Annotated in this window: 110 protein-coding genes, 2 tRNA genes, 3 rRNA genes and 1 riboswitch (1 of these 116 cut by a window edge); of the genes, 49 read left to right on the top strand and 66 right to left on the bottom strand. The window is 52.9% G+C overall.

The annotated features are described in order from the left end of the window. The 7 genes from rseP to rpsB form a co-directional block, all read right to left on the bottom strand. On the bottom strand, window positions 1-397 hold the 5' portion of the coding sequence (gene rseP / locus MED297_RS03965) for an RIP metalloprotease RseP (RefSeq protein ID WP_008042585.1). It extends 950 nt beyond the left edge of the window; only the first 397 of its 1,347 coding nucleotides appear in the window; its start codon is at window positions 395-397; its stop codon lies off the left edge, out of view. Window positions 398-399: 2 nt separating this feature from the next. Next, the gene (gene ispC, locus MED297_RS03960; RefSeq protein WP_008042583.1) at window positions 400-1,575 is read right to left on the bottom strand and encodes a 1-deoxy-D-xylulose-5-phosphate reductoisomerase; all 1,176 of its coding nucleotides are present in this window, start codon (window positions 1,573-1,575) and stop codon (window positions 400-402) included. Continuing rightward, window positions 1,575-2,402: a phosphatidate cytidylyltransferase gene (locus MED297_RS03955; RefSeq protein WP_008042582.1), complete on the bottom strand. Its 828-nt coding sequence runs from the start codon at window positions 2,400-2,402 to the stop codon at window positions 1,575-1,577. Before MED297_RS03955 ends, ispC begins: the two co-directional genes overlap by 1 nt. Before the next feature lie 4 nt (window positions 2,403-2,406). Next, on the bottom strand, window positions 2,407-3,150 hold the full coding sequence (locus tag MED297_RS03950; RefSeq protein ID WP_040556430.1) for an isoprenyl transferase: 744 nt from the start codon (window positions 3,148-3,150) through the stop codon (window positions 2,407-2,409). A 96-nt stretch (window positions 3,151-3,246) separates the two neighbouring features. Next, a complete protein-coding gene (gene frr / locus MED297_RS03945; protein WP_008042580.1) occupies window positions 3,247-3,804 on the bottom strand; it encodes a ribosome recycling factor in 558 nt (185 codons plus the stop codon). A 307-nt stretch (window positions 3,805-4,111) separates the two neighbouring features. Next, complete coding sequence (gene tsf, locus MED297_RS03940; RefSeq protein ID WP_008042579.1) at window positions 4,112-4,978, bottom strand: translation elongation factor Ts; 867 nt, start codon at window positions 4,976-4,978, stop codon at window positions 4,112-4,114. A gap of 102 nt (window positions 4,979-5,080) precedes the next feature. Next, window positions 5,081-5,821 carry a 30S ribosomal protein S2 gene (gene rpsB, locus MED297_RS03935; protein WP_040556429.1) on the bottom strand — a complete coding sequence of 247 codons (741 nt, stop codon included), beginning with the start codon at window positions 5,819-5,821 and terminating at the stop codon, window positions 5,081-5,083. A 202-nt stretch (window positions 5,822-6,023) separates the two neighbouring features. Between rpsB and map the strand changes: the two genes are divergently transcribed. The 6 genes from map (at window position 6,024) to MED297_RS03905 (ending at window position 12,885) form a co-directional block, all read left to right on the top strand. After that, on the top strand, window positions 6,024-6,920 hold the full coding sequence (gene map / locus MED297_RS03930; protein ID WP_083779322.1) for a type I methionyl aminopeptidase: 897 nt from the start codon (window positions 6,024-6,026) through the stop codon (window positions 6,918-6,920). 54 nt (window positions 6,921-6,974) lie between these two features. Continuing rightward, window positions 6,975-9,656 carry a [protein-PII] uridylyltransferase gene (gene glnD, locus MED297_RS03925; protein WP_008042576.1) on the top strand — a complete coding sequence of 894 codons (2,682 nt, stop codon included), beginning with the start codon at window positions 6,975-6,977 and terminating at the stop codon, window positions 9,654-9,656. Next, on the top strand, window positions 9,653-10,843 hold the full coding sequence (gene dapC, locus MED297_RS03920) for a succinyldiaminopimelate transaminase (protein ID WP_008042575.1): 1,191 nt from the start codon (window positions 9,653-9,655) through the stop codon (window positions 10,841-10,843). The genes glnD and dapC overlap by 4 nt, the downstream gene beginning before the upstream one ends. Window positions 10,844-10,852: 9 nt before the next feature. Continuing rightward, the gene (locus MED297_RS03915; RefSeq protein ID WP_008042574.1) at window positions 10,853-11,194 is read left to right on the top strand and encodes an arsenate reductase; all 342 of its coding nucleotides are present in this window, start codon (window positions 10,853-10,855) and stop codon (window positions 11,192-11,194) included. An 11-nt stretch (window positions 11,195-11,205) separates the two neighbouring features. Next, the gene (gene dapD / locus MED297_RS03910; protein WP_008042570.1) at window positions 11,206-12,237 is read left to right on the top strand and encodes a 2,3,4,5-tetrahydropyridine-2,6-dicarboxylate N-succinyltransferase; all 1,032 of its coding nucleotides are present in this window, start codon (window positions 11,206-11,208) and stop codon (window positions 12,235-12,237) included. Window positions 12,238-12,336: 99 nt separating this feature from the next. Then, a complete protein-coding gene (locus MED297_RS03905; protein ID WP_008042568.1) occupies window positions 12,337-12,885 on the top strand; it encodes a GNAT family N-acetyltransferase in 549 nt (182 codons plus the stop codon). Window positions 12,886-12,895: 10 nt separating this feature from the next. Here MED297_RS03905 and MED297_RS03900 read toward each other — a convergent pair whose 3' ends face one another. From MED297_RS03900 to MED297_RS03870, 7 genes are all read right to left on the bottom strand, one after another. After that, on the bottom strand, window positions 12,896-13,927 hold the full coding sequence (locus tag MED297_RS03900) for a hypothetical protein (protein ID WP_008042566.1): 1,032 nt from the start codon (window positions 13,925-13,927) through the stop codon (window positions 12,896-12,898). Between the two features lie 180 nt (window positions 13,928-14,107). Continuing rightward, the gene (locus MED297_RS03895; RefSeq protein WP_008042561.1) at window positions 14,108-15,295 is read right to left on the bottom strand and encodes a BaiN/RdsA family NAD(P)/FAD-dependent oxidoreductase; all 1,188 of its coding nucleotides are present in this window, start codon (window positions 15,293-15,295) and stop codon (window positions 14,108-14,110) included. Beyond that, entirely contained in the window at window positions 15,292-16,140 is an 849-nt protein-coding gene (gene rluB, locus MED297_RS03890) for a 23S rRNA pseudouridine(2605) synthase RluB (RefSeq protein WP_008042559.1), read from the bottom strand. The genes MED297_RS03895 and rluB overlap by 4 nt, the downstream gene beginning before the upstream one ends. Beyond that, window positions 16,127-17,473, bottom strand: coding sequence for an SMC-Scp complex subunit ScpB (gene scpB, locus MED297_RS21745; protein WP_008042557.1), 1,347 nt, complete (start codon window positions 17,471-17,473; stop codon window positions 16,127-16,129). The genes rluB and scpB overlap by 14 nt, the downstream gene beginning before the upstream one ends. 2 nt (window positions 17,474-17,475) lie before the next feature. Further along, window positions 17,476-18,555: a segregation and condensation protein A gene (locus tag MED297_RS03880; RefSeq protein ID WP_008042554.1), complete on the bottom strand. Its 1,080-nt coding sequence runs from the start codon at window positions 18,553-18,555 to the stop codon at window positions 17,476-17,478. Window positions 18,556-18,566: 11 nt separating this feature from the next. Next, complete coding sequence (locus tag MED297_RS03875; RefSeq protein WP_008042553.1) at window positions 18,567-19,187, bottom strand: L-threonylcarbamoyladenylate synthase; 621 nt, start codon at window positions 19,185-19,187, stop codon at window positions 18,567-18,569. Between the two features lie 27 nt (window positions 19,188-19,214). After that, the gene (locus MED297_RS03870; RefSeq protein WP_008042550.1) at window positions 19,215-20,126 is read right to left on the bottom strand and encodes a PHP domain-containing protein; all 912 of its coding nucleotides are present in this window, start codon (window positions 20,124-20,126) and stop codon (window positions 19,215-19,217) included. Window positions 20,127-20,266: 140 nt separating this feature from the next. Between MED297_RS03870 and MED297_RS03865 the strand changes: the two genes are divergently transcribed. The 8 genes from MED297_RS03865 to MED297_RS03830 all read left to right on the top strand — a co-directional run bounded on the left by MED297_RS03865 (window position 20,267) and on the right by MED297_RS03830 (window position 28,508). After that, window positions 20,267-20,569, top strand: a complete 303-nt coding sequence (locus tag MED297_RS03865) for a YciI family protein (RefSeq protein ID WP_008042547.1) — start codon at window positions 20,267-20,269, stop codon at window positions 20,567-20,569. Between the two features lie 61 nt (window positions 20,570-20,630). Continuing rightward, window positions 20,631-21,311, top strand: a complete 681-nt coding sequence (locus MED297_RS03860; RefSeq protein ID WP_008042545.1) for a TIGR04211 family SH3 domain-containing protein — start codon at window positions 20,631-20,633, stop codon at window positions 21,309-21,311. A 109-nt stretch (window positions 21,312-21,420) separates the two neighbouring features. Next, window positions 21,421-21,771, top strand: a complete 351-nt coding sequence (locus MED297_RS03855) for a hypothetical protein (protein ID WP_008042543.1) — start codon at window positions 21,421-21,423, stop codon at window positions 21,769-21,771. Next, entirely contained in the window at window positions 21,771-23,729 is a 1,959-nt protein-coding gene (mnmC, locus tag MED297_RS03850; protein WP_040556427.1) for a bifunctional tRNA (5-methylaminomethyl-2-thiouridine)(34)-methyltransferase MnmC2/FAD-dependent 5-carboxymethylaminomethyl-2-thiouridine(34) oxidoreductase MnmC1, read from the top strand. Before MED297_RS03855 ends, mnmC begins: the two co-directional genes overlap by 1 nt. Continuing rightward, entirely contained in the window at window positions 23,726-24,238 is a 513-nt protein-coding gene (gene greB / locus MED297_RS03845) for a transcription elongation factor GreB (protein ID WP_008042540.1), read from the top strand. Before mnmC ends, greB begins: the two co-directional genes overlap by 4 nt. A gap of 49 nt (window positions 24,239-24,287) precedes the next feature. Next, window positions 24,288-24,947, top strand: a complete 660-nt coding sequence (locus MED297_RS03840) for an ABC transporter ATP-binding protein (RefSeq protein ID WP_008042539.1) — start codon at window positions 24,288-24,290, stop codon at window positions 24,945-24,947. Then, the gene (locus MED297_RS03835; protein WP_008042538.1) at window positions 24,937-27,441 is read left to right on the top strand and encodes an FtsX-like permease family protein; all 2,505 of its coding nucleotides are present in this window, start codon (window positions 24,937-24,939) and stop codon (window positions 27,439-27,441) included. Before MED297_RS03840 ends, MED297_RS03835 begins: the two co-directional genes overlap by 11 nt. Continuing rightward, window positions 27,438-28,508 (top strand): lipocalin-like domain-containing protein, encoded by a 1,071-nt coding sequence (locus MED297_RS03830; RefSeq protein WP_008042537.1) that lies wholly within the window; start codon window positions 27,438-27,440, stop codon window positions 28,506-28,508. The genes MED297_RS03835 and MED297_RS03830 overlap by 4 nt, the downstream gene beginning before the upstream one ends. On the opposite strand, the gene MED297_RS03825 is transcribed toward MED297_RS03830, so the two are convergent. Beyond that, entirely contained in the window at window positions 28,502-29,266 is a 765-nt protein-coding gene (locus MED297_RS03825; RefSeq protein ID WP_008042536.1) for a phytanoyl-CoA dioxygenase family protein, read from the bottom strand. The genes MED297_RS03830 and MED297_RS03825 overlap by 7 nt on opposite strands. Window positions 29,267-29,614: 348 nt before the next feature. On the opposite strand from MED297_RS03825, the gene MED297_RS21040 reads away from it, so the two are divergent. Beyond that, on the top strand, window positions 29,615-31,951 hold the full coding sequence (locus MED297_RS21040; RefSeq protein ID WP_008042535.1) for a BspA family leucine-rich repeat surface protein: 2,337 nt from the start codon (window positions 29,615-29,617) through the stop codon (window positions 31,949-31,951). A gap of 118 nt (window positions 31,952-32,069) precedes the next feature. Here MED297_RS21040 and MED297_RS03815 read toward each other — a convergent pair whose 3' ends face one another. The 3 genes from MED297_RS03815 to MED297_RS03805 form a co-directional block, all read right to left on the bottom strand. Next, window positions 32,070-32,633, bottom strand: coding sequence for a sugar O-acetyltransferase (locus MED297_RS03815; protein ID WP_040556425.1), 564 nt, complete (start codon window positions 32,631-32,633; stop codon window positions 32,070-32,072). 76 nt (window positions 32,634-32,709) lie between these two features. After that, a complete protein-coding gene (locus tag MED297_RS03810; RefSeq protein WP_008042533.1) occupies window positions 32,710-33,162 on the bottom strand; it encodes a GNAT family N-acetyltransferase in 453 nt (150 codons plus the stop codon). A 19-nt stretch (window positions 33,163-33,181) separates the two neighbouring features. Beyond that, on the bottom strand, window positions 33,182-33,583 hold the full coding sequence (locus tag MED297_RS03805; protein ID WP_040556622.1) for a hypothetical protein: 402 nt from the start codon (window positions 33,581-33,583) through the stop codon (window positions 33,182-33,184). Between the two features lie 323 nt (window positions 33,584-33,906). Between MED297_RS03805 and MED297_RS03800 the strand changes: the two genes are divergently transcribed. Further along, window positions 33,907-34,704, top strand: a complete 798-nt coding sequence (locus MED297_RS03800) for a DODA-type extradiol aromatic ring-opening family dioxygenase (RefSeq protein WP_008042531.1) — start codon at window positions 33,907-33,909, stop codon at window positions 34,702-34,704. A 42-nt stretch (window positions 34,705-34,746) separates the two neighbouring features. Here MED297_RS03800 and MED297_RS03795 read toward each other — a convergent pair whose 3' ends face one another. The 4 genes from MED297_RS03795 to MED297_RS03780 all read right to left on the bottom strand — a co-directional run bounded on the left by MED297_RS03795 (window position 34,747) and on the right by MED297_RS03780 (window position 39,511). Further along, a complete protein-coding gene (locus MED297_RS03795; RefSeq protein ID WP_008042529.1) occupies window positions 34,747-36,354 on the bottom strand; it encodes a glycoside hydrolase family 43 protein in 1,608 nt (535 codons plus the stop codon). Between the two features lie 5 nt (window positions 36,355-36,359). Beyond that, window positions 36,360-37,250, bottom strand: coding sequence for a carbohydrate ABC transporter permease (locus MED297_RS03790; protein ID WP_008042526.1), 891 nt, complete (start codon window positions 37,248-37,250; stop codon window positions 36,360-36,362). Between the two features lie 4 nt (window positions 37,251-37,254). Continuing rightward, window positions 37,255-38,184: a carbohydrate ABC transporter permease gene (locus MED297_RS03785; protein ID WP_008042524.1), complete on the bottom strand. Its 930-nt coding sequence runs from the start codon at window positions 38,182-38,184 to the stop codon at window positions 37,255-37,257. 70 nt (window positions 38,185-38,254) lie between these two features. Next, a complete protein-coding gene (locus MED297_RS03780) occupies window positions 38,255-39,511 on the bottom strand; it encodes an extracellular solute-binding protein (RefSeq protein WP_008042523.1) in 1,257 nt (418 codons plus the stop codon). A gap of 286 nt (window positions 39,512-39,797) precedes the next feature. Here MED297_RS03780 and MED297_RS03775 point away from each other — a divergent pair, with 286 nt between their 5' ends. Together MED297_RS03775 and MED297_RS03770 are read left to right on the top strand one after the other, a co-directional pair. Next, the gene (locus MED297_RS03775) at window positions 39,798-40,940 is read left to right on the top strand and encodes an AraC family transcriptional regulator (protein WP_083779320.1); all 1,143 of its coding nucleotides are present in this window, start codon (window positions 39,798-39,800) and stop codon (window positions 40,938-40,940) included. Between the two features lie 79 nt (window positions 40,941-41,019). Next, complete coding sequence (locus MED297_RS03770) at window positions 41,020-42,204, top strand: ROK family protein (RefSeq protein WP_008042521.1); 1,185 nt, start codon at window positions 41,020-41,022, stop codon at window positions 42,202-42,204. 86 nt (window positions 42,205-42,290) lie between these two features. Here the strand turns inward: MED297_RS03770 and xylA are convergent, their stop codons facing one another. Together xylA and xylB are read right to left on the bottom strand one after the other, a co-directional pair. Then, on the bottom strand, window positions 42,291-43,622 hold the full coding sequence (gene xylA / locus MED297_RS03765) for a xylose isomerase (protein ID WP_008042520.1): 1,332 nt from the start codon (window positions 43,620-43,622) through the stop codon (window positions 42,291-42,293). Then, on the bottom strand, window positions 43,619-45,109 hold the full coding sequence (gene xylB, locus MED297_RS03760) for a xylulokinase (RefSeq protein WP_040556424.1): 1,491 nt from the start codon (window positions 45,107-45,109) through the stop codon (window positions 43,619-43,621). Before xylB ends, xylA begins: the two co-directional genes overlap by 4 nt. 208 nt (window positions 45,110-45,317) lie before the next feature. Here xylB and tal point away from each other — a divergent pair, with 208 nt between their 5' ends. After that, window positions 45,318-46,277 (top strand): transaldolase, encoded by a 960-nt coding sequence (gene tal, locus MED297_RS03755; RefSeq protein WP_008042518.1) that lies wholly within the window; start codon window positions 45,318-45,320, stop codon window positions 46,275-46,277. Between the two features lie 51 nt (window positions 46,278-46,328). Here the strand turns inward: tal and MED297_RS03750 are convergent, their stop codons facing one another. Next, window positions 46,329-46,730 (bottom strand): DUF4864 domain-containing protein, encoded by a 402-nt coding sequence (locus MED297_RS03750; protein WP_008042517.1) that lies wholly within the window; start codon window positions 46,728-46,730, stop codon window positions 46,329-46,331. 226 nt (window positions 46,731-46,956) lie between these two features. On the opposite strand from MED297_RS03750, the gene MED297_RS03745 reads away from it, so the two are divergent. Continuing rightward, on the top strand, window positions 46,957-47,601 hold the full coding sequence (locus tag MED297_RS03745) for a glutathione S-transferase family protein (RefSeq protein WP_008042515.1): 645 nt from the start codon (window positions 46,957-46,959) through the stop codon (window positions 47,599-47,601). A 58-nt stretch (window positions 47,602-47,659) separates the two neighbouring features. Here the strand turns inward: MED297_RS03745 and MED297_RS03740 are convergent, their stop codons facing one another. Further along, the gene (locus tag MED297_RS03740) at window positions 47,660-48,133 is read right to left on the bottom strand and encodes an SMI1/KNR4 family protein (protein WP_008042514.1); all 474 of its coding nucleotides are present in this window, start codon (window positions 48,131-48,133) and stop codon (window positions 47,660-47,662) included. A gap of 82 nt (window positions 48,134-48,215) precedes the next feature. Then, on the bottom strand, window positions 48,216-48,608 hold the full coding sequence (locus MED297_RS03735; RefSeq protein ID WP_008042513.1) for an NUDIX domain-containing protein: 393 nt from the start codon (window positions 48,606-48,608) through the stop codon (window positions 48,216-48,218). Between the two features lie 545 nt (window positions 48,609-49,153). On the opposite strand from MED297_RS03735, the gene MED297_RS03730 reads away from it, so the two are divergent. Next, window positions 49,154-50,077: a patatin-like phospholipase family protein gene (locus MED297_RS03730; protein WP_008042511.1), complete on the top strand. Its 924-nt coding sequence runs from the start codon at window positions 49,154-49,156 to the stop codon at window positions 50,075-50,077. Window positions 50,078-50,146: 69 nt separating this feature from the next. Here the strand turns inward: MED297_RS03730 and MED297_RS03725 are convergent, their stop codons facing one another. After that, a complete protein-coding gene (locus MED297_RS03725) occupies window positions 50,147-51,196 on the bottom strand; it encodes a phospholipase A (RefSeq protein ID WP_050762856.1) in 1,050 nt (349 codons plus the stop codon). Window positions 51,197-51,386: 190 nt separating this feature from the next. Here MED297_RS03725 and MED297_RS03720 point away from each other — a divergent pair, with 190 nt between their 5' ends. After that, complete coding sequence (locus MED297_RS03720) at window positions 51,387-51,791, top strand: hypothetical protein (RefSeq protein ID WP_008042509.1); 405 nt, start codon at window positions 51,387-51,389, stop codon at window positions 51,789-51,791. 43 nt (window positions 51,792-51,834) lie between these two features. On the opposite strand, the gene MED297_RS03715 is transcribed toward MED297_RS03720, so the two are convergent. The 10 genes from MED297_RS03715 to thiB form a co-directional block, all read right to left on the bottom strand. Next, window positions 51,835-53,121 carry a DUF945 family protein gene (locus MED297_RS03715; RefSeq protein WP_008042508.1) on the bottom strand — a complete coding sequence of 429 codons (1,287 nt, stop codon included), beginning with the start codon at window positions 53,119-53,121 and terminating at the stop codon, window positions 51,835-51,837. Between the two features lie 178 nt (window positions 53,122-53,299). Further along, the gene (locus tag MED297_RS03710; protein ID WP_083779318.1) at window positions 53,300-54,841 is read right to left on the bottom strand and encodes a phospholipase D family protein; all 1,542 of its coding nucleotides are present in this window, start codon (window positions 54,839-54,841) and stop codon (window positions 53,300-53,302) included. A 177-nt stretch (window positions 54,842-55,018) separates the two neighbouring features. Further along, window positions 55,019-56,371 carry a leucyl aminopeptidase family protein gene (locus tag MED297_RS03705; protein WP_008042506.1) on the bottom strand — a complete coding sequence of 451 codons (1,353 nt, stop codon included), beginning with the start codon at window positions 56,369-56,371 and terminating at the stop codon, window positions 55,019-55,021. A 105-nt stretch (window positions 56,372-56,476) separates the two neighbouring features. Continuing rightward, window positions 56,477-56,794 (bottom strand): AzlD domain-containing protein, encoded by a 318-nt coding sequence (locus MED297_RS03700; protein ID WP_083779317.1) that lies wholly within the window; start codon window positions 56,792-56,794, stop codon window positions 56,477-56,479. After that, on the bottom strand, window positions 56,784-57,482 hold the full coding sequence (locus tag MED297_RS03695) for an AzlC family ABC transporter permease (protein WP_040556423.1): 699 nt from the start codon (window positions 57,480-57,482) through the stop codon (window positions 56,784-56,786). Before MED297_RS03695 ends, MED297_RS03700 begins: the two co-directional genes overlap by 11 nt. Further along, window positions 57,479-58,012 (bottom strand): thioesterase family protein, encoded by a 534-nt coding sequence (locus tag MED297_RS03690; RefSeq protein WP_008042503.1) that lies wholly within the window; start codon window positions 58,010-58,012, stop codon window positions 57,479-57,481. Before MED297_RS03690 ends, MED297_RS03695 begins: the two co-directional genes overlap by 4 nt. Continuing rightward, window positions 58,009-59,139, bottom strand: a complete 1,131-nt coding sequence (locus MED297_RS03685; RefSeq protein ID WP_008042502.1) for an ATP-NAD kinase family protein — start codon at window positions 59,137-59,139, stop codon at window positions 58,009-58,011. The genes MED297_RS03690 and MED297_RS03685 overlap by 4 nt, the downstream gene beginning before the upstream one ends. Window positions 59,140-59,162: 23 nt before the next feature. Then, window positions 59,163-59,807, bottom strand: a complete 645-nt coding sequence (locus MED297_RS03680) for a thiamine ABC transporter ATP-binding protein (RefSeq protein ID WP_008042501.1) — start codon at window positions 59,805-59,807, stop codon at window positions 59,163-59,165. Next, entirely contained in the window at window positions 59,800-61,281 is a 1,482-nt protein-coding gene (locus tag MED297_RS03675; protein ID WP_008042499.1) for an ABC transporter permease family protein, read from the bottom strand. Before MED297_RS03675 ends, MED297_RS03680 begins: the two co-directional genes overlap by 8 nt. Continuing rightward, window positions 61,278-62,255, bottom strand: a complete 978-nt coding sequence (thiB, locus tag MED297_RS03670; RefSeq protein ID WP_040556422.1) for a thiamine ABC transporter substrate binding subunit — start codon at window positions 62,253-62,255, stop codon at window positions 61,278-61,280. Before thiB ends, MED297_RS03675 begins: the two co-directional genes overlap by 4 nt. A 76-nt stretch (window positions 62,256-62,331) precedes the next feature. After that, window positions 62,332-62,426, bottom strand: a riboswitch (TPP riboswitch). Between the two features lie 41 nt (window positions 62,427-62,467). Here thiB and MED297_RS03665 point away from each other — a divergent pair. From MED297_RS03665 to MED297_RS03650, 4 genes are all read left to right on the top strand, one after another. Beyond that, a complete protein-coding gene (locus MED297_RS03665) occupies window positions 62,468-63,238 on the top strand; it encodes an LPS biosynthesis choline kinase (RefSeq protein WP_008042496.1) in 771 nt (256 codons plus the stop codon). A gap of 20 nt (window positions 63,239-63,258) precedes the next feature. Beyond that, window positions 63,259-64,005, top strand: a complete 747-nt coding sequence (locus tag MED297_RS03660) for an SOS response-associated peptidase family protein (protein ID WP_008042494.1) — start codon at window positions 63,259-63,261, stop codon at window positions 64,003-64,005. A gap of 116 nt (window positions 64,006-64,121) precedes the next feature. Continuing rightward, complete coding sequence (locus MED297_RS03655) at window positions 64,122-64,538, top strand: hypothetical protein (RefSeq protein WP_008042493.1); 417 nt, start codon at window positions 64,122-64,124, stop codon at window positions 64,536-64,538. A gap of 12 nt (window positions 64,539-64,550) precedes the next feature. Next, window positions 64,551-65,555, top strand: coding sequence for an AI-2E family transporter (locus MED297_RS03650; RefSeq protein WP_008042492.1), 1,005 nt, complete (start codon window positions 64,551-64,553; stop codon window positions 65,553-65,555). Window positions 65,556-65,825: 270 nt separating this feature from the next. On the opposite strand, the gene rrf is transcribed toward MED297_RS03650, so the two are convergent. From rrf to zapE, 8 genes are all read right to left on the bottom strand, one after another. After that, window positions 65,826-65,941: ribosomal RNA gene (gene rrf / locus MED297_RS03645) — 5S ribosomal RNA — on the bottom strand. A gap of 186 nt (window positions 65,942-66,127) precedes the next feature. Then, window positions 66,128-69,019 (bottom strand): 23S ribosomal RNA (locus tag MED297_RS03640). A 243-nt stretch (window positions 69,020-69,262) separates the two neighbouring features. Then, window positions 69,263-69,339 (bottom strand) — tRNA-Ile (locus MED297_RS03635). A gap of 23 nt (window positions 69,340-69,362) precedes the next feature. Continuing rightward, window positions 69,363-69,438: transfer RNA gene (locus MED297_RS03630), tRNA-Ala, on the bottom strand. A 57-nt stretch (window positions 69,439-69,495) separates the two neighbouring features. Next, window positions 69,496-71,024: ribosomal RNA gene (locus MED297_RS03625) — 16S ribosomal RNA — on the bottom strand. The 16S, 23S and 5S rRNA genes sit together here with 2 tRNA genes alongside, the layout of an rRNA operon. A gap of 369 nt (window positions 71,025-71,393) precedes the next feature. Continuing rightward, window positions 71,394-72,482, bottom strand: a complete 1,089-nt coding sequence (locus tag MED297_RS03620) for a glycosyltransferase family 4 protein (RefSeq protein ID WP_083779316.1) — start codon at window positions 72,480-72,482, stop codon at window positions 71,394-71,396. Beyond that, entirely contained in the window at window positions 72,445-73,293 is an 849-nt protein-coding gene (locus tag MED297_RS03615; protein WP_008042490.1) for a glycosyltransferase family 2 protein, read from the bottom strand. The genes MED297_RS03620 and MED297_RS03615 overlap by 38 nt, the downstream gene beginning before the upstream one ends. Next, window positions 73,290-74,393 carry a cell division protein ZapE gene (gene zapE, locus MED297_RS03610; RefSeq protein WP_008042489.1) on the bottom strand — a complete coding sequence of 368 codons (1,104 nt, stop codon included), beginning with the start codon at window positions 74,391-74,393 and terminating at the stop codon, window positions 73,290-73,292. The genes MED297_RS03615 and zapE overlap by 4 nt, the downstream gene beginning before the upstream one ends. Before the next feature lie 153 nt (window positions 74,394-74,546). On the opposite strand from zapE, the gene MED297_RS03605 reads away from it, so the two are divergent. From MED297_RS03605 to cysN, 3 genes are all read left to right on the top strand, one after another. Further along, window positions 74,547-75,014 (top strand): Z-ring associated ZapG family protein, encoded by a 468-nt coding sequence (locus MED297_RS03605; protein ID WP_050762855.1) that lies wholly within the window; start codon window positions 74,547-74,549, stop codon window positions 75,012-75,014. A 111-nt stretch (window positions 75,015-75,125) separates the two neighbouring features. Beyond that, window positions 75,126-76,034 carry a sulfate adenylyltransferase subunit CysD gene (gene cysD / locus MED297_RS03600; RefSeq protein ID WP_008042477.1) on the top strand — a complete coding sequence of 303 codons (909 nt, stop codon included), beginning with the start codon at window positions 75,126-75,128 and terminating at the stop codon, window positions 76,032-76,034. A gap of 18 nt (window positions 76,035-76,052) precedes the next feature. Beyond that, window positions 76,053-77,675 carry a sulfate adenylyltransferase subunit CysN gene (gene cysN / locus MED297_RS03595; protein ID WP_008042475.1) on the top strand — a complete coding sequence of 541 codons (1,623 nt, stop codon included), beginning with the start codon at window positions 76,053-76,055 and terminating at the stop codon, window positions 77,673-77,675. Window positions 77,676-77,737: 62 nt separating this feature from the next. Here the strand turns inward: cysN and MED297_RS03590 are convergent, their stop codons facing one another. Further along, window positions 77,738-78,487, bottom strand: coding sequence for a Nif3-like dinuclear metal center hexameric protein (locus MED297_RS03590; RefSeq protein ID WP_008042473.1), 750 nt, complete (start codon window positions 78,485-78,487; stop codon window positions 77,738-77,740). Between the two features lie 37 nt (window positions 78,488-78,524). Between MED297_RS03590 and MED297_RS03585 the strand changes: the two genes are divergently transcribed. Beyond that, complete coding sequence (locus MED297_RS03585; RefSeq protein WP_008042472.1) at window positions 78,525-79,607, top strand: S1C family serine protease; 1,083 nt, start codon at window positions 78,525-78,527, stop codon at window positions 79,605-79,607. Here MED297_RS03585 and malZ read toward each other — a convergent pair. From malZ to MED297_RS03550, 7 genes are all read right to left on the bottom strand, one after another. Beyond that, window positions 79,599-81,392 carry a maltodextrin glucosidase gene (gene malZ, locus MED297_RS03580; protein WP_008042470.1) on the bottom strand — a complete coding sequence of 598 codons (1,794 nt, stop codon included), beginning with the start codon at window positions 81,390-81,392 and terminating at the stop codon, window positions 79,599-79,601. The two genes, MED297_RS03585 and malZ, sit on opposite strands and share 9 nt — an antisense overlap. A 140-nt stretch (window positions 81,393-81,532) precedes the next feature. Further along, entirely contained in the window at window positions 81,533-82,633 is a 1,101-nt protein-coding gene (gene hisC, locus MED297_RS03575; protein ID WP_008042468.1) for a histidinol-phosphate transaminase, read from the bottom strand. Next, window positions 82,626-83,933, bottom strand: coding sequence for a histidinol dehydrogenase (gene hisD / locus MED297_RS03570; protein ID WP_008042466.1), 1,308 nt, complete (start codon window positions 83,931-83,933; stop codon window positions 82,626-82,628). Before hisD ends, hisC begins: the two co-directional genes overlap by 8 nt. Then, the gene (gene hisG, locus MED297_RS03565; protein ID WP_008042465.1) at window positions 83,930-84,586 is read right to left on the bottom strand and encodes an ATP phosphoribosyltransferase; all 657 of its coding nucleotides are present in this window, start codon (window positions 84,584-84,586) and stop codon (window positions 83,930-83,932) included. The genes hisD and hisG overlap by 4 nt, the downstream gene beginning before the upstream one ends. Window positions 84,587-84,644: 58 nt before the next feature. After that, window positions 84,645-85,907, bottom strand: coding sequence for a UDP-N-acetylglucosamine 1-carboxyvinyltransferase (murA, locus tag MED297_RS03560; RefSeq protein ID WP_008042464.1), 1,263 nt, complete (start codon window positions 85,905-85,907; stop codon window positions 84,645-84,647). A gap of 11 nt (window positions 85,908-85,918) precedes the next feature. Beyond that, window positions 85,919-86,149 (bottom strand): BolA family protein, encoded by a 231-nt coding sequence (locus MED297_RS03555; protein WP_008042463.1) that lies wholly within the window; start codon window positions 86,147-86,149, stop codon window positions 85,919-85,921. Between the two features lie 156 nt (window positions 86,150-86,305). Continuing rightward, the gene (locus MED297_RS03550; protein ID WP_161599267.1) at window positions 86,306-86,965 is read right to left on the bottom strand and encodes an MlaC/ttg2D family ABC transporter substrate-binding protein; all 660 of its coding nucleotides are present in this window, start codon (window positions 86,963-86,965) and stop codon (window positions 86,306-86,308) included. Window positions 86,966-87,158: 193 nt separating this feature from the next. On the opposite strand from MED297_RS03550, the gene MED297_RS03545 reads away from it, so the two are divergent. The 14 genes from MED297_RS03545 to MED297_RS03480 all read left to right on the top strand — a co-directional run bounded on the left by MED297_RS03545 (window position 87,159) and on the right by MED297_RS03480 (window position 97,845). Continuing rightward, window positions 87,159-88,124: a calcium/sodium antiporter gene (locus MED297_RS03545; RefSeq protein WP_008042461.1), complete on the top strand. Its 966-nt coding sequence runs from the start codon at window positions 87,159-87,161 to the stop codon at window positions 88,122-88,124. 2 nt (window positions 88,125-88,126) lie between these two features. Next, window positions 88,127-89,098 carry a KpsF/GutQ family sugar-phosphate isomerase gene (locus MED297_RS03540; protein ID WP_008042460.1) on the top strand — a complete coding sequence of 324 codons (972 nt, stop codon included), beginning with the start codon at window positions 88,127-88,129 and terminating at the stop codon, window positions 89,096-89,098. Continuing rightward, window positions 89,095-89,667 (top strand): LPS export ABC transporter periplasmic protein LptC, encoded by a 573-nt coding sequence (gene lptC / locus MED297_RS03535; RefSeq protein ID WP_008042459.1) that lies wholly within the window; start codon window positions 89,095-89,097, stop codon window positions 89,665-89,667. Before MED297_RS03540 ends, lptC begins: the two co-directional genes overlap by 4 nt. Next, window positions 89,654-90,175, top strand: coding sequence for a lipopolysaccharide transport periplasmic protein LptA (gene lptA, locus MED297_RS03530; protein WP_008042458.1), 522 nt, complete (start codon window positions 89,654-89,656; stop codon window positions 90,173-90,175). Before lptC ends, lptA begins: the two co-directional genes overlap by 14 nt. Beyond that, the gene (gene lptB, locus MED297_RS03525) at window positions 90,175-90,900 is read left to right on the top strand and encodes an LPS export ABC transporter ATP-binding protein (protein ID WP_008042457.1); all 726 of its coding nucleotides are present in this window, start codon (window positions 90,175-90,177) and stop codon (window positions 90,898-90,900) included. Before lptA ends, lptB begins: the two co-directional genes overlap by 1 nt. Window positions 90,901-90,951: 51 nt before the next feature. Further along, the gene (locus MED297_RS03520; RefSeq protein ID WP_008042456.1) at window positions 90,952-92,439 is read left to right on the top strand and encodes an RNA polymerase factor sigma-54; all 1,488 of its coding nucleotides are present in this window, start codon (window positions 90,952-90,954) and stop codon (window positions 92,437-92,439) included. A 190-nt stretch (window positions 92,440-92,629) separates the two neighbouring features. Then, a complete protein-coding gene (gene hpf / locus MED297_RS03515; protein WP_008042453.1) occupies window positions 92,630-92,929 on the top strand; it encodes a ribosome hibernation-promoting factor, HPF/YfiA family in 300 nt (99 codons plus the stop codon). Window positions 92,930-92,937: 8 nt separating this feature from the next. Then, window positions 92,938-93,396 (top strand): PTS sugar transporter subunit IIA, encoded by a 459-nt coding sequence (locus tag MED297_RS03510; RefSeq protein ID WP_008042451.1) that lies wholly within the window; start codon window positions 92,938-92,940, stop codon window positions 93,394-93,396. 16 nt (window positions 93,397-93,412) lie between these two features. Then, a complete protein-coding gene (gene rapZ, locus MED297_RS03505) occupies window positions 93,413-94,282 on the top strand; it encodes an RNase adapter RapZ (protein WP_008042450.1) in 870 nt (289 codons plus the stop codon). Continuing rightward, window positions 94,279-94,548 carry an HPr family phosphocarrier protein gene (locus MED297_RS03500; protein WP_008042449.1) on the top strand — a complete coding sequence of 90 codons (270 nt, stop codon included), beginning with the start codon at window positions 94,279-94,281 and terminating at the stop codon, window positions 94,546-94,548. Before rapZ ends, MED297_RS03500 begins: the two co-directional genes overlap by 4 nt. 41 nt (window positions 94,549-94,589) lie before the next feature. After that, complete coding sequence (gene mgtE, locus MED297_RS03495; RefSeq protein ID WP_008042448.1) at window positions 94,590-95,948, top strand: magnesium transporter; 1,359 nt, start codon at window positions 94,590-94,592, stop codon at window positions 95,946-95,948. Between the two features lie 39 nt (window positions 95,949-95,987). Further along, window positions 95,988-96,515 carry a ribosome biogenesis factor YjgA gene (gene yjgA / locus MED297_RS03490; RefSeq protein WP_008042447.1) on the top strand — a complete coding sequence of 176 codons (528 nt, stop codon included), beginning with the start codon at window positions 95,988-95,990 and terminating at the stop codon, window positions 96,513-96,515. Between the two features lie 107 nt (window positions 96,516-96,622). Next, window positions 96,623-97,204 carry a sigma-70 family RNA polymerase sigma factor gene (locus MED297_RS03485; protein WP_008042446.1) on the top strand — a complete coding sequence of 194 codons (582 nt, stop codon included), beginning with the start codon at window positions 96,623-96,625 and terminating at the stop codon, window positions 97,202-97,204. Continuing rightward, window positions 97,201-97,845, top strand: coding sequence for a ChrR family anti-sigma-E factor (locus MED297_RS03480; RefSeq protein ID WP_008042445.1), 645 nt, complete (start codon window positions 97,201-97,203; stop codon window positions 97,843-97,845). Before MED297_RS03485 ends, MED297_RS03480 begins: the two co-directional genes overlap by 4 nt. Window positions 97,846-97,935: 90 nt before the next feature. On the opposite strand, the gene MED297_RS03475 is transcribed toward MED297_RS03480, so the two are convergent. Beyond that, entirely contained in the window at window positions 97,936-100,761 is a 2,826-nt protein-coding gene (locus MED297_RS03475; protein ID WP_008042444.1) for an FAD-binding and (Fe-S)-binding domain-containing protein, read from the bottom strand. 162 nt (window positions 100,762-100,923) lie between these two features. On the opposite strand from MED297_RS03475, the gene MED297_RS03470 reads away from it, so the two are divergent. Then, window positions 100,924-101,607, top strand: coding sequence for a FadR/GntR family transcriptional regulator (locus tag MED297_RS03470; RefSeq protein ID WP_008042443.1), 684 nt, complete (start codon window positions 100,924-100,926; stop codon window positions 101,605-101,607). Between the two features lie 18 nt (window positions 101,608-101,625). Here the strand turns inward: MED297_RS03470 and MED297_RS03465 are convergent, their stop codons facing one another. The 4 genes from MED297_RS03465 to MED297_RS03450 form a co-directional block, all read right to left on the bottom strand. Next, window positions 101,626-102,114 carry a GNAT family N-acetyltransferase gene (locus MED297_RS03465; RefSeq protein WP_008042442.1) on the bottom strand — a complete coding sequence of 163 codons (489 nt, stop codon included), beginning with the start codon at window positions 102,112-102,114 and terminating at the stop codon, window positions 101,626-101,628. Continuing rightward, window positions 102,111-102,722 (bottom strand): riboflavin synthase, encoded by a 612-nt coding sequence (locus tag MED297_RS03460; RefSeq protein ID WP_008042441.1) that lies wholly within the window; start codon window positions 102,720-102,722, stop codon window positions 102,111-102,113. Before MED297_RS03460 ends, MED297_RS03465 begins: the two co-directional genes overlap by 4 nt. A 98-nt stretch (window positions 102,723-102,820) precedes the next feature. Continuing rightward, window positions 102,821-103,645: a glucosaminidase domain-containing protein gene (locus tag MED297_RS03455; protein ID WP_050762854.1), complete on the bottom strand. Its 825-nt coding sequence runs from the start codon at window positions 103,643-103,645 to the stop codon at window positions 102,821-102,823. 548 nt (window positions 103,646-104,193) lie between these two features. Continuing rightward, a complete protein-coding gene (locus tag MED297_RS03450; protein WP_008042439.1) occupies window positions 104,194-104,520 on the bottom strand; it encodes a DUF1820 family protein in 327 nt (108 codons plus the stop codon). A 195-nt stretch (window positions 104,521-104,715) separates the two neighbouring features. On the opposite strand from MED297_RS03450, the gene miaB reads away from it, so the two are divergent. The 4 genes from miaB (at window position 104,716) to MED297_RS03430 (ending at window position 108,559) form a co-directional block, all read left to right on the top strand. After that, a complete protein-coding gene (miaB, locus tag MED297_RS03445) occupies window positions 104,716-106,074 on the top strand; it encodes a tRNA (N6-isopentenyl adenosine(37)-C2)-methylthiotransferase MiaB (protein ID WP_008042438.1) in 1,359 nt (452 codons plus the stop codon). Between the two features lie 165 nt (window positions 106,075-106,239). Next, window positions 106,240-107,214 (top strand): PhoH family protein, encoded by a 975-nt coding sequence (locus MED297_RS03440; protein ID WP_040556607.1) that lies wholly within the window; start codon window positions 106,240-106,242, stop codon window positions 107,212-107,214. Then, window positions 107,214-107,705 carry an rRNA maturation RNase YbeY gene (gene ybeY, locus MED297_RS03435; RefSeq protein WP_008042435.1) on the top strand — a complete coding sequence of 164 codons (492 nt, stop codon included), beginning with the start codon at window positions 107,214-107,216 and terminating at the stop codon, window positions 107,703-107,705. Before MED297_RS03440 ends, ybeY begins: the two co-directional genes overlap by 1 nt. After that, a complete protein-coding gene (locus tag MED297_RS03430; RefSeq protein WP_008042434.1) occupies window positions 107,702-108,559 on the top strand; it encodes an HlyC/CorC family transporter in 858 nt (285 codons plus the stop codon). The genes ybeY and MED297_RS03430 overlap by 4 nt, the downstream gene beginning before the upstream one ends. A 34-nt stretch (window positions 108,560-108,593) precedes the next feature. On the opposite strand, the gene MED297_RS03425 is transcribed toward MED297_RS03430, so the two are convergent. The 7 genes from MED297_RS03425 to MED297_RS21740 form a co-directional block, all read right to left on the bottom strand. After that, window positions 108,594-111,203, bottom strand: a complete 2,610-nt coding sequence (locus MED297_RS03425) for an efflux RND transporter permease subunit (protein ID WP_008042433.1) — start codon at window positions 111,201-111,203, stop codon at window positions 108,594-108,596. Window positions 111,204-111,230: 27 nt separating this feature from the next. Then, window positions 111,231-111,710 carry a methyltransferase family protein gene (locus tag MED297_RS21035; protein WP_008042431.1) on the bottom strand — a complete coding sequence of 160 codons (480 nt, stop codon included), beginning with the start codon at window positions 111,708-111,710 and terminating at the stop codon, window positions 111,231-111,233. 78 nt (window positions 111,711-111,788) lie between these two features. Then, window positions 111,789-112,364, bottom strand: a complete 576-nt coding sequence (locus tag MED297_RS03415; protein WP_008042430.1) for a DNA-3-methyladenine glycosylase I — start codon at window positions 112,362-112,364, stop codon at window positions 111,789-111,791. Next, entirely contained in the window at window positions 112,361-113,509 is a 1,149-nt protein-coding gene (gene proB / locus MED297_RS03410) for a glutamate 5-kinase (protein WP_008042427.1), read from the bottom strand. Before proB ends, MED297_RS03415 begins: the two co-directional genes overlap by 4 nt. A gap of 85 nt (window positions 113,510-113,594) precedes the next feature. Continuing rightward, window positions 113,595-114,788: an Obg family GTPase CgtA gene (gene cgtA, locus MED297_RS03405; protein ID WP_008042426.1), complete on the bottom strand. Its 1,194-nt coding sequence runs from the start codon at window positions 114,786-114,788 to the stop codon at window positions 113,595-113,597. A 173-nt stretch (window positions 114,789-114,961) separates the two neighbouring features. Beyond that, the gene (rpmA, locus tag MED297_RS03400; RefSeq protein ID WP_008042425.1) at window positions 114,962-115,216 is read right to left on the bottom strand and encodes a 50S ribosomal protein L27; all 255 of its coding nucleotides are present in this window, start codon (window positions 115,214-115,216) and stop codon (window positions 114,962-114,964) included. Window positions 115,217-115,228: 12 nt separating this feature from the next. Beyond that, a partial coding sequence (locus MED297_RS21740; protein ID WP_008042424.1) for a bL21 family ribosomal protein occupies window positions 115,229-115,343 on the bottom strand: 115 nt, incomplete at its 5' end.

Here is a 115,343-nt window from a genome sequence, read left to right as displayed (position 1 = left end):
TTCGGGGCGCATCAACGATCGGCTTAAGATCCTGAACACCCACCGTGTACATCACGCCATAGGCAAAGAACGCAAATAAAACATTCGCTAACGGACCGGCCAGGGCGATGGCGATTTTCTGTGCCGGGGTTTTACTGTTAAATGCCTCATGACGCTGATCGTCCGGCACCTCGCCCTCACGTTCATCCAGCATCTTGACGTAGCCACCCAGAGGGATCCAGGCAACCGCAAACTCAGTACCATGACGATCCATCCAGGACCAGATTGGCTTACCAAACCCGACTGAAAACCGCAGAACCCGAACGCCACAGCGACGGGCAACCCAAAAGTGCCCATACTCATGTATCGTAACCAGAATTCCCAGCGCAAGAATCAATCCAAAAATTGAGTTCAGCATAATCAGACTCCGAACTTGGCAACCAGAGAACGACAGCACTCTCTGGCCATTTGATCGACGGCTCTCAGCTGCTCGACCGAGTGCACCTGTTGGTGCTCAGTTTCGCATAAAACCGCTTCATTGATGCGTCCGATATCCGTAAAACCAATGTATCCTTCCAGAAACGCCGCAACCGTTTCTTCATTTGCTGCATTCAGAATGGCCGGTGCGGTGCCGCCGGCGTCAAAGGCTTCTTCAGCCAGGCGCAAGCAGGGAAAACGTTCTCGATCAGGCTGATCAAAGTTCAACGACAGCAACTCATTGAAAGCCAGACGGTCAGAACCACTGGCGATTCGCTCCGGATAGGCCAATCCGTAGGCAATCGGCGTACGCATATCCGGAGCACCCATCTGCGCAATGACGGAGCCGTCCACGTATCGAACCATGGAATGAATAACACTCTGCGGATGAATGACAACCTCAATATCGGAAGGCTGCAGACCAAACAGCCAGCACGCTTCAATCAGCTCCAGACCCTTGTTCATCAACGTCGCTGAATCAACTGAGATTTTCCGACCCATTGACCAGTTCGGATGCGCCACGGCCTGATCGGGTGTCACATGGATCAGCTGCTCCATGCTCGCGTCCCGAAACGGTCCGCCGGAGGCTGTTAACAAAACGGACTCAACACCCGATTGTACTCGACCTTCCGGTAAACATTGGAAAATCGCATTATGTTCACTATCAATGGGCAGTAAGGTGGCGCCGCCAGCCTGAACAGCCTCCATCAACAGACGCCCCGCCACCACAAGACTCTCTTTGTTGGCCAACAGCAACTTGCGGCCGGCCCGTGCCGCCGCAATCGAGGACTCCAGTCCGGCAGCGCCCACAATGGCGGCCATGACCGCATCGGCGTCAGATGAACCGGCGACATCGACCAGAGCCTGCTCGCCAGTTCGGATCTCTGGAGCAGGACGACTCAAACGGTCCAGTAATTCTTTGCGGCGCTCTGCGGTTGGCACAATAACGACATCCGGCGCAAAACGATCAACGTCCCGGGCCAGTTGCGTCATATTAGAATGACCACTCAGGGCATGAACCCGATAGCGTTCCGGATGCCGATGAATGACATCCAGCGTGTTCTGACCGATTGATCCCGTCGCACCGAGAATCGTAATGTTCTGCACCGACGTAGCCATCAAACAACCGACAACACAAACCAAAGCAAGACAAACAGAGGTGTCGCCGCACACAGGCTATCAATGCGATCCAACACCCCACCATGTCCCGGCAAAAGCGCACTGCTGTCTTTAATCCCCCGGTTTCGCTTCATTAAAGACTCGAACAGATCGCCAATCACCGATAAAGCAACGATGGCCGCCGACAAAAGCAATAACCAGGTCCAGCCGCGGACGCTGTGATCCTGCAGGTAGAAATGCGCAATCACGACGGAAACCAGAATGGATGTCAGCATGCCCCCATAGACGCCGGCCCATGTTTTTCCGGGGCTGACTTTCGGAGCGAGCTTACGCCGTCCCAAAAGGCGCCCCGCAAAGTAGGCCCCAATGTCGGCGCCCCAGACGAGCAACATCAGCCAGGTCAACAAGAGTAACGAATCGGGTTGATTTTTCAGCCAGACCAGTCCCATCCAGAAACCGCCCAGCACCGGAATGGCGACCAATAAACGCAGAGAACGCGAGCCCAGCCAGGCGGCACCATCAGGAAAACGGAACACGACAACAATCGCCACCAACCACCAGAGCAATGCCGCTAAAACGGCCACAATCCAAAGGGTATCAGCAACAGGAATGAACAGATGAGGGATCAGCAACAGAACCGCCGTCAGCGCCAGGATCGCAAGTTTTTGTGCGCTCCCGGTCAGGCCTGACATGTTTGCCCATTCCCAGACACCCAATAAGACAATGATTCCGATAAATCCGCGAAAATAAAGATCGGGCAGCAAATAGATGCCGGCCAACATCAAAGGGGCCAGCACCAGTGCAGTGATGATGCGCTGTAACAGCATTAACTCAGTTCTCTTGTTCTAATTGTTCATCGGTTCGGCCGAATCTTCGAACTCGTGACGAGTACGAAGCAAAGGCTTCGTACAATGACTCACGATTAAAATCCGGCCAGAACTCTGGGGTAAAGTAAAATTCTGTATAGGCCATTTGCCAGAGCAGAAAATTGGAAATTCGTTGTTCGCCCGCTGTGCGGATACACAGGTCCGGCACTGGCAACCCCGCCAGCATCACCTCGTTTGAGATGGCATTCTCATCAATATCTTCAGCCTTCAACTCACCGGCTTCGACACGGTGAGCAAGCTTACGCACCGCCTGAGCAATGTCCCAATGACCACCATAGTTAGCGGCAATGGCCAACACCATGCCGGTATTCGACGCCGTATCGGCTTCAGCTTTCGCGATGGCTTTTTGTATAGATGGCGAAAACCCGGATTTATCACCAATAACGACCAGACGAAGGTTATTGCGTACCAGCTTTTTCACTTCGCGATTCAACGCCATCAAAAACAGGTCCATCAGCGCGTTGACCTCATCCTGAGGCCGGCGCCAGTTTTCCGAGCTGAACGCATACAGCGTCAAGACTTCAACACCCGCTCGAGCCGACTCTTCAACCACCATACGAACCGTGCTGACAGCCGCTTTATGTCCGGCGATCCCGCCCAGCAGCCGCTTTTTGGCCCAGCGATTATTGCCATCCATAATGATGGCCAAGTGCCTAGGAACGGCTAATTGTGTGTCAATGTCAGTCATATCAGGCTCTTGTCTTCATCCATGAGTCAGTGCGTTCTGTAAATACAAAAAAAGGCAGCACAGGCACCTGTGCAGCCTTTTTTGTCTGCGTTTGCTTCAGACTTTCATCAGGTCCGCTTCTTTTTCGGTCAGATGCTTATCGACCTGAGCAATGGCGGCATCGGTCAGCTTCTGGATGTCTTCTTCAGCGCGCTTACCTTCGTCTTCAGACAGCTCTTTTTCTTTAACCAGCTCTTTCACCGCCGAGTTAGCATCACGACGACCGTTACGAATGGAAACCCGGGCTTTCTCTGCCTCACCACGCGCCACTTTGATGAACTCTTTGCGGGTTTCTTCGGTTAACATCGGCATCACAATACGGATGTTAGACCCGGCCGTGGCAGGGTTCAGACCGAGGTCGCTTTTCATGATGGCCTTTTCGACTTCGGGAACCATGTTCTTTTCCCATGGCACAATTGAAAGCGTCCGGCCGTCTTCGACGATGATGTTCGCGACTTGCTTGATCGGCGTATCAGTGCCGTAATAATCCACTGAGATCTTATCCAGAATGGCCGGGTTAGCCCGTCCGGTCCGGATTTTATTGAAAGCGTCATCCAACGCCGCAATCGCTTTGCGGTTATGCGTCTCTGTTTCCTGTTTGATTTCGTCAATCATTGTCTATTCCTTCGCTGCAGTGGCCTATCAGAGGCCTGGAACACCGGTTTCAGGCGACCCGACGACCTACCAGTCGCCGGAGATTTTAAAATTTGGCGAGCATTATACACACCCATGTCTGAGTTTTCTGCGCTTTTAGACAGGGTTTTTGAGGAAAATCATTGCCTTAGCGGTTCAGGAAAGCCACGAACCCTTCCCAGGAAAGACCAAGTCCTGCAACCTGAAAATTCAACGACACAACACCAGGCACGCAAACGCCAGACATAAAAAAAGCGCCTGACGGCGCTTTCTTAACCAATCAACGGTATCAGGCGTTGCCTTTGGCCGCTGCTGCAACTTCTTCTGCGAAGTCGACTTCTTCTTTCTCGATGCCTTCACCCACTTCATAACGGGTAAAACCAACCACTTCAGCACCACCGTTTTTCGCCAGAACACCAACTTTTACGTCAGGGTCTTTAACGAAAGGCTGCTCAGTCAAAGAAATCTCAGCTTTGAACTTATTGATTCGACCAACCATCATTTTCTCGATGATTTCAGCCGGCTTGCCAGAACCTTCAGACTGGGCGCGAACAACTTCTTTTTCACGCTCCAATACATCCGCAGGAATCGCTTCCGGGCTTACGTACTGAGGGTTAATCGCCGCAACATGCATTGCGATATCTTTCGCCAGCTCAGCAGTACCACCTTTCAGCTCAACCGCAGAGGCAATACGACCACCGTGCACATAAGCGGCGGCAACACTGCCTTCACCACCCACAAACACAATTCGGCGTACAGAAATGTTCTCACCGATTTTCTGAACCAGCGCTTCACGCTCAGCTTCCAGACCTTCAGACATCAGCTTAGCAACGTCAGCTTCTTTCTTTTCAAACGCGACATCGGCCACTTTGTTAGCAAAGTTCAGGAAGTTTTCATCACGTGCAACAAAGTCAGTCTCACTGTTGATTTCGAGCATCATCACCAGAGAGTTATCGTCTGTATTACGGGTTACAATGACGCCTTCAGCTGCTGTACGGCCCGCTTTCTTAGCGGCCTTCAGACCAGATGCTTTACGCAGATTATCGATCGCCGCCTCGATGTCACCATCGGTCTCTACCAGCGCCTTTTTGCACTCCATCATGCCCAGACCAGTGCGCTCGCGCAGTTCCTTAACCAGGCTTGCAGTAATTGCCATGACTTTCGTCCTCAAATTAGTTAGTTACATAATTTCAACGTGTTACAGCACACTCAAATGACAAAAGGGGCTCATGGCCCCTGAAGATTCGAACCGGATTGCTTACTCAGCTGCTGCTTCTTTCGCCTCGCCTTCGGCGACTTCGACGAACTCATCTACTTCAGCTGTTTTCGCTTCCAGAACCGCATCAGCCATCGCTTGAGCATAAATCTCAATGGCACGGATCGCATCATCGTTGCCAGGGATTACGTAATCGATACCATCTGGGTTAGAGTTGGTGTCAACCACACCGATAACCGGGATACCCAGCTTATTGGCTTCCTGAATAGCAATACGCTCATGGTCTACGTCGATCACGAACAACGCATCTGGCAGGCCACCCATGTCTTTGATACCACCAATGGATTTTTCCAGCTTGGCGATCTCACGAGTGTTCATCAGACGCTCTTTCTTGGTCAGCTGTTCAAAAGTACCATCGTCCTGCTGAGTCTGAAGCTCACGCAGACGCTTGATTGACTGACGAATCGTCTTGTAGTTCGTCAGCATGCCGCCCAGCCAACGGTGCGCAACATATGGCATGCCGGCACGAGTCGCTTCTTCACGAATGATGTTGCTGGCAGAACGCTTAGTACCAACAAACAGGATTTTGTTCTTTTTCGCAGCCAGGCTGCCAACAAAAGACAAAGCATCGTTCAACGCAGGAACGGTGTGTTCCAGGTTGATGATATGAATTTTATTGCGGGCACCGAAGATGTACTGAGACATTTTCGGATTCCAGTAACGGGTCTGGTGACCGAAGTGAACACCTGCTTTGAGCAGGTCACGCATTGATACAGTAGCCATAATTTCCTCGTATTCGGGTTAGGCCTCCACACTTCCCATGATCCAACCCCTTTCGGGCACCCAGAACCATGTGTCGAAGCATGTGAGAAGTTAAGTTAATGCCCAGTACTCTGGGCGGCGCGCTTTATACCAAATTACAGAACCTATAACAAGGTCAAAACCAGAAACTCCGGCTACGCGGCTCACTCGTTTGCCGGGCGTGATGGGCAACCCATCGCCAGTAATAACAGGAATCGTTCGCAATGAGCGATCTAAAAGCTGCAAGAAGCCCTTAAAATCGCTAGAATCGGCAATCAAATTTTACCCACCTTATGGAATCTCTATGGCAGTCACGATCAAAAGTGCCGAAGAAATCGAAAAAATGCGCATCGCTGGACGACTGGCCGCCGATGTCTTGCAGATGCTCGATGAGCATGTTGCGCCCGGAGTCACTACCGGCGAACTGAACCGCCTCTGTCACGACTATATTACCAACGTTCAGGACGCCATTCCGGCACCGCTGAACTATGGCAACCCGCCGTTTCCGAAGTCGATCTGCACTTCGGTAAACCAGGTTATCTGTCACGGCATTCCAAGCGATGACAAAGTCCTGAAAAAAGGCGACATCGTCAATGTGGACGTGACCGTCATTAAAGATGGTTACCACGGTGACACCAGCAAAATGTATTATGTCGGTGATGTGCCGGCGCATCTGGACCGGTTGTGCAAAGTCACTCAGGAATGCCTGTACAAAGCGATCGATCTCGTCAAACCCGGAACGACCTTAGGCGACATTGGCCATGTCATTCAGCAGCACGCCGAAGCCAACCATTACTCCGTCGTCCGCGAGTTCTGCGGTCACGGCATCGGCGCTGTGTTCCATGAAGAGCCTCAGGTTCTGCACTATGGCAAGCCCGGCACGGGGATGGTCCTGAAAGAAGGAATGACCTTTACCATTGAACCCATGATCAATCAGGGTAAACCACAGTGTAAAATCCTTCCGGATCAATGGACGGTGGTGACAAAAGACCGTAAAGCGTCCGCACAATGGGAGCACACTCTTCTGGTCACCGCGGACGGGGTGGAAGTCCTCACGGCTCGCGACGAAGAACAGTTCTGAACATCGGTCCACAACCCGTATTCAGGCCCGCTTTAACCTTTTAAGGATTTGACATTGGATCTTGCTGACTATTCCGATCACGGCCTCGTTGATCAGGACACCCTGAAAGCCGAGCTTTCACAGGGCAGCCCCATACCGGTTTTAAAACGGACGCTGGCGGATTTACAAAAGCAACTCAACCAGCGTTTTATCCAAGGTGAACCGATTCGCAATCTGGTTTTCGGTCGAGCCTGGGCACTGGATCAAATCCTACAAACGGTATGGCAGCAGTTCTCCTGGCGTCATGAGGACGATATCGCCCTGATCGCGGTCGGCGGTTATGGTCGCGGAGAGTTGTTACCGCGTTCGGATATTGACCTGTTGCTGCTGTTTTCCGAAGAAGCGACGATCAATGATAATGTTGATTCCCTGCAGGCGTTCATCACACTGCTCTGGGATATCAAGCTCGAAGTCGGTCACAGCGTCCGGACGCTGGATGCCTGCATTCAGGAAGCGGCCGACGATGTCACCATCACCACCAACCTGATGGAAACACGCACCTTAGTGGGTCCAAGCCGCCTGCGAGAGCAGTTGCTGGAAGCCGTCGGTCCGGATCGTATCTGGCCCAGCAAGGACTTCTATAAGGCCAAAATGAATGAGCAGGCCAATCGTTATCAGAAGTTCAATGACACTGAGTACAACCTGGAACCAAATGTCAAAGGCGGACCCGGTGCACTGCGCGATATTCAGACCATTGGCTGGGTCGCAAAACGCCATTTTGGCGACACTGAATTACGAGAGCTGGTTGAGCGCAACTTTCTGACCGATGCCGAGTTTCAGGACCTGAACCACGGCCAGGACTTTCTTTGGCGTGTCCGTTATGCCCTGCACATGATCACCGGACGCGAAGAAGACCGACTGTTGTTTAATCTGCAGGAAGAAGTGGCCGAAATGTTCGGTTACAGCGACCGCGAAGGCCAGCTCGCCGTCGAACATCTTATGCAGGACTACTTCCGACAGGTTTTTAAACTGCGGACACTGAACATCATCCTGCTGCAGCTGTTTGATGAAGCCATTCTGAGCGAACACATCGACGACCAGATCACGCCGATTAACGGACGCTTTCAGATTCGGAATCAGTACATTGAAGTAACGGCGGATAATGTCTTTAACCGAACACCTTCAGCCCTGTTGGAAATCTTTGTTCTCTGTGCGCAAACCGAGGGCATTAAAGGCATTCGTGCCAGCACCATGCGCCTGCTGTTTGCCAGCCGCAATCTGATTGACGGCGCCTTCCGCCAGGATCTGCGCAATATCACCTTCTTTATGGAACTGCTACGCAGCCCGCAGGGTGTCTATCACGGGCTGCTGCGCATGAACCAGTACGGCATTCTGGGATTGTATCTGCCCGAGTTCGGACGAATAGTCGGACAAATGCAGTTTGACCTGTTTCATGTCTATACCGTCGATGCCCACACGCTGTTAACCATTCGCAATCTGCGTTCTTTCCGTCACAGCAGCAACACCAAACGCTTCCCGATCGCCACCAAGATCATCCACAAGCTGCCAAAAATTGAACTGGCCTACATCGCTGCCCTGTATCACGACATCGGCAAGGGCCGAAACTCAGACCATTCGCAGGAAGGCGCGCTTGAGGTCCATCGGTTTGCCCAACGGCATCGCCTGTCCAACTGGGAATCGGATCTGGTGGTCTGGCTGGTACAGCATCATTTACTGATGTCGATGACGGCACAAAGACAGGATATTTCTGATCCGGCGGTTATTAATCGCTTCGCACAGCAGGTGGGCGACCAGCAACGACTGGATTACCTGTACGTGCTTACGGTTGCCGATATTTTTGCCACCAACCCCAACCTTTGGAATGGCTGGCGAGCCTCCCTGATGGAGCGGCTTTACCACGAAACCAAACGAGCCCTGCGTCGGGGCTTGGAAAACCCGATTAACAAAGAAGATCGGATTGCCGAGACCAAAGAAGCGGCGCTGCTGTTACTGACCGAAGATGGCTTTGAACGCGAAGATGTCCTGGCCTTATGGGACAACCCCGGCGATGATTATTTTTTGCGTGAAACACCGGAAAACATTGCCTGGCATACCCGTGCTATTGCCAATCACGGGATTAACATTCCCTTAGTCTTGATCAAAGAAACCAACGTACGTGAGTACGCCGGCGGTACCCAGCTGTTCATCTATGCTCCGGACCGGGCTCATCTGTTTGCCGACATTGCGGCCACGTTAGATGCGTTGAATCTGGACATTCAAGACGCCCGGATTATGACGTCATCAGCCTCACATTTCAGTCTGGATACGTTTATCGTGCTGGAACAGGACGGGACTTCCATTGGTGATAACCCGGACCGGCTGTTTGAAATCCAGCATAAGCTGTTGTTGGAAATCCAAAACCCCAATGACACTCAGCCCCCCAAACGTCGGATCAGCCGCCAACTGAAACATTTCCAGATTCCGGCTGAGATTACCGTCAGTAATGACATGGTGAACCATCGCACCGTTGTTGAGGTGGTCGCGTCTGACCGACCGGGCTTGCTCGCGGATATCGGACGTTGTTTCCGGCGATTGGAACTAACGTTATTGAATGCCAGAATTTCAACTCTCGGAGAACACGTCGAAGACGTCTTCTTTCTCGTCGATCGTCAGGGGCTGCCACTGATGAACTCAAGCGATGTTGAACGACTCCAAAACGAACTGAAATCCACCATATCAGAAGCCATGGACCGATGAATCCCAATCTCGCCAAGCTGAATCCCTATCCGTTTGAAAAACTGCGGACTCTGACTCAGGACGTAACCCCTGCCGCCCTGCCCCCAATTGCCTGGTCGATTGGAGAGCCCAAACACGATGCCCCCGCGTTTTTGCAGGAGGTGTTGTTGGCGAACATGGGTGGGTATTCCCAATACCCGGCAACGGCCGGTCTTGGTGAGTTAAAAGAGGCGATCAGTGACTGGATCCGCCGACGCTTTCTGGCTCAGCATCCAGACGCTATCCGCCCGGAAGAACATGTGTTGCCGGTAACGGGAACCCGCGAAGCGCTGTTTTCTGTAGTGCAGGCATTATTTGACCCGAGCCGAGCGGATCGGGAAATCTGGATGCCCAACCCCTTCTATCAGATTTATGAAGGGGCGGCATTGCTGGCCGGCGCCGACGTTCGATTTCTGAACTGCACCGCTGAGACGGATTACCAACCCGACTACGACGCCCTGACCGACGCTGATTGGGAACGCTGCCAGATTCTGTTTCTCTGCACACCGGGGAACCCCAGCGGTTCAACCTTGTCCGTATCCCGATTGCAGCAACTCATTCACAAAGCCAGACAACACAATGTTTTGTTGATCAGTGACGAATGTTACAGCGAGCTTTACCGAGATGAAGACCAGCCACCGGCTGGTTTGTTGCAGGCCTGTGACGGACTGCCGGATGATCACTTCAGTCATTGTCTGGTGTTTCACAGTCTCAGCAAACGCTCCAACCTGCCGGGTTTACGTAGTGGGTTTGTGGCCGGTGACGCTGAGCGTATCCGTCAGTTTCTGACGTATCGGACCTACCATGGCTGCGCGATGCCCATACCTCATCAACAGGTATCCATCGCGGCCTGGCGGGATGAAGAACACGTCATTGCGAACCGAAAACTGTACAACGAAAAATATCAGATGATGCAGACCGAACTTGGTCAGCATTTACCGATCCGTATTCCACAGGCCAGTTTTTACCTCTGGCCAGACCTGCAAACGGACGACGAAGCCGTGGCTAAGCAGTGGCTGGAAGCCGCAAACATCCGTGTCTTACCCGGGCAATACCTGTCACGGCAAAGCCAGGGTATAAACCCGGGCTACGGGCATGTGCGCATTGCACTGGTCGCGACACTTGATGAATGCTTCGAAGCCGCGACCCGACTCCGATCGATTTTATAAAGGTACCCCATGCTGAAGATCTATGGCATCCGCAACTGTGACACGTTGAAAAAAACATTGGCGTGGTTTAAAGCGCACGACACAGAAGTCGAGTTCATCGACTATAAAAAACAACCACCGGATCACGCTCTGGCCAGCACGTTTGTTTCGGCATTGGGCTGGGAGCAGGTCATCAACAAGCGCGGCACCACCTGGCGGAAGCTGGATGATGCCATCAAAGCATCCATCAACGAACAATCGGCCATCCAACTGATGCTGGAACAGCCATCCATTATCAAACGACCCATTATCCAACAGGATGATAATTTCTGGGTCGGTTACGACGAATCCCTTTTTCAATCCCTTATCTGACGGAGAGTTAAATGACGTATTTTGCACTGGCGCTCGGCACCGCCACTCGCAATCGCGATGAGAAAATCATCGAAGCCTGGTACCCGCAACCAACCATCCACCCGAGTGATTCGCTGGTCTCCGACCTGACGGCCATCGTAAAACATGAAGGCGGAAACATCGCTCACGTTCTGGAAAAAGCGCACTACGAAACGTTGAAAAGTGCGTTCGACAATGCCGGGCAAGCGCTGAACGTTCAGTTACTTGAGTCCGCCAAATCCAGTGAACAGACTTTGGTCCTAACTCTGCTGGAGACTGACAGCGCACCGGCATCCGTTGCCGAAGGCTACCTGAAACTGCACCTGCTTTCGCATCGTCTGGCAAAACCACAATCGTTGGTGCTGGACGGTTTATTTGGTGTGTTGCATAACATTGCCTGGACCAGCGAAGGCCCGATCGATCTGCCCGAACTGCCTGAGCGTCAGATCGCGGCACGCTTGGCCGGACGCGCACTTGAAGTGAACTGCATCGATAAGTTCCCGAAAATGGCAGACTATGTGGTGCCAACGGGTATTCGCATCGGCGACACGGCTCGTGTCCGCCTGGGTGCACATCTCGGTGAAGGCACAACGATCATGCATGAAGGGTTCGTCAACTTTAACGCCGGCACGACAGGTGTTTCCATGGTTGAAGGCCGTATCTCAGCCGGTGTTCTGGTTGGCAATGGTTCCGACATCGGCGGTGGCGCGTCCATTATGGGTACGCTGTCCGGCGGTGGTAAAGAGGTAGTCTCGATGGGCGAAAACTGCCTGCTAGGCGCCAATGCCGGCACCGGTATTCCGCTGGGAGATCGCTGCACGATTGAAGCGGGCCTTTACATTACCGCGGGAACCAAAATCACTTTGCTCGACAGCAACAAGCAACCGACTCAAACGGTTAAAGCGCGGGAACTGGCCGGCAAGTCAGACCTGCTGTTCTGGCGTAATGCTGAAACCGGCCGGGTGGAATGCCTGACCAACAAGTCGGCTGTAGAGCTTAATGCCGACCTGCACAGCCACAATTAAAACATGGCTCCTGATGGCTGCAGCGCCCGCTGCAGCCACTGCCCATCTCTCTTTAATATGCTAACATTCATCTCGATCTAACAATGTTTGAGTTTGGCTATGTTTCAGTTAAATACCTCTGTACCCGACCTCCGACTGGTGCTGGCTGAGCCTCGATACGCCGACGCCCTCTTTCAACTCGTTGATCGTAACCGAAGCTATCTGCGACGCTGGCTGCCCTGGCTTGATTACAACCTGACCAGCGACGACAGCCAAAATTTCTTGCGCAACTGCCAAGCCAACTATGCCGCACAGACGCAACTGAACACCCTCATGTTTCTGGGCGATGAACTGGTCGGCACCACAGGCTTCAACCATATCAACCCAATCAACCATACCGCGGAAATCGGGTACTGGTTAGGTGAAGACTATATGGGCCAGGGGCTGATGACCGCCGCAACCGCCAAAATCGTTGAAGTCGGTTTTGAGCGCTACCATCTGAATCGTCAGGAAATCCGCGCGATGACCGACAACGCCCCGAGCCGGGCCGTTGCTGAGCGACTGGGCTTCACGCACGAAGGAACCTTGCGTCAAGCCGCACATCAGTACGGTGAATATTTTGATTTGGAAAATTACAGCCTGCTGAAGTCGGAATGGCAGGCTAAATAGGCACAGGCATTCAGATCAACTTCGCCGGCGTCTGTGCGATCGTCTCCCATACGGTCGTTGGCAGATACACAAAACGAAGCTGCTCGTAGGTGTCTTCCAGTAACCGGAACTCGCCTTGGCTGTGCGACCCCACCCAATCCAAGGCGGTCTGTAAGAACTGCTCAGACAACTGGTGATCCGGCTCATTAAACTGCCAACAAACCGACTGACCGTGGTGTTCAAAGTTCACCAGACAGTCACCGGTGTCCCGATCTTTGAATGAATTGACAAACGCAACGGAAACAACCGGACCGGTCGACTTAAGCATGGCTTTGACGATTCCAGCGTGGAACTCAAATGCATCGGAGCCTTGGCGTGGAATGGTGACGACATTCTGTGGCATCAGCAAGGCGACCATCTGTCGTTCAGTATCAGATGATTTCAGCTTTTGTTGCGCAAGGTTGGACAGCTCCGACTCCGTCCAGACATTCACTTCCAGATTAAACTGTTTCAGCGTTTTGCAGACCAAGACAAAGCGATCAAACTGAGATCCTTGTCGGCCTTGTCCGGACTTTCGCCAGGCCCGTTCAAACACACTGCCACCTTCGACGTTTGGCTCAGGCAATGGCTTGCGCTCAAGCGGTTCTGTCTGGAAAGGTTCGGGCGGTTCAAACGCCAGCGTACCGAGGGTAAAGGGTTCACGTTCAGTGTTTCGAGATGGGTTAGTTGACGCCGAAAAAGTCGCCGATTCATAGCCACTGACATGACCCTGCGATGCCGCGACGGCAGACGATGAGGGTTGCGCTCGGACACGGAAACGTTCAGGCACCGGGACTGGAAACTGTACACCGGGAAGTCGCTCTAACGCGGCCTTAACCGACGGGTATCGCTCAGCCAGCCAGTAGCGAACCAACAAACCGAGCAACAAAAGATGACTGAAACTGGTCAGTCCCAGGAGTGTAGCGAGTCCCGAAGAAACACCCAGCCCGTAAAGACCCAAACCAATGATCAGACTGATCAGGCCAATCCCAATCAACCATGCCAATCTGCGAAAAGATTCCATTCCGACATCCCTATTGTCGCTTTCGTCTGAACCAACCGAATGCGGCTTCCATATGCTGCAATGATGACGGTGATTCTACTCTTAACCGGCGACGTGTCAGCTATTCGGAACTGGATCTATAAACCTATGTGACGCACATCACATTTGCACGACAATCCGACGGAACCAGATTCGTTTTAATCAACAAACCTGACCGGCAGCCCAGCCACTCGACCAAGCCCACTGGAAGTTATAACCGCCTAACCATCCGGTTACATCCAGCACTTCGCCGACAAAATACAAACCTTGTCGCTTCGAGGACATCATGGTTTTTGATGAGATCGCCTGTGTATCAACACCGGCCAAGGTCACTTCTGCGGTACGGTAGCCTTCCGTCCCCCCCGGGCGGAACGGCCAATGGTTAATCATCGAAGATAAACGCAGACTTTGTTCTCGGGTCAGGTCAGCTAACGCGCCCTGTACCTGACTTTGCTCCACAAAATGTTCAGCCAGTCGCTGTGGTAACCATTGCGTCAGCCAACCTTTCACGGTCTTTCGACCCTGTTGATGACGATCGGCCGCCAGTTGAGCCGAAATGTCGACTCCCGGCAACCAATCGATCATTAAAGACTGACCCGGTTGCCAGTAGTTTGAAATCTGCAGCATGGCCGGACCACTGAGCCCTCGGTGGGTAATCAGACAATCCAGCGTAAACGCCTGCCCATTCTCAGCGCTGACCGTGACCGGAGCCGAGATGCCAGACAAAGCAGACCACGATGTCTTGTCCTGCGTGTTCCAGGTGAACGGCACCAATGAGGCTCTCAGGTCCCGAACTTCGTGGCCATACTGGCGGGCCAACCGGTACCCAAAGTCGCTCGCGCCCATGGTCGGGATCGACAATCCGCCCGTCGCAACCACTAACGATGCACAGCTCAAATCACCTTCGGTGGTGGACAGGACAAACTGTTCACCATCGTCACCCACGCTGAGAATGTCCGTCTGCATCTGCAGTTGACCACCGGCATCATCCAGCTCAGCAAGCAGCATGGTGACGATGTCTTTGGCACTGTTATCACAAAACAACTGGCCCAGCGTTTTCTCATGATAGGGGATCGCATAACGATCCACGAGAGCGATAAAGTCCCATTGGGTATAGCGACTCAGCGCGCTGCGCACAAAATGAGGGTTAGCCGACAGATAATGTTCCGGCGTGATATCAAAGTTCGTAAAGTTGCACCGACCACCACCAGACATCAGAATTTTCTTGCCGGGTTTGTTCGCGTGATCGAGCAACAGAGTACGGCGTCCGCGACGCGCCGATTCGATGCCGCAGAACAGTCCGGCCGCACCCGCACCGATCACAATAACATCCCACTGCTGCACCGTCATGAAGGCTTGCGGGAGGTCTTACCAACGGAGCGTCGGGTACGTTGTTTTTCCATTTTGCGTTTCATCGGATCGCGCTTGTGTTTAACAATGGACTTCCACGGTGCCGGAGCCAGATCCACGGTTTTGGCTAACTGATCGATGTCTTTTTTGGCCATTTCCTGCCAGGTTCCGGCACGGACGTCAGAATCCAGGAACACAGAACCGTAGCGAACCCGCTTCAGGCGCGAGACCTGAAAGCCCTGACTTTCCCAAAGCCGCCGTACTTCCCGGTTACGCCCTTCCATGATGACCACATGGAACCAGAGGTTAGACCCTTTGCCATCGAAAAACTGCACATCAGTAAACTTGGCCGGGCCATCTTCCAGTTCTACACCTTCACACATGGCGTCGATGTTTTCCTGCTGCACATCCCCCAAAACCCGCACGGCATACTCGCGTTCAATTTGATGCGAAGGATGCATTAAGCGGTTCGCCAGTTCTCCATCGTTGGTAAACAGCAGCAGACCTGAGGTGTTGATATCCAGTCGCCCAACCGCAATCCAGCGCTCGCCGGGAATACGTGGCAGGCGATCAAAAACCGTATGGCGGCCTTCCGGATCCTTACGGGTACAGATCTCACCTTCCGGCTTGTTGTAGATCAGTACGCGACGGACCTTTTCCGCTTCAACACTGATTTTTTTGCCGTCCAGGCGCAGTTCATCTTTCTCACTGACTTTGTCGCCCAGTTTAGCGACCTCTCCGTTCACCTGAACACGACCACTTTCAATGGCACGTTCCATTTCACGGCGCGAGCCCTGACCGGCTTTGGCCAGCACTTTTTGTATGCGTTCTTCACTCATTGTCATCATCCTCGCCCTGAGGGTCACTCTCCCGAGCGTCCAACAGAGCCTGTTGTTGGGCTAGTTTTTCCTGAATGATTTTCCATTGCTCTTCTTCACTCAGGTGGGTGGTATCTTCTTCGGGCTCGCCGTCAGCCGACTCGTCGGTGTTTGGGACCGCCTCGGTCGTCTCCGGCTCCGCCGATTCATCGGTGGCATCAGCCGAAGCCCCGGTTTCTGATTCACTGTCATCATCGTCAGTAAACTCCAGATCCGGGTGTTCGTGTTCTGCCCGCTGTTGTTCAAGCGATTGCTCGAAGTTTTTGTTCACATCATCCATCGCGGCCAGTTCGTCATCGAGCTGATCGTCGATGTAATCGTTACCGGTTTTGCCGGTCGCTTCGGTTTCGCGCAACTTCTCGATCATGCCGCTGAAGCTGATTTCAGACTGATTATCATCCTGAGCCGGACTCTCACCATCTTCTAATGGCATCTGCGGATTAAGCTCTTCCATATCGCGAATATCACTGAGGCTCGGCAGTTGATCGAGCGACTTCAGGCCGAAGTAATCGAGGAACTGACGCGTCGTAGCGTACATGGCCGGTCGCCCCGGCACATCACGATGCCCAACCACACGAACCCACTCCCGTTCCAGGAGCGTCCGGATAATATTCGAGCTGACGGCCACGCCACGAACATCTTCAATCTCACCGCGGGTAATCGGTTGTCGGTAAGCAATCAGGGCAATCGTTTCCATCAGCGCACGTGAGTAACGCTGTGGTTTTTCATCCCAAAGCCGGGATATCCATCGCGCGGTTTCGGCTTCGGTCTGGAATCGATAACCGCTGGCAACCTCCACCAGCTCCAGACCCCGACCTTCATACAAAGCGATCAGTTCGGTCATAATCTGGCGGACGATCTTCACCTTCGGACGTTCGTGCGGTTCAAACATGTCCCGCAAATGATTCACCGACAGCGTTGAACCGGAAGCAAATAACGCCGCCTCCAGAATGCGTTTAAGCGCTTCATGTTCGTGACCGCCATAGGGGTCCCGATCATCATCGTCCAGCTCGTCATCCGGCAACGACTCCCCCAGCTCGACATCGTCGTGAGCGGCCGGGTCAGCATCTTCGACTGACGCTGTATCCGTTTGTTCCGGTAACTCCGGGGCTTCAGCCGAGGACTCATCATCACGCGGAGATTCAGCCTGATCGGGTTCGACAGACAATGACTCGTCATCTTCATGCGCGTCTAAAGGCACAGTGTCTTCGTCAATTTCGTTAACCGGTTCCGACGGCTCGTCTGAGGGTTTCTCATCGGCGGTGTCCGGACGATCAAACAGAGATTTGGGATCCGACATAATTAATCCGTTTTCGCTTTAACATGGATCGGTGCAAAGACTTCACTCTGAACCAGATCAATCAGGGATTCTTTGGAAAGTTCGAGAATGGCCAGAAACGTAACGAGTACGCCGGTTCGCCCTTCACTCGGGTCAAACAGCGCGACAAAGGGGACAAATGCCTGACCCTGCAGTCTGTCCAATACTTCACCCATACGCTGACGGGTCGACAGCGACTCCTTCTGGACTTCATGGCCTTCGAACATTTCCGCACGACTCATCACTTCTTTAAAGGCCAGTAAGATCTCCCGCATGTCCACATCGGGATGCAGCTTGGGCCGTTCAAAATCAGGCCGGGTTTCTTCAGCCAGAAAAATGTCCCGCCCGACACGCGGTATGGTATCGAGGTTTTCAGCCGCTTCTTTAAACTGCTCGTATTCCTGCAATCGTCGAATCAGCTCGGCACGCGGATCTTCTTCCTCCTCGTCATCATCCTGCTTGGTTCGCGGCAACAGCATACGGCTTTTGATTTCTGCCAACATGGACGCCATCACGAGATACTCAGACGCCAGCTCAAGCTGCATCCCCTGCATCAGCTCGATGTACTCCATGTACTGGTTCGTGATTTCAAACACATTGATGTTCAGAATATCAAGATTCTGCTTTCGAATAAGATACAGCAGCAGGTCCAACGGGCCTTCGAAGGCATCCAGGAAGACTTCCATAGCATCGGGCGGAATGTACAGATCAATCGGGATCTGCGTCATTGCTTCACCCTCGACGACGGCAAACGGCATTTCCGTCTGTTCGGCCTGCGCACGGGCCCGCAGTGCCTGCAACGCCCGTTGTTTTGGCGTCAGCGGCTGATCGGGAAGCGGTGCGTCCTGTTCGGTAAACAAGGCTTCGGGAGCAGGCTCGGCCGCGGCATCGTCCTGAGCTTCGTCGCTAGTTGCCTCGGTTTCCGGAGCGTGCGCATCCTCGGCAGCGGTTGACGCCTCAGTTGCTGTCGGTTGATCGCGTTCGGTGACGTCGCCGGTCGAGTCCGACGGCGTTGATCCGGTTTCGGACTCGGCGCTCAGGGGTGAATCGTTTTCATCAATCATGGGGCTGGTGTTTACTCAAAAGGCGCCGGATCACCGGCTCCGACCCGGAGGATTTCCGGAACATCGTCCAACAGGCTGACCACGGTCGATTCTTCAAAACCACAGAACCCGCCATCGATCACCAGATCCAACTCGTGCTCCAATATTTCACGAATGTAATAAGGATCGTTCAGAGGATCCTCGTCATTTGGCAGAATCAGGGTAGAGCTCAACATCGGTTCCCCGACGGCATCCAACAATGCGGAGGCGATGTTGTTGGCCAGCACCCGCAAGCCGATGGTTCGGCGTTTAGGATGCAACAGTTTGCGCGGCACTTCCCGCGTGGCTTGCAGAATGAAGGTGTAAGGGCCCGGCGTATTGTTCTTAATCAGGCGAAAAGCAACGTTGTCGACTTTGGCGTAGTTAGCCAAGTCTGATAGATCACGGCACACCAACGTCAGGTTGTGCTTTTCATCGATCTGACGAATGCGACGGATGGCATCCATCCCGCGCTTGTTGCCCATCAGACAACCCAGGGCATAGGCTGAATCGGTCGGATAGGCGATAACACCGCCCTGCAACACAATTTCAGCCGCCTGTTTGATCAGTCGCGGTTGAGGATTATCCGGATGTATGACAAAAAACTGGCTCATGTTGGCTCCCGCCAAGGAATTTGAAAGTTACTTTAACCCGACAGCCGAGCAGTTTCCAGCCTGTACAGCGCTCTGAACCGGCGCATTTTGATTGGCCAGCCAATCCTGAACCAACGGCACATCCAACGGCCAGCTCGGGTACCGGCCCAGACTGATCCATTTCTGCTCCGGTCCGTGGAAATCACTGCCGCCGCCAACCCACAAATGGCGCTCACGAGCCTGATTAACCAGAAACTTACGCAGATCGGGGTGTAACCCGGCACAGGCGATTTCCACGGCCTCACCACCAGCATCAGTAAAGTCATCCAACAGCTCCCGGGCTTTCGTCCAGGTCAGCTTGTAGCGATGTGGGTGCGCTAATACGGCCATGCCGCCGCTGCGGTGAATGGCATCAATGGTTTCACCCAGCTCCGGCCACTGCTGTTTAACATCGCCCACTTTGCCCTGACCGAGCCAACGCTTATAAACGCTGCCCAGAGAACTCACCTGCCCGGTCTCAACCAGATAATCGGCAATGTGTGGACGCGCGGGCACGCCAAACTCGGCGCGCTGGAGTATCTGCTCGACATCAAGTTCAAACCCCGCCCGAACCAACAGTTCGATAATGCGATCAAACCGTCGCCGGCGCCGCTGATCAAGGTCTGCCTCGACGGCCAGCCAGGTATCAGAATAGACATCCATGCCCAGGCCGACGATGTGCAATGTGCGACCGTGCCACAGGCAGGACATTTCCGCGCCGGGATACAACGTCAGCCCCGGCGGCACGAGTTGCTGATCCACGGCATAACGATAGCCACGTGCGGTGTCATGATCGGTCAGCGCCAGATGCTCAACACCCTTTGCCTGCGCTTCCGCCAGCAGTGCTTCCGGCGACAACCGGCCATCGGAAAACCGGCTATGGCAATGCATTTCCCAGCGATGCTGGACGTTGACAATCATGAACACTCCACAAATATTGATCCCGACGGTTGCCAACACCAAGCTGCGGCTAGTACCTTAGGACCCCAATGACAGCGCCGCGCACGTCGGTACGGCGCCAGACGACCTGAAACAACGCCCTATTCTAACGGATTATCATCATGTGGTATGCCATTATTTCTGAAGATCACCCGAACAGTCTTGAGTCCAGAAAAGCCGTCCGCGAAGCACATCTGGCTCGTCTGACAGACCTGCAGAATGAAGGCCGACTCCTGGTCGCCGGGCCCCACCCGTTGATTGACAGTGAAGATCCGGGTCAATCGGGCTTTTCAGGCTCCCTGGTGATTGCCGATTTTGCGTCTCTCGCCGAGGCTCAGGCCTGGGCAGATGCCGATCCATATGTTGACGGCGGGGTTTATGCCAGGGTCCAGGTAAAACCCTTTAAAAAAGTGTTGCCGGCCTGATCCGAACCAAGAACAATATCTCTTACATTAACGACTGACCTACTCTCGACAGGAATTTACCATGACGTTTCGTTCCTTATTTCAGAGCTGCTTGATCGCGCTGATCCTTTTTGGTGCCACTGCCCCCGCCTTTGCTGAGACTGTCTGGCTCAGCGACGAGCTTTGGGTGAATGTCCGGACCGGACCAGGAGGTGAGTACCGCAGTCTGAAAACGATTAATTCGGGCACCCGAATGGAGATACTGGAAGAAAACGAAGACGCCGGTTACATCCGTGTGCGCACTGAAAATGGCCTTGAAGGCTGGTTGCCGAAACGTTACACCCAGCCTGACCCAACCGGTTCATTACAGGCCGAAAACCTGCAAGCCGAAAAAGAACAGCTGCAACAGCAGCTAGAAGCGCTGGATGAAAAATACACCAACCTGTTGGCTGACAAAGGCGACGTCAATGGCGAGCTGGAATCACTGAGAACCAATAACGCTGAGCTGACCAAGGAGCTGAACCGGATCAAAGCCATCAGTGAAAACGCCATTAACCTGGACGATCAGTATCAGGAACTGGCCGAAGAGCATGCTCGGGTTAAAAATGAACTCGATGTTCTGCAAGCCGAAAACACATCGCTGCGTGAACGCAGTGACAATCAGATGCTCTATGCAGGCGGCATTCTGGTGTTTATCGGTATCGTTCTGGGTGTGATTCTGCCACGCCTGACCAGCCGCCGTCGCAAAGACGGATGGGCCTGATCCTTAACCGCTGAGGTGGCGCTGTCGCCACCTCTTCTTCTCTCATCTGTCTTCGCCTGAAAGCTTTCGTGATACACTGCCGGCAAATTGATTTCCGGAATTTTCTGCTATGGCGTGGTCCGACACCCCCATTGAAAAAGCCTATACCCTTGCCAACTTTGCCGACCTGCTCAGTCAGGGACTGCTGGGATCTATGTCCCGTTTCTCCCACTTTCAGATTGTTGAATGGTGCAGCCGATTTGTCGACGAGTACGACCGGGCACCTGATGAACAGATACCATTAGCGCCGGAGAAAGCCGTTGCGCTGGCGGATGACGTGGTTGTGCAGTGGGAACTGTACCTGGCCACTCAGTTCACCCTCGACGATCTGAACCGCTTTACGCTGTCCGATGTCGTGCTGCCCAAAAGCCATTTTGAACAATGGCTGAACACCATGCTGGCCTTACCGACGCAGCACTGATGAAAACGGCGGATCTGATTTTCGACGAGGACGGGACGCCCCTGTCCAACCAGTTCGATGATGTTTACTTTTCCAAGGGCCACGGGCCGGATGAAACCCGTTATGTGTTTGTCGATCAGAACAACCTCGCTGAGCGCTGGTCACAATTGGAGGCTGGCACACACTTCTGCATCGCGGAGACCGGCTTTGGCACCGGGCTTAACTTTCTAGTCGCCTGGCGGACATTTCTGGAGCACGCGCCCAGTGATGCGCGGTTGACCTTTATCAGCTGCGAAAAGTATCCACTGTTGCCTGCGGACCTCGCTCAAAGTCATGAACAATGGCCACAGTTTGCCGACCTGTCGGAACCATTGAGGCAACAGTACCCGCCTGCCGTCGCGGGCTACCACAGCCTGAGCTTTGATCGCGTGCGCCTGCTGCTGATGCAGGACGATGCCGCGTCGGCCTATACCGGACTCAGCGCCCGCGTCGACGCCTGGTTTCTCGATGGCTTTGCACCGAGCAAAAACCCCGACATGTGGCAACCTGATCTGTTCAGGCAGATGGCCCGCCTCAGCCACCGCGGTACCAGTTTTGCTACCTTCACCGCCGCCCGACTGGTGCGCGATGGCCTTCAGGGCGCCGGTTTCAGCTTTAAAAAAGTGCCGGGGTTCGGTCGTAAGCGCCATATGCTGTCAGGCGCTTTTAACGGCCTTTGCGGACCGCTGTTACCCAATGCATTCCCGTCTGCGGCATTGGCCAATCCGGTTCCTAACCAAAAACGTCGCATCGCCATCATCGGCGCAGGCATTGCTGGCGTGACCACCGCCATTGAGCTGCAAAAACGGGACTACCAGGTCACCCTGTTTGATCGACAACCTGCGGCAGCTCTCGGTGGTTCCGGCAATGAGCAGGGCGCTGTTTACGCCAAACTGTCGGCTCAGCCCACTGCGGCAAACCGGTTTTACGCCCAGGCGTTAATCCTGGCGCAACGTCAACTCGCGGATCTACCGGACACGGTCCCACACGACGCCTGTGGTCTGGTTCAACTCGCACAATCGGATAAAGACCAGGCGCGGCAGGCCGCGCTCGACGCCGAAGGCTTCATCCCGCCCGAGTTGGCGCACGTCGCCAGTGCAGAAACGCTCAGAACGTTAACGGGCATCACACAACCGCATTCGGGGTTGTGGTTCCCTGATGGAGGCTGGGTTTCGCCCAGAGCACTGGTTCGGTACCTGATCGACACCCATCAGATTCGCTGTCAATTCAATACCACAGTCACCCGTCTGCAATACGATCAGTCCGGCTGGACGTTGACCTCGGCAGAAGGGGACGCCTTTCAGGCGGATCAGGTTGTGCTGAGCAGCGCCTTTGAGACCACCGCTTTTGAACAGACCGGTCATTTGCCGTTGAACCCCATTGCCGGCCAAATCACCCGATTAACCGCGACAGAACAACATCGCGCTTTAAAGGCGGTGATCTGTACCGACCGATACGTTATGCCAGTACGAGATGACGTACTGACCATTGGCAGTACCTTCCGGGTAAAATCGACCGATGATCAGCTTTACGCGCAAGATCATGAGGAAAACCTGACCAACCTGAGTATACGGGTTCCGAACCTGGTCGGGCGTGATGACACCATTATCGGCGGCCGCGCGGCTGTGCGCTGCAACTCACCGGACTACTTGCCGCTGGTCGGCGCCATCAGCGATGAAACCGAACTTCGGGACACCTACCAGGTGCCTTTACAGAAAAACCGAACCCGTCATCTGCCGCCCATTGGCCACCTGCCGGGCTTATGGGTCAACGTTGCTCATGGTTCCAAAGGTCTGTGTACGGCGCCTTTGTGCGCGCAGTTGCTGGCCAGTATGATCTCCGGGGAACCTTACCCGATGCCAGCAGACCTGGTGGATGCCTTAAACCCGAACCGCTTTCTGGTTCGGCAATTGATTCGAGAACAGAGAAAGAAAACATGAGTCGATACCGTCCTCCTCGCCGACATGGCAGCCCTTACATTACGCCCGAAGGTGAAGCCCGGATGCGGGCGGAACTGCACGAGCTGTGGAAGGTTGAGCGGCCCCGCGTCACTCAGGAAGTCTCCGATGCCGCCAAGCAAGGAGATCGCAGCGAAAACGCAGAATACATATACGGTAAAAAGCGCCTGCGCCAGATTGACAGCCGGGTACGCTTTCTCACCAAACGACTCGAAAAGCTGCAAGTCGTTCACGCACGACCCGATGACCAGAGCCGGGTATTTTTTGGTGCCTGGGTTCGGGTGGTCGATGAAGACGAGTCGCCGCGGGTATTCCGCATTGTCGGAACCGATGAGTTCGATGTGGACCCGCGTTACATCAGTGTCGACTCCCCCATGGCCCGCGCGCTGCTGAAGAAACAGGTGGACGATGAAGTGATTGTTCGCTTACCTGATGGCGAAGCGGTGTACTACGTCGATCAGATCAGTTATGACGAGGCACTGGTCCTGTAACACCAAAGCACCCATATCCACAACGCTGACCAACAGGGGAAACAACCGCATGCTCAGGTTTACCCATCTCAGTAAAGGCTACGCGCAACCCGATGGTTTTCTTCCGGTACTGAATGACGTTTCCGGTGAGGTGGCCCGGGGCGAAAGCGTCGCCCTGCTTGGCGAAAGCGGCAGCGGTAAAAGCACCCTGTTGCATTTGGTGGCCGGTCTGGATGTTCCGGATCATGGCACGATGTTGCTGAACGACATTTCACTGACCGACGCCAGTGCACAAACCTGGAATCGCCTGCGACGGGAACACATCAGTCTGGTGTTTCAGGACTTCCATCTCATCCCAACTCTGAATGTCGATGACAATCTGAAACTGCAGGCCCGTTTAGCCGGTCAACTGGATCTGGACTTCTGCAACCAGTTGATTGAACGCCTCGGGTTGACCGGACTGTTGCATGGCCTTCCTGGCGAGTTGTCCGGTGGACAGCAACAACGAGTGGCCATTGCCCGCTCGCTGGCACACCGACCAACACTGGTCCTTGCCGATGAGCCCACCGGCAATCTGGACGAGCAAACTGCGCAAGACGTCATGACATTGCTGATTGACTGCGTGCGTGCGGCCAATAGTAGCCTGCTCATGGTGACGCACAGCCCGGCCATGGCCGCTTACCTTGACCGTCGTTGGCATCTGAAAGCCGGTGAGCTGCATGAAGACTGAGCGGCTGACCCGCATTGTCTGGGTAAACCGGGTACTGCTCAGCCACTACCGGCGTCATCCGCTGCAGGCAATTTTCCTGCTGCTCGGGCTCACACTGGGCGTCGCCCTGTGGAGCGCCGTTGAACTGATAAATGGCCATGCCCGCACCAGTTACGCCGACGCAGAGCAGTTTCTCGGGGCCGATGCACACTTCTGGATTCGCCCGACCGGGGAGAACGCCGCGGTCAGCCAACAGGATTATATCCGGCTTCGACGCCTTGGTTTTGTCGAACTCTACCCGATCATCGAAGCCCGCCTTCAGACCCGGGAACAAGACTGGCTGATTCTGCTGGCCACTGACTTCATGGCGTTACCCATTGCTGACGCACAAAACAACAGTTCAGAGACGGCCACGCCGTTTGTCGGTGACGCGTTGGCGTTTATGACACCACCGTTCCAAACAGCGGTTCCGGAATCACTGGCGAGCGAACTGGGTATCAACCCCGGAGATCAACTGACGTTGACCAATGGCCAACGCTTACCACCGGCAACGTTACAAAGCCGACCACAACAAGGCGAACGGCTGGTCGTCGATATGGCCGCGGCCTTCGAGGTGCTGAATCGAGATAACTTTGACTATCTCGGCGTCACTAAACTGTCAGCAAGCCGCGAACAGGCACTTCGCCAGGCGCTGCCGGAAGGATTGATCCTGACGCGCAATCAACAGTCACTGGATTTACAGGAGCTGACCGACAGTCTGCACATTCAATTGGCGGCGATGGGCTGGCTGGCATTTGTAGTCGGCTTGTTTATCGTCTTTAACGCCGTCCGTTTTTCGTTGTGGATGCGCCAGGCTACGCTGACCACCCTGAGAGAAATGGGCATTGGGCTTGACGATCTCGCACTGGCCATTGCGTTGGAGGCGTTATTCTGGAGCGTACTCGGTACCTTGCTCGGGGGCGGATTGGGCTTTTTACTCGGTAACCTGTTACTGCCAACAGTGTCGAGCAGCCTTGGCAGTCTCTATGGTGCGATCATCACACCGACCGTCACCCTGACCGCCCGGCATCTGCTGCAGGCGGCCATCATGACGTTGCTGGGCGTCACCGTCGCCGTTGCCGGACCGATCTGGCTCAGCGCCCGACGCTCCATCCGTCAACAGCAACACCAAACCCTCGACCAGCAGTTTCAGCCCCGTCAGTTAGGGGTTCAGAGCCTCAGTGCTGTTGCATTGCTCGGCCTGGCCGCGTTGTATTACTTTCAAATCGACAGTGTCTCCGATGGCTTTGTGTTACTGGCGCTGGTTCTGTTCGGGTCAGCCCTAAGCTTACCGCCTTTGCTCTATGGTGCCTTCTGGCTGGCGGCACGTTCGATGCCGGCATCCTGGTGGCGTTTACGCTGGGCCATGCGCGATGCCTTTGCCCAGTTACCGCACCTGCGTATCGCCATGATGGCATTGTTACTCGCCCTGGTCGCCAACCTCGGGGTCTCCACTCTCGTTGGCTCGTTCCGCATTGCCTTTACCGATTGGTTAACGGTACGGATGTCTGCCGATGTTTATGTGCAAAGCGCCACGCTGGACGCCGACGCCCTGCTGACCCAGGCACCGTTGAAGGTACAGGCGAGCCATGCGCGTACCGGGCTTAATCTGCGTTGGCAGGATCGCCCCACGGAAATACGCGGCGTTAATACGCAGGCCCCGGACATGCGGTCGTTGCCACTGGCACTGTCAGAGCCAAATGCGCTGTCCCAATGGGCCGAACAAGGCCATTTAAGACCGATACTGGCGAACGAGCAGGTCCATCATCTGGCCGGAGTTAATCTGGGCGAGTCTGTCTCTCTGCCAACAGACACCGGAACGGTCGACTTTCAAGTCGTCGGATTTTTTCATGATTATGGCAACCCCTATTATGCTTTTTACCTACCCAAAGCGACGGTCAGCCAGTACTGGAAAAATGCTCAACCAATGGGCCTGGCGATCTGGCTGCAGGACACCAACCTGCAAGCGTTTGAACCCGACTTACTCGATGCCGGGGCTGAACCCGGAGACTGGATAGACCAACGTCAGCTGATGTCCGTTGCCCTGCAGATCTTTGAGCGTACCTTTGCCATCACCGGTGCACTGAACACACTAACCTTGGGCGTTGCCGGCGTCGCCTTGTTTGCAGCCCTGATGTCCATCCACCAGCAAAGGCTTCATCAATATGCGCACTGGCGCGCTTTAGGGGTAAACCAGCAGGAATGGCTGTTGATTGTCGGCGGCCCATTGGCCGGCATGGTCATGGTAACCGGGCTGTTGGCAATCCCGCTCGGTGCGGTCCTGTCGGCCCTGCTGATTGCAGACATCAATATCATCGCCTTCGGCTGGAGTATGCCGCTCAACTGGTCGTGGCACCCGGTTGCCAACCTGGCAATCCTGACAACACTCACCCTGATCCTAACCGGACTTACCGCACTTTGGCGGGTACAGCGGCAATTGCCAAACGCATTGATCCGTCTGGGAGGCACAGCATGAAAACCGCCATTGCATTATTCATCGGGCTGTTGTGCACCACCGCAGTCGCTGACAACGAGTTCAATCTGCTGCGCAGCGACGCCTCCGGTTTTACGCAGGTGAGTCCGGGGCTCGAACTGAGCTTCCCGGCGGATCATCTCCCACACCCGGATTACCGCATCGAATGGTGGTATCTGACGGCCAACCTGACCGACGAAGACGGCCAGCATTGGGGCATCCACTGGACGTTGTTTCGCCAGTCTTTGCGACCGGAACCGGACCCTGGCGGTTGGCAAAGCACTCAGGCCTGGATGGCACACGCGGCCTTAAGCACGCCCGAAAACCATGTTTATGACGAGCGATTTGCCCGTGGTGGCATCAGCCAAGCTGGCGTGGAGCTGACCGCTGAAGGCCGTTTCGACGCCTGGCTCGATGACTGGCAATGGCTCGGCACGGGTACCGAACCGCTACCCGGTACATTGGTTTTTACGGTCAGTGAAACGCGCGTGGAGCTGGACCTCTCCAGCCAAACGCCCTGGGTACTGCAAGGCGACAACGGTTATTCCCAGAAAGCGCCCAGCGGCCAGGCCAGTGCCTATTACAGCCAGCCTCACATCGATATTGCCGGGCAGATACAACATAACGGAAACACCTTTCAAGTCACCGGCTCTGGCTGGCTGGATCGGGAGTGGAGCTCTCAGCCCTTGGCGCCCAGCCAACCCGGTTGGGACTGGTTTTCACTGCATCTGAGCTCGGGTGATGCGCTGATGGTATATCAGCTACGGGATACTCAAGCACCCAACACACTCAATGGCATCTGGGTAACCCCTGACGGGCGTTTTTCCAGTCTCAGCGGCGATCAGATCACGCTGTCGTCGAAAGGTGAAACCGATGTTTCCACCCGGGCCGGAACCCGGAAAATGCCACTGCGTTGGTCCATTGAGGTTCCGGCGCATAAGGTCGACATTGAAGTCAGCGCTCCGCGCGCGGATCATTGGCTCGATACGCTGTTTCCTTATTGGGAAGGCCCGGTGTCGGTGACGGGCAGCCACCAGGGGAAAGGCTACATGGAACTGACCGGTTACTGAACGGCAAGCTCCGGCAAGCGTGCGGATCGCGTTTCGGGCAATGGCGCGTTATCGGCCGCCCGATAGGTAAACACCAACGAGAGTTTGGTCTGATCGGTATGATTTCGGCTCGCGCGATGCAACAGCCGGGCGTCAAAGAGCAGAATGTCGCCGGCATTCAGGTGCAAAACCTGGGCACGATCCAACCACTCACGGTTAGCGTCCACCTCGAGAAAAAAGCGCTGATCATCAAACTGATGTTCAGAAAACTCGGCTTGATGGCTGCCCGGAATCACCACCAGCCCACCGTTGTGGTTCGACTCCTCACCCAACGCAAACCAGACACTGACCAACTCAGGTTTTTGAAAATGCCAATAGCGTATGTCCTGATGCCAACCGGTATCGCTGGAATACTGAGGCGATTTGGTCATCAGACAATTATGATGGTTGGGGTTCAGGTGGACGGCATCGGTGTTCATCACCGAGCGCAACCATTGCCCAACCGCTTTTGAGGTCGCCCATTGCTGCCACTCAGATTGGCGGCTCGTAGCCTGTAACAGTCGACGAACCGTGTCGCCGCCGGGTTGTTCGGTCGATTCCGGCGCCCCCGGATAACCCAGTTTGGCCTCCAGCTCCCAGGGCTCAGTCGGTTGACGGTGCTCCTGTTCGGCGAGGTATCGAAACCGTGTCAATAAATCGGACCCTGCGCCACTGAGAATCAGGAATCCCTGCTGACGAAACTGCTCAATCTGTTGCGCGGTAAGCGATGGTGCGTTCAATCTGGCGAATCCTCTGAATGTCGACGGGCATCGGCCCTGTTATAGGGGCCAACGACCGGAAACTCAATTGTCTGGCATAAAAAGGTCGCAGGTCTATAACCAAAAGGTCAGCAAGTGAACCATCCACAGCCACAGGCCTAGGCCGGCCACCGACCCCAACATCTGTCGGGTTGTCCAGTTGATCAGGAATCTCTACCGTCTGACGCAAACTGATGAATGAACCAGGCCAATGGAGTCCAGAATCGCCCTTCGCGACATCGGACTGTAAAAATCATCCGCGCTTGCATCCAACTGGCCAGGCTCGTTCGTTACTCGGATACCAACATCAAAAAAACAGAGAGTCCCCCAATGGAACCTATACGACAATCAAAAGGAAACCCGCTTGCCGCCCTGTTGCTGGTTTTTGCCGGTAGCTTAGTTTTAACTGCCTGTAACTCCGAAAGCAGCGACGCCGCCGATGCTAACGACACGCCATTGCAAGCCCCATCATTCCAGGCGCTGGATGATCTGACGCTGATCCGAGGACAGATCGTTGAGGCCGAGCTGATCAACAACGGCGGCGGCAGCCTGACAAGCTGTGTCGCTGACCTGCCGCAAGGCTTTGTTGTCTCGGTGTCAGCCAATGGCGACACCTGTGAGGTGACCGGTACGGCCACCGAAGCGACCGAACTGGAAAGCGCCGACATCATCGCCACGAACGACGCCGGCGAAGATACCCTTACCGTGACCTATCAGGTCGAAGAGCCAACCGCCTTCATTACCACTTGGGATACCGACGTCGAATCGGGCATCAGTGCCAACGATGAGATCACGCTGCAAACCAATCCAAACCTCGACTACAACTTCACAGTCGACTGGGGTGACGGCACCTCAGACAAAAACGTCACCAAAGACATCACGCACCAATACGTTCAACCGGGTACCTACACGGTCACCATCTCCGGCCTATATCCGGCCCCCTACTTTGACTTTGAACTGAGTATTGAGGATGAACTCTTCATTGATAACTCTGACGCCAGCAAACTGCTAAGTGTTGAGCAATGGGGGAACCGATTCTGGGCGTCCATGGAACAAGCGTTCCCGAATGCGAATAACCTCAGCATCAACGACCTCAGTACGCCCAACTTCTCTCAGGTCACGAGCTTTCGCAGCATGTTTACCTTCAATGAGGCCTTTAATCAGGATGTCAGCACCTGGGATACCTCAGCGGCAACCGACATGGCGTTTATGTTTGCCGACTCCTATTTTGATCAGGACCTGAGCAACTGGGACATCGAAAACGTGAAGGACATGAACGGAATGTTTTCCTATGCCGATTTATCCATCGAAAACTACGATCGGTTGTTGCTGAGCTGGTCTGAACAGACGGTTCAGCCGAATGTGACACTCGATGTCGACTCACGTTTCACGCCAAATGCCGAAGCCGCCAGAAACGCGCTGATTAACGACCATGGCTGGACGATCAATGACTTCAACTCAATCGCTGAACTTTTCCCAAAAATCGATGATCAAGCCATTCAATTTTACACCGGGCAAACGTTTGAGGATGCTTTAACAAACAACGGCAACAGCATTGATCAATGTGAAGCGACAGGTTTGCCAGACGGAATCACCATCAGTCGTGCGGGGAACGGCATGGCGTGTAACCTACAAGGCATTCCGACAACGGCGGGCTTCTCCCAGGCAACGGTGACAGCAAGCAACACCTTTGGCAGTGACACGGCGCTGATCGATTTCAACATCGTTCAGCAAACCCCCTATATCACTACTTGGAAAACCGACAACTCGGGCAGCAGCGACGATAATCAGATCTCCCTTAAGGTGAACAACTCAAACGGCTATAACTTCAGTGTGGACTGGGGCGACGGCTCAACGGATGAGAACCTCTCGGAAACCATCACCCATACCTACAGCACCGCTGGCACCTATACGGTATCCATCACCGGGGATTACCCACTCCCCTTGACGGACGATCCGAAAAAGCTGTTGACCATCGAACAATGGGGCCAGCGGTCTTGGCAGTCTATGACCTATGCGTATGCCAACACTGAAGACCTGGTAATACTCGCTACCGATGCCCCAGACCTGTCGCGTGTTCACTCGTTGAAAGGAACGTTCAGCCGAGCAAATAACTTTAACAGCGATATATCGACCTGGGATGTTTCCAATGTGGGTAACTTTGAAGAAATGTTTTTAGCAGCTCGAGCCTTCAACCAACCCATAGGACAGTGGGAGGTGAGTAACGCCAGCAATATGCGTAAGATGTTCGAAAACGCGGATGCTTTTAACCAGGACATCGGCAATTGGGATGTATCAAACGTCACCAGCATGAGAACGATGTTTAACGGCGCCAATACCTTCAATCAGGATATTGGCGACTGGGATGTGTCGAATGTTCGCGATATGAATGCTGTATTTAAAGGCACGCTATTCAATCAGGACATCAGCCGTTGGAATCTGAAAAACGCGACCAATGCGACACAGTTTTTTGACAACAACAGCGCATTCTCAACCGAAAACTACGACAAGCTACTCATCGCCTGGAGCCAAAACCCAGAACTGGTTGAAGACTTAGAGATTAGCTTTGGCAACATTCAATACTCCGCGGCCGCAAAAGCAGCACGAGATATCTTAATCAACGATTTTAACTGGACGATCAAAGACGGCGGTGAACTGCTGGATTGACAAACCGAACAAGTCACGATGAAAGAGAAAGCTCAGGAGACTGAGCTTTCTCTGTTTCAACTGACAGTTAAACGGCGGGCTATCTGTTTAAGAATCGCGGCTCGAACAACCAGCCTGATCAGGCCGTCACCTCTATGTGCTTGATTACCTTGGCCGGGTTCCCACCAATCACCACATTGTCGCCGAAACTTTTCGTGACCACAGCCCCGGACGCAACAACGACATTATCACCCAGCGTGACGCCGGGATTAATGACGGCGTTGCCGCCAATCCAACAGTTATCGCCAATTGTAATCGGCGCGGCCAGTTCGAGTCCGCTGTTTCGTTCAACAGGGTCAATCGGGTGCGTTGCGGTATAGATGCCAACATTGGGTGCGATCATGCAGTTGTCACCAATACGTACTTCAGCAACATCCAAGATGACGCAGCCAAAGTTCGCATAGAAGCTTTCACCAACATGAATATTGCAGCCATAGTCACAGTTAAATGTTGGCTCGATAAACAACCGCTCACCAGTACTCCCAAACAGCGTTTTCAACAGTTCTTCCCGTCGCTCTCTGTCAAGTACCGATGTCGCATTGAACTGATCGGTTAACAAACGCGCGCTTCGCCGCATTTCTTTCAGCTCCGGATCACCGGGGTCATACATTTCACCGGCGATCATTTTCTCTCTTTCGGTCATCGATACGGTCTCCAATAACGGTTCTAAAAATAGTCGTGTCAAATAATCAGGTCACGCCGATCCGTGACATGCCCTTTTATGGTTTCTTCGTCAATGTCTTAAGAAAACAGACCACGCGACCGGTTTCCTTAAAACCTAATTTCGTGTGTTGTTCAATGCTGTACGCGTTCCACTCATCAGTATCACTTGCCAGCTCAATGTAACCACGCTCCAGCGCCCATTGTTCAGCCCGAGCCATGAGTTGTTTTCCCAGACCTTGGCCTCTGAACTCAGATGCCACATACCAGGCTTCAACATAAGGCACAGCTGGCTCGTGACTGCCTTCGGCATAATTTCGGATGTTTAATTCGATGAACCCGGCCGCTTGCCCGTCGACTTCAGCAATAAACGCCTCAGTGACATCACGGCTCTGCCCGGCAAAGTATTTATCCAGCTCCGGGGTGTGATCTTCATCGAACTCGGGCCAGAGACTGGAGCGCATCTCAGCCCAAACCTCTCGATCCTTAAGTGTCATTGTACGAATGTTCATATCAACCTCGCATAATCCGTTAAATCTGGCCGGTGAAATCAACCTCATCCACGTCATCATAGAACTGAATGGACGACGCGATACCCGATAAGGTATTGCTGACGTTCATGCCTCTTTTTGCAACCACAAGAATGGGTTTGTTCAGCGATTTGGCATACCCGGCCTCAATCCCAAGCCCAACACCTTTCTCAGAAAACTCAATGACCACCAAATCGGCAGCCGCGATGACATGAAACATCTCAGCCATCAATGTTTGAGCATCACACGCGTGTTCGCCCCAACATTCCAGATCCCGCGCTACACAATAGGTATCGAAGCCCGCGGCGTTACGATGCGTGGAAAACGCCTCAATGAGATCTCGATTGCGGTGGTCAGCATGATATTTAATTCCAAAATAGGCGAGTTTCTTATCCCTAACCATCACCACCCCTTCAATAAACGTCGCAAGCGCCAGCAATCACTGGCTTATCTGCTGCGCCATCTTGTCGCCGGTCATCAGGCCTGTCAATTTGCTCATATAAAAACCAGAGCGCACACTGACTTTGATCAGCCCTATACAACCACATCACGGTGAGATCTCTTAAGGGCAGATCAGACTTATGCAAAAGGCCGCCTTAATTAACATCAGTCTTTTTGAAGAAACCATCAGCCAGATTCAACGACTCATTGCAATTCTTCCGCTATCCATATCCAAAGGTTCGCACTATCTTTTCATCATCGGAATAACACGCAGGAGTCATCAATATGGCCTATTCCACTCTTTTTGTTCCACACGGCGGCGGTCCATTACCATTGCTGGGGCATAAACCACATCAATCGCTGACGGCCTTTTTAAGAGGTGTCGGCAGGGACCTTATCCAGCCTTCAGCCATTGTTGTGGTGACGGCGCATTGGGAAACCAGAGACATTGAGGTGTCGACAGCCCCGGCACCGGACATGCTGTACGATTATTACGGGTTCCCACCGGAATCTTACGAAATCCGCTATCCGGCACCCGGTGCTCCGGCCTTGGCAGAAACGCTGATTCAATCGTTGAACGACGCGGGGATACCTGCCAAAGCCAACCCGACCCGCGGCTATGACCACGGGACCTTTGTGCCATTGATGCTGATGTACCCGGATGCCGATATACCGGTCCTACAGGTCAGCCTGAACGCCAATCTGGACCCGGGCTATCATTTGGCTTATGGCGAGGCCTTGGGCAAGGCATTACCCGCCGATGTACTGATTTTGGGCAGTGGACTGTCGTTCCACAATCTGCGATCGCAGTTTGCCAACATCGACCGTGAAGGCACTGCGACCGCAGAAAGCATTGAGTTCGATCAGTGGCTGACGGACAGCCTGGCAAAGCCTTCTGAGCAAGCTTTTGCGGCTATGAGTGACTGGGTAAAAGCCCCTCATGCCCGGTTCTGTCACCCACGCGAGGAACATCTGCTGCCATTGCATGTGATTGCTGGCGCAGCCACCGCCCGAGGCCAAACGCTGGGTAATATCTACAACGCGCCGCTGATGGGGCATCAGGTATCAGCTTTTGCGAGCTAACACCGAAACAGGGCCGTCCGACTCGAACGGCCCATTCTGCTGTCACCGTTGATTAACGTACTCGAAGTACCGGAAGTCGGCGTGACGTTTCTGCCCGGACAGATCCTGGCAAGCCAAGCCGACGAAGGCACCGGTGAAGTTAGCCCCGGCACCCGTTCCGGCTTCATCTGATAGGATGGATGCATCCAGACGTACCGGTATCGATTGCCACTGCTCACCATCGGCTGACCACGAGAATATCAGCCGATCAAACCGAACATCCGCCCGCAGATAAAGCTCACCCGACTGCGGTATATCGATCGCTTTTAACGCCTCGAACTGAGGAAACTCAGAATCCCACGTCGGTCCCGCATTGCAGCTCATGATCGCCAGGTGGCGACGTTGAGACACATCATCGAAGCTCAGATAGCAGTAGTGGTACTTATGGGTGTTGTAATAGCACACCAGTCCGGCCTGCTGCAGATAATCTTCCGGTTGAAAATCGATCTGAGTGCTGGCCTGATAGCTGAAATCCGTCTGACGCACCGCGACAAGCGAACTGCGGAACAAGGATCCCAACGACTCATAACCAACCAAACGCAGGTACCCCGGTCGGCTCTTCAGGTCGATGAACTCTTCCGGGTACGGGTTACGAAGCCATTGAAAGCGAATGTCGAGTGAGTCCTCTTCAAATGTAATTCTGTCTGCCAGCGGCGCCAGCGGATATTCCTCCATCACCGGCAACTCGACTTCCGTCTGAGGGGCCACGCCGCCCTGTGAGAGCCGAGGCCAACCATCAATCCAGGTCAATGTCTGAATCGCGGTTTCCCGACCCATGGGAGAACGACCTGAGGTTCGCATTGGACGACTCGTGAGATGCACAAATACCGTCTCCCCTCCCGGTGTGTCACAGATCGAACCGTGGCCGCAGCGTTGCAGATAGTTTTCCGGGTGATCGATCGTGGTAACCAAATGTGTACCCGGCATCATTTCATAAGGCCCGGTTAATGATCGGGAACGAGCAATGGTTTCGGCATGGGCGTACTCCGTTCCACCTTCCGCCGTAAACAGGTAATAATAACCGTCACGCTTATACAGATGCGGCCCTTCCACCAGCCCGCGTGCGCTGCCTTTAAAGATGTTTTCAATCGGACCCACTAATTGGTTAGCGACTGGATCAAACTCCTGCAACAAAATCCCGTCAAAACGATGATGATCGGCACGATAATCCCAAACCATATTCAACAACCATTTGCGACCGTCATCATCGTGAAATAACGAGGGATCAAAACCGGAACTGTTCAGATATACCGGATCGGACCATTCCCCATCAATAGTTTCACAGGTAACCAGGTAATTATGGGCGTCTTTAAAGTTGCCCTGCTGACGCTTCACATCGGTAAAAATCAACCAGAACTGGCCATCTGCATAGGTCAGGCAAGGTGCCCAGACACCACCGCTGTCCGGATTGCCCAACATGTTCAGCTGTGACGGACGATTTAACGGTCGCGCAATAATCCGCCAGTTTTTCAAATCGCGGGAGTGCGAAATCTGCACGCCCGGGAACCATTCGAACGTCGATGTTGCGATGTAATAATCATCACCTACACGGCAGATGGCCGGGTCCGGATTGAACCCAGGTAAAATAGGATTAGTAACAGTCAATGACATTTGATTTATCCCTTAACAGCACCCTGCCCCAACCCAGCCACAATGTAGCGTTGCGCGAGCAGAAAAAAGACAATGGCCGGAATAATGGTGACGGTGATATAGCCCAGAACCAGATTCCACTCCACGTTGTATTGTCCTCGGAACTGCATGAGTCCGAGTGTCCACGGGTATTTTTCCGGAGAGTTCAGTAAGATCAGTGGCATGATGTAGCTGTTCCAACTGCCCACCAGCAGGAACACACCCACGGTTGCCAGAATGGGCGTCGACAGCGGAATCACCACTTTGAAGAAGAACCGCGTATAGCCGCAACCATCGACCATCGCGGCTTCGAAAATTTCTTTCGGCAGTTGTTCAAAGAACGACTTAAAAAACAACACCGACATCGCCAAACCAAACGCAATCTGCGGTAAAACGACACCTGCGGTGGTATCCAACAATCCGAAATCCCGAATCTTGATGAACAACGACAGGATGGCGACAGCGGCCGGAAACATCATGCCGGTAATCAAATAGCTGTAGGCGTATTTCTTACCGAAGAAATGAATATGAGAAAAAGTAAACGCCACCATACTTGCGATGAGCATGGTGAAAAAGATCGTCAATCCAGAATATAAAAGTGAGTTCCACATCATATTCCACAAAGCCGGATCGGACAGAATCTGTTTGTAGTAAGTCAAATCCCAGGTTTGCGGCAACGCAAACGGTTGCGTACGCAACTCACCCGTGGTTTTAAAACCACCTAACACCGTGGCATAAAAGGGAATCAACACGAACGCTGACGACGCAAATAAGAAGGCTAACCGCAACACCCGAGGCAAGCTCATGACCTTTCTTGGACGAATCAAGGACTGGTCAGCCAGTTCGGAAGCGGTTCGATGTGAAGTAAGTTCAGTCATGATATCAGTCCCGAGTCATAACAAATTTCTGATACATAAAGGCGAACAGAACGCAGGTGACAAACAGCATCACGCCCACGCTACTGCCAAAACCGACTTTCATTCTGACAATGCCGTATTGGTACAGATAGGTCACAATGGTATGGCTTGAGTTCGAAGGACCACCGTTGGTTAACGGAATGATCATTTCAAAGAACTGCAACGCGCCAATGATGGAAAAAAATACCGATAGTTGAATAGCATGCTTGATCAACGGCAATTTAATTTTGACGATCGTTTGCCACCAGTTTGCGCCGTCCAGTTTGGCCGCTTCTAGCATGTCTTTGGGAATACCCTGCAACCCGGCAATATAAATCATCATGTGATAACCGGTGTACTTCCAGATCACCACGACCATGATGGCGTAAAAAGCGGTATCACGATCAGCCAGCGGGTAAAACCCTTCACTGCCAAGCATTCGGGATATTTGCCCTACGAGGCCATAGTCACCGTCATAGACATAACGCCAGATCAAACCCGCGACTACGTCAGCCAGGATGAAGGGCAAAAAGTAAACCAGTCGAAACAGAGCATTCAGCCGACTTTGCTCTGCCACCATCAGGGCGATGGCCATCGCAATCGGTAGCTGTATCAACAATGAAATTAAAATTAACTTCAGTGTATTCAGTACAGCCGTATGAAATACCGAATGACCCAAAACCTGGGAATAGTTTTTCAGCCCGACCCAAGTTCCTGATTCTGAAATGGCGGAAAGTCCTTTCCATTTAAAGAAGCTGTAATAGAACGCTTCTGAAACAGGTAGAAATACGAACAAGGTAAACAACACCAAAGCCGGAGGTAGGAAAAACATCAGGGTGGTGAGTCGCCCTCCCATGTTTTTCCGATACAGCCAGTGCTGAAACGATGCCCACAATGAAGCCGTTTGCTCTGTCATAATCTTTGCTCTTTCTTTAAATCAGAGGGAACGAGAGAGGTGTTAAACACCTCTCTGTTGGCTTGGTTCCTTAACGGAAGTCCCAAGCTTCCTGAAGCATTTCAACGGCTTCTTTGGGCGTCGCATCGCCGGTCGCTAATAACGCAGAGAAGTCATTGATGGTGCCGCCGACATCGCTACCCAGAGCCTGATCCCAGAACACCTGGTGCCACTCTGCCGCGGCAATGTTGGCCGCAATGGCTTTGCGGAAAGAGTCTTTCACGGCCGACTCGGCGCCTTTGGCAACGGGTATAATCACACCGGCTTCGGCCAGTCGTTCTTGTTGTGGGGCATCTAGGAAGTAGGTCATCCACTTCACGGCCGCGTCGGTGCCGCCGTCTTTCGCAAAGGCAAAGCCATTCACGCCTCCGAGCGTATCGGAGCCTTTACCCTTTCCGCCTTCAACACTAGGGAAGCTGAAAAAGCCCAACTGATCCAATGGCACACCCACTTTATCAGCGGCATTGTCTTTCTGAACCGTCATTTCCCAGTCGCCCATCAGGTGCATGGCCGCAACCTGATCACCAAAACGTCCGGAAGCATCGCCGTATGTTGCCGCAGCGTAGCCTGGCTGGAATGGATCAAGCTCAACCAGTTCTGCGAACAGTTCACCGGCACGGACATAGTCCGGATTGTCCCAACTGACATCACCAGCACGGGCAGCGTTAAAGGTTTCCATACCACCGGTGCGCATCGCCAGATACGTCCAGTAGAAATGGACTGGCCATTTGTCGGCCGCACCCAACGTGATCGGTGTAATGCCCGCAGTTTTCAGTTTCTTAACGGCTACCAGAAAATCATCCCAGGTTTGGATGTCATCTCCGCTCACACCAGCCTGCTCAAACAAAGCCTTGTTGTACCAAAAGCCAACCTGCGCCAGCGTGTAGGGAACACCATAAATTTTTCCGTCATGGCTGAAGGCTGACAGACCACCGGCACTGAGAATGTCTTTTAGTTCAGCACTTTTGGCCGTCACGTCATCGAGCAAGCCGTTCTCTGCACGAGCCGCAAAATTACCGCCACCCCAGCTGTAGAAAATGTTTGGACGGCTGTCGGATTGCAATAAGGTTGGAAGCTTGGCTTTAAACTGTTCGTTTTCCATGTACTGCTGTTCGATCGTAATGCCCGGGTTCATCGATTCGAACTCTTCGGCAAAGGTGTCCCACAGCGCCTGTTGTTCTGGCTTGTTTTCTTCGTGCAACATCGTGACGGTTTCGGCCATTGCATAACCGGATAACACCACCGAAGCAGCAAGCGCCAGGCCCGTCGCCTTTCTGATAAGTTTCATACCGTTCTCCTATTATTTTTGTTGTCATCGACGAAGTTACCTCTGTTCAGGTAATCGTTTTCGAAGATGTGAAGTCAGAGTACTGCGAATGCGGATTCTGAAATATTGCAAAAATTAGCATTCCAATTATGAAATATCACAAATGACTGAAGAGCCCGTTATTACTGGCTTTCGGGCCGGATGAGCCGGTCAATCCGGCTTGACGTAGCCATTTTTTTGAAAAATAACGGTCAATTTTCGTGATAAGCTGGCCTTTGGATACAACTTCCAACTTAGAGCAACTCGGATGACATCGAGCGTAAACGAAATTCTAGTGCTGTTTGATATCAAACAACCGTACGATCGGAAGATTACAGACGGCATTTTGGATGCCATGCACAACTCTAATCGCAACCTGCAGATCACCTTTATGACTTACGACGAAGCGTTGCTGGTTGCTCACGATCAGGACTGGGACGCCATCATCGCTGACTTTGATCGGCTACCGAATATTGACTTGTGCGCCTCACTGAAAGCTCCCACGGTGGCGGTGTTCAGCAACCTGCAACGAATGCCGGAGCTGACCGATATTCCGGTTATTTTTCTGGCCCCGGACAGCGAAAAGATCTGTCAGCTCGCACGTGACCATCTGCTGGCATGCGGGTGCCGACAATTTGCTTATTTTGCGGGCACGGCGGATGACATCGGTTTATGGGCACGCGAACGAAGACTGTGCTTCAAGCAAGCTGTGCTCGAGGAAGGATTAAACTGGGCCGGAGCCTACACCACCCAATCGATTCGCCATTTTCTGCAGACAGATTTAGCCCCCGGCACTGGCTTTTTGTGCGCCAGCGACACCCAAGCCCGTCAGTTGATTACCCTCGCGCAAAACCTGAATATCAGCATACCCAGTCAGCTCTGTGTTATCGGCATTGATAATGATGAGGTGGAAAATCAATTGTCCCGCATCCCCATCAGCACGGTCACTCTGGCCCCCAGTGATTTGGGGAAAGCCGCTTTCGAAGCGTTATTTGAGTTGTCGACTCAACATCAACCCGTCACAAAACTGATACAGCCCGGTGAAGTCATGAATCGTCTGTCGGCGTTTCTGGAGGTCAACGACGATCCCCTGCTGTCGACCGCCCTTAAATTCATCTACAAGCATTACCATCGCTCCATTAAAGCGGAGCAGGTCATCGCAGAATGCAAAACTTCCCGCAACACGTTGGAGAGCCGGTTCAAAACCGTTCTGGAGAAATCGATCCACCAGGTCCTGCATGATGTCCGCCTGGAAAACGCGAAAGACATGCTGAAAAACACCCGAAAGGGCATCGACGAAGTCGCGATTCAATGCGGGTTTTCAAGCCCGCAGTATTTGTACTACATCTTCCGCAAAGAGCTCGGCATGACCCCCACCAAGTACCGCGAACTTAACACGCCAGAACACTGAGTTTCAGGCTGCACACCATGGTATGGTATAAAGAGCGTTCGCTTGCGACCCGTTGCTTTGCTTGCCCTCAGGACCATTAATGAAAAAAACCGACACCGAACAGATCCGACTTGCCAACAAAAAGCAGATCATTCATTACCTGCGGGTTCATGGCCCCATTGCCCGTGTCGATTTGGGTCAGGCACTGAAACTCAGTCCGGCCACCGTCACGGCCATCACCAGCGAGTTGCAGCAGGAAGCGCGCTTAATAGAACACCCCGCCACAACTGAAAAAACCAACACCCGTGGCCGCCCCCGCGTACTGATCGACCTGGCACCGGATGCCTTTCATGTGCTGGGGTTAAAGCTGTCCATTAATGAACTGAAGATGCACCTGGGCAACCACAAAGGTCAGGTCAGTGACGAGATGGTGATCGACCTCGACACGCGCGCGCTCAGTGAAGAAGGCCTCTTTGACGCGATCGCCAGTGCGGTTCGCCGATTCAACGCCTCCGTGCCCGCCCACAAACGCCCCAAAGCCTTAGGCATTGCTGTACAGGGCGTGGTGAACGGCTTGAATGGCGAGATCATCTGGAGCCCGGCACTTGCGGTGCGGAAGGTTCCGTTAAAGCACGAACTCGAACAACGCATCCAGTTGCCGGTCACCATCGCCAACGATGCCAACTGCCTGACCATGGCGATTCGACATCAGCGTCGCTACCAATCGCTGACGGATTTCGCCGTCATCATGCTCGGCTATGGCATCGGTATGGGCATGGTCATTAACGGTGAGCTTTACCTGGGTCACCACGGTGCGGCCGCAGAGTTCGGACACAGCAAGTACTATCCGGAAGGTGCGCAGTGTCTGTGTGGTAAGCGCGGTTGCATTGAAGCCTATGTCGGCGACTACGCACTCTATCGCGATGCCAGTGCTTTGTTCCCTCTGAGCTGGGACAACAGCTTGCACCCGACCGAAGACAGCATGCAGGTATTGGTCAATAAAGCAGAATCCGATTCAAAAGAGTTGCGCGATTTGTTTCAACGAGCCGGTCGGGTGCTCGGCCATGGCATCAGTAATCTGATTGCGTTGCTCAGTCTCGAAAAAATAATCATCAGCGGCCCAGGGAGTCGGGCTTATCATCTGATGGAAGCTGGTTTAATGACTAATCTGGAAGATTCGTTGGTCAGCGACCTGATCGCGGAAACCACCATCGAACACGCGGCTTGGGATGAAGACATGACCATCAAGGGGATCGTTGTTCTTGCCTTGGAAGCCATCGACTGAACGCTTCGTTCAATCGATGGACATGAGTACCGAAAAGGCATTTGCAAACCGGCCACTTAACCAACCGGTTCGCCATGGTTTCGGTTTTACCGATGTACGTAGCGATTCACCAGGTTTTCCAGGTACTCCTGACGCCCGGAGATTGGCTTCGGATCGATATTCTGATCAACCGCCCACTGACTCAGTTCCGCCAGAGACAACTGTCCGGATTTAATCTTCTCACCCAGCTCACCGTTCCAACCGGCGTAACGGTTATCAACAAACGACTGCAGCTCACCAGACTCGTACAAGTCTGCCGCTTTCATGAACGCCAGCGCAATGGTATCCATGCCACCGATGTGACCGTGGAACAGATCAACCGCGTCTACCGATTCACGGCGCAGTTTGGTGTCGAAGTTAAAACCACCTGTTGTGAAACCACCCGCACGGATAATTTCATAAACCGCAGGTACCAGATCCGGCACGTTGTTCGGGAACTGGTCAGTATCCCAACCGTTCTGATGGTCACCGCGGTTAGCATCGACGGAGCCCAGAATGCCCAACGATGCCGCCGTCGCCACCTCATGTTCAAAGCTGTGTCCAGCCAGGGTCGCGTGGTTCACTTCGATGTTCACTTTGATTTCTTTTTCCAGCCCGAAACGCTGCAGGAATCCGTAAACGGTCGCGGTGTCATAATCGTACTGGTGCTTGGTCGGTTCTTGTGGTTTCGGTTCGATCAGGATGGAGCCTTCGAAACCAATCTTATGTTTGTGCTCAACCACCATTTGCAGGAAACGACCCATCTGTTCGCTTTCACGCTTCAGGTCGGTATTGAGCAGGTTCTGATAACCTTCGCGGCCACCCCACAACACGTAATTAGAACCGCCCAGTCGTTTGGTCGCATCCATCGCGTTCTGAACCTGCGACGCCGCATAAGCAAACACTTCCGGGTTCGGGTTCGTTGACGCACCACACATGTATCGAGGGTTAGAGAACGCGTTTGCCGTACCCCACAACAGTCGGATACCGGTGGCCGCCATTTTCTCTTCGGCGTAATCGAGCATCGCGGCAAAGTTTTCACGGGATTCTTTAATCGTCGCGCCTTCCGGTGCGATGTCGTAATCGTGCCAGCACCAGAACGGCACACCCAGCTTCTCCATGAACGCAAAGGCCGCGTCCATTTTTTCCCGGGCCAGGACCAGACCGTCTTCGCCAGCACGTTGCCATGGACGGTCAAAGGTGCCGATACCAAGACCGAAAATATCTTTACCGTCCCAACAGAAGTTGTGCCAATGGCAGACGGCAAACCGCAAGTGATCTTCCAGTCGCTTGCCCATCACAACCTTGTCTTTGTTGTAGTGACGGAATGCCAATGGATTGGTTGATTCCGGACCTTCATAGGGGATTGCATCAAAATCTTTAAAGTAGTCAGCACTCATGATAAGGCTCCAAGGTTAAGTGAACGTGTTTGCTGATACAGCGCACGGTAGCGTTCGAGTTTGGGTTGATAATAAGGTTTCTTTTCTGGGTTGGGTTGGTGCACTTCCACCAACGGCGGTGGCGGGCACACACTGGACACGGCCTGGTTGAACGCCGCGTCAGATAGGGTTGCCGACTCCGACAGTCGCGCCAGGCGAGCGGCCCCGAGTCCCGGTCCGACTTCACCGCCATCGCGGAATGACAGAGGCTGTTGCAGCACATCGCTGTGAATCTGCCGCCAACGGGCCGAGCGCGCGCCACCACCGATGAGCGTAATGTCATCAATCGGAGAGTCCGCGGCTCTTAAGGCGTCATAGCCGTCGGCGAAACTGAACGCCACGGCCTCAAGAATGGCCAAGGTCATCTCGGCTCGTGAAGTACTGTTTTTCAAACCGAAAAACACACCCGAGGCGGCCGGGTCGTTATGGGGCGTTCGCTCACCGGACAGATACGGTAAAAACAGTACAGGCGTTTCTTCAATGCCCTGCTCGTCCAGTTCGGCCAACAGTTGCGGAACCTCAGCCCCGACAATCTCGGCAAACCAGGATAAGCAGTTAGCGGCCGACAAACTGACGCTCATCTGATGCCAGCGCTTGGGCAAGCAGTGGCAGAACGCGTGAACGGTGTTTTCCGGGCTGGCACAATGCCCGTTACTGACCACAAACAGCACACCGGACGTCCCCAGCGAAATAAACGCCTGTCCCGGCTCAGTCACACCCACGCCCACAGCGCCACAGGCATTGTCACCACCACCGATCACGACCGGGACCGGAGGTATTCCCAATGCCGAAGCCGCTGCGTCGCTGAGTTGACCCGCCACCTGCGTGCCTTCAAGTAGCGTCGGCATATGGCGGCGGTCGAGCCCGGTTGCCGCCAGCAGGGCGTCATCCCAATCCCGCGTCTCGGGGTTCAACCACAGGGTTCCGGCTGCATCGGACATGTCCGAACAGTATTGGCCGGTCAATCGATAGGCTAAGTAGTCTTTTGGCAGCAGGATTTTCGCAACCTGCGCAAACACTTGCGGTTCATGTTGCGCCACCCACAACGCTTTCGGGGCGGTAAAACCGGGCATTGCCAGGTTTCCTGATCGCTCCCGGAAATCGCTGAGGCGGCTTTCCAACTCAACACACTGTTCCGCCGAACGGCCGTCATTCCATAAAATGCAGGGGCGCAAAACCTGGCCTTCTTCATCCAGAAACGTAGCGCCGTGCATCTGACCGGCCAAGCCCAGCGCTTTCAGCTGAGACAAGCGATCACCGAGCTGGCTCTTCAGGCCGGATACGGCCGCGATGGTTGCGGACCACCAGTCTTCGGGGTTTTGCTCTGACCACAGTGGTTGAGGGTTAGATACGTCTAATGGCGCGGAATGCGTGGCGACCAGCGCCCCCATCTCATCGATGACAACCGCTTTCACGCCGGACGTTCCCAGATCGAGTCCTAAATACACGCTGATCACCTCTTTTTGTTGTTATTCAACTGGGCTTCGACGTCAACGTCGCACCCATTTAATTTGTGTATCGAATTAATTATGTGACAAAATAACTTAAAAAATCAACAACTCCCAGCATAAGCATAAAAAACAATATAAAAAGCCAGATATTTATAAAAATAACCATCAATTAAATTTATCTATAAAAATATAAGGGAAACCAACGATGAGCACGCAACTTGAGCAACTGAAAGCCATGACCACGGTCGTCGCCGATACCGGTGACATCCACGCCATTGAGGCGTATCAGCCGGAAGAGGCCACCACAAACCCATCACTGATTTATGCCGCCGCCCAGATGCCGCAGTACCAATCCTTGATTGATGAAGCCATCACCACCGCCCGTAAGCACAACCCGTCCGACTGGCTGAATGAGGCCATGGACCGTCTGGCGGTCAATTTTGGTATTGAACTGTCGAAACGGGTACCGGGGCGGGTCTCAACCGAAGTGGATGCGCGCTTATCGTTTGACGCAGAGGCAACGATGCAAAAGGCTCGGAAGTTCATCCAACTCTATGAAGCACAGGGCGTTGGTCGTGATCGGATTCTGATTAAGATTGCCGGCACCTGGGAAGGAATTAACGCCGCGCAGCAACTCGAAGCCGAAGGCATTCAATGCAACGTCACGCTGATTTTCAATCTGGCTCAGGCCATTGCCTGCGCCGAAGCCGGCGCTTTCCTGATTTCACCCTTTGTCGGCCGGATTCTGGATTGGTACCAGGCAAGCACCGGTGAAACTTACACCGCCGAGACAGACCCGGGCGTCCGGTCGGTCGCGACGATATACCAGTATTTTAAAACCTTTGGGTACTCCACCATTGTAATGGGCGCGAGCTTCCGCAACCTCGGTGAAATCCAGGCATTGGCCGGGTGCGACAGACTCACCATTGCACCCGCCTTATTGAAACAACTGTCGGAAACCACAGACCCCCTGCCCCGCCAGCTTTCGCCGGAAACCGCCCGCCAAGATAACCTGTCCAAATTAGACATGACCGAAACCCGGTTCCGTTGGATGATGAACGAAGACCCCATGGCGACTGAAAAACTCAGCGCCGGCATCCGCGCTTTTCATGAGGACTATCAGCGCTTGAAAGCGTTCGTACAAAACCGTGCAAACGCCTCTTAATAGGCTGACGGATCGGGCTCCGGGGCCCGATCCGGTTTGATTCGGCTTTGTTCAGATATCGTCGGCAGGGCTGAGCGAGACCCCGGCAATCCGAAACGCCCCATCCTCAACCGGCATCAGCGCATACAGCAAGTCAAACCGCTGCCCACGGGTATCGCGGAGCTGAACGGTCTGTAGCCACACCTCGTCTTCCTGTTCCAACGTTCGGAACTGCAGATCGACAAAGTTCAGCATGGGCGAGTAACCGGCGGATACCATCTGCATAAAGTTAACCGGCGATCCGAATCGGGCTTTAATGGACGGGTGAGCAAACTGCCAGGCGGCTTGCGCATCCTGATTAAGAAAGGCCGTTAACTGACCGGTGATCACCTGTTGAATGGCCGCTTCTGGCGCGTCTTCCGCCTGAACCAACGAACCGGCTGATAACAGTAGAGCAAGGAGGATTGCACGCATGGCACGCTCCTATTCCAAAATATAAAAGCTTTACGCCACCCCGGTGCGAATGGTTCAATCTTTAATCAAAATAATCTGAGTGTTCAGGGACGGTTACAGTTTAAAGAAACTTGTTTCTGCCCCATAGATTAATCGGGCCGTTTCAAAGCTTCTGTTTGGAACGGCCAACCTTGAGCCACGCAATGGTTGGAAACGTTATGGGACAGCAGTTAAAGGAACGCAAACAATGAAACTGATCGGTATGCTCGATTCACCCTTCGTACGCCGCACGGCCATTGGCTTAAGCCAACTTGGGTTAACCTTCGATCACCAATCGCTGTCGGTGTTCAAAGACTACTCGACGTTTCGCCAGTTAAACCCCATGGTCAAAGCACCGACCCTGCTGCTGGACGATGGTACTGCGTTGATGGATTCCTCTTTAATACTGCAATATGCCGAGTCAATGAGCACTCACTCACTGAACCACCTCAACCCGGCCTTGTTTGCCAAGGAACAACAAATTGTCGGTACCGCGTTGATTTGTTGTGAAAAAACGGTGCAGATTGTTTATGAGTACCAGATCCGCCCCGAGGACAAACGCCATGAACCTTGGGTAAAGCGCATTGAACAACAACTGCAGGAAGCGTATCGCCAACTGAACCAACTGGCCAACACCCACCAGGCTCTGTTCGACACCAAGAAGCTGTCTCACGCCAGCATTGCTACTGCGGTCGCTTGGAATTTCACTCGGCAGATGCGACCTGAACAACTGGGGAACGATGCCTTTCCACGACTGCGGGATTGGTCAGCGGAATGTGAGAAGACGGAGGCGTTTCGGAAGTACCCTTATGACGATGCGATGTCGGGTGGAGGACCTTGGGCGAGCGCTTAACGCATCGTCATGAATTCAGGTAGATTGAAACTGAAAACAAGCTCAAAACACGAGCCTGTCAGAACTGCTCAAACTCGGATTCTGCAACTAACCGAGACATAAAAGCTTTAAATGACGATGCCAGTTCAAACGTCTCGTCACTTTCAACGTCGAGCCATCTAACGGTAGGCTCGCCGCCATTGCGATAATCTAAAGTAATCCACCAATGGCCGGCCCCTGAAAGTAGCACCTGCCGCTCAGGTAAACCCCACTCTTCTGTCATGTACTCGGTATCAAGAATGTTCTGAGCGGTCTCAACCGCCTCGTCAGTAACGATTCCAAACAACTCATTCAATGGAACATGGTCTTCTGCCCACGAGTTTTCTTGATCTGTCGGAAACACAAAGTTCGTCGTATAGCCACCATTCTGCTGTTTTAACAACTCTACATATTCAGCAGGCAGTTTCACACCCAACTTTTTTTCTGCGACTTCTAACATCTCATCGGTTAGTTCCGGGTGATTGTAGAAATTTTCTCCCCAAAAATTATCCATACTCGTTAACTCGTCCTTTATCTATAAGCTTTCATTTCCATGCGCGGTAGCAAAATTAGAGACTTACTACGACATGGTTTGTTTAACGCGTGGGCACCAGCAGCTCGTTTTTAAGTTCCTTAACAGCAGTAAAAGTAATATGAGTACTGTCACCAGGCAAGCGATTTAACGGAAACCATGAGACTTCCCTACATAGCTCAGACTCCGCATTAACAAGTTCACCAGACCAATTTAAACACAGAAAAAAATGGTGTTTGTTGCCTTTGTAATCGATAAGGCTAAATAAGTGATCCAGCTCGTGAGTATCGACGCCAACTTCTTCTTTCGCTTCACGAATTGCGGCGTCTAATGGCATCTCTCCGGGTTCCAGTTTACCGCTAGGAAAGCCCCATCGTTCATTTTCTGCTTGAACATTTTGACGATATCCAAGCAACACATGGTTTCCCTTTTTAAATTTAATTTGGGCGATTTCCAATACAACGTTTCCTTAAAGATAAAGCTGAACTTGCGTGAGGAGACATTTTCCGAACTCATAATAACGATCTAGTTATGATGCCGTTGTAAAGAGTCCACTAGGCTATGGGGTTATACCCTGTTTCTACGGAAAACAGCGATGTTAGCCGGCACTCCGTGTAAAACAGAGTAAAACAGAACCATCACTTGCTCGTCGGGTTTAACGAAGGTAACGTTTTCGTCACTGATCTGACCCACCCCTGACTGAGCACCTTTCTAACTCTATCAGGGCCTGACAACGAGTCGACCATTAAACGACCAACGCGCACAAAACTTTGCGGTCGGTCAAAAGTTCGGTCTAAAGCAGATGATGTTCAATTTGAAAAGCGTATCATGCGCGCTGAACTCATGACTTTGGACACTGACGATGAGCAACGCTTTCGTTAAAAAATGCACCGACTGCGGCGCATTCGGCGCGTCATTTCAGATCACCGATGCAGACGGCAACAAAATTCATCTGTGTAACGATTGCAACCAGAAGCGAAAAGCCAAGGATAAACCTGAAAAATGAGCCAGCCGAATACCTCCGCATCCCCTACCCACGCACTGGTCGTCGAGGGGGGTGCTATGCGGGGGATATTCGCCGCTGGCGTTTTAGATCACTTCCTTGACGAAAACTACCACCCCTTTGACCGTTGCATTGGCGTCTCGGCCGGGTCCACCAATCTGGCCGGGTATCTGACCGGACAACGCGGTCGAAGCTATACCATCATTACCGATTACTCCTGCCGGAGTGACTTTTTCAGCCTGCGCAATTACCTGAAGGGCGGTCACTACATCAACCTGGATTGGCTTTGGGCCATTGCCCGGGACGAATATGAGTTGGATTCGGCCGCCTACGCCGCGCAACCAGTGCCGCTTGAAGTGGTCACGACCGACGTGAATACCGGGTTGGCGCGTTATACCGTCTCTACGGGTGACTCCCTGGAAGCCGACTTGCTGGCCTCCTGTGCGGTGCCGATGGCTTACCGGCACTACCCGACGATTGACGGCGAACCCCAAACCGATGGCGGCGTGGCCGACTCCATACCAGTGATCCGCGCTTATGAATCCGGCGCCCGACAAATCACGGTGATCTGCTCCCGCGCTCAAGGCTATCGAAAACGACCGCCGCGTTTCCCGCAAGCCGTTCGGCGCCTGTTCCGCTCGACGCCCGTTTTGGCAGAAGCCATGATTCGCCGGCACATTGCCTACAACCGTGCCGTCGATTTTTTGGAAAACCCACCGGCCGACTGCGATGTGAAGGTCATCTACCCTCCGGAGTCGTTTCGGGTGTCAAGAACCACGACCGATCTGGGCGCACTCAACGCCGGTTACGAGGCCGGTATAAAAGCAGGGCAATCGCTGGTTCAAGGCGATCTTCAAAGGGCACACAAGCCTCACGAGCCCATCGGCAATGACAAATCGATAAAATCCGTTTCTTCGTCGTAAACGGGGACTGCACACTTACGTTTACTGACGATAAAGCCCCACCCACTTGAGCTTTTCTGTGTGTTGGGCTTATAGCCAACCGCTCAGTTCGATCCCCAGCCCGATGGAGCGACTGTAGCTGTCGTAATCAATCAAGCTCTCGCCGTAGCCTTCGAAGTAATTAAACCGGCCGCGGACCCGGTCATTGATCGGAAACGACCACGACAACTCGGCAGCGCCCTTATTGTTGTCAAACTCCAGGTTATTGCGCAGCATCAGGGCAAAGCGCTGCTCGCCGGCCGCATAGGCTACGTTTAAGTCAAAGTGGCCGAGATAATGCTGGATATCGGGGTTATCATCACCGATTGGGTCGCCGGGGTAGCTCGGCTCCGGCGCGGGAATGCGGTACCAGGGTCTCAGCGCCATAACCACCGGTCCACTCTCCCACAGTGTCTGGAAAATAACGCGATTCCAGCTGCGTGAGTCTTCACCACCGCGGCCGTTAGATTGATGATTTAACGACAGTGCGTTGCCAACATTACGGAACGGCCCCAGCTCCAAACCGCTGCCCAGGGTCAAAATGAGTTCGGGTTCATGGTTGGTATCGCGGAACGGGGACGACAGCTCCAGATTATAGGCCTGCCAGAACGACTGAGCCGTGTAGGCAAACGCCAGGTTGCCATAGTCGCGATAGATCCCGTTGATCAGCATGACCTTCAGACTCAACTGAAACTGCACTTCAAAACTCTGCAGATTTCCCTCGCCCGGGTCGATGTAATCGTCATTCGGGTAATGGGTGTAAGTTAAGGGCATCAGGTGATTCGGTCGATGCGGTAACAGGCTGAACGGGTTATTCACGGAAAACTTTTCGAGCGCAATACGCCGTTGCAAGGGCGTGTTGTCTTCGTCGAAGACGTCTTCGCCACGGAAGTCTGCGCTGCAATAGTTGCGTAACCGGGCAACCGACAACAACGTGGAAGCACTTTCTGTCATGCTCAGTATGCATTGCTCATAGGAAGACAAGGACGCTTCCGTTCGTTCTGTGCCCGTCTCAATCACTATCTCGTCGGCGACGACAAATGACGCGCAGAGAGTCAGCATGCAAAGCAAGCTTTTAACGATTATGGTGTTTTGGGTCATTCCTGATCCCCACGTTCAGGCGCATTCGAGCTAAGATCGGTCATCGTTGTCGTCTGCTTCATCATTTATCGCTCAGCCTAACATGTTATCGTCAAGCAATAACATTGGGACGCGACATTCGCTGTAAATCCGCTGTCGCATTATCAGGGCCCTGAACTAAACTTTGTCAACAAAACGCTATGGATTGATCATGAGCTATCGGCACAACCCAAACTCGACCACGCTTGCAGAAATTGACAAAACATTGCAATTCATCCGCGAGCGTGCGCCGGAGCTTTTTGAACGGGAAGGCGCGACAAAGTGGACGGAGGGTCACCGGGTTTTCTTCGACCCAGAAGGTCCTGATGATCAATACACCTTTATGGTCGGTGCTTTGAAAAACGGTAACGTCACCTGGCATATGATGCCGATTTACGCCGTCCCCGAACTCAAAGAACGCTGGGCCACCGCATTGCGACCGTTCCTTTCGGGGAAGAGCTGCATTCAGTTCAAAAGCTTTGATGAACTGCCGCAAGACGCACTCGACGACATTGTGCGCAAGGGTACGCCCGCCTTTGGGCAAGTACTTAATACCCTGAAAAAGAAAAAGCGGTGAGCATCACCGCTTTCATTCAAGCTGCGTTATCTGCCTCTAACTTTTAAAAAGGCAGTGGCATAGGCTGACCGTTCAGCATCACTCGCCCGTTTTCCAGAGAGGCGTTCATCACATATTCGTCACCTTGTGATATCAACGCACCGGTCATCAGCAGTCCCATCATCGGGTCATACAGCTCTGGAATATCAACCAGACCGGCATCGATTGTGACATCAGCCGACGCCGAGATCATCGGGAAGAGCCCCATCAGTGAGATGGGCACATTCACATCCACCAGCTCATTCTTTGGCACTGTCAGCTGAGCTGCCAATTGCACCGATTGATCATTAACGGTGGCATGCCAGTCATCGAACGAAATATTAAAACCGTTTTTCAGCAGAACATTGGCTTCGTCTTTCAGAGCCGCACTCGGTACCCCCGTGGAGTCCATCGCGGCCACTTCGGCCATCAACCGTTCGTAGTTACCCGCTTCAAGACCGGAAAACGATGTCGTCATGCTCAGGTCATCGACAATCATCGAAGTCGTTTCTTCATCGATGTTAATTTTATCCATCGACACCGTCATCGCACCAGAATAAAGCTGATCCACCACTTCCCCGTTGGCAGTAAACGTCAGTGCGTCCAGAACAAAGGTTGTCGGGTAGTCGTCATCTATTTGAATATTGATGGACTCAATCGAGGCCGTTTGCGTGCCGTCAAACAAACCGGACGCGAGCGATTGTCCTTCTGCGCTAAAACTGACCGGCGCGATATTTAACTGAGTACTCTCGGTCTGACTGGCAACGTTCATTCCGGGCCATTGCCCCTGCATGACCACCTCACCAGAAACGGTGCCGGCTATATCAACCGTCATCGGTGACATCGACACCGACCAATCGGCTTCGGTTTCATTTACCGCGATCGACTGCAACTGAGTCTGGTAGTTTCCGCTGGCGCTGATCTGGCTGGTGCCGGTGAGGAACGGGCGGTCAACCAAATAACGGTTCAGCAACGCCTGCAGTTCCGGGTCCATCGTTGGGTCTGAAATCTGCGAGTCTAATAACACTTCATGCTGAACATTGGTACGCCAAGGCCGCTGTGTAATGTCATTATTGATGAGAATCGGAACTGGCAAGCTGCCATCACTGGCAGTGAGGCGCAAGCTCAGCTGGCGGGACAGCCAGGTATTAGTATCCTGTTCAACGCTGACTTTAAAACCCGACTGTTCAGCCACGGTGGTCAGCCGATCAACCTGTTCGTCAATCTTATTGTCGGATATGACCAGTGATCCGGCGGTAACACCTCCGACAACCACCACTGTGGCCGCAATACCGGCCGCTAAATATTTCATGACTACTCCTTTTCTGAGTCTGTTCATCCATAACTTGCGAACCGGAACACACTTTTCCGGCACTGGCGTGCAGCATCAGCCGCACGCGTTGGATCATCAGGTTATAAAGCTGCGATTCCCAACGTCCAGTGCCGATGAGAATACAAACAAATCATCAGACCGTACAGTGCAACTGCCCTTAATAGTATTCCGCACCAGGCACCCGACTGAGAATTTCCGCGCCAAAACGTTCCAACGCGGTGGTGTTAGGTTCTTCCCGCGTTTCAATCAGTTCATTGTCTTCAATGGTCATCCATAACAGTTCGTCGCCGAGGAACTTCGGTTGCCATGACGCTTTTAGAGTCATCAGGTTGCGCATCTGCTGTTTCAATTGCGCCGCCATCTCAACACTGTCGATGATCAATGCGGATTCGGTGTTCAAATAGGCTGATCTGAGATTAAAGTTAAATGACCCGGCATAAACAAAGCGCTCATCAAACACCGCGGTTTTGGTGTGCAGGCTGATCCGTTGCGACTGGCTGCAATGACCCGCCGCAATGTAACCGAGCTGACAGGTATCGATCAGCGGTTTGGCTTCATACAGTTCGATGCCACTGGCAACAATGTTCTCACGATATTTGGCATAGCTGGCATGGTTCAGAAAAACCGTGTTCGACGCCATTGAGTTGGTGAGAAAACGAACACGTACACCGGAGCGCTGCTTGTCACTCAAGTACTCGGTCACTTCCGGGCTGAGGACCAGATACGCGGACTCAATTAACATTTCTCTTTCGGTATTTCGAACTAAATCAGCCAGCTCCTGTGCGGCCGTTTTCGGAAGATCCCCCACCGACGGATCACGTACGCCAGCTTTATCAGCCACAAACCGGGTTGGTGCCCAGACCATCTGAGAATGAATATCCATCAAAAACGCTTCGACGGATTCAGGTTGATTATCGGGTTCGAAGTGATCTCCCGCTAATTGATTAGCGATGGCCGTTCGTTCTTCATCATCAATGTTTGAATAACTGAGTTCAGCCGCCGGCACCGTCATGCGGTTATGCCAGTATTCATTGAAGCTCTCGCTGACCTGATTAACAACCGGCCCGATACTCAGCACATCGGCATCCAGATAATTCACCTCCGGATGATGAAAAAAATAGCTGTCACTGACATTGCGGCCTCCGGTGATGGTGGCAACACCATCCACCGTAAAGGACTTATTATGCATACGGCGATTCAACCGATCGAAGTCCGTCGCCAGGTTCAGCGCCCGACCAATATTGGTTTCTGCCAGAAAAGGATTATAGAAATGCACTTCAATATTAGGTTGTTCATCAACCCAGGCCAAAAGACCATTCAGGTCCTGAGTGATCCATCCGTCCAGGAGCAGACGAACGTCAACACCCCGTTCGGCGGCTTCAAGTAATTGTTTGATCAGATAGCGTCCGGTCTGGTCATTCTTCCAGAGAAAATACTGCACATCGATGCTGTTGTCAGCGGATTGAATCAACGCGACCCGAGCACGTAATGCCAGTTCGCCATTGCGAATCAACAGATTCCCGGACTCGTCTGGCTCGGTATTTTCCGGAACTGGCAACACCTTGGCCAATCGGGAGAATGCCTGCACGTTAGCGGGCTCCGGCATCACTTCCGTTACTCGGGGTTGAAAGGTCACACACCCGGATAGGATCAGCAAACCCAACGACAAACAGGTTATCCGGTACAGGCTTCTTCGCATGTTTAATCTCGATAAGAAAGGTAAGAATAGAGTCACACTGTAAACGGCCAGGTGCGCGCATCACAATAGCCGGTAAGTCACCCTGTTTAAGTTTCAGGTCACTATCACCAAGCCACCGTGATAAAAAATAAAAAAAGGCCGGACAATCCGGCCTGTTCTGTTCTTAAAAGTTACCCATCAGGAATAACGTTTCTGCAGCGCAGTGAACACGGCACGCAGACCCATGGCGTCACCGCCCACGGGTCGACCGGGACGAGGACGATCATTCCAGGCCCCGACATCAAAGTGAACCCAAGGTGACTGTTCAACAAAGTGCTGCAGATAAAGCGCGGCAGTAATGGACCCACCAAATGGTTTGGCGGCGCCATTCACCAGATCAGAGATCGTACCTTTCATGAACTCCGCGTACCCCTGATGCAGAGGCAAACGCCAAATTGCGTCTTCGGCTTCATCACCACCGGCTTGCAATGCCTGGGCAACACCATCGTCGGTACTGTAATAGCCTGGTACTTCCAGGCCCAGCGCTACCCGTGCCGCACCGGTTAGGGTTGCGAAATCGATCAACAGGTCCGGCTGTTCGTCATCGGCCAGCGCAAGGGCATCACACAGAACCAGACGACCTTCAGCGTCGGTGTTATCGATCTCGACTGTCAGCCCTTTACGGGTCTTAACGATATCGCCCGGTCGGAACGCGTTACCGGACACAGCATTCTCAACAGCTGGAACTAACACTCGCAAACGAACCGGTAGCTTGTTGGCCATGATCAGACTCGCCAGACCCAGAACATGAGCGGCACCGCCCATGTCTTTCTTCATCAGGCGCATGCCGGAGGCCGGTTTTAAATCCAAACCGCCGCTGTCAAAACATACCCCTTTGCCGACCAGAGTCAGTTTCGGATGCGAAGGATCGCCCCAAGTCAGATCCAGCAAGCGTGGCGCATGGACGGACGCGCGTCCGACCAGATGAATGGTCGGGAAGTTCTGCGCCAACAGGTCATCACCGACAATTTCAGAAAAATGAGCGGAATGTTCCGCCGCCAGGTTCTGCATTGCCTCGGACAGGTGCTCAGGCATCATGTCGCCAGCCGGCGTATTAATCAGGTCGCGGGTCAGATAGACACCACGAGCTTCATTCACGACTCGCTGGTGTGCAGCATCGTCCGACACAAACAGGGTCGCCTGTTTCTGCGGCGTTTCCAGATAACGGGAATACTGATACTGGCCTAAAACCCAACCCAGCGCTGCGCGATATTGGGATTGCTCATCTCCTTCAATGTAAAAGTTCGCAACCGGCAGGTTGATCGCCAACTCAGACAGCACCCAAACGGAGTCTGGCTCATCACTGACCAGCAGCACCCTGTCCAGATTCCCTTGAGCATTCGGAATCAGTACATGGCCAGTGCCGGTAAACCCACTGTGTGCCAGCCAATTACAGACAAACTCTGTCTGGGCTGAAAACCAGTTCTCGTAGTCGTCTGTTTTTACGACTTCAATTCGATGGCCTTCTCGGCCCTTAACGACATTAAACATGATGCTTCCTCTCAGTGCTTGGATACCAGTGTAAGCGCTGGCACCCGGGAAATCATCCAACCGCCCTAATCCTTAGAGGGCTGGCCCTGGCAAGCCGACTGAACGTCAACTGCCGATAAAAACACGCAGGCCCCAATAGCCGGCCATTCCGACCACCACAACCACTAACATGGGCAGTCGCATCAGCCCCATGAACACGCACAGCGCCGCAGCCAGTACTTCAGGTGTTAACGCGGTGCCCTGTTCCACCGCGCTGGAAAGCACCGGTTCAGCCACCAGTGCCGCCAGAACCGCGGCCGGTACACAGTTCAGAACATTCAGAACCGCCGGTGAAAACCGAATGTCCGGCAAAACAAAGGGCAACGCCCGAACGCCCCAGGTCACGGTAATCATACCGAGAATCATCAACAGATTAATCATCATCCGTCTCCAGGAACGAAAGCGTCGACGCCACCACGGCTGCCACGATTACTGAAAAAATGATGCCGGTTTTATGCGGCCAGTCCCGGGTGAACCAGGCAAGTACAAAGGCAATGACGGCGCTGACGATGTTTTTCCGATGCCGGAACATCGGCATCATCATGGCCAGAAACGCCGTGACCATCGCAAACTCAAGCCCGAGTGATTCGATACCGGTCAGAGAAGACCCGGCCCACAGCCCTAACCAGGTACAAAGCTGCCAATTGCCATACATGAACACGGCGGAGCCCAGATAATAGGCAACGCGCTGTTCCTCTGGCAAAACGCGTTGTAAGCGCTGATTAAAGGTTACAAAGGTTTCATCGGTCAGAAAAAAGCTCAGCGCAACTTTCTTTGGCCGTCGAAGATGCCGTAACGGCACGAGCATCGCTAATGAATACAACAAGTGTCGAAGATTGACGATAAAGGTGGTCAGTACAATGAGTGCGGCCGGCGTTCCGGCGGCCAGTAAACCCATGGCCACATATTGGGCAGACCCGGCAAACACCAGAGCTGACAAACAGATCGCCACCCAAGCGCTGACACCGCTTGCCGGAGCCAACATGCCGAACAGAAGCCCAAAAGGAATCGCCGCCAGCACCATAGGCAAGGTATCGACAACCCCGCGAAAAAAAGCCTGTCGTTTCATCATTGTTTGAAATGATCCCGCTTGGCCTTTAATGTCGCTTTCCAATCGGCAATGGCTTCTGACTCGGGTCGATTCTCTGCTGACAGGCCAAAACGTTTAAACGTCTCGGCAAATGACAGCACAGACCCCTGATAGAGCATTGCCATCCGCGCATGCGAGATCGCATAGAGCTTGCCCTGATGATAAAAGCGCTGCTCAAAATAGCCGTACTTCTCGTCCCAGCAGACCAGTGATACTTCGACATCCACTCGGCTGAAAGGCAGAAATTCCCGAATATAGGTTATTTCCTGAGCATTCAACACGCCACGATACCCTGACCGGAAAAAACGGCGCAACAATCCGTTTTGTGTCAGCCAATGCAGTCGGCCAAAATCACCGAAAGAAAAATAACGCGCGGCGGTCAGGTGAAAGTTGACATCAATGTCGTGCGGCCAAACCCGAAAGTGCAGTTTAACCGGAACAAAGGGATCAAAGCGTCGCTTGCTGAACAAGGCGCTGAAAAGAAATAAAACAAAACGTCCATAAAGATTCATCGGGCAACTACCGGATAGATTACGTGATCATGATACCCGGTCATGACCGGCATGAGACCCGCCCATGCACGATCCAGCGCCGGGTCCGAGCTGTCTATTAACAATGGGCGCCCTTCAAGCGATTTCAACTTGGTTTTGGTGCCGATAATGTCGATATTTTCACGCGTCAATTGCGCCAGAACCTGAGGGCTGAATTGTGCATTGCCACGACCAAAAATATGACCCTGACCGCCGATGATGCTGATCAAGGCCCGGCACGGATACTGTGACAACAATGACAACAGATCCGCTTCAGAGCAGTCGGCTTTTACCACCTGTCCCTGATACACCGCGTCAATGCCAAGCAATGTGTTCGGCAGATGCAAAGCGTCCATAATCGTGGCCGTACTTTTACCGCTGCCAATGAAATAACAAACGTCGTCTTGCATAGTCTCGATGAACCAGTCCGCAATATCGTTTAAAACCAGATCCTGGCTTTCGAGCCCTCCGACTTTAACGTGCTGCATAAACTCACCGGACACCGGCACCTTCATATCGCCATAGTAACGCGCCACCACGCGGTCGGATCGAAACGCCTCTTCGTCGATGTCGCGGACCTCTTCCTGATGCAGCTCGGTAATGTCGCCGTTCAACAACCCGGCCAAAACATCCCCGGCCGCATGTGGCGTCACAGCAAACACACCCGAGTGGATTTTGACCCCGGCGGGAATCCCCAGCACCGGGATGCGCTCGCCAACCACATCCAACAGGTTTCTTGCGGTGCCATCGCCGCCGGCAAATAAAATGAGATCGACCGACTGTGCCAGCAACCACTCAGCCGCACGGTAGGTTTCGGAAGCTTCGGTTTGTTCAGGCAGAGCGTCCGGTTGAACCACCAGAGACAGATTCGCCCCATATTCGTTGCGTATTGCCTCTTCACCCATCTTTCCGGGCGCACTGTACCAATGAATGCTTGCGTCCGGGCTGCGCGCATGAAGCTCTTGCAGTGTAATGGCTGTTTTGTCGTTGGCTTTGGGTTGAGCGCCGCGTTTAAGGGCTTCATTGCGAATCTCGGGGCCATCGCTGCCTTTCAGCGCGACCGATCCGCCGACGCCCGCCCAGGGGTTTATTATCAGACCGATTTTCACAGAGGTGTTCCGCTAATGAATTTTTATGCAGGATACTGTGTCCATTGATCAGAAGAAACGCCTTCAAGGACATGCGATGCCGCCTCCCGAACTTCCGCCAGGTGGTGGGTCACCATCACAATGGTGGTTTTTTGTTCTCGCTGAAGCTCCTGAACCCAGTCAAGGCCATCACGGCGCAGACCCGGATCAAGCGATGAAAACGGCTCATCGAGCAGCAACACCGGCCGGTTTTGCAAAAAGACACGCGACAGCGCGACGCGCTGCTGTTGCCCGCCCGATAGCGCCCCGGCACGTTTCTTCAGCAGATCATCAATCTGAAACCGACGGGCGGCTTCCAGTAACTGTTCCTGCATAACACCTGAGAGACGACCCGAGGGTGACAACCCCAGCGACAGGTTTTTTTCTACGCTCAGATGCTCAAACAGGTTATCCCGCTGAAACAACACACCGAACGGTCTTGCAGCAACCGATGCATGACTCAGGTCCTGCTGACGCCAACATATTCGGCCGGATTCCGACGGCAAGAACCCCAATAAAGCATTTAACAGACTGCTCTTGCCCAACCCGCTTGGACCGGTCACCGCCAGAAACGATTGCTCCGGAACAGAAAAATTCCAATGAAAACGATGGGTCCCCAGTCGACAGACTAAATCCTGTACTTCAAGCATAACGCAGACGACCTCCGATCCATTCTGCTGCCAACAATAAGACCGCGCAGATGACCAACAAAATCAGCGTCAACTGAGACGCCAATACAAGCTGGTAACTGCCCATGGCCTGATAGATCAATATCGGCAAGGTGACAAACTGAGCGGACCCCAGCAACGCCGCGACGCCAAGGTCGCCAATCGACAACACCATCGAAAGCACCATCGCCCACGGTAATAACGGTAAAACTGCCGGCAGGTAGATCAAACCCAAACGCGTTCGGGCAGGCATACCCAGCGATTCCGCCAAAGGTTGGTATCGACGATGATATAACTGAATACGGGATTGAAGCGGTGTGATGATTAACGGCATGGCCATTAATGCATTCAACCAGATGATTAAGAAAAAGGTCATCTTAAACGCGATGTGCAGCTTTAAGGTTAATAGCAGCAACCCCGTGGTGATCACCATCATGGGTAAAACCAGTAACCCGAAATCCAGAAAGCGTGTAAATCGCCCCTGCTGTTTTGACAGACTGCGGCACAAGGCCAGCACCGTTGCCAGCACACCACTGCCCAGAGCAAGTAATAAGCTTGTAGTTAGCGCCTGACCAAAGCGCGAAGATCCAGCGAATGGAGCAGATAGCGCATCCACCGTTAAGCCGAACAATGGCAACGACAACACAAAAAGTAACACCGCGATGGCCAACCACTGAGTATCGGTCGCCGTCGCGTGCTGACGTTCGGTGAGGCGATTAAACTCGATACCAAACTGATCGCGACGGCCGAGAAAAAACAAAATTAAAAAGGCAATTAAACCGTGAAAAAAGGCATAAAACGCTGCACCTTTCGGGTCGAAATCCAGTTTGAGTGATTGAAACACCGCCACTTCGAGATTGGTGTTCGCCGGTCCACCGCTGAGCGTTAACACCACGGTAAAACTGCTGAAACACATCAAAAAAATCAGCACGAAGATCGGGCGGAAGGCATCAATGAGTATCGGCAGTTTTAAGACCCGAAAGCGCTGCCAGGCTGTCATGTTCAGGGTGACAGCCACTTGCGCATGAGTTTGAGAATATTGACTCAACCGCTCCCAGAATAATCGAATGGCGTAGGGAACGTTAAGATACAGGTGTGCGACGACGATACCGGTCAGACTGAACACCCGAAACCAGTCATTAAACACCGCCACGACGCCCAGCACTACGGTCAGCACCGGCATGATAAAAAACAGGTTCATCAGCCCCTGTATCAGCCATTGCTGACGGAAAGGCCGGGTGGCCAGAATCAAAGCAAAGGGAACCGCGAGCAACACCGAACCAACCGCGGACAGAGTCGCCTGCAGGACCGAAAATTTCAGAATCTGCAGGAACCAGGCGTCGAAATAACTGACCAGCGCCCCGCCCTGCCCCGGATGCAGAATCAGGCCCACTCCGGCCAAGGCCAGAGTGAGCAATATGACTGCCGTCGGCAGGAACGCGAGACGTTGAATCACTGGCTGGCGGCGTTACGCCATTCCCGGATCCAGGCTTTACGATTGGCCGCGACGTCTTCACTGCGGAAATAAAGGGTTTCCGGACTGATCAGCTTATCAAAAGACGCCGGTGTTTCGGCCTCCGCAAGTACCGGCCACATCCAGTTTGTACCGCCAAACACATCCTGTGCGGGTTTGCTGACCAGAAACGCCAGGAAATCACGCGCCAATGGCAGGTTACCGCTGGATTTCAGAGCCGAGGCAACTTCAATCTGTACGTAGTGACCTTCGGCAAATTCGGCAGCCTTGTATTGCTCAGTTTCCTCAAAGCTGATGTGGTACGCCGGTGACGTGACGTAGGACAGGACCATGTCGCTGTTCCCTTCCAGAAACAGCGAATAGGCTTCACTCCAACCCGGGGTGACGGTAACGGTTTTTTCCTGAAGCTGAGTCCAGGCATCCGCAGCGTCGGCACCGAAGACCGACTTCATCCACAGCATCAGTCCCTGGCCTGGCGTGCTCAGGCGCGGGTCTTGATAGATCACGGAAAGATCCGACTCTTCCACCAGTTCTTTTAATGAACCCGGGACCTCTGACACACGTTGATCATCGTAGACAAACGCGAAGTGCCCATAATCGTAAGGTACAAAATACTCATTGCTCCAACGGTAAGGCAGCGTCAGATCTGACAAGGATTGCTGATGTTCGGCAAGCAACCCGAGCGCTTCAGTTTCGGCGACGAGACCGTCATCCAGCCCCAAAATAATATCGGCCTGTGATTGCTCACCTTCCAGACGAAGCCGGTTTAACAACGCCACGCCGTCTTCAAGACCGACAAAGGCAATATCACAGTTGCATTGCGCTTCAAACGCTTTTTCCAGGGCCGGGCCCGGGCCCCATTCTCCGGTAAAGGATTCGTAGGTGTAAATAGTCAGATCCGCGGCGGCGAGTGTGCCGCTGAGCGTCATTAAACTCAGAAGAGTCTTTAACTTCATGGTTGTTTCCTGTATCAATAAAAATTGATACCGGCGCATCATTTTGATGTAGCGGGAGTGGGTTCTACAGAACCAACACAAAGAGGGCTTTGCTCCCTACGCCAGTACGAACTGGTTCAGGTTCAACGGGTTTTTCTCAGCTGCAATACGGCAGCACCCCGGCAAGAACGGCTCTAGTGTAATGATTTTTATTCGGGGTACAAAATTCTTCTATGCATTTCCATGAGGTTCTGCGTCAACTGGACCCGATCGTCGGTCCTGATGTCCAAGTCAGTCGCATTGATCATGCTCTGACCAATGCCTGTTATCGACTGGAAACACCGACAGAGCGCTATGTGTTACGTCTTAACAATCCGTTAAGCAAATCGATGGGGATTGATCGACACCGGGAACGCCTGATTCTGGAATCCATTGCCTCAAAGCCGTTTGCACCTTTAACTGCAGGCATCTCTGAAGATTGGCTGCTCAGCCGATGGATTCCTGAACAACCCTCGGCTTTGATCACTTCGACGGATGCGCTGACGACTCTGCTCGATGACGTTCACGCGGTGGACATCCCGGACACCCTTCCTCCGCTCTTGGTCACCGACCAGATTCAACACCTCAGCCAGCATCAGCAACAGCCGCTCGATCCAGCCGAACTGCGCCGCATCGAGCGGGCTTGTCAAAACTATCAACCGCCATTACATCTGGTGCTGTGTCATCACGACTGGCATCCCGGTAACTTGCTAGGTACAGATGAACAACCGGTGTTGATTGATTGGGAATATGCTGCACCGGGCGACCCGGCCATTGACCTGGCTTGCCTGTGTCACGGAATGAAATTAGACCAGACTACCGCAGCGTCGCTTGCTCGCAACTATGATCTCCCGGGCACTCGATGGCGGCAGGCCATAGCTCTGACCCAACTGATGAGCGAGCTCTGGTACGGTGTGAGGTTTCCCAAACCACCGAATACGGCTATTCTGGACATCATTGACTAAGACCGTGAAACGGACACGCTATGTGTGGATTTATCTACAATGTGAATGACTTTCCGTTACTGGAACCGCTGCTGGACATTGCCGGCTACGACGAAGCCGAAATCCGGGACATCATCCGTAATCGTTACCTGCGTCCAACAGACACCGTCATTAACCTGATCCCAAGCCGCACGGGGCCGCGCTTACTGGGTGCCACCTGGTGGCTTGCAACGCGAGCCGATGGCTCGATTGATAATCGATACAATACGTTTAATGCCAAAGCAGGAAAGCTGACAACGTCACCCATGCATACTCAGCACCCACGCAGCATTCGCAGCGTTGTTCCAGCTCAGGGCTTTTGCGAATGGCAGCCGGTTTACAAAGGGGGGCGATTATACAGTCAGCTACCCGGCCAACCAAAACCGTCTGCATTACCCAAGCCAGAACGGAAAATACAGCATTTGATTACTCAGCCTGATGAGGGCTTGATGCTGTTAGCCGCGGTGTCAAAACTCAGGCTGGATGAACAGGGTAACCCGAAAGTGAATACTGCAGTCATCACTTTGCCGCCACATCAAGCGTTTCAGGATGTCCATCATAAATCCTTCCCGTTGGTCTTAAGGCCTGAAGAGCTGACGAGATGGCTAGACCCGAAGCAGCCGTGGTCAGAGTTTGATGATCTGCTAAACCTGGACTGGTTTCGCGATGCTTTTATTGCACGACCCGTCGATGCGCAATGCCAGCCAATCAATAACGAGTTTCTCAAGTTTGAACCAGACGTGGAATAGCTCCCAACCTTGTAGAGCAGAACTTGTTTCGTTACCTTCCAGTGAACACCGATGATTGCCAACGCTTTAGCAATATGCGTCAATGAGATTGTGTCAGAAACAGCCGGAAACAGTGCATGTTAGTCGTTTTACTCAGTTTGCATCTCGTTGCGCTATCAGCCGCCTTGGGTGGTCGCCTGATCTTTATAGCAGTACTGCATCAAACACAAACGAATGGTTTAAATGAGCGGCTCGACGAACTGCAACCGGTACTGCCTATTGTCAGGTATGCGGACTTTGGATTAATCGCGGCTCTGCTTACCGGTACCACCCTGTTCTTGCTGTCAGACTATTCACTGACCTCTGCGCCATGGGCTTTTAAACTGAAGTTGGTTGCATTGCTGCTGTTGATTGTCGATATCGGCGCTTTTCACATCGCTCAGGCAAGAATCAACCAGCACTACGACAAACAAATGCTGCCAGCGCTGTCCCGGCTTAACAACTTAGCGGTGGTGTTAATGTCGACCATGGTGCTGTTTTCAGTGCTTGCCTAAGGATACTCAATTATGAATGAAGCATCGCTTTCCCGGGGCCTGATCGTTATTGCATCGATCTTTATCATCATTGCGGGATTGAAGGTTGCACAACCCATTGTCATGCCCGTTTTGGTGGCGTTTTTTTTAGCGGCTCTGACATCTCCCGCAGTTAATCTGCTGGTTCGCTTCCGTATGCCGTTGGGCATCGCCATTACGGTTGTCGTCGTGCTGCTGATCGGTTTTTTCTATGCACTCGGCCGGGTCTTGGGCAATTCAACAGAACAATTTCTGGATCGCCTGCCGGATTACCAGCATCAGCTTGAGCTTTGGCTTGTGCAGCTCAAAGATAAGGTACCCTGGCTCATCGAAGACATTGAACAACGCATCGCTGAGTTTCAACCAACCGACAGTGCCATTGCCATTGTTGGAAGACTGTTCTCTGGTGTCGGCAGTGTGCTGACAGCCATCGTATTAATTGTGTTTACGCTGATTTTCACGCTGCTGGAATCACGCAATGCCTCTGAAAAATTGCGCATTGCATTCGGTGATGACAAAACCATCGGTTACATCAAACGGTTTTCCAAGATGGTACAACGTTACCTGCTGGTAAAATCCCTGATCAGCTTAGCGACCGGCATATTAGTGGCGATACTGCTGATCTTTCTCGGGGTCGATTACCCCATCCTCTGGGGAACCTTTGCGTTTTTGATGAACTTCATTCCGAATGTTGGTTCCTTACTTGCAGCCATTCCACCGATGATTTTGGCTGGGCTCCAGCTGGGACTTCCTGGCTTTCTGATAACGACCGGCGGTTTTGTCGCTATTAATATGATCATCGGCAACCTGATTGAACCTCGTTTAATGGGTAAAACGTTGGACATTTCTCCTTTAATCGTTTTCCTGTCACTGGTTATCTGGGGCTGGATACTGGGTCCGATTGGAATGTTGCTGTCAATCCCGCTCACGGTTGTTATTAAGATTGCGTTAGAAGTTTATCCTGGGACACGTTGGATCGCTGAACTGATCAGTCAGTAGGAGCGGCAGCGGGCTGCGAGAGAGCGCCTTCAGCCGCTGCAAGCTGCAAGCTGCAAGCTGCAAGCGATCAGCATGAGGCGGCTTTAAGCCGGGTCAAGGGAAGGACGCGCCACCTTAACCAATGCTCGGTGTCGGAGCGAGCCTGCTCGCGATCCTATTCAGGCGCGATTGCTAAGCGATCGCCTGCCGGCAGGCTCTTACAGACCGCTCACCTTTCCCGCAGGCAATAAAAAACCCCAGCAAGTCGCCTTGCTGGGGTTCGGTTTGGGAGCCTGACGATGACCTACTCTCACATGGGGAAGCCCCACACTACCATCGGCGATGCGTCGTTTCACGGCTGAGTTCGGTATGGAATCAGGTGGGTCCAACGCTCTATGGTCGTCAAGCAAACTGGCTGGGATTGCATCAGCTGGTACGTGTTAGCTCATGCCCCAATTCGTTTACTAATAAAGTTCTCTTTGCTTTCGCTTCTTCACTGCAGCCCTTCCGGGTACCAACTCTTGGCTTTCTCAGCCTCGTATCCAATATCTTTCTTCGCACAACCTTGCGCACATAAACACCTTGGGCGTTATATGGCCAAGCCTCACGGGCAATTAGTACAGGTTAGCTCAACGCCTCACAACGCTTACACACCCTGCCTATCAACCAGTTAGTCTTACTGGGCCCTTTAGGAGACTCGAAGTCTCAGGGAAAACTTATCTTGAAGGGGGCTTCCCGCTTAGATGCTTTCAGCGGTTATCCCGTCCGAACGTAGCTACCGGGCAATGCCATTGGCATGACAACCCGAACACCAGAGGTTCGTCCACTCCGGTCCTCTCGTACTAGGAGCAGCTCTTCTCAATTTTCCAACGTCCACGGCAGATAGGGACCGAACTGTCTCACGACGTTCTAAACCCAGCTCGCGTACCACTTTAAATGGCGAACAGCCATACCCTTGGGACCGGCTTCAGCCCCAGGATGTGATGAGCCGACATCGAGGTGCCAAACACCGCCGTCGATGTGAACTCTTGGGCGGTATCAGCCTGTTATCCCCGGAGTACCTTTTATCCGTTGAGCGATGGCCCTTCCATACAGAACCACCGGATCACTATGACCTACTTTCGTACCTGCTCGACTTGTCTGTCTCGCAGTCAAGCTGGCTTGTGCCATTACACTAACCTCCTGATTTCCGACCAGGATTAGCCAACCTTCGTGCTCCTCCGTTACTCTTTGGGAGGAGACCGCCCCAGTCAAACTACCCACCACACACGGTCCGCAACCCCGTATAGGGGCCCGCGTTAGAACCTCAAAGGTATCAGGGTGGTATTTCAAGGTTGGCTCCACAGCAACTGGCGTCACTGCTTCAAAGCCTCCCACCTATCCTACACAAATACATTCAAAGTCCAGTGTGAAGCTATAGTAAAGGTTCACGGGGTCTTTCCGTCTAGCCGCGGATACACTGCATCTTAACAGCGATTTCAATTTCACTGAGTCTCGGGTGGAGACAGCGCCCCCATCGTTACACCATTCGTGCAGGTCGGAACTTACCCGACAAGGAATTTCGCTACCTTAGGACCGTTATAGTTACGGCCGCCGTTTACCGGGGCTTCGATCAAGAGCTTCGCTTACGCTAACCCCATCAATTAACCTTCCGGCACCGGGCAGGTGTCACACCCTATACGTCCACTTTCGTGTTAGCAGAGTGCTGTGTTTTAAGTAAACAGTCGCAGGGGCCTGGTATCTTCGACCAGCCTCAGCTTAAGGAGCAAGTCCCATCACCAAGGCCGGCGTGCCTTCTCCCGAAGTTACGGCACCATTTTGCCTAGTTCCTTCACCCGAGTTCTCTCAAGCGCCTTGGTATTCTCTACCTGATCACCTGTGTCGGTTTAGAGTACGGTTCCAATACAGCTGGAGCTTAGAGGCTTTTCCTGGAAGCAGGGCATCAATTACTTCGGGCTCCGTAGAACCACCGTCATCACCTCTCAGCCTTACGAAGAACCGGATTTACCTAATTCTTCAGCCTACAAGCTTGAACCACGACAACCAACGCGTGGCTAACCTAGCCTTCTCCGTCCCCCCTTCGCACTGTATTGAAGTACCGGAATATTAACCGGTTTCCCATCGACTACGCTTCTCAGCCTCGCCTTAGGGGCCGACTCACCCTGCCCCGATTAACGTTGGACAGGAACCCTTGATCTTTCGGCGTGCGGGTTTTTCACCCGCATTATCGTTACTCATGTCAGCATTCGCACTTCTGATACCTCCAGCATGCTTCTCAACACACCTTCAACGGCTTACAGAACGCTCCTCTACCACTTGCCAAAGGCAAGTCCGTAGCTTCGGTACTATGTTTGAGCCCCGTTATATCTTCCGCGCAGGCCGACTCGACTAGTGAGCTATTACGCTTTCTTTAAAGGATGGCTGCTTCTAAGCCAACCTCCTAGCTGTCTGAGCCTTCCCACATCGTTTCCCACTTAACATAGATTTTGGGACCTTAGCTGACGGTCTGGGTTGTTTCCCTTTCCACGACGGACGTTAGCACCCGCCGTGTGTCTCCCGGATAGTACTCACTGGTATTCGGAGTTTGCAAAGGGTTGGTAAGTCGGGATGACCCCCTAGCCTTAACAGTGCTCTACCCCCAGTGGTATTCGTCCGAGGCGCTACCTAAATAGCTTTCGAGGAGAACCAGCTATCTCCGAGTTTGATTGGCCTTTCACCCCCAGCCACAGGTCATCCGCTAACTTTTCAACGTTAGTCGGTTCGGTCCTCCAATTGATGTTACTCAATCTTCAACCTGCCCATGGCTAGATCACTCGGTTTCGGGTCTACACCTTGCGACTGGACGCCCAGTTAAGACTCGGTTTCCCTACGGCTCCCCTATACGGTTAACCTCGCCACAAAATGTAAGTCGCTGACCCATTATACAAAAGGTACGCAGTCACCCCACAAGGAGGCTCCCACTGCTTGTACGTACACGGTTTCAGGTTCTATTTCACTCCCCTCACAGGGGTTCTTTTCGCCTTTCCCTCACGGTACTGGTTCACTATCGGTCAATCAGGAGTATTTAGCCTTGGAGGATGGTCCCCCCATATTCAGTCAAAGATTTCTCGTGTCCCGACCTACTCGATTTCATGCTGTTTGGTTTTCGTGTACGGGGCTATCACCCACTATGGCGGCACTTTCCAGAGCCTTCCACTAACGTCCACAACACTTAAGGGCTGTTCCCCGTTCGCTCGCCACTAAATAGGGAATCTCGGTTGATTTCTTTTCCTCCGGGTACTTAGATGTTTCAGTTCCCCGGGTTCGCCTCCATGAGCCTATGTATTCAGCTCAGGATACCTGCCTTATGACAGGTGGGTTTCCCCATTCGGATATTCTCGGATTAACGCTTGTTTATCAGCTCCCCGAGACTTTTCGCAGATTACCACGTCCTTCATCGCCTCTGATTGCCAAGGCATCCACCGTGTACGCTTAATCACTTGACCATATAACCCGAAGGCGTCTATGAACAAGGATCGTACGATAATATTAGATACGCTTGAGTCAGTATGTAACTCCAGCAAGGTCGGCTAAAACCTGCCTTTGTTACCTACAGTTCATTCTTCTTAAGCTACACTTAAGAGAATGAGAGAACTTCATTAGATTGTTAAAGAACAACTGCGCTTTCGCAGAGCGAAACATTTCATGCAAATGCAACACTTCGCTGTGCAAAATCGTAAGATCGTGATTGGTAGGACTAGGCAGACTTGAACTGCCGACCTCACCCTTATCAGGGGTGCGCTCTAACCAGCTGAGCTATAGTCCTATTTCTTGGTAGTCACCAAAGCATGGTGGAGCTATGCGGGATCGAACCGCAGACCTCCTGCGTGCAAAGCAGGCGCTCTCCCAGCTGAGCTATAGCCCCATAAAAGCGATCTTATTCAAATCAAGTAATTCGTTGTGAGCACTTGCAAGTCTTGCTTAAGGAGGTGATCCAACCCCAGGTTCCCCTAGGGTTACCTTGTTACGACTTCACCCCAGTCATTAACCACACCGTGGTGAGCGCCCAATTTTAAGCTACCCACTTCTGGTGCAATCAACTCCCATGGTGTGACGGGCGGTGTGTACAAGGCCCGGGAACGTATTCACCGTGACATTCTGATTCACGATTACTAGCGATTCCGACTTCATGGAGTCGAGTTGCAGACTCCAATCCGGACTACGACGTACTTTGTGAGATTAGCTCCACCTCGCGGCTTCGCAACCCTCTGTATACGCCATTGTAGCACGTGTGTAGCCCTACTCGTAAGGGCCATGATGACTTGACGTCATCCCCGCCTTCCTCCGGTTTGTCACCGGCAGTCTCCTTAGAGTCCCCGACATTACTCGCTGGCAACTAAGGATAGGGGTTGCGCTCGTTACGGGACTTAACCCAACATTTCACAACACGAGCTGACGACAGCCATGCAGCACCTGTCTCAGTGTTCCCGAAGGCACCAAAGCATCTCTGCTAAGTTCACTGGATTTCAAGAGTAGGTAAGGTTCTTCGCGTTGCTTCGAATTAAACCACATGCTCCACCGCTTGTGCGGGCCCCCGTCAATTCATTTGAGTTTTAACCTTGCGGCCGTACTCCCCAGGCGGTCTATTTATCGCGTTAGCTTCGCCACCAAGCCCATAACAGGCCCAACGGCTAATAGACAGCGTTTACGGCGTGGACTACCAGGGTATCTAATCCTGTTTGCTCCCCACGCTTTCGCACCTCAGTGTCAGTATCAGCCCAGCAAGTCGCCTTCGCCACTGGTGTTCTTTCCATCTCTACGCATTTCACCGCTACACTGGAAATTCCACTTGCCTCTGCTGTACTCAAGTCTGCCAGTTTTGGATGCAATTCCCAGGTTGAGCCCGGGGCTTTCACATCCAACTTAACAAACCACCTACGCGCGCTTTACGCCCAGTAATTCCGATTAACGCTTGCACCCTCCGTATTACCGCGGCTGCTGGCACGGAGTTAGCCGGTGCTTCTTCTGCGAGTAACGTCACAGCTGATGGGTATTAACCATCAACCTTTCCTCCTCGCTGAAAGTGCTTTACAACCCGAAGGCCTTCTTCACACACGCGGTATGGCTGGGTCAGGCTTGCGCCCATTGCCCAATATTCCCCACTGCTGCCTCCCGTAGGAGTCTGGGCCGTGTCTCAGTCCCAGTGTGGCTGATCATCCTCTCAGACCAGCTATGGATCGTCGCCTTGGTGAGCTCTTACCTCACCAACTAGCTAATCCAACGCAGGCCCATCCAGTAGCGACAGCCGAAGCCGCCTTTCCTCCGTAGAGATTATTCGGTATTAATCCGGATTTCTCCGGGCTATCCCCAACTACCGGGCAGGTTCCTACGCGTTACTCACCCGTCCGCCGCTCGACGCCTCCTAGCAAGCTAGGATCGTTTCCGCTCGACTTGCATGTGTTAAGCCTACCGCCAGCGTTCAATCTGAGCCATGATCAAACTCTTCAGTTTATAACTGCTGCCGCCTGTTTAAGACCAGACAGCCAATCTGAGTTCGAACATCGCTTCTATCAAACCTAATGTTTTGACAGTCGCTTGTGTTCGATAATCTATCGACTCACAAGCGCCCACACGAATTACTTGATTTATCAGTTTTAAAGATCTCAGCAGAGGCGCTGTTGGCTTGCTGTTTCAAGGAGCGCGTATTCTACGTCGTTCCTTTTTCGTGTCAACTCTTTTTTTGAATTTTTTCGTTTAGAATCAATTCGTTAAGCTGCACTTCTCTGCCAGGTTCGATCTCGGTTCCGAGTGACTTTGCCCTGACAGCGGAGGCGCATTATAGGGAGAGAATTTCAGCGGTCAACCATTATTTTCAGAAAGTTATTCAGCAACCTTTCGCACATAGAAATCAAGCAGTTCTAACGCTTCCCGTTCAACAGTATACCGCTCTGATACCAGCTGTTTTCCAGCCGCACCATACTGCTCCCGGAGCGCTCCGTCCGACATCAACGAGTTTAGTGCTGAGATCAACGCCGACTGATCGCCAACCTCAATCAGCTTACCGACATCTTGCTGGCCCAGAATATCCGGCCAGGCACCCGCCCTTGTTGCTACGACTGGCTTACCAGCGGCCAAAGCTTCAAGCACTGTCAGCCCAAAGCCTTCATTCGTGCTCAGCGCGGTCACAATGGACACCTGTTGAAACCAGGTGACGACCTGCTTATAAGGCAACTCACCGGTAAAGACGATACGATCTTTCAAGCCAGCCTGCTCGATTTGGCGCTCCAATGCGACCTGAAAAGCTTTCTGTTCTTCGGTGACCTGGCCGACGATGACGACACCCCAGTCCGGATAGTCGGGCAGCAACTTAACAGCCGCCTCCACCAGTAAATCTATTCCTTTCTGCGCACGGACCCGACCAAAGATGCCAATCAAATTAGTGGCAGGCTTTGATAACGCCGGCTGTTGCCCAGTCTCAATGGTGTTATTCAGCGCCTGAACATCAATACCATGAGGGATAATGACATCGGGAGGGTCTGGCATGTAGTCGGCCGCCGCCTGACAGGTTGAGATCAACCCATCCATCCGGCTCATTAACCAACGAGTCAACCAGGACTTCCGACGCTGGGCCGTAGAGGTAAACACAATTTTCATTTGCGCGCCGAAGAGGTACTTCAACAGCAACGCCTGAATCATCTCGTCATTGCGACGCGCATGAAAAATTCGTTGTTTCTGATCCTGAGGGGTCTGCCTGAGCCGGCGTACTGCCTGCCAGAAAGACATTGCGGGCACATCACCCAGCAAATGATGCCTCCCCAAGACCGAAACCTGAGCATATCGACGCTGAACAGACAGAACCTGCAGCATCGTACTGGTCACACCCGAAAACCGTTTATTCGAGTTCCCGAGTACAACCTCAATACCGCTGTAATCATGCACCATGCTGATCGCCGTCTTTTTGTATGCCATAAGGCGTCCAGGCGATTCGACCCTTCTTCACTTCGGCGCGAATACGGTGATTTTTTTCCCAGATTTCGGGTTTGGCATACCCGCGGGCATGGTCAAGATGCAGACAGACGGCGCTGTAACGAATCTGTTTGGATCGAACACCCGAGTTCCAGAGCCGCTCCCCCAGCTCACGATCCAGGCCACCATATTGCATACGTTCATCAAATCCGTTCACTGCACGAATGTCCTTAATCCAACCTGAGCTGTTCATGCCGTTCCAGGTCGCTTTGGTTGGTGTCAGAGCATTTAGCGCGCTTCGTAAAAAAGCATTGGTGGTCAGCTTAGTCAGTTTGAACGTGGCCGGCTGTCCACGACGAACCAACTCTGCCTTGTTAAAAATATGCCCTGAGGCGATATCAGCCTCGGTGACCGATTCGGAAACAGGCATGGTCAGCTTGATATAACCTCCGGACAAAAACGTTCCGGTGGCCGCCTGTTGTCTATGGGTTGCAATAAAGTCAGCGCGCGGAATGCAATCACCATCGGTAAAAATCAGATAGTCACAATCGGTTTGCGCGATGACCTTATTCAGAATCACGGTCTTACGGAACCCATCATCTTCCTGCCAATAGTGCTCAATCTGCAACTGGCCGCGGGCTTTAAACTCATCAATAACGGCTTGAGTTTCCTCGCCTGAACCATCATCGGCGATAAGCGCAACAAAATTTTGATCGGTTTGATTCTCGTATCCAACCAAAACCCAGCGTAACCACACGGGGGAGTTATAGGTGGTAATAACGACACCAATCTTAACGGGCTGTTCAGATTTCATGATTTATGCGCCAGTTCCAGATATTCTTCAGACTGCATTTCGAGCAGGCGGCTGACCGTTCGCTGAAACTCAAAGGATAACTTTCCTTCTTTGTATAAAGAGTCCACCGGTTTGGCGGCGGTCATCAGCAACTTCACATTCCGATCATAGAACTCATCGACCAGATTAATGAATCGACGCGCGGCATCATCGTTTTTCCCGATAAACTCCGGCACTCCGGAAATTAACACCGCATGGAAACGCTGGGCGATTTCGATATAGTCATTTTGCGAACGCGGACCCTCACACAGGGCGCTGAAGTCAAACAGAGCCACATCATCACATACCCAGCGACTGACTATCTGCCGACCCAGAATGTCCAGTGGCTCATTCTCCAGGGCTTCATCGGCGTCCGGCGCCAGTTGACGGAAGCTTTTGGTGAGGTTTTCTTCGGCGTCTTTGTCCAGAGGCGAGTGAAAAATTTCTACCTGTTTCAGGGTACGTAGCCGGTAATCGACCCCGCCATCCACATTCAGTACATCAGTATGGCGTTTCAATGTCTCAATGGCGGGTAAAAACAGTTTGCGCTGCAAACCATCCTTATAAAGCTGATCGGGCACGATATTCGAGGTTGTCACCAACGTAACCCCCTCCTCAAACAGCGTTTCAAGCAGATTGCCAAGAATCATCGCGTCTCCGATGTCACTGACAAAAAACTCATCGAAACACAGAACGCGTGTATCTTGTGCCAGTTCACGAGCGACCAGATCGAGTGGGTTAGCCTTGCCTTTATGCACTTTTAACTGTTCGTGCACCAAACGCATGAAGTGATGAAAATGCAGCCGTTTTTTTTCTGAAAACGGAATCGCATCATAAAAGGTATCCATCAGGTAGGTTTTACCGCGACCAACACCACCCCAGAAGTACAGGCCTTTTACCTTACGCGGTTTTCGACCCATGGAGGCCCCTAAACGGCCCATGAGTCCTTGCTCCTTCTGATGACGCGCGACTAGACCGTCAAAAACCTGTTGTAACGCTTTTACTGCCTGTTCCTGTGACGGATCGTGCGCAAACCCTTCCCGTTTCAGATCTTGTTGATACCGTTCCCAAGGTGACCCCATTGACCGCTCCGCCTGTTGACTACCGCGAGGATTGTAGCGGCATGACCCGGACAATCAATGACTGCGTGGCACAAATGTTTAACTCTTTATAAACAGACGGACAAAATGTTAAAACGCTATACTTATCCTGAAAAATGATTCATGGAGAAGACAATGCTACAGATCCAATGGACAACCTTTGCTGCTGCTCTCCTGGCTGCCCTGATCATTGGAGGACTGTTAAGTCGCCTGTTTTCCAAGGGTGACGGTCAGGACCGCTCAAGCCTCAAGCGTCAGCTCGATGAGTTAAAGCAACAGCACCAGTCCTATCAGATAAATGTGACCGAACACTTCAGCCGAACCGCCGATCTGATTGCCGAGCTCAATAAGAACTATCACAAAATTCAGGAACACCTGGATCAGGGCGCGGAACAGTTCGTCAAACCAGAATACCGACTGGAGTCTGCACGCAGTGGTGAAACCCGTCTCGAAGACCTTGCACCACAGAGTCAAAAGCCTGAAGCACCGACCGGCCCGAAAGACTATGCGCCAAAAGCGCCAAATGAAGAGGGCACCCTGTCGGAAACCTATGGCCTCAAACGCTCTGATTTTGTCGATGAAACGGAAAAGCCATCGAGCTGAACCGATACAGAGCAGTATAGCTATATAACAAAACGCTCTGAAAGCTGTAATCAAAATAACAAATAGCTTTGGTATAGTTCGCTCACTGCAAAATAAGTGTGTGAGCGAACCATGTCGAAGCCATCTTTTACTCATCTAAAACAGCTCGAAGCTGAGAGTATCCATATCATTCGGGAAGTTGTCGCCGAGTTCGACAACCCAGTCATGCTGTACTCGATCGGCAAAGACTCTGCAGTCATGCTTCATCTGGCCAGAAAAGCCTTCTTTCCCGGAAAACTGCCGTTCAAACTTCTGCATGTGGACACCGACTGGAAGTTCAAAGAAATGATCCAGTTCCGTGATGAACTGGCAAAAAAGTTCGAACTCGACCTGATTGTCCATAAAAATCCGGAAGGTCTGGCCCTGGGTATCAACCCTTTTGATCACGGCAGCTCTAAACACACCGACATCATGAAAACTCAGGCGTTGAAACAGGCGCTTGATAAATACGGGTTTGATGCGGCCTTTGGCGGTGCCCGACGCGATGAAGAAAAATCCCGCGCCAAGGAACGGGTTTATTCGTTCCGTGATCGGAACCATCGCTGGGACCCGAAAAATCAGCGCCCAGAGCTTTGGAACATCTATAACGCCCGCATCAACCGGGGTGAGTCCATCCGGGTATTCCCACTCTCCAACTGGACAGAGCTGGATATCTGGCAGTACATCCATCTGGAAAACATCGACATTGTGCCGCTGTATTTTTCTGCGGAACGCCCGGTTGTTGAGCGCGATGGCATCCTGATTAACGTCAATGATGAACGTATGAAGCTGCGTCCGGGTGAAAAAGTCGAATATAAGTCAGTCCGGTTCCGAACACTGGGCTGCTATCCGTTGACCGGTGCCGTCGAGTCCTCCGCGACGACCCTGCCAGACATTATTCAGGAGATGCTGCTGACTACGACTAGTGAGCGCCAGGGCCGTGCCATTGACCATGACTCATCAGGTTCAATGGAGAAGAAAAAACAGGAAGGCTACTTCTGATTACTGGAGCATAACGATATGTCACACCAATCCGATCTCATTTCAACCGACATCCATGCCTACCTGGACGAACACCAGAACAAAGAGTTACTGCGCTTTCTGACCTGCGGCAGTGTCGATGATGGCAAATCCACGCTGATTGGCCGGTTACTGCACGATTCGAAAATGATCTACGAAGACCAGCTGGCGGCCATTGAAAAAGACAGTCAGAAGTCAGGAACCACTGGTGAAAAAATTGACCTGGCCCTGCTGGTCGATGGTCTTCAAGCGGAACGAGAACAAGGCATTACCATTGACGTCGCCTACCGCTACTTTTCAACCAGCAAGCGTAAGTTCATCATCGCCGATACCCCGGGACATGAACAGTACACCCGGAACATGGCAACAGGTGCTTCGACCTGTGATCTGGCGATTATCCTCATCGATGCCCGTCATGGCGTGATGACACAAACCCGACGACACAGTTTTATTGCGCACCTTCTGGGTCTGAAACACGTCATCGTTGCCGTCAACAAGATGGACCTGGTGGATTTCGATGAAGCCCGATATGAAGCGATTAAAGCCGACTATCTGAGCTTTTCGGAACAACTGAATATCCCGGACATCCGTTTTGTGCCGATGTCCGCACTCAATGGCGACAACGTGGTCTCTGCCAGCGATAACACCCCTTGGTACCAGGGTGACTCGCTCATGACCTTACTTGAGTCCATTGAAATATCGCGCGATGAGCAATCTGAGTCATTCCGACTTCCGGTTCAGTATGTCAATCGCCCTAACTTAGATTTCCGTGGTTTCGCCGGTACGATTGCGTCCGGAACGATTCGACCTGGTGAGGCGATTACCGTTTTACCTTCCGGTCAGTCTTCGACGGTCGAACGGATCGTAACCTTCGATGGCGATCTGGACGAGGCTCATGCCGGTCAAGCACTGACTTTGACGCTGAATGATGAAATCGATATCAGCCGTGGCGATATGATCGTCCGTCAGGGCCAACACCCCATCATCGCCCAGGCATTCAAGACCCAACTGATCTGGATGCACGATTCTGTGATGACGCCCGGTCGGCAGTACTATTTCAAGATTGGTCATCAGCTTGCCAGCGGCACGGTATCGTCCGTTGAGCGGCGTATTGACGTCAACACACTGGAAACCTCTGAAGCCAATGAGCTGGCGCTCAATGATATTGCCGATGTTACCATCCAGCTGAACAAACCCGTGGTTGTGGATGCCTATAATGACATCCCGCATACCGGGGCGTTCATTGTGATTGACCGGCTGAGTAATGGCACGGTTGGGGCCGGCATGATTCGTGAGGCGACCGCTGCTGTTGAACGCAACATGGTGACCGATCAGGATCGGGAGCGTCGCTACCATCAAACCCCGGTGACCCTGCAGATTGATTCTGCCGATGCGGCCGAAACGGCCGTGGCTTTGGAACAGAAACTGTTCACGCTGGGTCATACAGCCGTGGTGGTGCGTGCAGAAGATGCATTGACGGTCTGCCCCTATGTGGAAGCAGCCGGTCTGATCGCCATCGTTGCCGGAGGCGATGCGTTGCCATTTGGTATCCGTCTGACTCAGACGGACCTTGATGAAATACTCAGCCGACTCAAAAACGAGCGTATTCTGCTCGACCTCTGATCCAGTCGGAAACGTCGGTCCAGATCATCCGATCCTGGACCGACTTTGACTATTGAGTTCAATCAGACTGGTATCGGCAAATCGATAAACTGCACGTCGATACCAAACTGATGCACCAGGTGATCCCCTAACGCCTTGACTCCACCGCGCTCCGTCGCATGATGGCCGGCGGCATAGTAATGCACACCGCTCTCCTGCGCGAGATGCACGGTGGGTTCACTGATTTCTCCGGAAACAAACGCGTCTACGTCGGCCTCAATTGCCTTTTCGAGCTCTCCCTGGGCTGCACCGGTACACCAGGCAATAGTTTCAATGTCATCCGCTTCTTCGCCAACATGCAGCACGTCAAAATCTAACGCGTCGGATAACTTACGCTGCAGGCTTCCCCCGGTTTCTCCACCATCCAGGCGCCCCATCAATGCTATTGAGGACGTCAAATTACCTTCAATGGTCCAACCCATCTGACGAGCCAGCTGCACATTGTTGCCAAACTGTTCATGAGCGTCCAATGGCAGATGATAAGCAAACAGACTGATGTCATGCTCCAGCAGAGTAGCGACACGCGTTTTGCGAATGCCGGTCAGGCTGGGCGATTCGCCTTTCCAGAAATAACCATGATGCACAATGATGGCCTGAGCGTTATGGGCAATGGCCTCTTCTATCAAGCGTTGACTCGCGGTCACACCGGTAACGACACGTTCAATGACATCGCAGCCTTCCACTTGCAGGCCATTCGGGCAATAGTCTTTAAAGGCGTCAACATCCAGCAATTCCGCTAAATACGCTTGAAGCTCCGAGCGCTGTACAGGCATGATAGCCTCCTCCCTAATCTATAGATGCGTGCCAGATATGTTGACACAACGAACCAGAGACTGGCTACTGCCGATTGTTGTTGGCATCTTTGCCGGGCTCGTTTATATGTTGGTTGCTGAAAAGGGGCCATTCTCCCCGGCAACCCGATCGGACATTCTGCTCAGTTATTCAGCGTCTTTGGCAAAATCACTGCCCTTTGCTGTCAGCATTGTCAGTCGTCAGGGAGACACCGAGCTGGCACCGCTGATCGCCGATCCCCTGATTCAGAAATATCTGCAAAACGATGTCTCGGATCGAACCATCCTCGGCTCGGGCATTCTCATTAGCCAGCAAGGCGATGTCGTCACCAATGCACACGTGGTCAAAGGTGCAGACGACATACGTGTGGTGACACACGAAGGGTTGATCGTCGGCGTGGATCAGGTTTTTATCGACCCCGAAACCGACATTGCTTTGCTAAAAACCCGGCTGACCACGAGTCTGGCAACGCCTGTTTCGACAACCGAAGCAGAAATCGGCGATGTGGTGTTTTCCATAGGCAACCCCTTCGGGGTCGGGCAATCGGTGTCTATGGGCATTGTATCGGCCAAACGTCGTGCCCAGCCGGGCTTAACCAACCTGACTGACTTTATTCAAACCGACGCTGCGATTAACCCGGGCAACTCCGGTGGACCGCTTGTCACCGCCGACGGGCGGATTCTCGGGATGAACTCCGCCTTGTTTTCTGCCACCGGTGGCAACCAGGGCATTGGCTTCGCCATCCCGATCCATGATGTGCTTTCCGTTGCCACAATGTTGTCCGAACTCGGTCGAATCGAACGCGGCTATCTGGGCATTGATGTTCGACAGTCACCACTGACGAACACTGAATCAAGTTCTCCGCAGGTCGCTTTAAAAGTTGTCTCCATCGATCCGGGTAGCCCTGCCGAACAGGCCGGATTGCGGGTCGGAGACCAGCTGCTTGAGATCAACGATGTTCCGCTGTCGAGCCGCACACAGGCTGCGAGACTCATTTCGCAACTCATGCCCGGCAAAACCACAGATCTGCGGCTGTTACGCGAAGGTCAACCGATCCGGTTGACCGTTGAACTCGGTCGGCGTACGCCAACATCACCGTGACCAAAGCGTAATCGATTTTGCAGGCAAGGCGAATCGCCAAGAATCACCGGCAACGTCGAGCGTCCCGTTGCCCTCTTCACACTGCCAGGCCTTTCCGGTCGGTGGTAAACAGTCGGTACCGTCCAGAGAGATCGCAGTCCCCCGGTTCAGGGCAATGAGCGTTTGTTCTGTCTCAGTGACCCGAGCGAAAACAAGACAATCTGCTGCGCTTGTAATATCGACGATGGCCCCCGACGACAAGCTGTTCAAGCGCTTACGCAAGGCAATCCAGCGCTGCGTATGGGTCAGCAGGCTCTCATCCCAGGTTTCACGGTTCCAAGGGAAACAGCGTCGACAATCGGGATCATCCACTCCCTTCATGCCGATCTCAGTGCCATAGTACAGACACGGAGTACCGATGTAGCTCATCAGAAAGCCGATAGCGACTTTCATTAAGTCCCGGTCATCCTGCAGCATGGAATAAAATCTGGGCGTGTCGTGACTGTCCAGTTGATTAAACTGTAAAAGCTGATTGGTAAACGGAATCCGCGCCCGTGCGGCTCTAAGCCAGGCGGCAAACTGCTCACCGCTAATCCGGATCGGATCCATCGCAATATCGAGCCCCGCCAGAAACGCCCGGACCGGATGCGCAAAGCCAAAGTAATTCATGGCACAGTCTTCCTGATCACCCTGCAACCATGATGATGCTTCAAAAAAGTGTTCACCCAGCAACATGGCCTGACTGTTTTCTTCTTTGATCACGTTTCGCAGCAGCTTCAAATATGCCGCGTTATTCTGCGCTCCGGTGCCTTCGCCAAGCATGTGGATGACATCCATGCGCCAACCATCAATCTGATAGGGCGGACGCATCCAGTGTCGAATAACCGAGTCGTCACCTGTGATCATGTCATTGACCACCTGGGGATTGGCATAATCCAATGTGGGTAAGGATTTATGACCTTTCCAGCTGGCATAGTCCTGACCGTCAAAGACATAGCGATCCCGATTATCCGGATCGCCGTGTAACGCAGCCTGAAACCAAGGATGCATGACACTTGTGTGGTTAATCACCGCGTCCAGTACGACCTTCATGCCTCGTTCATGGCTTGCCTCGATTAACTCGATCAGAGCCGGATTACCGCCGAAATGCGGGTCCACGTTATAGTAATCGACAGTGTCGTACTTGTGAGAGGACTGAGAGGTGAAAACCGGATTCAGATAAAGCGCGGTGATGCCCAACTGATCGTTGAGGTAAGACAACCGGTCTTTAACGCCGATCAAATCCCCACCAAAAAACTCAAAGCCTCCGGTCGCTTTAACCGGTGCGTCATCCCAATCACGAACAGCGATATCTACACGGTCCAGATACCGGTATTCTCCGGCCACCGGCGACAGCGCACTATCGCCATTCGCAAACCGCTCTGGGAAAATCTGATAAAACACCTGCGAGGCAGACCATACCGGCCATTGCCGATCATGTGCATAACGAAACATGTGGGTATCCGTCGGCATGTACGCTTCCAGGCCTGCGGACCCGTACCACCAGGAGTTATCAGGCGTGATCAGTTTAAACAGGTAACGTGTCTGATGGTGATGCCCGACAGTGGGGATTTCGGCCGTCCATTCCTGCCAGCCATGTTCGGTCTGACCTGGAGTCATCGACGTCAACACTTCTTCGTTGTCTGGCTCGGTACGCACCATTACTCGTAGGGCTTGATCAGCACGCACTCTGAGCCGCACCCAAAGCGTCTCTTTTTGAGCATGAATATAGCCGTCGATTGCGTCATGAAACGCCATTAAAACCATGCGAAACTCTCGTCAGTTCAAGAGTCGACATTGAAACACGGTCGGCCAGAAAGCCTAGGGGGATTTTCAGGAGGGGTGCAGATGGTTATCCAGCTCCATCGGCAAAACGGTCCCGGAAATTTCCCGGGACCGGAACACGATTATTCAGCGCAGAGTTCGGTCAGAGCGTCCAGTAACTGCCGATTTTCGTCCGCGGATGACACATTCACCCGCAGACAATCTTCCAAGCTGGGGTGACTGCCGTGCAGTTTTTTGATCAAAATACCGCGATCTTTTAAGCCGGCATGCAATAAGTCAGCTTGTCCGGGCTGTGTACGAACCAAAATAAAGTTGGCTTCGCTTGGAAACACCGTCAGACCGGGCAATTCAGCCAGCTGAGCGCTCAGTTGTCGGCGCTGTCTGACCAACTCCTGAGTCTGGTTTTCAAACACAGAAAAATGCTTTAACGCAAAGGCGGCGGTGGCTTGTGTCAGGCTGTTGATGTTGTAAGGCAACCGACATTTATTAATTTGTTCAATCCAAGCCGCATGCCCGAACAACATTCCCAGACGTAAACCGGCCAAGCCCACTTTGGAGAACGTACGCATCACCAGCAGATTCGGAAAATCGCTGAGCCAGTCGAGATAATCGGCTTCGGTAAAAGCCGTATAGGCTTCGTCAATCACGACCAGTCCACGAGCGGATTCCAGAATCCGCCGAAGCTTTTCATCTCCCCAGAGGTTTCCGGTCGGATTGTTCGGCTGGGCCAGGAAAATGACCGCCGGATCTTCTGCTTCAATGCGGCGCAGTGTTTGCTCGATATCGATCTCAAAGGTGTCCGTCAGCGGCAAACCGACGTACTCCATCGATAAGTAACGAGCCACCATCTGGTACATCACGAAACTCGGCTCCGGCGCCATGATGGTTCGGCCTTTGCCGTTCACCGCCATGGCAATCAACTGAATCAGCTCATCGGAACCATTGCCGAGCAGGATGTCGACTCCTTCCGGAACATCGAACACCTCAGCAATACCGGCTTTCACGTCAGGAGCATCAGGATGCGGATAGCGATTAACATGCGTTGCACTCATCAACTCGGCCCATTCCCGCTGCATGGCTTCTGGCCAGACAAACGGATTTTCCATGGCATCCAGTTTTAACAAGCCCGTGGAATCCGGAACCGGATAGGCTTTCAAAGCGCCAATGGTTGGGTTCACCCAGCGAGTCACATGGGTATCCAGTCGATCTCTGAAATCAGTCATCTATTCGTTGCTCCGCACTACGGGCATGGGCCGTCAACAGTTCACCGCGGGCGAGCACCGACACCACCTGCCCCAGTTCACTGGCGGCGGTTGCTGATGCGCCGATCAGGGAACTGCGCTTTTGGAAATCGTATACGCCCAGAGGGCTGAAAAATCGAGCTGTACCACTGGTTGGCAGGACATGGTTCGGCCCAGCGCAATAATCCCCCAGCGCTTCGGAGGTATGACGACCCATAAAGATCGCACCCGCGTGACGAATATCGGCCAACCAGCTTTCGGGATCATCAATCGAGAGTTCAAGGTGTTCCGGGGCGATGCGGTTGATCAGCGCCTTGGCGTCGTCCAGTACTTTCACGCGAATGAACAAACCACGATCATTCAGCGACTGAAGAATGGTGTCTTGACGCTCCATGGTTGGCAGCAGTTTTTCAATAGACGCCTGTACCTGATCCAGATAGTCACGGTCATGAGAAATCAGAATGGCTTGCGCATCGTGTGAGTGCTCGGCCTGCGAGAACAGATCCATGGCGATCCAGTCTGGATTGGTTTTGCCATCGCACACCACCAGAATTTCGCTCGGCCCGGCGATCATATCAATGCCAACTTTGCCAAACACCTGTTGCTTCGCAGTCGCCACAAAGGCATTACCCGGACCGACGATCTTATCGACATTTGGTACCGTTTCCGTGCCGTAGGCCAGCGCGGCTACGGCCTGAGCACCGCCGAGCAAATACACTTCTGAAACCCCGGCAACAAACGCTGCACCCAGGACAAAATCACTGACCTTTCCATCCGGTGCCGGGGTTGTCATGATGATGTCACTGACACCTGCGACCTTGGCCGGCATTGCGTTCATAATGACGGACGATGCCAAGGGCGCAACACCACCGGGCACATAAATGCCGACCCGATCCAGTGCCGTCACTTGCTGCCCGAGCACAACACCCGTTTCGTCGGTATAGTGCCAGCTTTCAGCAACCTGATGCCGGTGATAATCTTCGACGCGTTGAGCGGAGACCCGCAGGGCTTGCTGTTTATCTTCCGGCAATCGGTTGAAGGCTGCCTCGATGGCCTCGGCATCCAAAGTCAGCTCGGCCATGCTGTTGACGAAAAATCGATCAAACTTAGCGGAGTATTCCATCAACGCCGCATCGCCTCGTTGCCGGACTTCAGCAATAATCTCAGCAACGGTGGATTGCATTTGAGCGTCCGAAACGCTTTCCCAGGCCAGCATGCTATCCAGCACGGTATCGAAATCTGCCTCTGTTGCGTCAACGCGGGTAATGTTCAAATCCGTCATGTACGTGCCTCATTTGCAGCGACCGTGTCCGCCAACACATCAACGATCGGTTGAATGATGTCATCTTTCATTTTAAGCGCCAGCCGGCTGGCAATCAGCCGACTGCTGATGTCCGCAATAAACTCATCGGCTTCAAGCCCATTGGCTTTCAAGGTGTTACCGGTGTCGACGATGTCGACAATTGCATCGGCCAGATTCATGATCGGCGCCAACTCCATACCACCGTAAAGCTTAATCAGCTCAACCTGACGGCCCTGAGTGGCAAAGTACTGTTTGGCGACACTGATAAATTTGGTGGCGACTTTGAGTTTTCCGGCAGGCAGTGGCTGATCCTTCATCTTGGCGGTCATCAGTTTGCAGCGCGCAATATTCAGATCCAGCAACTCATACATTTCTTTGGCGCCGTGCTCCATCAACACATCTTTACCAGCGACGCCGAGATCGGCGACTCCGTATTCCACATAGGTGGGCACGTCCACGGCTCGAATGATAATAAAATGCACGTTCGGGCGCGTTGTTTCGAAGATCAGCTTGCGGGAGGTATGGACGTCTTCCAACGGCTCAATGCCAGCGGCGGCAAAGAGCGGCAGGGTTTCTTTCAGAATACGTCCTTTGGACAACGCGATGGTGATGCCTTGTGCATTTTGTTGCATGTTAACTCTCTTGTTTCAGATGCTCCGGAATTCCGGAGGTAGCCAGGACTTTTGGTCACTAGCCAGAAATACGTCGAATGGATGCGCCCAGTCCGGCGAGCTTTTCCTCAATACATTCGTAGCCACGGTCCAGATGGTAAATCCGATCGACCAGGGTTTCGCCTTCGGCGACCAGTCCGGCAAGGACTAACGATGCAGAGGCTCTGAGGTCCGTTGCCATGACCGGCGCGCCTTTCAGAAGATTGCGACCTTCGATGACCACGGTATTGCCCTTGATTTTGGCTTTCGCACCCATGCGCTCAAGCTCACTGATGTGCATGAAACGATTTTCAAATACGGTCTCTTCGACGGTGCCGGTGCCTTTTGCCACCGCATTCAACGTCGTGAACTGAGCCTGCATGTCGGTTGGGAAGGCCGGGTGAGGCGCCGTACGTATATCAACAGCGGTCAGTTCGCGACCCACCATATCCACTTCAACCCAGTCATCGCCAACGGTCAGTTTGGCGCCCGCCTCCTGAAGTTTGACCAATACCGGGTCCAGGTCCTGTGGAACCACATTCTTAACCTTGACCCGATCTCCCGCCAGAGCTCCGGCGACCAGGTAGGTTCCCGCTTCAATTCGGTCAGGCATGATGGTGTAGTCGCAGCCATGCAGCGATTCAACACCCTCAATAACTAAGGTGTCAGTACCGGCGCCTTCGATCTTAGCCCCCATCGCCTGCAACATGCGGATCAGGTCAACCACTTCCGGTTCTTTGGCCACATTCTCGAGCACGGTTGTGCCTTCGGCCAGAACGGCGGCCATCAAGACATTTTCGGTCCCACCGACCGTGTTCTTGTCGAAGAAGTAACGAGCGCCTTTGAGTCGACCGTTTGAGCGCGCCGTAATGTAACCACTGTCGACGTCAATGGTCGCACCCAGCGCTTCCATGCCACGCAGGTGCAGATCGACCGGTCGTGCACCAATCGCACAGCCGCCGGGAAGAGACACATTGGCTTCACCAAAGTGACCAAGCAGCGGTCCTAACACCGTTATCGAGGCACGCATGGTTTTGACCATTTCGTATGGCGCCGTATATTCCCGGATGGTCCCGGCACAGACTTCGACGCTCATGTCTTCGTTCAGCACGACACTGACACCCATGCTGCCGAGCAGGCCAATCATGGTCGTGATGTCGTTCAGATGCGGCAGGTTGTGCAGTGTGACCGTCTCTTTCGTCAGCAGTGTCGCTGTCAGTATCGGTAATGCCGCATTTTTTGCGCCGGAGACTCGGACTTCCCCGTTCAGGCGGGACCCGCCGGTAATCAGTAATTTATCCAAACCGGAAATCCTCAGCCCAACTCATCAGGGGTTTTTAAAGTCATGGTAACGGCGTGTATGTCACCGGATGCAATCTGTTCGTTCAGAACGGCGTACACCATCTGCTGACGCGCAACAGCACGCTTGCCGGCAAACGCCTCAGAAACCATTGAAATGTCGAATTTTGCGCCTTCACCGGCGACTTCGATGGTAGCGTCGGCAAATGCCGGAATCAGCAGGTTTTTAACATCATCTGAGGTCATGTATCGTCTCGACAGTTTCAAAGGGCGCCCGATTATACGCAATACGTCGCCAAACAAAAATGCCGTGTCAGGGTCGAACCCACAGAATTACGATGATACCGCTCAAGAAAGGTTCGGCTTTGAGACGGGCCGGACAGATATCCGGCCCCGATTAGGTCATTGATTGCGGAAATTAGTGCTGTTGTAGGCTTCTTCCGTGATCCGTGCCCACTCAGTAATGGCTTTGTCGAGATCGTTATCCGCTTCGTCATAAATTTGTTCGAATTGCGTACGAAACGTCACACCCAGATTAATTCCGTTAAAAATCGCATTCTGCATTTTCCAATCATCCGACGATTGGCTGTAATAAACGCTCTGCACCAACGGATAGGTCTGACCTTCCGGGGAAACCACTTCTAGATACACGCGGGTGTTCCGCAAAGTGTCTTTTTTGTCATCCTGGCTTGGCAACACCCGGACTTCATAGGCACCAAAGGCGTAAATCCCGCCCGCGTAGGTATTGACCATGCTGCGCTTAAACGTTTCCAGAAAGCGGATTTTCTGCTCCCGGGTGGCGTCATTATAAGCATCACCCATTACCCGACGAGCAATGACGGCATAACCGATCACCGGCTCTAGAACGTCAGAGACTTCATCCAAGTATTGTTGTCGCGCCTGTGAGGACTCGTCACCTGAGTACTTCCGAACCACGCTGAGCACGGCCTGAACACCCGCACTTACGCTCTCTTCAGCACTCCTGGTCGGCTGAAACGCGGCGGCTTGCTGCACGCTCAACAACAACACGCTCAGCAACACACCAATCACTGTTCTTCTCATAACCACTCCCCTGTCTGTTCTCATGTCATTTTAAGTCTGGCACAGTCTGCCTGAATCGGAAATGAAGGGCATGGGTAACGATATCGTCAAGGGTCTGTGATTCTCATCGTCATCCTACCTGCGCCACCGTTACCATTGCATTCGACCGGCAAAGTCCGTTAAATGCGCGCAGTTTCAATGAAAGGGTAACTCTATGCTTATGTTCTCCTTGGCCATTCTGGTCGGGTTGATTTTTTTAGTGCTCAGTGCGGATCGATTCGTCGCTGGCGCGGCGGCTTTAGCCAATAACCTCGGGGTACCCCACCTGATTATCGGTGTCACCATCGTTTCTCTGGGAACGTCGGCTCCGGAAATCATTGCGGCAATTTTCGCGGCTCTGGAAGGTCGTATTGAACTGGCTATGGGCAACGCCATCGGTTCAAACGTTGCAAACATCGGTCTGGTGCTTGGGATAACGGCTTTGGTTGCGCCTATCCCCGTCAGTAAACGCCTGGTTGGCAATGAAAACCTGATTATGTTTGCCTCAACCCTCATGGCCGGGGCCCTGCTGTTTAATCTCTACCTCAGTGCCATCGATGGCCTGGTGTTACTGCTGCTGATGGTGGCCTTTCTGGTCTGGATCTATTGGGAACATAACCGCACAGAGGCCCAGGAAGACGACGAGTTTGAAGAAGACATCCCATCAGACATGTCCACCGTCAGTGCCTTGGTTTGGTTTGCCATCGGGCTGGGAGTGCTGATTGTCAGCGCACGTGTTCTGGTCTGGGGCGCCGTTGGAATCGCCGACATGTTTCAGATCAGTGAAGCGGTCATCGGAGCTACCATCATCGCGGTCGGCACCAGCTTACCTGAGCTTGCCGCCTCGGTCGCCAGTGCACTGAAAAAACACCATGATATTGCGATCGGCAACGTGCTTGGTTCCAACATTTTCAACATTCTTGCGGTTCTTTCCGTCCCCGGACTGATCGCGCCCGGCGCTTTCGATGCCGAAGTTTTCAACCTGCACTACCTGTTCATGCTGGCCATCAGCGCCTGCTTGTTTTTCTGCCTCATTGCACTGGGCCGGTCTGGAAAACCGATGGGTCGTTATATTGGCACGGTTTTTGTGCTAATGTATGCCACCTTCGGTTGGATCGTTTTTCAAGCAGCAACGGTGTAGTCATGAACCCAGACATCAATTATCTCGCGATCGCCAAACGCACCTTTGACATGGAGATTGAAGCGCTCCAGCAGCTCAGTCTCAAACTGGACGAGCAATTCACCAAGGCTTGCCAGCTGATCCTTAATTGTCAGGGTCGGGTGGTCATCACCGGCATGGGTAAGTCCGGTCATATCGGTAACAAAATGGCGGCCACATTAGCCAGTACGGGCACCCCATCGTTCTTTGTTCATCCGGGTGAAGCCAGTCACGGTGACATGGGCATGATCACCGATAAGGACGTCGTCATTGCGTTGTCCAACTCCGGAGAAGTCTCGGAAATCATCACATTGCTGCCACTGATCAAACGACTGGGAACACCTCTCATCGGTCTGTCCGGCAACCCGAACAGCACGTTGGGGCAAGCCTCTGATGTTCATCTTTTCTGCGGAGTTGATACCGAAGCCTGCCCACTCAATCTGGCACCGACCTCGTCAACGACAGCAACACTGGTAATGGGCGATGCATTAGCTATTGCCTTGCTGGAAGCCCGCGGCTTTACTGCCGAAGACTTTGCCTTTTCCCACCCCGGCGGTAGCCTGGGTCGTAAGCTGCTTTTAAAAGTCGGCGACATCATGCACACCGGCGATGCCATTCCCGTTGTCCACCCGGAGCAATCGGTGTCCGACGCCCTCGTGGTCATGACACAGAAAAGCCTTGGCATGGTTACCATACAGTCCAATGGTGATCTGCTCGGTGTGTTCACCGATGGCGACTTGCGTCGGGCATTGGAAAATGACACCGATTTCCGCAACACAAGAATTGCCGACCTGATGCATCCGCATCCGCTGACAACGTCCGCTCAGAACCTGGCCGCTCAGGCCCTGTTTGAAATGGAAGAACGAAAAATCACCTCACTGATTGTCACGGACTTAGACGCACAGGTTGCCGGCGTCATCCACATGCACGACATTCTGCGGGCCGGCGTCGCGTGAACAACGCGACTCTGCTGCGGGCGATTCCGTGGGCACTGGCGGTATTAGTCGCGGTGTGGCTGTTTGATTTTACCGGGACAGACGATGCCGTGCCCGACAACAGTGATTATGAACTGCCAGATGATGCCCCGGATATTTACATCACCGGTCTGGATCTGACACGCTATGACGCCACCGGCCAAGCCACGTTAACGACCAGGGCAGACACCATGTCCGTCTACGAAAGCACCGGTCAGAGCCGCCTGTCAGCCCCGATCATTCATCGTCTGGATGACGGTATAAAGGCCTGGCAAATCACCGCAGATCAAGCCACCGTGTACGAAAACAACAACATCGACCTGATTGGCAACGTCGTGATTGCTCAGCAAAATGCCATACCGCCCATGGTGCTGCACAGCGACCGCATGCATTATGATGAACAACAGCAACAGGCAAGCACCGAACAGCCGGTCGAAGTCACTCAAGGCAAGCAGCGGATATCATCCGTTGGCCTGACGGTGAATCTTGATACAATCGACCCGGTAATTCAGTTTCTCTCTGATGTAGACTTTTATTATGATCCGTCTTAAAACGCTCACAGTGACATTGCTGGCAGGACTGCTCACGCTCCAGGCTGCGGCCTTACCCGGCGACCGTGATCTGGCCATTCGCGGCAAGGCACACAAAACCACACTGGACGGAAACAGCGGCCAAACGACCCTGACCGGCAGCGTGGTGATCACTCAGGGCGCATTATCGATCTACGCCGACGAAGTCATCTTTCGCCGAGACCCCGATACACAACGAATCACCTACCTGAAAGCAACCGGTCAGCCTGCCCGCTTTGTTGACACGCCGACGGAAAACCAACCTCCGGTTGAAATGCGCGGCACTCAGATCGAGTATTTTCCCGATGAAAACACCATCATCACCTTTGGCCAGGCAGAGCTGCAACAAAGCGACAATCAGGCGTCTGGCGAGCGAATTGAGTACAACACTCAGTCAGGTGTTATGGTCATCGAATCCGCCCGACTGATTCGTAATGACGACAGTGCTCCTCAGGCCGAATTCACCCTGCAACCGGAGACGCTGGACTGATGGCACTGCTCGAAGCTCGCAATCTGGCCAAAAGCTATAAACGTCGCCCGGTGGTTCAGGATGTCAGTCTGGCGGTCGAAGAAGCCCAAATCGTCGGTCTGCTGGGTCCAAACGGTGCCGGTAAAACCACCTGTTTCTACATGATTGTCGGGTTGGTTGCTGCGGATAAGGGCTCCGTGCAGATCGATGGTATCGACGTCACGGCTCAACCCATGCATGCTCGCGCCAAACGGGGCATTGGATATTTGCCGCAAGAAGCCTCGATTTTCCGGAAGCTGTCCGTAGAGGACAACATTCTCGCGGTATTGCAGACCCGTAAAGACATAAACCGGGCAGAACAACGTGAGCGAATGGAAGCCCTGCTTGAAGAGTTCAGTGTCACTCACATTCGCAAAAGCCTGGGCATGGCCCTGTCTGGCGGCGAACGCCGTCGAGTCGAAATTGCCAGAGCGCTGGCTATGGAACCCAAGGTTGTTTTATTGGACGAGCCTTTTGCCGGTGTCGATCCGATTTCCGTGGGAGATATCAAAGAAATCATCTACCACCTGCAGCAGCGTAAGATCGCCGTTTTAATCACCGATCACAACGTTCGGGAAACACTCGACATTTGCGAAAAAGCCTACATTGTCGGCAGTGGTCATATCATCGCTGAAGGCAATGCCGACGCGGTACTGAGCAATCAGACCGTTCGTGAGGTATATTTAGGCGACCAGTTTCGTTTGTAATTTTTGTGTCTTCTTTTTTGTAAGATCAGTTAACGTGAGCAACAACAACCTATGAAAACCTCGTTACAGCTTAAGATGAGCCAGCAACTGACGATGACGCCTCAGTTGCAACAAGCCATCAAATTACTACAGCTCTCGACTCTGGACCTGCAGACTGAAATTCAGCAGGCGCTGGAGTCCAACCCAATGCTGGAAGTAAAAGAAGACGATGGTGCAGATTCATCAACCGGCAACGATGCCGACAAACAAGAAAATAACTCTGTTGACACACAAACCGATGAGGCCAGTCAGGAGTTCACCGTTAAGGACACCATTCCCGACGATCTTGCCGTTGACTCCTCCTGGGATGATATCTACACCCACACGCCGACTAATCATGCCATGCCGGCAGCCGATGATGACTACAATCTCGAGAACATTTACGGCACGACAGACTCGCTTTGGGATCACCTCTACTGGCAGTTGAACCTGACACCGATGACCGATAAAGACCGGGTTATAGCCGAATCGCTTATCGAGTGCGTCAACGAAGAGGGTTATCTGAGCAACTCTGTCGAAGAGATTTTCGAGGGTCTGCGCGAAGATCTGTCTACCGACGACGACAGTCTCGACGAGGACGAAGTTAAGGCCGTACTGCACCGGTTGCAGCAGTTCGACCCACCGGGTATCTGTGCGCGTAATCTGGCCGATTGTCTGATTATCCAGCTGCGTCAACTCCCCGAAGACACGCCGATGCGCGCAACGGCCATCGACATTGTCAGCAAGTACATTGACCTGCTTGGCAGCAAAGATTACACACAGCTGATGCGCAAAGCCCGCATCAAAGAACCCGAGCTTCGGGAAGTGATGCTGCTGATTCAAACCCTGAACCCGCGTCCGGGTAATGCGGTTGAGTCGGGCAAATCCGAATACGTGGTACCCGATGTAATCGTCACCAAAGACATCAAGAACAACCGATGGCTGGTTGAGCTCAACCCGGACATCGCCCCTAAACTACGGGTCAACTCCTCTTATGCATCGATGGTGAAAAGAGCCGACAACTCCAGTGACAACAACTATCTGAAAGACCATCTACAAGAAGCCAAATGGTTCATCAAAAGTCTGCAGTCACGGAATGAAACCCTCCTGAAAGTAGCGTCGACCATTGTTGAACATCAACGTGGTTTCCTGGATTACGGCGACGAAGCCATGAAACCGCTGGTCCTGCATGACATTGCTGAGGCCGTTGACATGCACGAATCAACGATCTCCCGGGTCACAACCCAGAAGTACATGCATACGCCGAGAGGCATTTATGAACTGAAGTACTTTTTCAGCAGTCATGTCAGTACCGACTCTGGTGGAGAATGCTCAAGTACAGCCATCCGGGCACTGATCAAAAAACTCATTGCAGCGGAAAACACCCGCAAACCTCTGAGCGACTCAAAAATTGCCAACTTACTTGGCGAACAGGGCATCAAGGTAGCACGGCGTACGATCGCCAAATACCGGGAGGCCATGCACATTCCGCCCTCTAACGAACGTAAGAGTTTGATTTAACGCAGAAAATAAAACGAAATCTCACTTGAAGTTTTACGCTTCTAGGGCAATATTTAAAGCAAGGAAGAACGAAACAGATCTGTCAGTTTACAAGCCGACCCTCGGGTCGGGCGAGCCAATCATCTGATTGGTTCGCATACACCCAGTCCTATGTCGGACTGAACCGGTATAACTGCAAGAGGAGCAGCCTATGCAAGTCAATATCAGCGGTCACCACGTTGAAGTCACTGAAGCCCTCCAGAATTACGTTTCCACTAAAATCGAGAAACTCGAACGGCATTTTGACCAGATTGGCAATGTCCAGGTGACATTGACCGTCGAAAAAGAGCGACAAAAGGCTGAAGCCTCAGTAAATGTTAAAGGTGGTCAATTGCATGCCGATGCGGTCCATGATGACCTCTACGCCGCCATTGACATGATGAATGACAAGCTCGATCGGCAACTGATCAAGCACAAAGAAAAGAACGTTGCCCGCAAACACGGAAGCTGACACTCACCATGATTCCTCTGAATCACGTACTGAGCCCGGAACTCACCTTTATTGAAGATTTCGGAGCCAGTAAAAAACGAGTACTACAAACCATTGCTGAGCGTCTGTCACAGACGCTCAGTGACCATTCAGATATCGCGATTTTTGATCAACTTGTTGCCCGAGAACGCCTGGGCAGTACCGGTATCGGTTCTGGCGTCGCCGTGCCTCATTGTCGCCTTGAAGGCCTTGATGCACCGGTCGCGCTCTTGGTGCGGCTACCGGAAGCCATCGATTTTGATGCCATTGACCGGCAACCGGTTGATCTGATTTTCACACTCATCGTGCCTGCTGAAGCGACCGATGAACACCTGCAGCTCCTGGCAGGTATTGTCGAGCGTGTTCACGATCCGGATGAACTCAAACGCTTGCACCAGTGTCCAGACGCTGCCAGCCTGTACCAAAGCTTTTCAGGAGCGGCTCACTGACGCCGGATATTTTGACATGACCACTGACACCACTCGACTGATTGTCATCAGCGGCCGTTCCGGGTCCGGCAAATCAACCGTGCTGAACACGCTGGAAGATGCCGGCTTCAACTGCATCGACAATCTGCCACCGTCAATGTTGCCCGAACTGGTGCGCTGGATGGACCAGTCGGCGAACAAACGCATTGCGGTGTGCATTGATGTTCGGGTCTCAACAGATGGCATCAGCGGACTGCCGGACATCCTGGAACAGCTGGATAGTGACGTTCAACCTGAGTTGCTGTATCTCGATGCCGATGAAACGATCTTATTGCAGCGCTTTTCCGCGACACGTCGTAAACACCCGCTGACTAACGAACACGCCTCGCTGGCTGAAGCCATTGAGCAGGAAGGTCACTATTTGGCCGCAATTGCTGATCATGCAACTCTCAAGATCGATACCAGCACACTGTCTGTGCAGGAGTTACGTGAACAGGTCCGGGTTCTGCTGGTACGCAAACCTAAAGGACTCTCCTTGCAGTTCCTGAGTTTCGGGTTCAAGCATGGATTACCCCGGGACGCTGACCTCGTGTTTGATGTGCGCTGTCTACCTAACCCCTACTGGGATAAAAACCTGCGCATGTTTACCGGACGCGACAAGCCCATTCAGGATTTTCTGCAAAAAGAGCCCGCCGTCACCGACATGTTCAATGACATCCAAAACTTCGTGGAGCGATGGTTGCCGCATTACGAAAACAATCAACGTAGCTACCTGACGGTTGCCATCGGCTGTACGGGCGGTCAGCACCGCTCGGTCTACCTGACGGAACAACTCTCTGCTACTTTTGATAAGAGCTATTCGAAAACTCAAATTCGACATCGTGACCTTGGGCAGGATCATTCGTGATACGGGAAAACATCACCATCATTAACAAACTCGGCTTGCATGCGAGAGCCGCCGCCAAATTGGTGGCCGCCGCAGCGCATCATTCGAGCAAAGTTCAGGTTTTTAAAGAAGGTCGACAGGCAGACGCAAAAAGTATTATGGCTGTCATGATGCTGGCGGCGTCCAAAGGTACAGAGCTCACGTTTGAAATCGACGGCAGTGATGAAGAGCGGGCTTGGGAAGCCATCAGCACCCTGATTAACAACAAGTTTGATGAAGGTGAGTAACCAAGCCCTCACGCCTGCCGTAAGTTACTGAGAGACCGTTTATGCCCACCGCAACGGACACCGCCCTGCTCGATCAGTATAAAACCCGCATAGTAGCCGCGCTGGAGTCCGATAATCTGGACCCGATTGAAGATCTGTTCCGGGATCAACTCAGCGTTGCTGACATGGCTCACCTGCTGGAATCCATACCCAGCCGGTTACGTGATGTGCTCTGGGGCTACATCGACGAAGACCTGCAAGGCGAAGTTCTCGCCAACCTCCATGAAGACATTCAGCAGGGCATTCTGAAACGAATGTCACCCGAAGAGTTCGTTGAGACCACGCAGGATGTCGATGCCGATGACTTAGCCGATCTGTTACAGCAGATGCCGGTGAAAAGCTCCAGTCAGGCACTCCTGCTTATGCCGCATGACAGCCGGCGTAAGGTCGAAGGCTTGCTGGCGTTTCCGGAGGACACCGCCGGCGGTCTGATGAACACCGATATGATCTCGGTGAGAGCCGACGTCACTATTGAAACGGTGCTCCGGTATCTGCGTAAAAAACAACTGCCAACCCCTTTTGATGTCATCTGGGTCGTTGATCGGGAGTCTCGCTATCTGGGCTCATTGGCAGTCTCCAAACTGCTGCAATCAAAACCGGAACAAATCGTCGAGTCGGTCATGGCCGATACACCTCAAGCCATTCCCGCCACCGCTGACGAAGAGGAAGTGGCACAGATTTTTGAGCGTTATGATCTGGTCTCCGCCCCGGTCGTCGATGAAAGCGGCCTGTTGATTGGCCGGATTACCGTCGATGACGTGGTAGACGTTATTATCGAGACGGCTGATCACAACATGATGAGCATGGCGGGTCTGGACGAAGAAGACGATCCCTTTGCACCGGTGGTTCGCAGCAGCCGTGATCGTGCCGTCTGGCTGGGCATCAACATGGCCACGGCCTTTATCGCCGCCGCTGTGATGAGTCGCTTTGAAGCGTCAATTGCGCAAATCGTCGCACTGGCCGTACTCAGTCCGGTCGTCGCCAGTATGGGCGGCATTGCCGGCAGCCAGACATTGACTCTGATGATCCGAGGCATGGCCACCGGGCACATTACCCGCGCTAACCTCAGTTGGATGATTATGCGGGAACTGGGAGTCGGACTGATTAATGGCTCCCTCTGGGCATTGGTGATCGGATCTATTACCGTGATCTGGTACGGAGAGCTCTCACTGGCCATGGTCATCGCTTCTGCCATTCTGGTGAACATCTGCATTGCAGTCCTCTCTGGCACATTACTGCCATTTTTCTTAAAATCAGTCGACGTAGACCCGGCATTGTCGGGCAGCGTCATTCTTACCACGCTCACAGATGTGTTTGGTTTTTTGACATTCTTGGGTTTGGCGACCATTTTTCTGCTGTAGCGCAACGCGCCAGCTCTCTACTCCTGTCAGGACTCTTTCATGAAAGAACTCAACGACCCGATTGACGAAGACGACATCGAATGGGTCAGTAAATCCGAAATGAAGCGTGAAATGCTTCGTCTTCAGAGCATTGGTGAGCAACTGATCAACTTAAAGGCGAGCGATCTCGCCGCGTTCCCGCTGTCAGATGCCATGCTTGATGCTATCGAAGAAAGTCGCCGTATTAAAAGCAACGAAGCCACTCGTCGTCACCTGCAGTACATCGGCAAACTGATGCGTTCTGAGCCGGTTGAGCAGATTCAATCTCAGTTGGACTTGCTTGATCCGTCCTCGGAAGCCTCGCAACGCATTTTGAATCAGGCTGAGGTCTGGCGAGAGCGTTTGCTGCGAGAAGACACTGCTGAAGCTGACTGGTTCGATGCCTACCCGGAAACAGACCGACAACCCTTTCGATCACTGGTCCGTGCAGCGCGTAAAGAGCAGCCGGATGACCCGGATGCGCCGGTTCGCGGTGGCAAAAACAGTAAAAAACTGCTGAAGTGGATTAAAGAACAACTCATCGGATGATCCATACACGCCGCACACCCGTATTTCAGTGACGATCATCATCACAGGTATAGGGTATGACGGCTTTGGCTCTCCGCAACAGACAGCGCCCAGTGAAAGGAAGCGCCATGACTGAACAGCAACTGCAGGATCGCGAACATTTCGCGAACATGCTGGAAAAGGTAGCCGCCTCACAGGACACTCAAGCCTTTCAGGCCATCTATAACCATTTTGGTCCGCTAATCAAAGCTTTCGGAGTGTCGTCTGGGTTGCATTACCAAGGCGATCACCTACCAGAAGAACTGGTTCAGGAAGTGATGATGACGGTCTGGCGAAAAGCCGGACAGTTCGATCGGCGCAAGGCGGCCCCCTCTACGTGGATTTTCACCATTGCGCGAAACCAACGCATCGATCTGCTGCGTAAACTCAGTAAATATCAAAACGATGTCGATGCGGATGATGTATGGGACTTAGAGGGTGATACTGACCTGTTTGGGGAAGTTAGAGAGTCCCGTATACAGACGCACGTGAAAAATGAGCTTAATCACCTGCCGATCGAACAAAAACAGATTGTCGCCAAAGTCTTCCTGGAAGATAAAAGTCATCAGGAAGTGGCGAGTGAACTGAATCTGCCTCTAGGCACTGTAAAATCCAGAGTAAGACTGGCCATGCAAAAACTGAAAACACATCTGGGAGCGAATGAGTTATGAGCAATTGGCACCCAACCAACGATCAACTTCTGGAGTTTGCCAGTGGCACGGGCTCCAGTGCGATGAGCATTGCAATCTCAACCCACCTGCATTTCTGTCAGGCCTGTCGGCACCAGGTGCATGACAATGAGAGTATGGCGGCGGTTCTGTTTGAAGAACAAACCCGGGCAGACCTCGCCGGCGATGGGTTTGATCGGTTAATGTCGAGAATCCAGAATGAGCCCACGGTAAGTGCACCCAAGGCACCGAAGGCTCCGTCCCGGTTCCCGCCGGTCATTGAAAAGCTGATTCACAAAGACACTGAATCGCTGGACTGGCGCAGCCCGATGAAAAACCTCAGAGTCAGTCAGCTGCTGAAAGATGAGACGGGCTTAATCCTCGGGCTGCATCATATGAAGTCAGGTGGCCGGGTTCCGCATCACACTCACCGAGGCAACGAGATCAGCGTCGTCATTGAGGGGGGCTTTTCGGATGAAATGGGCTCCTATGGCCCGGGTGACTTTATCCATCTCGCCGGGGAACACTTCCATTCCCCTCAGGCTGACGCCGATGGCGATTGTTGGCTGCTGTCTCTGGTCGAGGCTCCGGTAAAACTTACCGGTCCTTTGGGCTGGTTGGTTAACCCCTTCCTCAAACCCTGAGCAGTCGTTGAGTCGATAAAAAGGCACCTCCTAAGGTGCCTTTTTTAATGGACAATAGCTCACCTGAGACTTTTCGGATCCGTTCGGTACTCAACCCTCCAGGGTATTGGCAGCTTTCGAACATCGATCTACCACTTCAAACAACGAATAGTACGTCAACCCACTATGACGCGATAAACCGATTTCACAGGTGCGGCTTGTCGATATCCCATAACGACAGTCCTTAACCTGACCGGCAAGACTCTTCAGCGCCGACGCGTTCAGTTCCGGCTGGGTAAAACCTTTGTCACCGGCGAATCCACAACAATAGATACCCTCCGGTCGTGTCCAGTTTGGTGCCACTTTATCGAGCACCCGCAACAGACTGCGCTCGAGGCCCTGTTTTTGAGTACTGCAGGTTACATGAACGGCAACCGGCAAAGGTTCCGGCTCAAACTCAAGACGACTGAGCAGAAAACGATCGATGAAGGCACTGGAGTCGTACAGATGGATACCGCGCTTCTCAGCCTCTTCCCGTACCTGTAATGAGCAGGGACTGGCATCCGCCAACACCGGATAACGGCCGGCACTGGAGACTTCCCACAAAGCATCAAGCACTTCGTTCATCATCAGATCGGCTTCCTGGTTCTGCCCTTTCGAACGAAACGGTTGACCACAACACAGTCCTCGTGTGGGTTGCGGGTACACGACATTCAGTCGGGCTTTCTCCAAGACCGACCGTACTGCATCGGGTATGGGTCGGCGATCTTCATTCAGAGCCGGCCCCATTGATTGACTGGCACAAGAAGACCAGTAAACAACCGTATCCCGAGCATTCGGGTCGATCCGTTCATTTCGGGCATAGATCGGGTTCGAGCGTCGCGGTGTCGAACTCAACCAAACCGGCGTTCGCTGACCACTCCACTGACGGATCCTTAGACTCGCCTGCTCCAAGCGATTTGCCCCGAACAGCCTTTGTACACCGGCACTGAGCATTAAGCCAAACCGGACCCAACTGGCGACGGCGGCAAAATGTCGGGCCATCAGTGCCGACAACCTGCGGTAACGATAGTTTTGCCGTGAACGCAACTTGAGCACTAACTCGCCGGTGTTTATGCCAACCGGACATTTCAACTCGCATAATCCCGTCGCCGCGCAGGTATCAATCCCCATGGTTTGAAACGCCTGATCCCAATCAGGCCCAACATTGACCTGCTGATCTTTGCGACGCTGTATTTCCCGAAACGCCGCTATGCGTTGCCGTGGGGTCAAAGAATAATTCTGGCTTGGGCAAACGTCCTCGCAAAAGCCACACTCGATACAGCGGTCGATCACCGGGTCGGCGACCGGCATCGGTTTCAGATGCTTCAGGTGTGCCTTTTCATCGTCATTCAGTATGACTCCGGGATTTAACAACCCATTAGGATCAATCAGTCGTTTGATACGAGTCATCAGTTCATAAATAGATTCGCCCCACTCAAGTTTCACGAACGGCGCCATATTGCGCCCGGTTCCGTGCTCAGCTTTCAGGGAACCGCCAAACTCCAGTGCGACCAGATCACTGACCGAGGCCATGAACTCGTCGTAACGCTGAACTTCCGCCGGCTCATCAAAACTCTGGGTAAACACAAAATGCAGATTACCCTCCAAAGCGTGGCCAAAGATGATGGCTTCACGATAGCCAAACTCATCAAACAGCGCTTGCAGCCGCTCCACACCTTCAGCAAGACGCTCTATTGGAAAGGCAACGTCTTCAATAATGACGGTGGTACCGGCCGGTCGATTAGCGCCGACGGCGGGAAAAGTCCCTTTACGTAGATGCCAGTACTCCTCGATTAAGCTGCTATCGGTGGTAAATCCAGTGCTGTCTGCTACCGGGCTTTCACCGAGAACACGATCAACCTCGGCTAAAGACGCGGCCAAGGTGTCAGGATTGGTGGCTCGGACATCAATCAGCAATAATCCACCTGCGTCCGGCAATTGACGGGCAAAAGCCGGTAAGCCGGGTAGATGTGAAACCGACTGTATCGCCCGCATGTCCAACAGCTCAACGGCATCCACAGGCGCCGCGCGCAACCGCGCAACCGCCAACGCACAATCGTTCAGATCCGAAAAACCGACCATCGCCGACGCCCTTTGCGGCAACTCATCGACAGTTTGCAAAGAGACTTCACTGATAAAACCCAGGGTGCCTTCCGATCCAACCACCAGGTGAGTCAGAATGTCGATCGGGTCCTCGAAATCCAGCAACGCATTCATGCCGTAACCGGTGGTATTTTTAAGTCGGTATTTATGGCGAACTTTTTCGCAAAGTTCCGGACGGGATAACAGAGACTCCCGCAGTTCAGTCAGGCCGGACAACAACGCTTCATGCGACGCCCTGAAGTTTGTGACCGAGGCCTCGTCACGGGTATCCAGGACCGTGCCATCCGGTAGAATCAGGCGCATTGCCTGCAAAGTATGGTAACTGTTGTGCTTGGTGCCACAACACATCCCACTGGCGTTGTTCGCCACAATGCCGCCTATTTTACAGGCGTTGATGGAGGCCGGGTCCGGACCAATCTTACGGCCATAAGGCAGCAATGCCTGATTGACTCTGCCACCGATGACGCCGGGTTGAACGTGCACCGTCTCACCAAGCGGATCAACGCTCACCCCCTGCCATTCATCGGTCAATAACACCAGCACACTATCGGTCACGGCCTGTCCGGAAAGGCTTGTACCGGCGGCTCGAAAAGTAATCGGAACCTGATGCCGGCCCGCCAACTGCAAAACCACCACGATGTCTTGCTCACTGTTCGCCCGCACAATTGCCTGGGGCAGCATCCGATAAAAGCTGGCATCCGTGCTGTACGTAAATCGGCGAAACTCATCGGTAATTATCCGCTCTTCAGGCAGATGATTCCGCAGCTCGTTCAGAAAGTGTGTTATCGGCATGACCGTTAATCCGTTTCAGATTCAAACATCAGTGTATTCGGTGTCCAATTTCAGGCTGGTCAGACAAGTCCCCTACTTTAGTCGCAAAGCATCGCCAAGACACGTGGAATCACCGGTAAATGGGGTACCATCAACCACAATATCACAATTGGTCTGACCAATATGAACCGACTGGACGATGTCCTTGCGCTGATGAAAATTGCCATTCGTGATGGCGACTGGCCGGTTGATACCCGGTTGCCATCGGAACGGACGCTGGCCGCCGACTATCAGGTGAGCCGTGCCACCATCCGAGAGGCACTGACAGCTCTCAGGCAACAGGGCTGCATCGCTTCAGTTGTCGGCTCAGGTCATTATGTTCGCTCAGATACGCCTGAAACCCTGCCGGATCTCGTTGAATGGCAACAGCAGACGTTCAGCCATGAGGAACTCAGGGAATATCGACAGGCCATTGAATCGCAGACGGCCTTTCTGGCGGCTCAGCGGGCATCGGAGAATGACCTGAAAGCCATTGAGCGTGCGCATCGACATCTCAAACATGCCCATCGACAGGGTGACTTAAAAGCGGAGGGGCTCGCCGATGCCCGTTTTCATCTGGCCATTGCACAAGCCAGCGGAAATCAGATTCTGGCCCTGACCCTGAACAGCCTGTTCACGCTGCTGCGCGCCAACGTCACGCGGAACATTGGTACCATGTCCCGTCGCCCGGAGACTCGTTTACGTTTAATGAAACAGCATACAGCTCTGTTTGAGGCGATCTACTACCGCAAGCCAGACCGTGCCCGACAGCTGGCGCAGGAACACATGGCCTTTGTAGACACGGTGTTAGCCGACGCGAGTCCATAGGATCCGACCGGCTACCGATCAGCTGTTCTGGACGGCCGCTTTGAGCATGGGCACATGGACAATGCCGTCTTCAAGATAAGACGGGCCGGTTTCCGAAAAACCAAACTGCTGATAAAAGCCACTCAGATACTGTTGGGCCCCAATCCGTATCGGGTATTGAGGGAAGCGAACTTCACAAGCTTCAACAGCGGCCCGCATCACCTGTTGCCCGACTTTCTGGCCCCGGGTATCCGACCGATTGGCCACCCGGCCAATCGAACAGGCATCCGCATAGGACTCTCCTGGCATCAACACCCGGGCCGTACCGACAAGCTCGCCCGCACGATACGCCAAGACATGCCAGGCCAGCGGGTCCTTGCCATCAATGTCCTGATACGGGCAGTTCTGCTCGACACAAAAAACCGACATTCGCAGGGCTAAAAGATCATAGAGGGTGTGAAGATCCATCTGATCAAACGCCACAACCTTAATAACCATCGATTCAGGTGGATGAGTTCCGACGGTCATAATAGTCCCTCGTCTTTCATTCGGGTCAGGGTTTCAACAATGGCTTGCGTCTGAGGGTCGTATTCAAGATTCACCTTGGCCCCGACGGCTAAATCACCAAAGGTTGTCACGTCCAATGTTTCCGGAATCAAATACACATTAAAGCGATCATGGAGTACCTCGCCAATAGTCAGGCTGCATCCATTAAGACCGACAAAGCCCTTAGGAATGAGGTATCGACGCTGATCAGGGGTGATCGAAAACCAGATTATGCAGTTGTTCGCAGGACGTTCGATCTCAACTATTTCTGTCGTCGCAGATATGTGTCCGGACATGGCATGCCCCCCGATGTCATCACCAAAACGAGCGGCCCGTTCAACATTCACCAGATCGCCGGTTCGCAACTCGCCGAGATTGGTCACTCTGAGCGTTTCCATCATCACATCGAACCAGGCTCTGCCGGAGCGGATTTGAGTCACCGTCAGACAAACGCCATTTAAGGCAATGCTGGCCCCCGTCGTCAGGCCCTGAATCTGGGTATCAGTCAAGGCGATCGAGAAGGTTTTTAACTGATCTCGTTCCTGCTCAATGCGAACCTGGGTTTTATTCTGAACAATGCCGGAAAACATGATGGGACTCCTGAACGTGAAGCGCTGTTTTACTCATTCCGCATCGGAAATACAAGCATCAGGAAGTGTAAGGGCCGAGCCCCGCCATCCGATGATCGTTACTGGCGACGTACTTCAATGGCCCGACTGGCGTAGAAAGCGGGTTGGTCGAACTCGTCGAGGCGGTTATAACGAATCATCGCAATCAGCTCACGAATGTAGTGTTCGCCTCGGATGCTGTAACCTTCAAGCCCCCAGGCCAGCGTCTCACTGTCCAGCGCTTGTCCCAGGTATCGCAACTCTGAGCGGATGGTCCGCAACGAATGGTACTGACGGTGGGTATTAATGTTCCGAAAATAGCTGTTGACCGATTCCGTCACGGAATCAAACACACGAACCTCATGACTTTCGTCGGAATCCCGACCGCTCGGCACCAAGCCGCAGCCTTTGGTGAAGCACCATTGCCCAAAGAGATTATTGCCATCAACCGCAAACCGGCTGGTGCCCCAGGCGCTCTCATTGGCAGCCTGCGCGAGAACTAACGACGCTGGAAGCACATCGACACGTAAAAACAGTTCCGCGAAGTAGGCTCGTGAACCGACCGGTTCATCAACTTTGTAGTCATTACCGAGTTTTTCCAGCAGCGAATGCTGCCAGGCGGCTAAGGCACGATCATTGCGAAGGTCAGTCTCAATAACCTTTAACCAAGCTCTTTCTGCTTGGATACGCAGATTCGCTTGTTCAATGATGGGTTCAAGGAAGCCAAAAAAGGTGTCTTTTTTGGTTTGAACATCGCTGATGGCCGCCATTTCGGGCAGCTCAGCGTCTTGAGAGACAGAGGTTTCATTCGTTTCTACAGACGTCGATTCGTTCGCAAAGACGTCTGAAAGACAAAAAAAGAAACACCAAGCTGTGGCCAGCAATGAGGAAGAAGTGCTTTTCAAAACCCAGGACCTTTTTGGGGTTGCCAAAGGCGGAGGATTATAGTGTCAGCCGATCAAATTTCAACCAATCACTGAGCCCTGGCATTATCGGCGCCTTGGCGTCTCGTCCTCACGGCGGATTTTAATGGGCTGCAATGTCGGCTTCTTGGACTGCAACACACTGTAACCTATGATCAGGACTACGATTGTCAATGCTGCCATGATTCTACCTCTGTCAGAATACTCTCTTACTTTATTATGGTGGTCAGTGATCAAATCACCAACCCCTTTACAAAAAGTATAGTCAACTTTTCAATCTGTGCGCATTCCCAAAGTATCAAATCACCCAAACTAGAAAGTGGCGGTAGAAAGATACAGTTTCAACAGCAAAACGGCCGTCGTTATCGTCGGGAAAAACCAATTCAGATGATGGCGCCATCTCTGATACATCGCAGGCCTCGTATTCTCGTCAATCAGCAACGCCGCCCCGCCGGGGGCGAAAAGCGGCGCACCTTATCAGAAAATCCGACAACTGGCTGTTCAGGCTACAAATTATTACACATCTCAGTTCAGCTTTTCTTAGGAGGAGTGGCCGGAAAAGCCGTCACGGTGGCTGAGCCTTTGGAATCGCTGATTTTAGGCGTGCCCTCCTTCTCCACCTCATCGATACGAACAACCGCGTGCATGGGTACAAAGGAACGCTTCACCCCTGAAAACTCTTTTGCTAAACGCTCTTCGCCCGGATCAACCAGAACCTGACTGCGCTCACCGAATATAAATCCTTCCAGTTCCAGAAAACCGAACATGTCACTGGGATACACATGCTGGCAGTAGATTTCATACAGCTTGTCCTGATTGATAAACCGGACACAATAGATGGACTCTTGCTTTTTCATTTGCTTTTTTAACAACACTCTAGGCGGCAACGAGGCCGGAAGTTAAAGACCGGACCCTGAGTCACTTCTGCGGTTAAAAGTCAGCTTCTTTACTTCTGTTCACCAAATTTAACCGCATCTGGCTCAGGACTGTTTGGATTTCAGCCACTGACAGGTATAATTCCGCGCCCTGAAATTTCAACCTTTAGCGATCTGATGACGAAAAAGCTTTTTATCAAAACCCACGGCTGCCAGATGAACGAGTACGATTCGGACCGTATGGCCGACCTTCTCGGTGAAAGCCACGGCTACGAGCTGACCGACAACGAGAATGACGCGGATGTCATCTTGCTGAACACCTGCTCTATCCGGGAGAAAGCCCAGGAAAAGGTGTTTCATCAGCTGGGTCGCTGGAAGTCTTTGAAAGACAAAAACCCGAACCTGAAAATCGGTGTCGGAGGATGTGTGGCTTCTCAGGAAGGCGATGCCATTTCCCAGCGCGCTCCTCATGTGGATATGATTTTCGGGCCCCAGACGCTGCATCGCCTGCCTGGAATGATCGATGCAACCGATGCAGCCGCGACCGGGTCGGATAAAATCTCGGTGGTTGATATCACGTTCCCGGAAATCGAGAAGTTCGATCATCTGCCAGCACCCAAAAGTGATGGCGTCTCGGCGTTTGTATCGGTCATGGAAGGCTGCTCCAAATACTGCACATTCTGTGTCGTGCCATACACCCGGGGTGAAGAAGTCAGCCGGCCGTTTGACGACGTTATCGCAGAAGTTGCCCACTTGGCGGGCCAGGGCGTCCGGGAAATCAACTTTCTTGGCCAAAACGTCAATGCCTACCGTGGCGCACGCCACGACGGCGGTGAGGCCGATCTCGCGGAGCTGATCACGCTGGCCGCTCAGATCGACGGTATCGACCGAATCCGGTTCACCACCAGCCACCCGGTCGAGTTCACAGAGAGTCTGATTGATGTCTACAACGACGTCCCGGAACTGGTCAGCCATCTCCACCTGCCCGTTCAGAGCGGCTCCAATCGCATATTGGCGGCCATGAAACGCGGCCATGAAGTGGATGAGTACATCGATAAAATGGAACGCATCCGACTCAATCGGCCGGATATCAGCTTTTCGTCCGACTTCATCATTGGCTTTCCGGGTGAAACAGATCAGGACTTCGAAGACACCATGAACCTGATCCAAACCATTGGTTTCGATCACTCGTTCAGTTTTGTCTACAGCGCCCGGCCGGGGACACCCGCTTCTGACCTGCCAGACGAAACCCCTGAATCGGTCAAAAAACAGCGACTGCAGATTCTGCAACAGCGAATCACTCAACAGGCTTCTCAGATCAGCCGTCGCATGGTCGGCAGTACTCAGATCATTCTGGTTACCGGTGCGTCTGAACGGAATCCCGAGGACCTTTATGGGCGCACCGAGAACAACCGGAACACCTTTTTCACCTGTGACGATCAGTCACTGATCGGAAAGTTCGTTCAGGTTCGTATTACCGAAGCCTATGCCAACAGTCTGCGTGGTGAAATCATCAATGCGGATTTGGCCTATTGACCTCGAGCAACGCCTATAACCAGTTGCTATAAGCCCAGCACACCTTAAACGAAAGTCTTTTTGACAAGACGGGGTGTCTGGGTATTCTTGACACTACAAACTCTGAGGATCAACACCACTTTGAATACCCCATCTGTCGACGACAGGCCCGATGTGGCCGAAGCCATGCGTCAATTCACGCTCGAACCCGATCATCCTCAACGCCTGGCTGCTTTATGCGGACTGGCCAACGATCATCTGAAACAGATTGAATCCCGACTGGATGTGCGCATCCTGAACCGGGGCAATCACTTTCAGATTCAGGGCGAAGAAGCACAGATTGCCGCCGCAGAAGACATATTGAAGCGGCTGTATCGGGAAACCAAAGGCAATAAAGACCTTTCGCCTGACACCGTTCACCTGTTTCTGCAGCCATCGGAAGTCTCCGGCGTCCGTGACCGGCAGCAGGCTCAAAGCAATGAAGAGCCGAAACTGCACGAAGACAAGCTCTATGTGGTACATACCCCTAAGATGGTGGTCCGGCCTCGGGGAGCGAATCAGAAACGTTACGTGCACAGCGTCGTCAACCACGACATTAACTTCGGTATCGGCCCGGCCGGCACCGGCAAGACTTATCTCGCTGTTGCCTGTGCCGTGCAGGCATTGCAGCAGGATCAGGTTCGCCGAATCCTGTTGGTTCGCCCGGCCGTTGAAGCCGGTGAAAAACTGGGGTTCCTGCCAGGCGACCTCAGTCAAAAAGTCGACCCCTATCTGCGCCCTCTCTACGATGCGCTTTATGAAATGCTGGGGTTCGAAAAAGTCGACCGGCTGATCGAGCGCAACATCATCGAAGTCGCACCGTTGGCTTACATGCGCGGTCGAACGCTCAGTCACAGTTACATTATTCTCGACGAAAGTCAGAACACGACCCGGGAGCAGATGAAAATGTTCCTGACTCGTATCGGTTTCGGCTCGACGGCGATCATCACGGGTGACCCGTCACAGATTGACCTGCCCAAAGGTCAGGCTTCGGGCCTTCGCCACGCGATCGATGTTCTGAAAGATGTCCCGGGTATCGGATTTACCCATTTTGAGTCCGGTGATGTTGTTCGTCACCCGCTGGTGCAACGTATTGTTGACGCCTATGAAGCTGCCGAGTAATGACTGAACTGACCCTTGATTTGCAAATCGCAACCGACGCCGAAAATATCCCCGCAGAAGCCAGCTTCCGGCAATGGGTCTCGGCGGCTCTGAGCGGTTACGATCGCGAAGTTGAAATGAGTATCCGTGTTGTCTCGGCGGAAGAGAGTCAGGATCTGAACGCGACGTATCGGGGAAAAGACAAACCCACGAATGTCTTGTCGTTCCCTTTCGAAGCACCGCCCGGTGTGGCCGACGCGGGTATCGACCGGCTATTGGGTGATCTGGTCATCTGCGCGCCAGTCGTAGAGGAAGAAGCACAAGCACAACGAAAACACCTCAGTCATCATTGGGCACATATGGTGGTTCATGGAACCTTGCATCTGCTGGGATATGACCACATTGAAGACGATGAAGCTGAACAGATGGAACAGGCGGAACGAACGATTCTGGCTGCCCTGTCCATCCCTGACCCCTACCAAGGCGAAAGAGAGGAGCCTTCAGAGTCATGAGTGACGACAAACCCACGAGTAGAAACCCCGGTAAAAAAACCCTGCTGGAACGGTTGGGTGATGCCTTTACCGGGGAACCAAAAGATCGTGAAGAACTGCTGACCATCATTCAGGATGCCCATGGCAACGACATTCTGGACGATGATTCATTGCGCATCATCACCGGTGCCATGAATGTGTCCGACCTGCATGTTCGGGACATTATGATCCCGCGCTCTCAAATGGTCAGCCTTGAGCATGATGAGTCCATTAAAGACTGGACTGCGAAAATTGTCGCATCGGGTCACTCTCGCTTCCCCGTCATCGGGGAAAACCCTGATGAGGTACTGGGTGTTCTGCTGGCGAAAGACATGCTCTCATTAAGCCTGAGCAACGACTTTAATGAAGCCGAAATGCAAAAGCAGGTGCGCAACATCATCCGCAAAGTCACTTTTGTCCCGGAAAGCAAGCGCGTAAACGTCCTGTTGCGTGACTTCCGCCAAAATCGTAATCACCTGGCCATCGTGGTGGACGAATATCGCGGTATTTCCGGGTTGGTGACCATTGAAGACGTGCTTGAGGAAATTGTTGGTGAAATTGAGGACGAGCATGACGATGAGACGGTATCAAACATCGCCTCCAATGGAGCCGGTGCTTTTATCGTTCAGGCGTTAACGCCGATTGTCGACTTCAATGCGCATTTTGCGACTGACTTCAGTGACGAAGAATTCGATACCATTGGCGGAATCGTCATGCACAAGTTTGGTCGCGTTCCAAAACGGGATGACACCATCCAGATTGGTGATCTTCAGGTTCGGGTTACCACCGCGGATAATCGTCGGGTGCGGGCGTTTGAAGTCAGCCTGCAATCCTGAAAACCAACCCCACCTGCCTGAACTGATTTCCGGTTCAGTCACCCGACCCTTTCGCAAAGGGTCGGGTCAGTAAAATCAATCGTGGTAATAGCGTCAGCGACCCCAGCAATGCCACTGTCATGGCCAGCGCTGTGAGCAAACCAAAATAGATCGTGGGTTTGAAGTTCGACATGGTCAGGATCGAAAACCCCATAATGATCGTCACCGACGTATAGAAAATCGCTTTCCCAATGGATTTATGTGCTCGTCGCAAGGCTTTGGCGTAATTATGATCCCGCTCGTATTCCCGTCGATAACGAACGATGTAATGAATGGTGTTGTCTACCGCGATGCCGATGGTAATGCTGGCAATGGTAATGGTCATGATGTCCAGTGGAATGCCTAGCCAGCCCATGACGCCCAAAACCAGCGTCGCCGCCAGCAAGTTCGGCACCATGGCAATCAACGCCAAAGTCAGGTTTCGAAACAACAGTAAAAACATCAACAAAATACCAATGAACACGCCGCCTAACGTCAGTACCTGAGACGAAAACAGACTCTGCAGCATGTTGTTGTATAACACCATCATGCCGGTCAAGCGGACTTCATCGACTTCAAACCCCAGTACTTCAACCAGATCCTGCTCAATATCACGCAGTAACGCGTCACGTTGCAGACCCTGCATAGAGTCCAGAATCCGAACATTCAGTCGAGCCTCGTTGTGTTCAACAGACACATAGGGATCAACAACGATGGCGCGGAACTCTTCCGGGATCACGGAATACAGCAGAGCCAGTTGAATGTTTGTCAGCGGTTCACCGTCGTTAAACGACTCCGCAATTTCCATCATGGTCGCCAGCGAGATAACTTTGCCGGTCTGTGGCAACGCATCCAGATACTGGTGGATTTTCTTGATATCTTCGACTTTATCCGTGGTAAACCAATATTTATCAGGGTCATCTTCACCAACAAAATCGTCTTCAAAACGCCCGACATCGCCCTCATCCATTGAGAGAAAATCTTCTTCGATGAAATCACCTGAGGTGTCAGAGACAAACTCATCTTCGGTCACAAAGTCGTCGACAAACGGGTCGCTTACTTCACTGGCTGGCTGAGACTCTTCGGGTGTTTCGGCCACCTCTGCGCGATCTCTGTCGCCATTAAAACGCAGGATAACCTCCAGTGGCGTGGTACCACCCAGTCGCTGATCGATGACCGTCATCCCCTGATAGATTTCGGTTTCCTCGTCGAAGTAGTCGATAAAGCTGTTTTCAACCAGAAGCTGAGAAGCCCCGATGATGGTAAAGGCCGCGATTAACGCACTGACCAAAAGAATGACGCGCCCATTGCGTAACGTAAACCGTGCCAGAACCCTGGTTAACGGCCCTTCTTGCATGGCTTCGGCGCTGCGTCGGTTTTTACCGAGCATCATCAACATGGCCGGGAACACAGCAAAAGTCATTAAGAATGACACCAGAATGCCGACTGTCATCATCCAACCAAAGTTAATGACCGGTCGGATCCCACTGCTGACCAGCGACACAAACGCCACGCCGGTCGTCAGTGTCATATAGACACAGGGAATCGCGATGCGTCTGACCGTTCGAATCACGAGATCCCGCTGATCCCAATCGGGATGTTCGCGCAACAGTTCCCGATACCGAACAATCAGATGGATGTTCATCGATAAGGTAAGAATCAACAGTAATGAAATAAAATTGCTGGAAATAACCGTCGCCGGCCACTGCCACCACCCCAGCAGCCCAAGCATCGCAACGACGACGGAACCGGAACAGAGCAATGGCAAAAACACCCAGCGGGCTTGTCGAAAGATCACCCATAATGTCACCACCACCAGCAGAACGACACCGACCCCAAACACGATGAGGTCACTGCGGACAAAACGGATGATATCGTCCGCAATCATCGGCACGCCGCCCAGATGCAACTCTCCCTGGTCATCATATCGGGTCATGATGGAACGGATGGATTCAATGTCCTGATGCAGGGCTTCGGCCGCATCTGCGTTGTGTTCAAAAATCAGTTCGTCAACCAGTTCAAGCTGTTTCTCGGCGCCTGAATCCGGCAACGTTTGAACCTGACGGCGCAGGTTGTCCCGCATGGATAACAGATCACTTTTGGTCTGATCAAAAGGAAAGTTGATCTGCAACGCGGTGGTGTTTTCATCCAGGTTCAGCAGCAAATTAACGTAAAGGGGGCTGTTGGCCAGCTCGGACCGGGCCATGGCCAGGTCGGTCTCCGGATCCTCGAGCGTTTTAATATTACTCACCAACTCCGTCATGGGCACCGGAGGATTAGACAGCAAGGGAACGTCCATGACACTGACCACCGATGCCACGCGCTCCAGCTGTCGGATTTCATCCCGAATGGCCGTTAACACCGACAACGATGATTCACTGAACAGAGGCACGTCCGGTGTAAAGGTGAGGATCAGAAAGTCCTGAGAGCCGTAGCGTTCGGAGATCTCCCGAAAATAGTCCAATGCCGGATCTTTTTCGAGCAGCAGGCTCTCAGCGGATGCGTCGAGAGTGAAATTTCTGGCTTGAAAACCGAGCAGAATCAGCCCGACAAGTACCCAGAAAATGAGCCAATGAGACTTCTCTCGTATAACGGTTTCATAAACGCGCAATGGCGTGGTGAACATTCCCTGCCCCTGAAGAAGAGTTCGCCGTCAGCGCGATAACCGGATCAACCAGCGAGGCACCAGACGGCAATATTGTCGATAACGATCGCCGAACTGTGCCGACAAACGACGTTCTTCATTAGCAATATAGGTTCTTCGCAATAAAAAAACAAAGAGTAAGACAATCAGCCAGGGGGACAGACTGCCCACCCAGATGGCCAACCCGATGATAATCAGGACCAGACCGAGATAGGTGGGATTACGCGTCAGGCCGTAGATGCCGCTGGTCACCAATACTCCAGCGTTGTCCAGGTACTGACCGTTTTCATTGACCACCCCTTTACGCCGAAACTCCCGATCAGCCAGAACCGTCAGCAACACACCCACACTGATGGGCAACAACGCCAGATAATTTAACGGGAAAGGGAATAGCATGGCTATAGGACGAACAAAATGCGCGGTGAACACCCCAAGCATCATCAACAGTCCAAGAGCCGGAGGTAAAAACGGAGGTCGCTCTGTTGCCATATCGCCTACTCAAAGCTCTTTTAGTCAGTCAGTGTCCGCAGTGTACGCGGCTTTATGATCAAATTCAGGAGTCAGAAGTCATGCCTCGCCTAACTGACGACAGGGTTCGTGGCAATGACAATCAACCAGATGGTCATTAACCATGCCAACAGCCTGCATAAAGGCATAACAGATGGTTGGGCCGACAAACGAGAAACCCAGTTTTTTCAGGGATTTCGACATCTGGCGGCTGGCTTCGGTCTCTGTCGGCACCTCGGCTAAAGTCGTCCAATGGTTTTGCACAGGACTTCCCTCGACAAACGCCCAGAGATAGTCAGAAAACGCCCCTGGTTTGGTTTCCAACGCAAGATATGCCTGAGCATTCCCGCGCAGCGACTCCAGTTTCCGGCGATTTCGAACGATGGCGGAATTCTCCATCTGACGACTGAGATACTCATCGCTCATCTGGGCCATCGACTCAGGATCAAAATCGTAAAACGCCGCTTCGTAGGCCGCCTGTTTGCGCAGAATGGTAATCCAGCTGAGGCCGGCTTGCTGTCCGTCTAAGCACAGTTTCCTGAACAGCTCACGGCTGTCCCACTCGGGACGCCCCCAGACGGTGTCGTGATACGCCTGGTACTGAGGGTCCTGACCACACCAGCCACAACGCGTCATACGATCACCAGGTTATCTCGGTGGATGAGTTCCGGCTCGTTCAGATAACCGAGAATGGACTCGATCGCCCCAGTTGGCTGGCCAATGATGCGGCTTGCATCCAAAACATCATAATTGACTAGCCCCCGGGCCAGTTCAACTCCCTTGAGATTACGCACAACAACACATTCACCGCGTTGAAAATCACCGGACACCGCTTTTACCCCGACCGCCAACAAACTTTTACCCTGTTTCAGTAATGCCTGTTCTGCACCATCGTCGACAACAATTTCACCTTTCATCTGCAGGTGTCCAGCCAGCCATTGCTTGCGCGCCGCAATCGGAGCCAGATCCGGATGCAAAACGGTACCAACAGACTGTCCAGAACGAATACGCCCGAGTACGTCCGTCAGGCGACCTCCGGCAATGACCGTCACCGCTCCTGAGCGCGCTGCCAATCTGGCCGCCCGAACTTTCGTCGCCATGCCTCCGCGCCCCAGACGTCCGCCATCACCTGCAACCGCGAGCAAAGTCGGATCGGTAGCAGCTGCGCGCTCAATCAACCGGGCATCGGGCTGTTTTCGCGGATCGGCATTGTAAAGGCCATCTTGATCGGTCAGCAGAATCAGCGCATCGGCTTCAATCAGATTAGTCACCAATGCGCCCAGGGTATCGTTATCGCCGAAGCGGATTTCATCGGTAGTGACCGTGTCGTTTTCGTTAACGATGGGAATGACCGGCATGTCGAGTAAGGCCCGTAAGGTGTTACGCGCATTGAGATATCGTTTGCGGTCGGACAAATCTTCGTGTGTCAGCAGAATTTGTGCTGTATGCAGACCCGATTTCTGGAAAAGCTCTTCGTAAGTCTGAACCAGTTTCGTTTGCCCAACGGCGGCGGCGGCCTGCAACATTTCCATTGTATCCGGTCGGGCAGCCCAGCCTAAGCGTGTCATTCCCGCCGCAACCGCACCGGAAGACACCAGGACAACATCAACACCTGAGCGTTTAAGATGGGCGATCTGATCTGCCCAATCAGCAATGCGCTCCAGGTCCAGGCCTTTGCCATCGTTGGTCAGCAATGCCGAACCGATTTTAACCACCCATCGGGTGCCGTGTTGTAAGGTGTTGTTTGCAAAATTCCCGGTCACGTCGGTGCCCCGTTGCATCGAATTAGCGGCAGTTTAAGCGAAAGCACTCGGGCGGAAAACCGCCGTCTGTGCAGTGCAGTATTGCTGGATTTGTCGCCGTTGATCAGGGTTCGTAAACCACCTCAACATCGTAGTCGTCGTCATCGTCGTCCGAACGGTTTTTTGCAGCTGCTTTTTCAGCCCGACGACGCGCCGACAGCATTTCAATACGCTCCCGGGCCTCTTCTTCGACCTGATCACGCAGCTGAGCATCCTCATCCGCCAACTCGTCGTTTTCAGCCAACTCGGCATTACGCTGTTCAAGCCAGCTCATCAGATCTCCGGCGAGCGCATCGGTTCCCTGCTTGGCCATCGCGCTGATGGTATAGACCGGCCCAGTCCAGTTCAGAGCCTCAATGACAGAATCTACCCGCGCCTGACGCTCCTCTTCCGGCACCATGTCCATTTTATTCAGCACCAGCCAACGTTCACGCTGAGCCAGCGTAGGAGAGAAGGCCTCCAGCTCTTTGGCAATAGCGAGCGCGTTTTCCGCCGGTGTTGACTCATCAAAGGGGAACATGTCTACCAAATGGAGCAGAACACGGGTACGAACCAGATGCTTCAGGAACCGAATACCCAGGCCGGCGCCATCGGAGGCACCTTCGATCAGACCCGGAATGTCGGCCATGACAAAGGAGCGCAGCTCATCGACACGAACCACACCAAGGTTCGGCACCATCGTAGTGAACGGATAATCGGCCACTTTAGGCTTTGCCGCACTGACAGACCGAATCAGGGTCGATTTACCCGCATTCGGCAGCCCCAGAAGGCCCACGTCCGCCAGGACCTTCAGCTCAAACTTGAGATTCCGGCTTTCGCCTTCTTTGCCGGGAGTTGACTGGCGTGGCGCTCGATTGGTCGATGACTTAAAGCGGGTGTTCCCGAGACCGCGCACGCCGCCTTCGGCGACCTTAAAGGTTTGCCCATGTTCACGCAGGTCAACGAGAATTTCATCGGTATCGACATCAATAACGGTGGTCCCCACCGGAACCGTCAGCGTGGTGTCTTTTCCCTTACGACCTGTCATATCAGATCCCATGCCCTGCTGACCATTTTCAGCTTTATAGCGGCGGGTGTACCGATAATCGATCAGAGTGTTTACATTCTCGTCAGCCTTAACCCAAATGCTGCCGCCGTGGCCGCCATCGCCGCCATCGGGTCCACCCTTCGCAATAAACTTTTCACGACGGAAACTGACGCAACCGTTTCCGCCTTTGCCGGCCTCCACCGCAATGGTGGCCTCATCTACAAATTTCATACAACACCTGTGTTCTGTTTCGGCCCAGTATAGACCGCCCTGAACTTGGCACTGTCCTCAGTAAGGACAGTGCCAAGTTCAGATTTTAAATGTCCGGTTGTCCGACTTACCGTCGCCCCGAAAACAAAAAAGCCCCGCATCAGCGAGGCTTTTCAAATCCGTCTAGCGGTTAATTAAGCGACGATATTAACAAACTTACGGTTGTTTTCGCCTTTAACCACGAATTCGACTTTGCCATCCGCTTTTGCAAACAGGGTATGGTCTTTGCCGATACCGACGTTGCTACCAGCGTGGAATCGAGTACCGCGCTGACGAACAATGATTGAGCCTGCAGATACAGTCTGACCACCGAAGGCTTTTACACCCAAGCGCTTGCTTTCAGAGTCACGACCGTTTCGGGTACTACCACCAGCTTTCTTGTGAGCCATGATTTATCTCCGTTATGCCTTGATACCTGTGATTTTAACTTCAGTGAACCACTGACGATGGCCCATCTGCTTCATGTGATGCTTACGACGCTTGAACTTCAGGATCTTAACTTTCTTGTGTCGACCC

It is taken from the genome of Reinekea blandensis MED297 (genome assembly GCF_000153185.1).
GTDB classification, from domain to species: domain Bacteria; phylum Pseudomonadota; class Gammaproteobacteria; order Pseudomonadales; family Natronospirillaceae; genus Reinekea; species Reinekea blandensis.
This window is presented reverse-complemented; position numbering and strand designations above follow the sequence as displayed.

Coding starts and splice junctions, on each gene's coding strand:
- ispC (WP_008042583.1), bottom strand. CDS start 1,575: ATGGCTACGTCGGTGCAGAACATTACGATTCTCGGTGCGACGGGATCA.
- MED297_RS03955 (WP_008042582.1), bottom strand. CDS start 2,402: ATGCTGTTACAGCGCATCATCACTGCACTGGTGCTGGCCCCTTTGATG.
- MED297_RS03950 (WP_040556430.1), bottom strand. CDS start 3,150: ATGACTGACATTGACACACAATTAGCCGTTCCTAGGCACTTGGCCATC.
- frr (WP_008042580.1), bottom strand. CDS start 3,804: ATGATTGACGAAATCAAACAGGAAACAGAGACGCATAACCGCAAAGCG.
- tsf (WP_008042579.1), bottom strand. CDS start 4,978: ATGGCAATTACTGCAAGCCTGGTTAAGGAACTGCGCGAGCGCACTGGT.
- rpsB (WP_040556429.1), bottom strand. CDS start 5,821: ATGGCTACTGTATCAATGCGTGACCTGCTCAAAGCAGGTGTTCACTTC.
- map (WP_083779322.1), top strand. CDS start 6,024: ATGGGCAACCCATCGCCAGTAATAACAGGAATCGTTCGCAATGAGCGA.
- dapC (WP_008042575.1), top strand. CDS start 9,653: ATGAATCCCAATCTCGCCAAGCTGAATCCCTATCCGTTTGAAAAACTG.
- MED297_RS03915 (WP_008042574.1), top strand. CDS start 10,853: ATGCTGAAGATCTATGGCATCCGCAACTGTGACACGTTGAAAAAAACA.
- dapD (WP_008042570.1), top strand. CDS start 11,206: ATGACGTATTTTGCACTGGCGCTCGGCACCGCCACTCGCAATCGCGAT.
- MED297_RS03905 (WP_008042568.1), top strand. CDS start 12,337: ATGTTTCAGTTAAATACCTCTGTACCCGACCTCCGACTGGTGCTGGCT.
- MED297_RS03900 (WP_008042566.1), bottom strand. CDS start 13,927: ATGGAATCTTTTCGCAGATTGGCATGGTTGATTGGGATTGGCCTGATC.
- MED297_RS03895 (WP_008042561.1), bottom strand. CDS start 15,295: ATGACGGTGCAGCAGTGGGATGTTATTGTGATCGGTGCGGGTGCGGCC.
- rluB (WP_008042559.1), bottom strand. CDS start 16,140: ATGACAATGAGTGAAGAACGCATACAAAAAGTGCTGGCCAAAGCCGGT.
- scpB (WP_008042557.1), bottom strand. CDS start 17,473: ATGTCGGATCCCAAATCTCTGTTTGATCGTCCGGACACCGCCGATGAG.
- MED297_RS03880 (WP_008042554.1), bottom strand. CDS start 18,555: ATGATTGATGAAAACGATTCACCCCTGAGCGCCGAGTCCGAAACCGGA.
- MED297_RS03875 (WP_008042553.1), bottom strand. CDS start 19,187: ATGAGCCAGTTTTTTGTCATACATCCGGATAATCCTCAACCGCGACTG.
- MED297_RS03870 (WP_008042550.1), bottom strand. CDS start 20,126: ATGATTGTCAACGTCCAGCATCGCTGGGAAATGCATTGCCATAGCCGG.
- MED297_RS03865 (WP_008042547.1), top strand. CDS start 20,267: ATGTGGTATGCCATTATTTCTGAAGATCACCCGAACAGTCTTGAGTCC.
- MED297_RS03860 (WP_008042545.1), top strand. CDS start 20,631: ATGACGTTTCGTTCCTTATTTCAGAGCTGCTTGATCGCGCTGATCCTT.
- MED297_RS03855 (WP_008042543.1), top strand. CDS start 21,421: ATGGCGTGGTCCGACACCCCCATTGAAAAAGCCTATACCCTTGCCAAC.
- mnmC (WP_040556427.1), top strand. CDS start 21,771: ATGAAAACGGCGGATCTGATTTTCGACGAGGACGGGACGCCCCTGTCC.
- greB (WP_008042540.1), top strand. CDS start 23,726: ATGAGTCGATACCGTCCTCCTCGCCGACATGGCAGCCCTTACATTACG.
- MED297_RS03840 (WP_008042539.1), top strand. CDS start 24,288: ATGCTCAGGTTTACCCATCTCAGTAAAGGCTACGCGCAACCCGATGGT.
- MED297_RS03835 (WP_008042538.1), top strand. CDS start 24,937: ATGAAGACTGAGCGGCTGACCCGCATTGTCTGGGTAAACCGGGTACTG.
- MED297_RS03830 (WP_008042537.1), top strand. CDS start 27,438: ATGAAAACCGCCATTGCATTATTCATCGGGCTGTTGTGCACCACCGCA.
- MED297_RS21040 (WP_008042535.1), top strand. CDS start 29,615: ATGGAACCTATACGACAATCAAAAGGAAACCCGCTTGCCGCCCTGTTG.
- MED297_RS03815 (WP_040556425.1), bottom strand. CDS start 32,633: ATGACCGAAAGAGAGAAAATGATCGCCGGTGAAATGTATGACCCCGGT.
- MED297_RS03810 (WP_008042533.1), bottom strand. CDS start 33,162: ATGAACATTCGTACAATGACACTTAAGGATCGAGAGGTTTGGGCTGAG.
- MED297_RS03805 (WP_040556622.1), bottom strand. CDS start 33,583: ATGGTTAGGGATAAGAAACTCGCCTATTTTGGAATTAAATATCATGCT.
- MED297_RS03800 (WP_008042531.1), top strand. CDS start 33,907: ATGGCCTATTCCACTCTTTTTGTTCCACACGGCGGCGGTCCATTACCA.
- MED297_RS03795 (WP_008042529.1), bottom strand. CDS start 36,354: ATGTCATTGACTGTTACTAATCCTATTTTACCTGGGTTCAATCCGGAC.
- MED297_RS03790 (WP_008042526.1), bottom strand. CDS start 37,250: ATGACTGAACTTACTTCACATCGAACCGCTTCCGAACTGGCTGACCAG.
- MED297_RS03785 (WP_008042524.1), bottom strand. CDS start 38,184: ATGACAGAGCAAACGGCTTCATTGTGGGCATCGTTTCAGCACTGGCTG.
- MED297_RS03780 (WP_008042523.1), bottom strand. CDS start 39,511: ATGAAACTTATCAGAAAGGCGACGGGCCTGGCGCTTGCTGCTTCGGTG.
- MED297_RS03775 (WP_083779320.1), top strand. CDS start 39,798: ATGACATCGAGCGTAAACGAAATTCTAGTGCTGTTTGATATCAAACAA.
- MED297_RS03770 (WP_008042521.1), top strand. CDS start 41,020: ATGAAAAAAACCGACACCGAACAGATCCGACTTGCCAACAAAAAGCAG.
- xylA (WP_008042520.1), bottom strand. CDS start 43,622: ATGAGTGCTGACTACTTTAAAGATTTTGATGCAATCCCCTATGAAGGT.
- tal (WP_008042518.1), top strand. CDS start 45,318: ATGAGCACGCAACTTGAGCAACTGAAAGCCATGACCACGGTCGTCGCC.
- MED297_RS03750 (WP_008042517.1), bottom strand. CDS start 46,730: ATGCGTGCAATCCTCCTTGCTCTACTGTTATCAGCCGGTTCGTTGGTT.
- MED297_RS03745 (WP_008042515.1), top strand. CDS start 46,957: ATGAAACTGATCGGTATGCTCGATTCACCCTTCGTACGCCGCACGGCC.
- MED297_RS03740 (WP_008042514.1), bottom strand. CDS start 48,133: ATGGATAATTTTTGGGGAGAAAATTTCTACAATCACCCGGAACTAACC.
- MED297_RS03730 (WP_008042511.1), top strand. CDS start 49,154: ATGAGCCAGCCGAATACCTCCGCATCCCCTACCCACGCACTGGTCGTC.
- MED297_RS03725 (WP_050762856.1), bottom strand. CDS start 51,196: ATGACCCAAAACACCATAATCGTTAAAAGCTTGCTTTGCATGCTGACT.
- MED297_RS03720 (WP_008042509.1), top strand. CDS start 51,387: ATGAGCTATCGGCACAACCCAAACTCGACCACGCTTGCAGAAATTGAC.
- MED297_RS03715 (WP_008042508.1), bottom strand. CDS start 53,121: ATGAAATATTTAGCGGCCGGTATTGCGGCCACAGTGGTGGTTGTCGGA.
- MED297_RS03710 (WP_083779318.1), bottom strand. CDS start 54,841: ATGCGAAGAAGCCTGTACCGGATAACCTGTTTGTCGTTGGGTTTGCTG.
- MED297_RS03705 (WP_008042506.1), bottom strand. CDS start 56,371: ATGTTTAATGTCGTTAAGGGCCGAGAAGGCCATCGAATTGAAGTCGTA.
- MED297_RS03700 (WP_083779317.1), bottom strand. CDS start 56,794: ATGATGATTAATCTGTTGATGATTCTCGGTATGATTACCGTGACCTGG.
- MED297_RS03695 (WP_040556423.1), bottom strand. CDS start 57,482: ATGATGAAACGACAGGCTTTTTTTCGCGGGGTTGTCGATACCTTGCCT.
- MED297_RS03690 (WP_008042503.1), bottom strand. CDS start 58,012: ATGAATCTTTATGGACGTTTTGTTTTATTTCTTTTCAGCGCCTTGTTC.
- MED297_RS03680 (WP_008042501.1), bottom strand. CDS start 59,807: ATGCTTGAAGTACAGGATTTAGTCTGTCGACTGGGGACCCATCGTTTT.
- thiB (WP_040556422.1), bottom strand. CDS start 62,255: ATGAAGTTAAAGACTCTTCTGAGTTTAATGACGCTCAGCGGCACACTC.
- MED297_RS03665 (WP_008042496.1), top strand. CDS start 62,468: ATGCATTTCCATGAGGTTCTGCGTCAACTGGACCCGATCGTCGGTCCT.
- MED297_RS03660 (WP_008042494.1), top strand. CDS start 63,259: ATGTGTGGATTTATCTACAATGTGAATGACTTTCCGTTACTGGAACCG.
- MED297_RS03655 (WP_008042493.1), top strand. CDS start 64,122: ATGTTAGTCGTTTTACTCAGTTTGCATCTCGTTGCGCTATCAGCCGCC.
- MED297_RS03650 (WP_008042492.1), top strand. CDS start 64,551: ATGAATGAAGCATCGCTTTCCCGGGGCCTGATCGTTATTGCATCGATC.
- MED297_RS03620 (WP_083779316.1), bottom strand. CDS start 72,482: ATGGCATACAAAAAGACGGCGATCAGCATGGTGCATGATTACAGCGGT.
- MED297_RS03615 (WP_008042490.1), bottom strand. CDS start 73,293: ATGAAATCTGAACAGCCCGTTAAGATTGGTGTCGTTATTACCACCTAT.
- zapE (WP_008042489.1), bottom strand. CDS start 74,393: ATGGGGTCACCTTGGGAACGGTATCAACAAGATCTGAAACGGGAAGGG.
- MED297_RS03605 (WP_050762855.1), top strand. CDS start 74,547: ATGCTACAGATCCAATGGACAACCTTTGCTGCTGCTCTCCTGGCTGCC.
- cysD (WP_008042477.1), top strand. CDS start 75,126: ATGTCGAAGCCATCTTTTACTCATCTAAAACAGCTCGAAGCTGAGAGT.
- cysN (WP_008042475.1), top strand. CDS start 76,053: ATGTCACACCAATCCGATCTCATTTCAACCGACATCCATGCCTACCTG.
- MED297_RS03590 (WP_008042473.1), bottom strand. CDS start 78,487: ATGCCTGTACAGCGCTCGGAGCTTCAAGCGTATTTAGCGGAATTGCTG.
- MED297_RS03585 (WP_008042472.1), top strand. CDS start 78,525: ATGTTGACACAACGAACCAGAGACTGGCTACTGCCGATTGTTGTTGGC.
- malZ (WP_008042470.1), bottom strand. CDS start 81,392: ATGGTTTTAATGGCGTTTCATGACGCAATCGACGGCTATATTCATGCT.
- hisC (WP_008042468.1), bottom strand. CDS start 82,633: ATGACTGATTTCAGAGATCGACTGGATACCCATGTGACTCGCTGGGTG.
- hisD (WP_008042466.1), bottom strand. CDS start 83,933: ATGACGGATTTGAACATTACCCGCGTTGACGCAACAGAGGCAGATTTC.
- hisG (WP_008042465.1), bottom strand. CDS start 84,586: ATGCAACAAAATGCACAAGGCATCACCATCGCGTTGTCCAAAGGACGT.
- MED297_RS03555 (WP_008042463.1), bottom strand. CDS start 86,149: ATGACCTCAGATGATGTTAAAAACCTGCTGATTCCGGCATTTGCCGAC.
- MED297_RS03550 (WP_161599267.1), bottom strand. CDS start 86,965: ATGAGAAGAACAGTGATTGGTGTGTTGCTGAGCGTGTTGTTGTTGAGC.
- MED297_RS03545 (WP_008042461.1), top strand. CDS start 87,159: ATGCTTATGTTCTCCTTGGCCATTCTGGTCGGGTTGATTTTTTTAGTG.
- MED297_RS03540 (WP_008042460.1), top strand. CDS start 88,127: ATGAACCCAGACATCAATTATCTCGCGATCGCCAAACGCACCTTTGAC.
- lptA (WP_008042458.1), top strand. CDS start 89,654: ATGATCCGTCTTAAAACGCTCACAGTGACATTGCTGGCAGGACTGCTC.
- lptB (WP_008042457.1), top strand. CDS start 90,175: ATGGCACTGCTCGAAGCTCGCAATCTGGCCAAAAGCTATAAACGTCGC.
- MED297_RS03520 (WP_008042456.1), top strand. CDS start 90,952: ATGAAAACCTCGTTACAGCTTAAGATGAGCCAGCAACTGACGATGACG.
- hpf (WP_008042453.1), top strand. CDS start 92,630: ATGCAAGTCAATATCAGCGGTCACCACGTTGAAGTCACTGAAGCCCTC.
- MED297_RS03510 (WP_008042451.1), top strand. CDS start 92,938: ATGATTCCTCTGAATCACGTACTGAGCCCGGAACTCACCTTTATTGAA.
- rapZ (WP_008042450.1), top strand. CDS start 93,413: ATGACCACTGACACCACTCGACTGATTGTCATCAGCGGCCGTTCCGGG.
- mgtE (WP_008042448.1), top strand. CDS start 94,590: ATGCCCACCGCAACGGACACCGCCCTGCTCGATCAGTATAAAACCCGC.
- yjgA (WP_008042447.1), top strand. CDS start 95,988: ATGAAAGAACTCAACGACCCGATTGACGAAGACGACATCGAATGGGTC.
- MED297_RS03485 (WP_008042446.1), top strand. CDS start 96,623: ATGACTGAACAGCAACTGCAGGATCGCGAACATTTCGCGAACATGCTG.
- MED297_RS03480 (WP_008042445.1), top strand. CDS start 97,201: ATGAGCAATTGGCACCCAACCAACGATCAACTTCTGGAGTTTGCCAGT.
- MED297_RS03475 (WP_008042444.1), bottom strand. CDS start 100,761: ATGCCGATAACACACTTTCTGAACGAGCTGCGGAATCATCTGCCTGAA.
- MED297_RS03470 (WP_008042443.1), top strand. CDS start 100,924: ATGAACCGACTGGACGATGTCCTTGCGCTGATGAAAATTGCCATTCGT.
- MED297_RS03465 (WP_008042442.1), bottom strand. CDS start 102,114: ATGACCGTCGGAACTCATCCACCTGAATCGATGGTTATTAAGGTTGTG.
- MED297_RS03460 (WP_008042441.1), bottom strand. CDS start 102,722: ATGTTTTCCGGCATTGTTCAGAATAAAACCCAGGTTCGCATTGAGCAG.
- MED297_RS03450 (WP_008042439.1), bottom strand. CDS start 104,520: ATGAAAAAGCAAGAGTCCATCTATTGTGTCCGGTTTATCAATCAGGAC.
- miaB (WP_008042438.1), top strand. CDS start 104,716: ATGACGAAAAAGCTTTTTATCAAAACCCACGGCTGCCAGATGAACGAG.
- MED297_RS03440 (WP_040556607.1), top strand. CDS start 106,240: ATGCGTCAATTCACGCTCGAACCCGATCATCCTCAACGCCTGGCTGCT.
- ybeY (WP_008042435.1), top strand. CDS start 107,214: ATGACTGAACTGACCCTTGATTTGCAAATCGCAACCGACGCCGAAAAT.
- MED297_RS03430 (WP_008042434.1), top strand. CDS start 107,702: ATGAGTGACGACAAACCCACGAGTAGAAACCCCGGTAAAAAAACCCTG.
- MED297_RS03425 (WP_008042433.1), bottom strand. CDS start 111,203: ATGTTCACCACGCCATTGCGCGTTTATGAAACCGTTATACGAGAGAAG.
- MED297_RS21035 (WP_008042431.1), bottom strand. CDS start 111,710: ATGGCAACAGAGCGACCTCCGTTTTTACCTCCGGCTCTTGGACTGTTG.
- MED297_RS03415 (WP_008042430.1), bottom strand. CDS start 112,364: ATGACGCGTTGTGGCTGGTGTGGTCAGGACCCTCAGTACCAGGCGTAT.
- proB (WP_008042427.1), bottom strand. CDS start 113,509: ATGCAACGGGGCACCGACGTGACCGGGAATTTTGCAAACAACACCTTA.
- cgtA (WP_008042426.1), bottom strand. CDS start 114,788: ATGAAATTTGTAGATGAGGCCACCATTGCGGTGGAGGCCGGCAAAGGC.
- rpmA (WP_008042425.1), bottom strand. CDS start 115,216: ATGGCTCACAAGAAAGCTGGTGGTAGTACCCGAAACGGTCGTGACTCT.